This window comes from Synechocystis salina LEGE 00031, from assembly GCF_015207985.1.
In the GTDB taxonomy this organism is placed as follows: Bacteria; Cyanobacteriota; Cyanobacteriia; order Cyanobacteriales; family Microcystaceae; genus Synechocystis; species Synechocystis salina.
Map to the genome: position 1 here is coordinate 57,672 of NZ_JADEVV010000002.1, position 90,714 is coordinate 148,385.

75 protein-coding genes, 2 tRNA genes, 2 pseudogenes and 1 riboswitch (1 of these 80 cut by a window edge) are annotated in these 90,714 nt (G+C 48.7%); of the genes and pseudogenes, 48 read left to right on the forward strand and 31 right to left on the reverse strand.

Annotation, left to right across the window (positions count from 1 at the left end):
• The 10 genes from IQ217_RS01025 to priA form a co-directional block, all read left to right on the forward strand.
• Positions 1–1,590, forward strand: the 3' portion of a protein-coding gene (locus IQ217_RS01025; RefSeq protein ID WP_194018598.1) for a potassium channel family protein. It extends 117 nt beyond the left edge of the window; only the last 1,590 of its 1,707 coding nucleotides appear in the window; the start codon falls outside the window, past its left edge; the stop codon is at positions 1,588–1,590.
• A gap of 491 nt (positions 1,591–2,081) precedes the next feature.
• A complete protein-coding gene (locus IQ217_RS01030; protein ID WP_194018599.1) occupies positions 2,082–3,161 on the forward strand; it encodes a fatty acid desaturase family protein in 1,080 nt (359 codons plus the stop codon).
• Positions 3,162–3,206: 45 nt separating this feature from the next.
• On the forward strand, positions 3,207–3,926 hold the full coding sequence (locus IQ217_RS01035) for a hypothetical protein (RefSeq protein ID WP_190599299.1): 720 nt from the start codon (positions 3,207–3,209) through the stop codon (positions 3,924–3,926).
• A complete protein-coding gene (locus IQ217_RS01040; protein ID WP_228023898.1) occupies positions 3,890–5,029 on the forward strand; it encodes an aromatic ring-hydroxylating dioxygenase subunit alpha in 1,140 nt (379 codons plus the stop codon). Before IQ217_RS01035 ends, IQ217_RS01040 begins: the two co-directional genes overlap by 37 nt.
• Positions 5,013–5,912, forward strand: a complete 900-nt coding sequence (locus IQ217_RS01045) for a ferritin-like domain-containing protein (protein ID WP_194018601.1) — start codon at positions 5,013–5,015, stop codon at positions 5,910–5,912. Before IQ217_RS01040 ends, IQ217_RS01045 begins: the two co-directional genes overlap by 17 nt.
• Positions 5,913–5,924: 12 nt before the next feature.
• Positions 5,925–7,157, forward strand: a complete 1,233-nt coding sequence (locus IQ217_RS01050) for a P-aminobenzoate N-oxygenase AurF (RefSeq protein ID WP_194018602.1) — start codon at positions 5,925–5,927, stop codon at positions 7,155–7,157.
• Positions 7,158–7,358: 201 nt separating this feature from the next.
• Entirely contained in the window at positions 7,359–12,092 is a 4,734-nt protein-coding gene (locus tag IQ217_RS01055) for an EAL domain-containing protein (protein WP_194018603.1), read from the forward strand.
• Positions 12,093–12,202: 110 nt separating this feature from the next.
• Entirely contained in the window at positions 12,203–12,550 is a 348-nt protein-coding gene (locus IQ217_RS01060; protein WP_199309807.1) for a YtxH domain-containing protein, read from the forward strand.
• 104 nt (positions 12,551–12,654) lie between these two features.
• A complete protein-coding gene (locus tag IQ217_RS01065; RefSeq protein ID WP_190599304.1) occupies positions 12,655–13,068 on the forward strand; it encodes a DUF948 domain-containing protein in 414 nt (137 codons plus the stop codon).
• A 6-nt stretch (positions 13,069–13,074) separates the two neighbouring features.
• Positions 13,075–15,570, forward strand: a complete 2,496-nt coding sequence (gene priA, locus IQ217_RS01070) for a primosomal protein N' (protein WP_190599305.1) — start codon at positions 13,075–13,077, stop codon at positions 15,568–15,570.
• A gap of 299 nt (positions 15,571–15,869) precedes the next feature.
• On the opposite strand, the gene IQ217_RS01075 is transcribed toward priA, so the two are convergent.
• Both IQ217_RS01075 and IQ217_RS01080 read right to left on the reverse strand, forming a co-directional pair.
• Entirely contained in the window at positions 15,870–16,385 is a 516-nt protein-coding gene (locus tag IQ217_RS01075) for a GNAT family N-acetyltransferase (RefSeq protein WP_190599306.1), read from the reverse strand.
• The gene (locus tag IQ217_RS01080; protein ID WP_190599307.1) at positions 16,378–16,662 is read right to left on the reverse strand and encodes a type II toxin-antitoxin system TacA family antitoxin; all 285 of its coding nucleotides are present in this window, start codon (positions 16,660–16,662) and stop codon (positions 16,378–16,380) included. Before IQ217_RS01080 ends, IQ217_RS01075 begins: the two co-directional genes overlap by 8 nt.
• 108 nt (positions 16,663–16,770) lie before the next feature.
• Here IQ217_RS01080 and IQ217_RS01085 point away from each other — a divergent pair, with 108 nt between their 5' ends.
• From IQ217_RS01085 to IQ217_RS01095, 3 genes are read left to right on the forward strand one after another with little or no spacing between them, the layout of a single operon-like run.
• A complete protein-coding gene (locus tag IQ217_RS01085) occupies positions 16,771–18,033 on the forward strand; it encodes an AAA family ATPase (protein ID WP_190599308.1) in 1,263 nt (420 codons plus the stop codon).
• Positions 18,030–18,656, forward strand: a complete 627-nt coding sequence (locus IQ217_RS01090) for a retron system putative HNH endonuclease (RefSeq protein WP_190599309.1) — start codon at positions 18,030–18,032, stop codon at positions 18,654–18,656. The genes IQ217_RS01085 and IQ217_RS01090 overlap by 4 nt, the downstream gene beginning before the upstream one ends.
• A 2-nt stretch (positions 18,657–18,658) precedes the next feature.
• Entirely contained in the window at positions 18,659–20,380 is a 1,722-nt protein-coding gene (locus IQ217_RS01095) for a DUF262 domain-containing protein (protein WP_194018604.1), read from the forward strand.
• A gap of 32 nt (positions 20,381–20,412) precedes the next feature.
• Here the strand turns inward: IQ217_RS01095 and IQ217_RS01100 are convergent, their stop codons facing one another.
• Complete coding sequence (locus tag IQ217_RS01100; protein WP_228023899.1) at positions 20,413–22,221, reverse strand: phosphodiester glycosidase family protein; 1,809 nt, start codon at positions 22,219–22,221, stop codon at positions 20,413–20,415.
• 227 nt (positions 22,222–22,448) lie between these two features.
• Here IQ217_RS01100 and nusB point away from each other — a divergent pair, with 227 nt between their 5' ends.
• The 4 genes from nusB to IQ217_RS01120 all read left to right on the forward strand — a co-directional run bounded on the left by nusB (position 22,449) and on the right by IQ217_RS01120 (position 26,078).
• Positions 22,449–23,114, forward strand: a complete 666-nt coding sequence (nusB, locus tag IQ217_RS01105; protein ID WP_190599312.1) for a transcription antitermination factor NusB — start codon at positions 22,449–22,451, stop codon at positions 23,112–23,114.
• A gap of 30 nt (positions 23,115–23,144) precedes the next feature.
• Positions 23,145–23,618 carry a DUF2996 domain-containing protein gene (locus tag IQ217_RS01110; RefSeq protein WP_338116520.1) on the forward strand — a complete coding sequence of 158 codons (474 nt, stop codon included), beginning with the start codon at positions 23,145–23,147 and terminating at the stop codon, positions 23,616–23,618.
• Positions 23,619–23,663: 45 nt separating this feature from the next.
• Positions 23,664–25,286 (forward strand): cation:proton antiporter, encoded by a 1,623-nt coding sequence (locus IQ217_RS01115; RefSeq protein WP_194018606.1) that lies wholly within the window; start codon positions 23,664–23,666, stop codon positions 25,284–25,286.
• Between the two features lie 207 nt (positions 25,287–25,493).
• Entirely contained in the window at positions 25,494–26,078 is a 585-nt protein-coding gene (locus IQ217_RS01120) for a pentapeptide repeat-containing protein (RefSeq protein ID WP_228023900.1), read from the forward strand.
• Between the two features lie 19 nt (positions 26,079–26,097).
• Here the strand turns inward: IQ217_RS01120 and IQ217_RS01125 are convergent, their stop codons facing one another.
• The 4 genes from IQ217_RS01125 to IQ217_RS01140 form a co-directional block, all read right to left on the reverse strand.
• Positions 26,098–26,514: a DsrE family protein gene (locus tag IQ217_RS01125; protein ID WP_194018607.1), complete on the reverse strand. Its 417-nt coding sequence runs from the start codon at positions 26,512–26,514 to the stop codon at positions 26,098–26,100.
• A 156-nt stretch (positions 26,515–26,670) separates the two neighbouring features.
• The gene (radA, locus tag IQ217_RS01130; protein WP_194018608.1) at positions 26,671–28,191 is read right to left on the reverse strand and encodes a DNA repair protein RadA; all 1,521 of its coding nucleotides are present in this window, start codon (positions 28,189–28,191) and stop codon (positions 26,671–26,673) included.
• 185 nt (positions 28,192–28,376) lie between these two features.
• Positions 28,377–29,705, reverse strand: coding sequence for an urea ABC transporter substrate-binding protein (gene urtA, locus IQ217_RS01135; protein WP_190599318.1), 1,329 nt, complete (start codon positions 29,703–29,705; stop codon positions 28,377–28,379).
• A gap of 303 nt (positions 29,706–30,008) precedes the next feature.
• A complete protein-coding gene (locus IQ217_RS01140; protein ID WP_194018609.1) occupies positions 30,009–30,971 on the reverse strand; it encodes a DNA polymerase III subunit delta' in 963 nt (320 codons plus the stop codon).
• 68 nt (positions 30,972–31,039) lie between these two features.
• On the opposite strand from IQ217_RS01140, the gene IQ217_RS01145 reads away from it, so the two are divergent.
• Entirely contained in the window at positions 31,040–31,996 is a 957-nt protein-coding gene (locus tag IQ217_RS01145; protein WP_194018610.1) for a methyltransferase domain-containing protein, read from the forward strand.
• 231 nt (positions 31,997–32,227) lie between these two features.
• Positions 32,228–32,545 carry an urease subunit beta gene (gene ureB / locus IQ217_RS01150; RefSeq protein ID WP_338116522.1) on the forward strand — a complete coding sequence of 106 codons (318 nt, stop codon included), beginning with the start codon at positions 32,228–32,230 and terminating at the stop codon, positions 32,543–32,545.
• Between the two features lie 56 nt (positions 32,546–32,601).
• On the opposite strand, the gene IQ217_RS01155 is transcribed toward ureB, so the two are convergent.
• The gene (locus tag IQ217_RS01155) at positions 32,602–33,189 is read right to left on the reverse strand and encodes a Uma2 family endonuclease (protein ID WP_194018612.1); all 588 of its coding nucleotides are present in this window, start codon (positions 33,187–33,189) and stop codon (positions 32,602–32,604) included.
• Positions 33,190–33,344: 155 nt separating this feature from the next.
• Between IQ217_RS01155 and purB the strand changes: the two genes are divergently transcribed.
• The gene (gene purB / locus IQ217_RS01160) at positions 33,345–34,640 is read left to right on the forward strand and encodes an adenylosuccinate lyase (protein ID WP_190599322.1); all 1,296 of its coding nucleotides are present in this window, start codon (positions 33,345–33,347) and stop codon (positions 34,638–34,640) included.
• A gap of 128 nt (positions 34,641–34,768) precedes the next feature.
• Positions 34,769–35,701, forward strand: coding sequence for an isoaspartyl peptidase/L-asparaginase (locus IQ217_RS01165; protein ID WP_190599323.1), 933 nt, complete (start codon positions 34,769–34,771; stop codon positions 35,699–35,701).
• A gap of 184 nt (positions 35,702–35,885) precedes the next feature.
• Here IQ217_RS01165 and IQ217_RS19440 read toward each other — a convergent pair whose 3' ends face one another.
• Positions 35,886–36,215: an IS1/IS1595 family N-terminal zinc-binding domain-containing protein gene (locus IQ217_RS19440; protein ID WP_420826657.1), complete on the reverse strand. Its 330-nt coding sequence runs from the start codon at positions 36,213–36,215 to the stop codon at positions 35,886–35,888.
• Positions 36,216–37,156: 941 nt separating this feature from the next.
• Here IQ217_RS19440 and IQ217_RS01170 point away from each other — a divergent pair.
• Together IQ217_RS01170 and IQ217_RS01175 are read left to right on the forward strand one after the other, a co-directional pair.
• Entirely contained in the window at positions 37,157–37,684 is a 528-nt protein-coding gene (locus tag IQ217_RS01170; RefSeq protein ID WP_194018613.1) for a DoxX family protein, read from the forward strand.
• Between the two features lie 202 nt (positions 37,685–37,886).
• Positions 37,887–38,447: pseudogene (locus IQ217_RS01175) on the forward strand (alpha-isopropylmalate synthase regulatory domain-containing protein); the annotation flags it as partial.
• A gap of 69 nt (positions 38,448–38,516) precedes the next feature.
• On the opposite strand, the gene IQ217_RS01180 reads toward IQ217_RS01175, so the two are convergent.
• The 3 genes from IQ217_RS01180 to IQ217_RS01190 form a co-directional block, all read right to left on the reverse strand.
• On the reverse strand, positions 38,517–40,529 hold the full coding sequence (locus IQ217_RS01180) for a c-type cytochrome (RefSeq protein WP_228023901.1): 2,013 nt from the start codon (positions 40,527–40,529) through the stop codon (positions 38,517–38,519).
• Between the two features lie 49 nt (positions 40,530–40,578).
• The gene (locus IQ217_RS01185; protein WP_194018615.1) at positions 40,579–41,763 is read right to left on the reverse strand and encodes a cupin domain-containing protein; all 1,185 of its coding nucleotides are present in this window, start codon (positions 41,761–41,763) and stop codon (positions 40,579–40,581) included.
• A gap of 151 nt (positions 41,764–41,914) precedes the next feature.
• Positions 41,915–44,449, reverse strand: a complete 2,535-nt coding sequence (locus tag IQ217_RS01190; protein WP_194018616.1) for a glycogen/starch/alpha-glucan phosphorylase — start codon at positions 44,447–44,449, stop codon at positions 41,915–41,917.
• Between the two features lie 193 nt (positions 44,450–44,642).
• Here IQ217_RS01190 and IQ217_RS01195 point away from each other — a divergent pair, with 193 nt between their 5' ends.
• The 3 genes from IQ217_RS01195 to IQ217_RS01205 all read left to right on the forward strand — a co-directional run bounded on the left by IQ217_RS01195 (position 44,643) and on the right by IQ217_RS01205 (position 48,728).
• Positions 44,643–45,500, forward strand: a complete 858-nt coding sequence (locus IQ217_RS01195) for a Na+-translocating NADH-quinone reductase subunit B (RefSeq protein ID WP_194018617.1) — start codon at positions 44,643–44,645, stop codon at positions 45,498–45,500.
• Between the two features lie 44 nt (positions 45,501–45,544).
• The gene (gene spkE, locus IQ217_RS01200; protein ID WP_194018618.1) at positions 45,545–47,416 is read left to right on the forward strand and encodes a pili biogenisis serine/threonine protein kinase SpkE; all 1,872 of its coding nucleotides are present in this window, start codon (positions 45,545–45,547) and stop codon (positions 47,414–47,416) included.
• 283 nt (positions 47,417–47,699) lie between these two features.
• Positions 47,700–48,728 carry a CHAD domain-containing protein gene (locus IQ217_RS01205; RefSeq protein WP_194018646.1) on the forward strand — a complete coding sequence of 343 codons (1,029 nt, stop codon included), beginning with the start codon at positions 47,700–47,702 and terminating at the stop codon, positions 48,726–48,728.
• On the opposite strand, the gene IQ217_RS01210 is transcribed toward IQ217_RS01205, so the two are convergent.
• The 4 genes from IQ217_RS01210 to IQ217_RS01225 form a co-directional block, all read right to left on the reverse strand.
• Positions 48,688–48,761, reverse strand: a tRNA-Met gene (locus IQ217_RS01210). The two genes, IQ217_RS01205 and IQ217_RS01210, sit on opposite strands and share 41 nt — an antisense overlap.
• A gap of 65 nt (positions 48,762–48,826) precedes the next feature.
• Entirely contained in the window at positions 48,827–51,106 is a 2,280-nt protein-coding gene (gene recJ / locus IQ217_RS01215; RefSeq protein ID WP_194018619.1) for a single-stranded-DNA-specific exonuclease RecJ, read from the reverse strand.
• Positions 51,107–51,147: 41 nt separating this feature from the next.
• Entirely contained in the window at positions 51,148–54,138 is a 2,991-nt protein-coding gene (locus tag IQ217_RS01220) for an ATP-binding protein (RefSeq protein WP_194018620.1), read from the reverse strand.
• Positions 54,139–54,156: 18 nt separating this feature from the next.
• A complete protein-coding gene (locus IQ217_RS01225) occupies positions 54,157–55,575 on the reverse strand; it encodes a DUF2079 domain-containing protein (RefSeq protein ID WP_194018621.1) in 1,419 nt (472 codons plus the stop codon).
• Between the two features lie 210 nt (positions 55,576–55,785).
• On the opposite strand from IQ217_RS01225, the gene IQ217_RS01230 reads away from it, so the two are divergent.
• Together IQ217_RS01230 and IQ217_RS01235 are read left to right on the forward strand one after the other, a co-directional pair.
• The gene (locus tag IQ217_RS01230; RefSeq protein WP_194018622.1) at positions 55,786–56,709 is read left to right on the forward strand and encodes a carbohydrate kinase family protein; all 924 of its coding nucleotides are present in this window, start codon (positions 55,786–55,788) and stop codon (positions 56,707–56,709) included.
• A 428-nt stretch (positions 56,710–57,137) separates the two neighbouring features.
• Positions 57,138–57,659, forward strand: coding sequence for a cytochrome b (locus IQ217_RS01235; protein WP_228023908.1), 522 nt, complete (start codon positions 57,138–57,140; stop codon positions 57,657–57,659).
• 107 nt (positions 57,660–57,766) lie between these two features.
• Here the strand turns inward: IQ217_RS01235 and IQ217_RS01240 are convergent, their stop codons facing one another.
• From IQ217_RS01240 to IQ217_RS01270, 7 genes are all read right to left on the reverse strand, one after another.
• The gene (locus IQ217_RS01240) at positions 57,767–58,963 is read right to left on the reverse strand and encodes a pentapeptide repeat-containing protein (protein ID WP_194018624.1); all 1,197 of its coding nucleotides are present in this window, start codon (positions 58,961–58,963) and stop codon (positions 57,767–57,769) included.
• A gap of 29 nt (positions 58,964–58,992) precedes the next feature.
• Positions 58,993–59,658, reverse strand: coding sequence for an HAD-IA family hydrolase (locus IQ217_RS01245; protein WP_190599336.1), 666 nt, complete (start codon positions 59,656–59,658; stop codon positions 58,993–58,995).
• Between the two features lie 35 nt (positions 59,659–59,693).
• Entirely contained in the window at positions 59,694–60,599 is a 906-nt protein-coding gene (gene queG, locus IQ217_RS01250) for a tRNA epoxyqueuosine(34) reductase QueG (protein ID WP_338116523.1), read from the reverse strand.
• A 99-nt stretch (positions 60,600–60,698) separates the two neighbouring features.
• Positions 60,699–61,196, reverse strand: coding sequence for a 6,7-dimethyl-8-ribityllumazine synthase (gene ribH, locus IQ217_RS01255; protein WP_194018625.1), 498 nt, complete (start codon positions 61,194–61,196; stop codon positions 60,699–60,701).
• 122 nt (positions 61,197–61,318) lie between these two features.
• Entirely contained in the window at positions 61,319–61,507 is a 189-nt protein-coding gene (gene psbZ / locus IQ217_RS01260) for a photosystem II reaction center protein PsbZ (RefSeq protein WP_014407093.1), read from the reverse strand.
• A gap of 274 nt (positions 61,508–61,781) precedes the next feature.
• Positions 61,782–61,863, reverse strand: a tRNA-Leu gene (locus tag IQ217_RS01265).
• Complete coding sequence (locus IQ217_RS01270) at positions 61,842–62,753, reverse strand: M48 family metallopeptidase (protein ID WP_338116521.1); 912 nt, start codon at positions 62,751–62,753, stop codon at positions 61,842–61,844. Before IQ217_RS01270 ends, IQ217_RS01265 begins: the two co-directional genes overlap by 22 nt.
• 405 nt (positions 62,754–63,158) lie before the next feature.
• On the opposite strand from IQ217_RS01270, the gene IQ217_RS01275 reads away from it, so the two are divergent.
• Positions 63,159–64,151 carry a 30S ribosomal protein S1 gene (locus IQ217_RS01275; protein WP_190599339.1) on the forward strand — a complete coding sequence of 331 codons (993 nt, stop codon included), beginning with the start codon at positions 63,159–63,161 and terminating at the stop codon, positions 64,149–64,151.
• A 339-nt stretch (positions 64,152–64,490) separates the two neighbouring features.
• On the opposite strand, the gene IQ217_RS01280 is transcribed toward IQ217_RS01275, so the two are convergent.
• Positions 64,491–66,707: an MASE1 domain-containing protein gene (locus IQ217_RS01280; protein ID WP_228023902.1), complete on the reverse strand. Its 2,217-nt coding sequence runs from the start codon at positions 66,705–66,707 to the stop codon at positions 64,491–64,493.
• A gap of 248 nt (positions 66,708–66,955) precedes the next feature.
• On the opposite strand from IQ217_RS01280, the gene IQ217_RS01285 reads away from it, so the two are divergent.
• The 3 genes from IQ217_RS01285 (at position 66,956) to IQ217_RS01295 (ending at position 68,800) form a co-directional block, all read left to right on the forward strand.
• A complete protein-coding gene (locus tag IQ217_RS01285; protein ID WP_190599341.1) occupies positions 66,956–67,588 on the forward strand; it encodes a response regulator in 633 nt (210 codons plus the stop codon).
• Positions 67,589–67,637: 49 nt separating this feature from the next.
• On the forward strand, positions 67,638–67,922 hold the full coding sequence (locus tag IQ217_RS01290; RefSeq protein ID WP_190599342.1) for a DUF427 domain-containing protein: 285 nt from the start codon (positions 67,638–67,640) through the stop codon (positions 67,920–67,922).
• A gap of 131 nt (positions 67,923–68,053) precedes the next feature.
• Complete coding sequence (locus IQ217_RS01295) at positions 68,054–68,800, forward strand: SDR family NAD(P)-dependent oxidoreductase (protein WP_194018628.1); 747 nt, start codon at positions 68,054–68,056, stop codon at positions 68,798–68,800.
• A gap of 16 nt (positions 68,801–68,816) precedes the next feature.
• Here IQ217_RS01295 and IQ217_RS01300 read toward each other — a convergent pair whose 3' ends face one another.
• Positions 68,817–69,740, reverse strand: coding sequence for a Dam family site-specific DNA-(adenine-N6)-methyltransferase (locus tag IQ217_RS01300; RefSeq protein WP_194018629.1), 924 nt, complete (start codon positions 69,738–69,740; stop codon positions 68,817–68,819).
• 38 nt (positions 69,741–69,778) lie between these two features.
• A complete protein-coding gene (locus tag IQ217_RS01305; protein ID WP_228023903.1) occupies positions 69,779–70,783 on the reverse strand; it encodes a Cif family virulence factor in 1,005 nt (334 codons plus the stop codon).
• A 61-nt stretch (positions 70,784–70,844) separates the two neighbouring features.
• Here IQ217_RS01305 and IQ217_RS01310 point away from each other — a divergent pair, with 61 nt between their 5' ends.
• Positions 70,845–71,723, forward strand: a complete 879-nt coding sequence (locus tag IQ217_RS01310) for a Tab2/Atab2 family RNA-binding protein (RefSeq protein ID WP_194018630.1) — start codon at positions 70,845–70,847, stop codon at positions 71,721–71,723.
• 65 nt (positions 71,724–71,788) lie between these two features.
• Here the strand turns inward: IQ217_RS01310 and IQ217_RS01315 are convergent, their stop codons facing one another.
• Positions 71,789–72,949 (reverse strand): aminotransferase class V-fold PLP-dependent enzyme, encoded by a 1,161-nt coding sequence (locus tag IQ217_RS01315; RefSeq protein ID WP_194018648.1) that lies wholly within the window; start codon positions 72,947–72,949, stop codon positions 71,789–71,791.
• A 131-nt stretch (positions 72,950–73,080) separates the two neighbouring features.
• On the opposite strand from IQ217_RS01315, the gene IQ217_RS01320 reads away from it, so the two are divergent.
• The gene (locus tag IQ217_RS01320; protein ID WP_194018631.1) at positions 73,081–74,634 is read left to right on the forward strand and encodes an ArnT family glycosyltransferase; all 1,554 of its coding nucleotides are present in this window, start codon (positions 73,081–73,083) and stop codon (positions 74,632–74,634) included.
• On the opposite strand, the gene IQ217_RS01325 is transcribed toward IQ217_RS01320, so the two are convergent.
• Entirely contained in the window at positions 74,631–75,527 is an 897-nt protein-coding gene (locus tag IQ217_RS01325; protein WP_194018632.1) for a methylenetetrahydrofolate reductase, read from the reverse strand. The genes IQ217_RS01320 and IQ217_RS01325 overlap by 4 nt on opposite strands.
• Positions 75,528–75,734: 207 nt before the next feature.
• On the opposite strand from IQ217_RS01325, the gene IQ217_RS01330 reads away from it, so the two are divergent.
• From IQ217_RS01330 to IQ217_RS01350, 5 genes are all read left to right on the forward strand, one after another.
• Positions 75,735–75,854 carry a photosystem II protein Y gene (locus IQ217_RS01330; RefSeq protein ID WP_010872352.1) on the forward strand — a complete coding sequence of 40 codons (120 nt, stop codon included), beginning with the start codon at positions 75,735–75,737 and terminating at the stop codon, positions 75,852–75,854.
• A gap of 227 nt (positions 75,855–76,081) precedes the next feature.
• The gene (locus tag IQ217_RS01335; protein WP_190599348.1) at positions 76,082–76,339 is read left to right on the forward strand and encodes a CRR7 family NDH-1 assembly protein; all 258 of its coding nucleotides are present in this window, start codon (positions 76,082–76,084) and stop codon (positions 76,337–76,339) included.
• Between the two features lie 134 nt (positions 76,340–76,473).
• Entirely contained in the window at positions 76,474–78,399 is a 1,926-nt protein-coding gene (gene gyrB, locus IQ217_RS01340) for a DNA topoisomerase (ATP-hydrolyzing) subunit B (protein ID WP_190599349.1), read from the forward strand.
• 147 nt (positions 78,400–78,546) lie between these two features.
• Positions 78,547–78,903, forward strand: a complete 357-nt coding sequence (locus IQ217_RS01345; RefSeq protein WP_190599350.1) for a hypothetical protein — start codon at positions 78,547–78,549, stop codon at positions 78,901–78,903.
• On the forward strand, positions 78,896–79,306 hold the full coding sequence (locus IQ217_RS01350; protein ID WP_194018633.1) for an HNH endonuclease: 411 nt from the start codon (positions 78,896–78,898) through the stop codon (positions 79,304–79,306). The genes IQ217_RS01345 and IQ217_RS01350 overlap by 8 nt, the downstream gene beginning before the upstream one ends.
• A gap of 167 nt (positions 79,307–79,473) precedes the next feature.
• On the opposite strand, the gene ispG is transcribed toward IQ217_RS01350, so the two are convergent.
• Together ispG and IQ217_RS01360 are read right to left on the reverse strand one after the other, a co-directional pair.
• Positions 79,474–80,685, reverse strand: a complete 1,212-nt coding sequence (gene ispG / locus IQ217_RS01355; RefSeq protein WP_190599352.1) for a (E)-4-hydroxy-3-methylbut-2-enyl-diphosphate synthase — start codon at positions 80,683–80,685, stop codon at positions 79,474–79,476.
• A 57-nt stretch (positions 80,686–80,742) separates the two neighbouring features.
• Positions 80,743–81,315, reverse strand: coding sequence for a HupE/UreJ family protein (locus tag IQ217_RS01360; protein ID WP_190599353.1), 573 nt, complete (start codon positions 81,313–81,315; stop codon positions 80,743–80,745).
• 53 nt (positions 81,316–81,368) lie between these two features.
• Positions 81,369–81,511: riboswitch (cobalamin riboswitch) on the reverse strand.
• Between the two features lie 178 nt (positions 81,512–81,689).
• Here IQ217_RS01360 and IQ217_RS01365 point away from each other — a divergent pair.
• From IQ217_RS01365 to IQ217_RS01380, 4 genes are all read left to right on the forward strand, one after another.
• Positions 81,690–82,976: a M16 family metallopeptidase gene (locus tag IQ217_RS01365; RefSeq protein WP_228023904.1), complete on the forward strand. Its 1,287-nt coding sequence runs from the start codon at positions 81,690–81,692 to the stop codon at positions 82,974–82,976.
• A gap of 12 nt (positions 82,977–82,988) precedes the next feature.
• Positions 82,989–84,296, forward strand: coding sequence for a M16 family metallopeptidase (locus IQ217_RS01370; protein WP_194018635.1), 1,308 nt, complete (start codon positions 82,989–82,991; stop codon positions 84,294–84,296).
• Positions 84,297–84,480: 184 nt separating this feature from the next.
• Positions 84,481–85,842: a UDP-N-acetylmuramoyl-L-alanine--D-glutamate ligase gene (gene murD / locus IQ217_RS01375; RefSeq protein WP_194018636.1), complete on the forward strand. Its 1,362-nt coding sequence runs from the start codon at positions 84,481–84,483 to the stop codon at positions 85,840–85,842.
• A gap of 138 nt (positions 85,843–85,980) precedes the next feature.
• Complete coding sequence (locus IQ217_RS01380) at positions 85,981–86,610, forward strand: 7-carboxy-7-deazaguanine synthase QueE (protein WP_194018637.1); 630 nt, start codon at positions 85,981–85,983, stop codon at positions 86,608–86,610.
• Between the two features lie 7 nt (positions 86,611–86,617).
• Here IQ217_RS01380 and IQ217_RS01385 read toward each other — a convergent pair whose 3' ends face one another.
• Entirely contained in the window at positions 86,618–86,890 is a 273-nt protein-coding gene (locus tag IQ217_RS01385; protein ID WP_190599358.1) for a hypothetical protein, read from the reverse strand.
• 107 nt (positions 86,891–86,997) lie between these two features.
• Here IQ217_RS01385 and IQ217_RS01390 point away from each other — a divergent pair, with 107 nt between their 5' ends.
• The 5 genes and pseudogenes from IQ217_RS01390 to IQ217_RS01410 all read left to right on the forward strand — a co-directional run.
• Positions 86,998–87,954, forward strand: a complete 957-nt coding sequence (locus IQ217_RS01390) for an RNA polymerase sigma factor, RpoD/SigA family (RefSeq protein WP_190599359.1) — start codon at positions 86,998–87,000, stop codon at positions 87,952–87,954.
• A gap of 158 nt (positions 87,955–88,112) precedes the next feature.
• Positions 88,113–88,700, forward strand: coding sequence for a DUF1997 domain-containing protein (locus IQ217_RS01395; protein WP_194018638.1), 588 nt, complete (start codon positions 88,113–88,115; stop codon positions 88,698–88,700).
• 53 nt (positions 88,701–88,753) lie between these two features.
• The gene (sfsA, locus tag IQ217_RS01400) at positions 88,754–89,467 is read left to right on the forward strand and encodes a DNA/RNA nuclease SfsA (protein ID WP_194018639.1); all 714 of its coding nucleotides are present in this window, start codon (positions 88,754–88,756) and stop codon (positions 89,465–89,467) included.
• 207 nt (positions 89,468–89,674) lie between these two features.
• Positions 89,675–90,064, forward strand: a complete 390-nt coding sequence (locus IQ217_RS01405) for a hypothetical protein (protein ID WP_338116584.1) — start codon at positions 89,675–89,677, stop codon at positions 90,062–90,064.
• 196 nt (positions 90,065–90,260) lie between these two features.
• Positions 90,261–90,714 (forward strand): annotated as a pseudogene (locus IQ217_RS01410) (transposase); the annotation flags it as partial.

Genomic DNA, 90,714 nt, shown 5'->3' on the forward strand with positions numbered 1-90,714 from the left:
AATCCCAGCAATATTGTGGTGGGGGAACTGAGGTCCACCGCGACTCTGACTAAGGCCGCCATCCACACCGCCCAAACCCTAGTGCTAGCCACCAGTGACGACGCCCTCAATTTGGCTATCCTGACCCAGGCCCGCATTCTCAATCCCCGCATTCGCATTGTTAATCGTTTGTTTAACCATGCTCTGGGCAAACGTTTAGACACCACCCTCCCAGACCACGTTAGTTTAAGTGTTTCTGCCCTGGCGGCCCCGATTTTTTCCTTTGCGGCTTTGGGTAATCAGGCGATCGGGCAATTGCGTTTGTTTGACCAGACTTGGCCTATCCAAGAAATTATCATTGACCAAGACCATCCCTGGTTCAATTTACCCCTGGCAGATTTATGGGACGACCCCAGTCGGATGTTGATCTATTATCTGCCGGCCCATAGTGAAACGAATTTAATCGGCGCAGTGGTGGATGGGCTAACTTTGCAAGCTGGGGATCATTTGATTGTGGGGCAAAAACCCCAACCCAAGGCCAAACGGCGATCGCCTTGGCGCAAATTTTCCAAACTGATTACCAATCTACGGGAATATCAGCGCTACGTCCAACAGGTGATGTGGGTGATTTTATTCCTATTGTTGATGATTTTTCTGGCCACATTCACCTACGTTTCCATTGACCAACACATTGCTCCGGTGGACGCGTTGTATTTTTCCGTCGGTATGATTACCGGGGCCGGTGGCAAGGAAGAAGTGGCGGAAAAGTCCCCCGATATTATCAAAGTGTTCACAGCGGTGATGATGATCGCTGGGGCAGGGGTAATTGGCATTTGCTATGCCCTGCTGAACGATTTCATCCTTGGCAGTCGCTTTAGTCAGTTTTTGGATGCGGCCAAGTTACCTGATCGCCATCACATCATCATTTGTGGGCTGGGGGGAGTGAGCATGGCCATTATTGAAGAGTTAATCCACCAGGGCCATGAAATTGTGGTGATCGAAAAAGATACGGATAATCGTTTCTTGCATACGGCCCGTTCCCTGGGGGTGCCAGTAATTGTAGAAGATGCCCGCCTAGAAAGAAGTTTAGCCTGCGCCAATATCAACCGAGCCGAAGCCATTGTGGTGGCCACCAGTAATGATACGGTGAACTTGGAAATTGGTCTGACCGCCAAGGCGATCGCCCCTAGTTTGCCGGTGGTGTTGCGCTGTCAGGATGCCCAGTTTAGCTTGTCCCTCCAGGACGTATTTGAATTTGAAACGGTGCTCTGCCCAGCGGAATTGGCCACCTATTCCTTTGCGGCGGCGGCCCTGGGGGGCAAAATTTTGGGCAACGGCATGACCGACGATCTGCTTTGGGTAGCCCTAGCAACGTTAATTACCCCTAACCATCCCTTTGCTGAGCAATTGGTGAAAATTGCGGCTCACAAATCAGATTTCGTCCCCCTTTATCTAGAACGGGGCGGTAAAACCATCCATAGCTGGGAATTGTTGGGTACCCATCTCACCTCCGGCGATGTATTGTATCTAACCATGCCCGCCACTGCCCTGGAGCAACTTTGGCGATCGCCCCATGCCACCGCCGATCCCCTGGACTCTTTTTTGGTTTAGCATGGGTGGAATAGAATTTTTGCCTGGGCTAATAGTGATCAAAAAAGAACATTTTGCCTATGTTTGATATTTTTAAATTAGACGACAGCAGAGGGTGATTTTTGTCGAAAAGTTAAAGCAAAAAAAAGCAACATAAGTTTAACTTGTAGCTAAATTTTACTGGCAAATAATACTAGAAAAGGATGAATGGAGCCAACAGCTTCACTTTATTGTTTAGTTACTGTGGTGGTTGACTAGCATCTGTTCAGGAAGACTTCGTCATTCTCCTCAAGATATGTTTAAATAATCCTCTCACTACTCAATTTTGAGAAAAAACCCTATACAATTTCTCTCTTCTTGCTGGAGCTTGAACGGGTTGATGGGGAGCAGGCGATAACTTTGTCAACGGTCTGCTATTTTGAGTAAATTTTTAGATTCCCTCGGTGCTGGAGTTTTTTTGGTAGTTAATAGCGGTATAATGTGGGAGTTTTTTATCTATTTAAAATTTATAAATGTTAACAGCGGAAAGAATTAAATTTACCCAGAAGCGGGGGTTTCGTCGGGTACTAAACCAACGGGTTGATGCCTACTTTGCCGAGCATGGCCTGACCCAAAGGGATAACCCCGCCATGTATCTGAAAACCCTGATCATCGTGCTCTGGTTGTTTTCCGCTTGGGTCTTTGTGCTTTTTGCTCCAGTTATTTTTCCGGTACGCCTCCTCGGTTGTGTGGTTTTGGCGATCGCCGTGGCGGCCTTTTCCTTCAATGTCGGCCATGATGCCAACCACAACGCCTATTCCTCTAATCCCTACGTGAATCGGGCCTTGGGCCTGACCTACGACTTTGTCGGGTTATCCAGTTTTCTTTGGCGCTATCGTCATAACTATTTGCACCACACCTACACCAATATCCTCGGCCACGACGTGGAAATCCATGGGGATGGAGCAGTACGCATGAGTCCTGAACAGGAACATTTTAGTATTTATCGCTTCCAGCAATTTTATATTTGGGGACTGTATCTTTTTATTCCTTTTTATTGGTTTCTCTACGACGTTTACCTTGTGCTTAATAAAGGTAAATACCATGACCATAAAATCCCCCCTTTTCAGCCCCTGGAATTAGTTAGCCTGCTAGGAATTAAACTATTGTGGTTAGGCTACGTTTTCGGTTTACCCCTGGCCCTAGGTTTTTCCATTCCGGAAGTATTAATTGGTGCTTCCGTCACCTATATGACCTACGGCATTGTGGTTTGTACCATCTTTATGCTAGCCCATGTGTTGGAATCCACCGAATTTTTAACCCCCGATGATGAATCCGGCGCCATTGATGACGAGTGGGCTATTTGTCAAATTCGCACCACGGCCAACTTTGCCACCACTAATCCCTTTTGGAACTGGTTTTGTGGCGGTTTAAATCACCAAGTCACCCACCACCTTTTCCCCAATATTTGTCATATTCACTATCCCCAGCTAGAAAATATCATTAAGGATGTTTGCCAAGAATTTGATGTGGAGTACAAAGTTTATCCCACCTTCAGAGCGGCGATCGCCTCTAATTATCGTTGGCTAGAAGCCATGGGCAAAGCATCATGACCTTCCCCGGGGATTGAGGGAGAAGACAAAATCCCTCAGAAATCTATGATTGAAGCCTTTCTGTTGCCCGCCGACCAAATCCCCAATACCGACCAACTGGCCATGTTTGCGCTGCTCCAAACCCACTTTGAGGGAGTCCATTGGACGCAATTTCAAGCCGACCTAGGGGGTAAGGATTGGGTGATTTTACTCAAATTGGCTGGGGTGTTGAAAGGCTTCACTACCTTTTGCTTCTACCCGGCCCAGCGGCAAGGACAAATCGTCAGAATTGTCTATTCCGGCGATACCATTACTGATCCGTCCATGTGGTCTAACCCAGCCCTGGCTAAGGCTTGGACAAAGGCCATGCAAATTCTCCATGGAGCAAAACCGGAAAAACTGTATTGGCTCCTGATTTCCTCCGGTTACCGCACCTATCGGTTTTTGAGCATTTTTGCCAAGGAATTCTATCCCCATTATCTCCACCCCACTCCACCGCCTGTACAAGATTTTATTGACCAACTAGCCCGGGAAAAATTCCAAGCTAACTACGATCCCAGTGTGGGCATTGTGCGTTTACCCCAGCCCCAAGTATTAACCCCTAACCTGCGCCAGGTACCCATGGAAAAATTAGGCGATCGCCATGTGGAGTTCTTTTTGCAAAAAAATCCTGGCCATGGGCAGGGGGATGAATTGGTTTGTTTGGCCGAAGTGTCAACGGAAAATTTGACCAAAGCGGGGCTAAGAATTTGGCATTCCAGCTATGCTGTAAATATCTTGAGCTAATTGGTCTGACCACTGTGGTTTTCCTGCCCAAACCGCAATCCGCCAAAGTTTTTAATCAGCCCCAGCGCTTTGTAGCCGGTTGGTATTGGTTACTGCCCTCTAAACAATTAAAACGGGGCCAGGTTAAAGCCGTATTTTTATTGGGCAAAGATTTGGCGGTTTATCGCACTGACAGCGGCCGAGTGGTGGCGGTGGATGCCCATTGTCCCCACATGGGGGCCCATTTAGCGGAGGGCAAAGTGGAAGGGGAAAGTCTGCGTTGTTTTTTCCACAATTGGCGGTTCAATCACGATGGACAATGCGTGGAAGTACCCTGTTTAGGGAAATCATTGCCGCTAAAAATTACTACCTGGCCAGTGACCGAAGCCTATGGTTTAATTTGGCTCTGGACTGGGACTGAACCTAGTCAAACCTTGCCTGTGCCGCCGGAGTTAGCTGCTCAAAAAGTGGCCAGTACCTTGGGTAAAAATTTTACAAAAGCCTGTCATCCCAATGTGGTGATGGTTAATGCCATTGATGCCCACCATTTCAATACGGTGCATAATTTCCCGGTGGAGATCAACTTCAAAGCCGAGATTATTAATCAAAACATGATTAATTTTACCAACACCACCCAGGGAGGCAATGATTCCCTTTTGGTGCGTTTAATTAAACCATTTTACCGAGAAGCGGGCACCTATAATTTATCCTATTGGTTTGGCAGTACGGGCACAGTAACTTTGGGGCCAGACTTTTTGCATTTCTACATTATGTTTACCCTGCGCTTAGGGCAAAAGGGGCAAACGGAAGGGCAAACAATTTTGTTAACCAAGCATCGCCCTGGGCTGTGGGGCTGGTTATTTAATGGCATTATTCTTTGGCTAACCAATCTGGTGGGCAACTATTTTGCAAAGGGAGATACTAAGATTTTTGAGACCATTAAATTTGCGCTCAAAACTCCCCTGGCAGAGGATAGATCAATTCTTGAATTTATCCACCACCTGGAAAAGCAACTAGTCCTCCATTGGGAAACTTGGCAACCAATAGATGAGGAAAAATTGCCCTCTGCCCCGGCAGTAACTAACCACAATGGAGGGGTAAAAATCCATGACCCAATCCATTAGCGGCTTTATGCTCCCCTCGATTTCCTCCGGCGATCGCCTGCAGCGAATTCTCAATTCAGCCCTGAACCGACCAGGGGAGAAGGAAAGTGTTGACCATGGCCAGCCATTATATTGGCCCGCCGAATATTTTGGCTTAAATCAAGTAACCCTATTTCAGCAGGCCAGTGCGGAAGAAAAGTCTACAATTTTGGCGATCGCCAACCAGGATTTACTGACGGAAATTTATTGGGTGGAGCAGGCGGGAGTGGGCTATATGGCGAAAATGGTCCTGCTAGCAGAAAGCAAAGAAGAACGAATTTTATACAGTTTATTTGCCGCCGATGAAGCCCAACATTTATGCCAAATCGAACAATTTTTTCAGCAGAAACCAGAATTTAATCAGGATAGTTTTTTATCTTTTATGGGGCAGTTATTGGAGTCCAACGATAAAGCCCTGTTGTTAACCATGGTGCAGGTAGTCCTAGAGGGTTGGGGCTTGAGCCATTACCGTTCCCTCGCCAGCCATTGTCAAAATGATCGTTTAACCGCAACCCTACAAAGCTTTTTGGCCGCTGAAGCCCGCCACCACGCCACGGGAGTTCACCAATTACAAACTTGGTCATACGATCAACTCAGTCTAGAAAATATTTACCAAGCCCTCAGGGAATTTTTGCAGATGGTGCAAGTGGGGCCCCAACGCTTGGTTAAAGCCATAGAACAGGGCAAAGGTTATTTATCCCCTGGCGATCGCCGGCAAATTTTTACCCAATTGCAAACGGAAGTGCAGAGCCAAAATAAACTCAATCTTTTGCGTTCCTTAATGGTCCATGGAGTACCACCGGAAATTTTATCTCGCCTGGAAGAACAACAATGTTTTATTCCCTATCCGGCTGAATTGTGTTAGAAAATAAACCCTATGTCAACTACTATAAACACCACTCCTAAACTAAATAATAACCCACCATCTTTGTTAGCAAAGGATAGCAAAACCCGCAAAAAACTAGAGCTTAATTATCGCCGGGCCAAGCAAACAGATCATAGTCCAGCTTTAGATCAATTAGCCGAGCAATTTGACTATCAGCAGTGCCGAGACCAATACTGGCAAGCGCCAGAATTTTCCCTCCTCTATGGCACGCCCCTGTGGGATCAAGCTAGTGCAGCGCAAAAACTCATCCTCAACCATCTTTACTGGGTGGCTTACTACACCCAAATTATTGCGGCGGAAGTGGCTACCATTTATTTCAATCAAACCAGCGCCACTGGTCTCTATCCCCTGACGGATTTTCGCTTAGTTTGTGACACCCTAGACTTAGAAACTTCCCAAGAACGGTGCCATATCCAGGCTTTTCAAACTGTGATTGACCAAGTGGAGCAAATTCTCTTTGGCGGCAATCTCTTTGGCCAACCCAGGCGATCGCCATTTCGGGAAACAATGATTTTTGCTGACACAAATCAGTTGAAAAATTGGTGGAAGGGGATGCAACTCCAAGGTTTTGGTTTACTGTCTGCTAACAATACCTTTTTGGCTTGTCAGTATCTCACGGTACGGGGATTGCGGACCTTGAATGGCAAATTAGTGCAACATAAACTCAGTCACTTTTACCAACAACAGGAAGCGGAACGTAACCCCATTCCAACCCAAATTTCCTATTACCATTTTCTCGACGAAAGCTTTCATTTCAATACTTCCACCATTTTGTCCCACGACGTTGGAGGTCTTCTTCCCGCTCCCACAGCCTTTGAGCGACAACTAGTCAATTTGGGCATTAGGGGATGCCAAAGGGATCATTACCATGTGTCCGTTGCTATCAATGGGATTTTTTGGTACGACCCTGCCCTGTATGGCACCATTGCTGAGCTCCTCACATCGCCTTTGTTCGGTCTTTCTGCCCAGGAATGTGAGGCCATGCTTTGGGCCTGTTTCGCCCAGGAAACGGAAGGATTGCACCGCAGTTTTCAAACCCACCAAGAAGCCTGGTTATCCTACCAAGCTTACCTAGACCCTCTACCGTTTGTAGACCAGACAAATAAATCCATGGCCTTGATGAAGGGCAACTCCATGGAACATTATTTAAAACTCCAGAGCAGAGCATTGCAAAGTTTTTTTCAAACAAACCCCTTCCCCTCCACCTCTCCCAAAGCAAATTAAAGGGTAGTGCTACTATCAAAAATTAAGCAAATTTTGTTTAAACTGATGGTGTGAGGAAGTCTATAAGTTTCCGCACTCTAATGCTTAAATGCTTAGCACAAACCGATTTCTCCCTCTGATTGAGCCACAGGAGGGGAGGTACTGCTGTTCAAGATGGTAGCTCCGGCATTTTTCCCTGGGTAATGTATCCCCAACTTCCCGATGTCTATCATTTCTCGCCCCCCGTCTTCTATTTTTCGCCACCATGGGCGGGGTTTTTGGCGGAAATTAATTTTATCTGGTCTGGTGTTTTTAATTATTCTGGGGGGATTGGGAGTAGCCCGCTGGCGCATGGAAAAAGTTGGTGGGCAGATGCGCCAAGACTTACTAGAACAGGTTGAAATGGTTTCCTCCAACCTTAATCCCCAACTTTTCCAGGAAATTACCTTCACTACAGAGGATCTAACGGATCCCCATTTTCAAAGACTGCACGATCAAATGATGGCCTATGCCCGGACCTTTGATAAGAGCAGTATCTACACCATGGTGATGCGGGGAGGGAAAATTCTCTTTGGCCCCGATAGTCTTAATCCTGGGGATTTGCTAGCTAATTTCCCCGGTGCTGTCTATCAAAATCCTCCAACGGCAATCAAGCAATTATTTGAGCCTCCAGCCAAAAAGTTAATCATTGGCCCGTACCACAGTGAACGGGGTAATTTTGTCTCGGCCTATGCCCCCATTCTCCAGCCCCGCTCCCCAGAGGTTTTGGTAATTGTCGCCATTAACGTTGAAGCTAGCCAGTGGAAAAGCCAATTACGGGAAAAAATTTGGGCCCCTTTGTTTTTTTGCCTGGGGTTGATTGTTGTAATTCTGGGGGGAGATTATCTACTACAATCTCGTCATCGTTGGGGGAGCAGATTTATTATTAATCAAGGGGAAGCTCTGGCCATGGCGATCGTGAGCCTATGTCTGACCTTAGCTACCATGGCCTTGGTTGAAGAAAATACTCTCTTAGTAAACCAAAGTAATTTCAACCAACTTGCCATTCCCCGGGCTACCCTGTTTGCCCAAAAGCTTTGGGAATTGCAAAATTATGGCCTTTCTAGCTTGACTGGTTTCTTTGAATCTAGTGAAGAGGTGACCCGTACGGAATTCACCCGCTTTACCTGGCCCATGGTTAGGCAATCTAGTATTCAGGCTTGGGAATGGATTCCTAAGGTTTTGGCGGCGGATAAGTCAGAGTTTGAGCGGCAAGCGCAAGAAGAAGGGTTAAAGGATTTTCGCATTTTTGAAGTCGATCGCCAGGGGAAGATGGTTCCAGTTGGGGGGCGGGATGCCTACTACCCAATTTTTTATGCAGAGCCCTTGGGGGGAAATGAAATGGCCCAGGGGTTTGATGTGAGTTCTAGGGGTCCCTCGAAAAGAGCTTTGGATAATGCCCTAAAATCCGGACTTCCCAGTGCAACCGATCCTCTCACCCTTGTTCAAGAGCGGGAAGAACAGAGGGGCGTTGTGGCCTATGCTCCGGTTTTTGCTGGCGGTAAGGTGGAAAATCCTCCCATGGGAGTGGCGGCGGTGGTGATCCGGCTAGATGCATTTTTGCGGCAAACCTTTGGGGAGATCAGCTATGGGGATAACTCCCTGGAGTTGGCATGGTTAGAACTTGATACGGAGCTGGCGCCCCAACTTTTAGCTTCATCTTCCCCCCTTCCTTTCTCCATCAGTTCTTGGCGGAGAGAACAGGGGGGCCACGATCGCCCGGGACTGTTTCAGATTTATCCCGTCTTTATTTTCGGTAAAACCTACGCCCTTTTGCTCTGGCCGGGGCCGGACCTTAACCAAAAACAGGCTGAGCGAGCGGCTCTGATCACATTTGTTGTTGGCACAGGTATTACTGCCCTGATCACTATCATTGTGTCCATTGTCACCAACAGTCAGGCCAATCTCACCCACCAGATCAGGCAAAAAACCAAAGAATTGCGGGAACGGATTAAGGAAATGGATTGCCTGGTGGCGATCGCCCAGATGGCCCAACAGCCGGATTTAGTTTTAGAAGAATTTTTGCAAAACACGGTGGAACTTTTACCCCTGGCTTTCCACCACGACAGACTAGCTTCTGCTCGCCTGACCTGGGGCAATGCCCTTTATCAAACCACCGATTATCAAAAGACCAATTGCTGTTTAACCGTTGATTTCCAGACGGAACATTTCCACCAAGGACGTTTGGAAGTCTGCTACAGCGAAGGAAGGGATTTTTTACCCCAGGAAGAACAGTTACTCAGCACCATTGGCCAATTCCTTAGTCGTTTTCTGGAATCCCATTACACCGAAATTGTCCTGGAAAGAAACGAGCGTAATTACCGCGAAATCTTTAACTCTACCCACGAAGCCATTTTTATCCAAGATCCCCAAACTGGAGAAGTGATCGATGTTAACCAATCCATGCTCACTATGTACGGCTATGGCCACAAGGAGAGTGTGATAGGGAGTTCTATTCTAGATTTCAGTGCTCATAAACCAGGCAAGGCTGAAGCAGAGATTGAGAAAAAAATTCGCCAGACACGCAATGGCGGACTGCAAATGTTTGAATGGCTAGCCCGCAGACAAAACGGCAGTGTTTTTTGGGTGGAAGTATCCATTCAGCCGACGGTGATCGATGGTAAAGCTCGCCTGCTGTCGGTGGTGCGGGATATTAGTGAACGTAAGCAAAACCAGCGCCGCATTGAGCATTTGTCCCGCCTTTATGCCACCCTGAGCCAGGTTAACCGGGCCATCATCGAAAATCGAGAACGGGACGATTTATTCCGGGCCGTCTGTGACGTGGGGGTAAAAGTGGGCAAATTTCCCCTGATCTGGTTTGGGTTAATCGACTCCGATAGTCAAACCGTGATTCCCTACATTGCCGGCGGCCACACCACTGCCTACCTAGACAGTATCCACATCACCATCCGAGATGAACCCGCTGGCTGGGGCCCTGCTGGTACGGCCGTGAGAGAAAGAAGATTGGTGATCTGTTCCGACATTATCCAAGATCCCAATATGGCTCCCTGGCGCAGTGGTGCAGTACGCTGTGGTTTCCTCTCTGCTGCCTCAGTGCCCATCTGGGAAGGTAGCCAGGTAGTGGCAGTATTAACTTTGTATTCCCAGGAAGCGGAGTTTTTCACCGCAGATGAACAGGGTTTGCTCCAGGAAATTGGCGACAATATTTCCTTTGCCCTCGATAGTATCCAGTCCGACCAAGACAACCAAAGAACCCAACAACGGTTGGCGGAAAATGAAGAACGCCTGCGCCTAGCCCTAGATGCGGCCAATCAAGGTTTTTACGACCTCAATTTACAAACGGGGATAGCGTTGGTTTCCCCCCAATATGCCCAAATCTTGGGCTACAAAGCCGAACAATTCCACGAAACTCACCAGCGCTGGCTAGAGCGTATGCATCCCCAGGACCAGCCCCGGGTAATAGAAATTTTCGATAACTATGTCCAAGGAAAAATTCCCGGCTATGAGGTGGAGTGCCGGCAGCGGACTATGACCGGACAATGGAAGTGGTTCCTGTCCCTGGGGAAAATTGTCGAGTGGGATGCCCAGGGTCAACCCCTACGGATGTTGGGTATTTTGACCGATATTACCGAGCGCAAACAGGCGGAAGCCCAGATTGAAACCCTGGCCTATTACGATCCCCTTACGGCTTTGCCCAATCGTCGTTTGCTATTAGATCGAGCGGAAAATGCCCTCGCTCTGGCCCAAAGATCCAAACATTATGGGGCGGTGATGTTGATTGATTTGGACGGTTTTAAAACCCTTAACGATGCCCGGGGCCATGACAGTGGCGATCGCCTGTTGAAAATGGTGGCCAAAAGATTAGCGGATAACCTACGGGATTCGGATACGGTGGCCCGCTTGGGGGGAGATGAATTCATTGTGTTGTTGCCGGAATTGTCCCATGACCAGGAACTAGCGGCCCGGTTGGGGTTGGGGGTGGGGGAAAAAATTCGCCGGGCTTTGGCCAACCCTTTTACCCTGGAAACCGAACAGGTTCAGATTAGCGGCAGTATTGGCATTACCCTCTTTCCCAAAGTCAATGAAACCATTGCGGATTTGTTTAAGGAAGCGGATACGGCCATGTACCAAGCCAAAAAGGCCGGACGCAATAAGGTGTGTTTGTTTGAGTCGCAAATGCAGTTGGAAGTGGAGTCTCGCTTTGCCCTAGAAGCCGATCTACGCCACGCCCTGGGGAACAGGGAATTCCAGGTCTATCTCCAACCCCAGGTGGACCACCATGGAGTGTGGGTCGGGGCAGAAGCCTTACTAAGGTGGCACCATCCCACTCGGGGGTTCATTCCCCCCAATCTTTTCATTCCCATTGCGGAGGAAAATGGTCTGATTTGCGATCTTGGAGAGTTTGTGTTGAAGGAGGTGTGCCAATATTTAGCTCGGCTACAAAACCTTGGTTCTAAGCTCCACATTGCGGTTAATGTCAGCCCCCGACAATTTCGCCAGTCAAGCTTTGTGGATGACATGAAAGCCCTTTTGGCCCGCATTGCCATTGATCCTTCTCTTTTAACCCTGGAGGTGACGGAGGGGCTGATTGTGGAGGATACCCGTCAGGCGATCGCCACCATGTTTGAGTTGCAGGCTTTGGGCATAAATTTCTCGGTGGATGATTTTGGCACCGGCTATTCCTCCCTGGCTTACCTGAAGCAGTTACCCCTGAATGAATTGAAAATTGACCGTATCTTTGTCCAGGACGCCCCCACGGATTTGAACAATGCGGCCTTGGTGGAAGCAATTATCGGGGTGGCCCGTAACTTCGACCTGGCAATTATCGCTGAAGGGGTGGAAACCAAGGAACAGGTTGATTTTTTGGTCGAGCGGGGTTGCCATCTCTTCCAGGGTTATTTCTACGGCCGACCCATGGCGATCGAAGAATTTCATGCCCTTTTGCAAATTGATTAGAAATTGCCCACCGTTGATAAAAAATCCGCTCCAGCTCAACTCCGTCAAAAATCCCGACAGCATTTTCTCCCTGTCCACTAGAATGGGGGAAATTCTTTTTGCGGGGGAACATGGCCAGCAATAACAAAGGTGGCGCTCTGTTGGCAGGCATGGTAATTGGCGGTTTAGTGGGATCGGTGACAGGGCTCTTGTTGGCCCCCCGTTCCGGTAAACAGACCCGACAACTGTTGAAAAAATCTGCCGACGCCCTCCCCGATTTAGCGGAGGATTTGGCCACCACCCTGCAATTGCAGGCGGACTATCTTTCCGAGGCCACCCAACGCAACTGGCAGGGCACCTTAGAACGATTAAAAGAGGCGATCGCCGCTGGAGTGGAAGCCACACAAACCACCGTTGTATCAGAGTCGGAACCAAAACCCAGGGACATTACAGCGGAAACCACTTTGGCGGATAACTAATTTTCATCAATGCTGCAGTTGGTTAACTCTCTGGTGGCTAAACCTAAAACTTTTTTCCGCCCTAATCCCTTCCCCGTTGCCCCCCATCGACTTTTGCCGTACCTATGACCGAACCCCTTTTCTGGCTGGGTCTTTCCCTCACCATGGTGTCCATTAGCCTGACTGCTGTGCTGGTGGTGGCCCTACCAGCCCTCCAGGAGTTGGCCCGGGCGGCCCGCAGTGCCGAGAAGTTGTTTGACAGCCTCAACCGGGAATTTCCCCCGACCCTGGAAGCGATTCGTTTAACGGGCTTGGAAATTAGTGAGTTGACGGACGATTTGAACCAAGGGGTGAGAACGGTGGAAGACGTGGCCCAAACGGTGGACCGGGGGGTCACCATCACCAAAGAAGGGGCCAAAAAAGTGCAGAGTGGTTCAAAGCGTTTGCTAGCGGGGATGAAGGCGGCCTGGCATTCCTGGCAGGTCCATCCCACAGGGCATTTGGCAGTGGAGAGCAAGGGAAAAAATGGCAAAAAGTAAAACGGTATGACGGTTTCTCCCTTGGCCCTGGCGGAGTTGGGCTTTGACTATCGAGAAGAACATCAGGTGCGTCCCTGGGCAGTGGTGTTGGTGGATCTGCCCCAAACCGATGGCATTTACACCTATGCCATTCCCCCTGATTTAACGGTGCAGGATGGGGACATTGTGGCGGTGCCCTTTGGCAACCAACAGTTAGGGGGAGTGGTGGTGGGCTGTGTGGCCAGCTTGCCCCCAGACTTACCGCCGGAAAAAATTAAGCCAATCCAAGACGTAATTGTGTCGGGCTTTTTTGCGCCCCATTATTGGCGGCTGTTGCATTGGTTGGCGGAATATTATTGTACGGAGTTAATCACCGTCATTCGCATGGCTTTGCCACCGGGATTACTCCAGCGTTCCCAGCGCCGCATTAGGTTAAATGGCGATCGCCTACCGTCGGATTGGCCCATGTTTTTGAGTCAACCGTCCCATCAGGGAGCAAGGCAAATTTTGACCCTACTGCAGTCTTCCAAAGAAGGGGATTACAGTTACCGTTATCTGCGGCAAAAAGTACCGGGACTAACCAAGGCGTTGCGGGATTTGCTCAAACGGCAATGGGTGGAAAGTTACCTAGAACCCCCCAAGGCGGTGCGGCCCCAGTTACCCAAAATGGTGACTTTATTAAACTTTGACCCTAGCCTCAAACTGACGGAATTGCAGGCCAGGGCCCTGACCGTGCTCAAAAACCAAGGAGGAGAACTCTGGTTAGCGGATTTGCTCAAAGCGGTGCCCTGTTCCGCCTCCACCATTCAATCTTTGGCCAAAAAAGGGCTAGTGGCGATCGCCGAACGGGAAAAATTACGGCTTTTGGGTCAACCCCAGGTCCATGCTAGCCAAGCTCCAACATTAACCCCAGCCCAGGAAAAAGCCTGCCAAACCATCCGCCCCCTCCAGGGTTATCACCAAGTTTTACTCCACGGCGTCACCGGCTCCGGCAAAACGGAGGTTTACCTGCAAATCTGTGGCGATCGCCTGGGCAACGGGCAATCGGTTTTAGTGTTAGTACCAGAAATTGGTTTAACTCCCCAGTTAACCGACCGTTTTCGGGCCCGCTTTGGTCAGAAAGTGGCCGTGTACCATAGCGCCCTATCTGCCGGAGAAAAATACGACACCTGGCGCCAAACCCTGTTGGGCCACGAACAAATTATCATTGGCACCCGGTCCGCTATTTTCACCCCCCTGCCCAAGTTAGGACTGATCATCCTCGACGAAGAACACGACAGTAGTTTTAAGCAAACCCAGTCCAGCCCCAATTACCATGCCCGCACCGTGGCCCAACGCCGGGCCGAGCTGGAACAATGTCCCCTCATCCTCGGTTCTGCCACCCCTGCTTTGGAAAGTTGGCATACGGTTCATCAACATCAAGGCGACCCCCAAAGGCATTACCTCGCGTTACCCGATCGGGTACAGTCCCGCCCCCTACCCCCGGTTAAAATTGTTGATATGCGGGCGGAATTAAAACAGGGCAATCGCTCCATTTTCAGCCGAGCGTTGCAAACTGCCCTGGGGGAATTAAAAGCCAAACAACAGCAGGGTATTTTATTCATTAACCGCCGGGGCCATAGCACCTTTGTCTCCTGTCGCAGCTGCGGTTACGTGTTGGAATGTCCCAACTGTGACGTTTCCCTTTCCTATCACTACGTCCAGGGCAATGCCCAACCCCTCCTGCGGTGCCATTACTGTAACCATGCGGAAACCCAGCCCAAGGTTTGCCCAGAATGCTCCTCTCCCTATCTGAAATTTTTTGGCAGTGGCACTCAGAAAGTAACCGAAGCCCTAACCCAGGAATTTCCCGATTTACGTTGGATTCGCTTTGACAGTGACACCACCCGCAGAAAGGGAGCCCATCGGCAATTGTTGGATCAATTTAAACGGGGAGAAGCGGATTTACTGGTGGGAACCCAAATGTTAACCAAAGGGTTGGACCTGGCCCAAATTACCTTGGTGGGGGTGGTGGCCGCCGATAGTTTGCTCAATTTTGCCGATTACCGTTCCGCTGAGCGGGGTTTTCAGACCTTAACCCAGGTGAGTGGCCGGGCCGGCCGGGGGGAAGAACCGGGCCAGGTGATTATCCAAACCTATACTCCCCACCATCCCGTCATCCAAGCGGTCAAAACCCACAATTACCATGGTTTCATTGCCCAGGAGTTACCCCAACGGGAAATGTTAAATTATCCTCCCTACGGCAAGTTAATTCTGCTCCGTTGTCTGGGGACCAATGAAAAGGAAGTAGAAAACACCATTCAGGCGATCGCCGCTTTGTGCGAACGACTTTTACCCAAGACAGTGGAAATTTTAGGACCGGCCCCGGCCAGTATTCTCCGCATTGCCCAACGGTACCGCTGGCAGTTCTTAATTAAATACCCTAGTTCTGTGAAGGTAATTTTACCCCTGGAGAGAATTAAACAAATCTGTCCTAACTCTGTTTACCTAGATATTGATGTGGACCCCCTTAGCATTGATTGAGAGCACTCTCCAACTTACTTGACTTCTAGTTCTAGGATTTAATTTTTGGTAAATGTTCTATTCTTATTTGTCTCCCAGATACTGCCCTTTCTTGCTTGACGGACTATGGTATTACCGTTAACAAAACCAATGGATTCTTGCTCAACCCAGAAACTAGAATGGAATCTCAATTAGCTAAGACAGAATTGCTTGCTGCTATCCTTGAAATTTACCAAGACTTTGTCTGGTTTCTGGAAATTTATGCCACTACCTTTTTAACCCAAATTTACCAAACTCCTCACAAAAAAAACCTGGCTCATCTAAATCCCCGCCGTCTTAACAATATCCTTGACTAACAAATATAAATGACATTCCGACAACGGCGATCGCTCAAAATCATAGCGTTCATAAAACGCCGCCGCTTCCTCATCCTTGGCATGGACGGCGATCGCCCTTGCTCCAATTTGCTCGACCACATTTAAACACCGTAACAACGCATCCTTTAACAAACCTTTCCCCAGCCCCAGACCTTGATAACGCCGATCCACCGCTAACCGCGCCAAAACAATCACCGGAATGGGATATTTTCCCAAACCCTTACTCACCCTCGGTGGTACGGCTTCATGCTCCACCGCCCCCGCCACCAAACTATAAAAACCAATCACCTGCCCAGCCTCCCCCAACGCTACAAAGGTTTTGGCACTGTGGTTACGGCTATTGGTCAACGCATATTTCTGCAAGAACAGATTCAGTTCGGGAACACCACAATCAAAAGTCCCCAGCTCATGGCCAGGCTCCAAGACGATCGGGGCCTGGAATGATTTTCCTTTAGTCATCAAACACCCCAGGCTCTGTTAATAAATCCCGCAAACGGGGTAAAGATTTCGGAGGTGATTCCAATGCTATACAAAAGTCATCCCATGCCTGGTCCGATAGGGAAAATAGTTGCTGATTTCCCACCACTGCCAACGCGGCTTGATAGGACTGCTCCAAAATAAAACTTGTCATCGAGGTCTGCTTAATTTGGGACGCTTGCTGGATTGTCGCTTTTTGCCGTTGGGTTAAACGCAACTGCACACGCTCGTCTCTAGTGTGGGAAACTTTGCTATTCATAACTTGTTAACAGGGATTGTTAATGCCCATTAGTTGTGCTCACATTGTACATTACAATGAAGAGGCTTTCCATGGCTTCTGCCATTTAACAGGTATTCAACCGCAACCATGCACATCAAAACCATAAGCCTGCACAATTATCGTGGAGCGCAGTCCTTGACAATGGAGTTGCAGCCCCACTTAAACGTGCTGGTGGGTTGTAATGGAGCGGGGAAATCCACCATTCTTGATGCGATCGCCCTCATGCTGTCCTGGACAGTTAGTCGAATTCAAGGACTCCAGAAAAAACGAGATTCAATCTCGGAAGAGGATATTAAAATTGACGAACCCAATGCTTCAATTGAAATAAGTTTGATTGACGATGATAAACAAGTGAAATGGTTAGTTGGCAAAAGGCGTCAAGGTTCTTCTTCTTCTCTTAATTTTAGCGATTGTGCTTTATTGAATAAGTACGTAGAAAAAATACAAGCTAGTATCATAGCTACAAAAGGCAAGACCTATATACCAATATTTGTTTTCTACCCCGTAGGCCGGGCTGTAAACAAAATTTCTTTAAAACCTAGACAGAACCAGACTTTTGATTTGATGGAAGCCTATGATCAAGCCTTAATAGGAAGTTCCACATTCATGGCATTTTTTCAGTGGTTCCGGGAACGAGAAGATTTAGAAAATGAAAGTCGAAAGTTTTTAACCCATTCTCAAGATTTTAGTCCAGATCCTCAATTGGAAGCAGTTCGTAATGCTCTAAAACATTTCCTACCTGACTTTGAAAATTTAAACGTGAGACGAAACCCTCTCAGAATGGAAATTCAAAAGTGGGGACAATTCTTTACTATTAATCAACTCTCAGATGGAGAAAAATGTTTGATTGCAATGATTGGTGATATAGCTCGACGATTAGCGATCGCCAACCCCATCGGGAACCCACTAGAGGGAAAAGGCATTGTTTTGATTGATGAAATCGATCTGCATCTCCATCCCACTTGGCAGCGAATGATTATTCCTCAACTCGTTAACGTGTTTCCCTACTGCCAATTTATTGTTTCTACCCATTCCCCCCATGTCTTAACCCATGTCCAACCTGACAATATTTTTCTCCTGACCCAAACTCTCGATAACATAACCGTGACTCAACCCAGTGCATCCTACGGGAAAACGGTAGACCGAATTTTAGAAGATCTAATGGGTTTACACACCACCCGACCCCAGCAAGTGAGTCAGGATCTTCATCGCATTTACGAACTCATCGATCAAGGGGAACTCCCCACAGCAAAACAGGCTATTACGGACATGAAAGTGGCGATCGGTAACGACCCTGAATTGGTTAAAGCCGAGGTGCTAATTCGACGCAAGGAGATCATTGGTCGATGAAATATATCCAAAAACAGGCTGAACCACAAGAAATCCTTCAGTGGAAACAACAAAGCAACGATGATTGGCAACCCCTTTATGCACGCCTGGGCAGTGACCTTAAAAAAACGATTAAACAGGCTCTAATGCAAGAACAAGGTTATATCTGCTGTTACTGTGAACAAAGATTAGACCCAGATGATTCTCATGTTGAGCATTTTCGCCCCCAAAGTAAGTTCCCACTTAATTCCTTAGATTTTGATAATTTACTCTGTTCTTGCCAAGACCAAATTAAAAAAGGAGAACCTCGTCATTGCGGCAAGCTCAAAGATAATTGGTTTGACCCAGCATTATTACTTTCTCCCCTTGACCCCAAGTGTGAAACATCATTTCAATTCACTGCTGATGGTTATATCCAGCCTCGTTATGAGCAGGATCAAGCTGCCATTACCACCATCACGAAACTGGGTTTAGATATTCCCGCATTACGTGCCCTGCGCCGACAGGCGATCGAACCGTTTCTGGACGAATCTCTCTCAGTGGAAGAGTTTAATTTATTCGTGCAGAAATATTTACTGCCTTCATCAGCCGGCGATTTTAACCCCTTTTGGTCAAGTATTTATTATTTATTTAGGGGGAGGTAAAGATGGCAACATTAAATTTCAACACCACTAACTCTACCTTCCGTCAATTACTTGGCAATGGACTGAGCTACCACGTTCCCCCCTTCCAACGGGACTATTCCTGGGGGGACGACGAATGGGACGACCTCTGGCAAGACATTACTGCCCTCTTTGAAGCAGACGGTGAACCGGCTCACTACATGGGCTATTTAGTACTACAATCCTCCGATGGCAAACGCTTCGACATTATTGATGGTCAACAACGGCTAACCACTATCAGCATTATGATTTTGGCGGGGCTAAGCCACTTGAAAGACTTAATCAATGCTGGGTTAGATGCTGACAACAACCGCCGTCGTCAAGAACAACTACAAAATAGCTACATCGGTTACCTCGATCCGGTCAGTCTCATTGCCCAGCCCAAATTACGACTTAATCGCCACAATGATCACTTTTATCAAATCTACCTGGTTCCCTTAGAACATATTCCCCAACGGGGACTCAATGCTTCCGAACACCAACTCAGAAAAGCCTTTGATTGGTTCAAAGACCGCATTAAAACACGAATAGGCAACCAACTCGACAGTGGACAGAACTTTGCCGCCTTCATTGACGCCCTGGTGGATAAACTTTTTTTTACTGTCATCACTGTCACCGACGAACTTAATGCCTTCAAGGTCTTTGAAACCTTAAACGCCAGAGGGGTACGCCTTTCCGCCACCGACCTATTGAAGAATTATTTATTCTCTCTGATCAGCACTGCACAAACCCACGAAACGGAAATGCGGGCTTTAGAAGAGCAATGGGAACGAATTGTGGGACTACTAGGTAGTGAAAGCTTTCCCGAATTTCTGCGGGTATTTTGGAATAGTCGGCACAAACTAGTACGTAAATCCGACTTGTTTAAAACCATCCGACGACAGGTCACTAGCCGGGAAAATGCCTTTGGCTTGGTTCGTAGCCTCGATCAGTGTGCCGCTATCTATGCAGCTCTCCGGGATCCCCAAGATCCAACCTGGAACCCAGAAGAAAAACAGAGTCTCCAGCAATTATTGATGTTTAGCGTGCGCCAACCCTTGGCCATGCTTCTGGCTTGCCATCGTCATTTCTTCGACTCAGATCGAGATACTTTTACCCGTATCATTAGGGCGATCGCCATCATTTCCTTTCGCTACAACGTTATTTGTAACCTGCAAAGCCATGACCAAGAACGTCTTTACAATGACATTGCCGTCAAAGTTTCTAACCAAACCTATGTTACCTATCAACAGGTACTGATGGCTTTACAAGCCGTTTATCCTGATGATGATCAGTTTAAAAATGCCTTTGCGACCAAAGAACTCCGCACCACCTACAGTCGCAATAAAAAGGTTGTTCGTTACATTCTGTTTGCCATCGAGAAACAAAAATCGGGTCAAGCCTTTGATTTTGAAAGCGCCACGTATAATCTGGAACATATTCTGCCCGAGAATCCTTCCACCGCTTGGTCTGCCATTGAAGAAGTTAAACAGGACCGCTTAATTTACCGGCTCGGCAATATGACTCTCCTCAGAACTGCCCGTAATCGGGACTTGGGCAATGGAGATTATGAAAGAAAACGGACCGTCTATGCCCAAAGTGATTTCCAAATTACCCAGGCGATCGCCAAACATTACGATATTTGGGATGAACTAAAAATTGAATCTCGACAAAAACACTTGGCTAAAATAGCGGTTGGCATCTGGCGAATTGACTTTGGCAGTTGAATTGAATTCTCCAAAAAGTAACTGATTCGAGGTTAACGAACAAAAACGCCAATGGCATTGCTCACCCGGGCTGCCGTCACTGGCGATCGATCCAACAATTGACCCCCCAGGGCTAGGGACGTGGAACTGCCGCCATCCAAATTCAAGGCATTCATTGCCCCCAACTGTTGCAAAATTTGGGCAAATTCCCCCAAGCTAGCCCCCGCTCCCCCCACCCGGTTATGGCTAGCCACCAGCATAATATTGCCGTTTCTGTCCACGGCGATCGCACTGCGGGAAGCCCGTTGCTGTTGGAAGGCACTGGAAAAACCTTCCCCTGCTGGGTTGAGGACAATGCGTCCTTGGTCAATCAATAGCGGCCCTGCGCCCATGCCGTGGGGAAAAGCATTAAACGCTTCCGGTGTCGATCGCCCATTGACATTGATAGTGGTGCCTACGGCTAAAACTCCGGCGGGAATTTGGTTACCCCGGTCAATGATTAAATAACCATCGCTGGGGATGGGCATTTGTTGTTGTCCCGCTTTGGGCAAGGGATATTGGGCGGTGACTTGGTTATTTTGCACAACATAAACCTGTTCGTTATCACTGAGGGAAACATAGGTTGGCCCCCAGGCGGGGGTATATCGGGCAATGCCCCGTTGCACATAGCCACTATTGAGATAATTGGCGGTTAACCGTTGTCCCGATGCAGTGGTAATACTTTCCGAGAGGGAAAGGCGGCCAAAGGTGGTTTGTCCTTGGTCATTCCAGGCGATCGCCCCCCGGTTCAGAATGGGCCCCGATCGCCAATTTTGCTGACTCCACACCGCCCCTAGGGGAAGTTGATTATTGCGGTTGAAAAAGCCCGCATTGATGGCCACTGCCGCCTGTTGATCCCTAGCAATGGTTACTAAGGGAGCAGTGCCCTGGGCCATGGTGGGGTTAGCCATTAAAGGTCGTAGGGAAATGGCCGGCGATCGGGGGTTAACGGTGACAGTGGTGACGGGAAACTGACCCCCAGCAATGTTGACAAAGCGTTGTTGCCAAGTCACGCCCTCTGCCCAGTTGATGGTTTTTACCGGGGGAGCATCGGCCCGGGCATCGATCACCAGCCGTAGGGGGGCAGTGAGGGTACTAACTTGGAGCTTGTAGCCCACGGGCAATTGAAAATGGACTTTACTGCTGGGGCCCAATCTTTCCAGGCGATAACGAATTTGTTGCCCGCCGCTGGTTTTGCCGCCCAAATCGTCCTGGTCAATGGCTTGTAGGCCGGGGGCGTTGGCATTGCCTTGGCCACCGATGGTGCTGCTGGCGTTAATGGTTAAAACCGCTTCTTCCTTAGCTTGGCTCACTTGCCAAAAAGCTGGTCGGCTCAGTTCCAACACTACCCTTTCCCCCCAGGGTTGCCTCCCATCCCGCACCGTCAGAATTTGGGCATTGGTATTGGGCATGATCAGGGTATTGCCCTGGGGCTGCACTGTACCCAACGGTTGCAATAGGGGGGTGACATCCAGGTAACGATTGGGGGCCACAAAGCGGGCGTTTAAAGTTTGGCGATCGCCGCTGAACCATTGCACTGGTTGTTGGTTGGGATTGGCGTTATCGAGGAGATCCAGCCCCAAAAACTGCATGGCCCCGGTATCCCCTAAGCCCGTGCGGACCTGTCCCCCTTCCTGCCATTGGCCCCAGGCGACGGGGTAGGATTTGCCGTCAATGCTAATTTGATTGCCCTGTTGGGTAAAACCTGGGGGGGATTGAGCCACCACCGGACTGGCCAACAAAAGTTTCAGCCCCAGCATTACCACCAGGGTGAGCAAAAATAAGCGTGAAAAACTCAACCAATTTCTAGTCCAATTAACCATTTTCAGCAAATCCCCTAGGGCCATGGAGCTATTCTGCCACTAATACACAATTTGCCCAATCCTTTGGTAGCGCTCTAGTGCATCGCCAACCCATGGGCATTGGTGAGTTGAATAGTAATCGCAATTGGGCCGGCGATCGCCAAGACCTGGGCCAGATTGTCCAAGTAACCAACAATGGGCATAGGATCAGAGAAAGTATTGCTCCTGATTTGCTGAGAATTGAACCTATGCTTCCCCGTCAACAACCCCGCCGTGTGGCCCGTGAACTTTCCTTGTTGAGCCTGAGCCAATTGAGCCGCAAGGACACCAAGCCCGAAACCTTGGAGCAAGGCGACCTGGAAGCATTGCTGTTGGCGGCCACCCGCACCTTGAGTGGGGAAGTCCATGAAATTTTAGAAACAGCCTCGGCAGAATTGAGTCGTAGCCATGAACGCTTGTTAAACAGTGAAATTCGGGCCAATAACCTCAACAGTGCGAAGGCCATGCTGGAAGAAGCCATGACCCTAACGGAAACCGTGATTAATCGCCTAGCCCTAGCAGTGGATTTGCCGGAAACGTTGCAATTAGCTGGGCAAATGGAAGTACGGAAATTTGCGTTGGAATTAATTGGCACCGTCTGTCGCCGCCGTCAGCAAATCGATGAGCAACTGCAAGAAGCCATGGTGGACTGGCAACTGTCCCGCCTGGCCAAAATTGATCAAGATATACTGCGCCTGGCGATCGCCGAACTGGATTACCTCGGTGTGCCCCAAAAAGTAGCCATTAACGAAGCGGTGGAGTTGGCCAAACGCTACTCTGGCCAGGATGGTCACCGTTTTATCAATGGGGTCTTGCGTCGGGTCACGGAAAAAAAGACTAATGGAGCCCCCGTTACCCCTGGTGAACCCCGTTAATATTTGTTATTTTTTTTGTGATTGCCCCCAGTGGCGCTCACTCCCTTTTCCTTATCATGGCGATCGCCCCCCAAATTAATGACAGAAGCCAAAGCCCCCGCTGAAAAGAAAGCTAAACCCCCCGCAGTAGAAGATAAGCCCTTCACCGAATTCATCCAGCAAGATTTTCTCCCCGCCCTCCAAAGTGCCCTCGGTAAAATTGGTCTGGGTCAGGTGTCCCTCGATTTTAACCAAAAACCCCTAGCCATCCCCGGCGCCGACAACACTGCCTACTGGCAAGTACAAGGCACCTGGAGCGGCGATCGCCAGATTGCGAAACAATTCAGCCTCTATTTCTTCCAAGAAGACATCAAAGGACCCAAAGGCTTTGCCTACAGCGTCGATAATCGTCCCCCCAGCACCCTGGAGTCCTTTATGATTGACGAGCGCAAAGTCACCCTTGATTTGATGGTGCTCTACATCCTACAGCGGTTAAATGGCCAAAAATGGTTAGGGGGCAACTAGCCCAGGCATAGTCACCACCCATTATGGGGGATACCACCAAGCATAATGATTAGATATTTGGCTGTCAGTGCGGAAATCAATATCGATAAACTTCCTGCAGAGCCAGAATCAGCCCTAGGTAACCTAGCCATCACCACCTTGGTGGAGAATCTGATCATTCTGCTATTGGTGGCTACCTTAGTAGCCCTGGTGGCCCGCTGGCTCAAGATTCCCTACGTGGTCGGTTTAGTGCTGGCGGGTTTGGCCATCCCCCGTCACCTTTCCATTGGTCTGAACCCCGAATTAATTTTCAACCTATTCCTGCCCATTCTCATTTTTGAGGCGGCCATTAACACCGACATTAGCCGCCTGCGTAGCACCATTAAACCCATTGCCCTATTGGCGGGGCCGGGGGTGGTGCTTTCCTCGGCAATTACTGCAGTGTTATTGAAGATAGGGCTTGGTTTAGCCTGGATTACCGCCGCTGGGGTCAGCGTGATCTTGACTATCACCGACACCGTTTCCGTCATTGCTGCTTTTCGGACAGTGCCCGTGCCCCGACGTTTAGCCACCATTGTGGAAGGGGAAAGCTTACTTAATGACGGGGTGGCCATGGTGCTGCTCAGTGTCATTACCACCATCCATGTCCAGGGAACCTTCACCCCAGGGCAAGGCATTAGGCAAATGTTTATTGCCTTTGTGGGGGGCGGTTTGCTGGGGCTGGGACTTGGTTACCTGTGCGTCGGCCTGTTCCGTCAGCTAGACGACGATCTGAGCGACATTCTGCTGACGGTGTCCGTATCCCTAGGAACCTTTCAAATTGGTCAAATTTTGGGAGTTTCCAGTGCGATCGCCGTGGTGGTGGCGGGGTTAGTAATCGGCAACCTAGCCTTCAAGGAAACCTCCGCTTCCATTAAAGTTACCCTGTTAAGCTTCTGGCAATATGCCGGTTTTGGCGTCAACACCCTGATTTTTCTCTTGGTGGGCATTGAAGTCTATCCCCGCATTCTATTGGCCACCATTCCCGCCGCCCTAATTGCCATTGTGGCCTACCAAATTGGCCGCATTTTTTCCATTTATCCCCTCCTTTATCTACTCCGCTTCTTTGACCGGCCTTTGCCCCTGCGCTGGCAACATGTGCTAATCGCCGGCAATGTTAAAGGTTCTCTTTCCATGGCCCTAGCCTTGGCCCTGCCCCTCACTTTACCGGGAAGGGAGCAGGTGGTTACCTTAGTCTTTAGCACTGTGATGGTTTCCCTAATTGGGCAAGGTTTAAGTCTGCCTTGGGTGGTGAAAAAATTACAATTGAGCAAACCGTCTCCCCTGGCCGAAAAAATTGCTGTGCTCCAGCTAAATTTAGTTACGGCCAAGGCGGCCCAAGGGGAATTAAAATATCTGTTGGAAACGGGCAGTTTACCTAAGTTTTTGTACGAAGAATTATTCGCCGATTACCAAGCTCGCATTGCCAATTCTGAGCAAGAATTAAGAAATTTTTATAACCAAAGAAATTTAATTTTTTCCGAGGGTGAGGTAGAAAAAGAATACATTGATGGTCTATACCGTCGTCTCTACATAGCAGAAAAAAGCGCCATTAATGATGCCTTAGCGAAGGGAATATTAGCCGATGACATCAGTAATGAATATTTACAGGTGTTGAATGAAAAACTTTTAGCTCTGCAGGATGATTGATCGGTATAATTGTAAAAATGATGATGTTTAGTCTGCTTTTAAGAAGCCTTCCTAATGCTCCAATGTTTAGGAAAACTAAGTAAAATTTGCCTCGTATGATCAGAGCTTTAGCGGATCAGTTCAAGAAGCAAACTAAAACTTTGCCAACAGGCTCTTAGGAGCTGATGTATAGTGGAAAAAGGTAAGCGCTATGGGAGTTGGATGTTAATGAACTTTTTAGTAATTTGTCAAAAATTTTTCGTCCATAATCTATTCCCATGGAAGGCGATCGCCGGGGTCCAGAGGGAAAAAGCAAAGCCCCTGGGCCGCTGGCAACCCTTAGTTCAAGCTGGCTTACTAGTTGCCACTTTCATCCTGGCCCTTGTCACCTTCACTAGCTCTAGCCTCGCCCTAGACTATAACCGGGGCAACCTGGTGGGGGCGGATTTTTCCCATCAAGATCTACATGGTTCCATCTTTGACCATGCCAATTTACGGGGCGCAGATTTCACCGGAGCTAATCTGCAGGGAGCACGGTTTTTTTCCGCCAACATGGACGGTGCCATTTTAGAGGGAGCGGACGCCCGGGGAGTGGATTTTGAGTCCGCCCGTTTGACCCATGCCAATCTCCGCAATGCCCGTTTGGAGGGTTCCTTTGGCACCAATACTAAGTTCGGTGAAGTGGACATTGAAGGGGCAGACCTAACGGACATTATTTTAAGACCCGACACGGAAGAATATCTTTGCGGGCTAGCAAAGGGGACTAACCCAGCCACGGGCAGGCAAACCAAGGACACTCTTTTCTGTCCTTAGATTTGCTTAATTTCAGTCATTACCAGGAAAGGGTTTTGGTGTCATCTTGGAATAAAGCTTCTCCAGTTAGGGCCGGATTACCGACTTTGATTCCCTCCAGCAGATCGCTTTCGCTAATTCCATACTTTTTCATGCAGGCTGGACAAGCGATAACCAGGCCGCCCTTTTTCATAATGGCCCGGAGAGTTGCTTGTTGTTCTTGGTACTGATCGGCTTTGGCCTTGGAAGCGAGTAAGATGCCCTGGTCATTGAGAAAAATGGTTAGGGGATGTCCACGTTCCAATTGAGCTTGGGAAAAACCGATCGCCATGGTGCTACGGTGAGCTTGATCGGTGGTGAGATTGATGAATAGGGGATCTTCGTTGCCAGCTAAAACGGGCAAACTCAGAGGAACGGCGGTAAGAAAAACACTGGCCACAAAGGCGATTGCTTTCATCGGGGTCTTTCAGGATAACGAACAGAACAATTAGCTTATTTTAGGTTTATCGTTAATAAATTACCCCAGACAGCCTGTCAAACATTAGATTAGATTTGTCTGCGATTTGATGGCTGTTAAAAAACAGTAAAATCTGGAGTTAATTGACCCCGTGGATCACTTTATGGCGGGGAGATGGGGCGGAGTTTCAGATTTTATTGACATCTCCTTATTTGTACTAGTGTCTTCATTGGCTGGTAGGGCAACGGCGATCGCCGCAAAGACTTTACCGACAGGGATGAGCTTGATGCCAGCGGATTCAATCCCAGTTTGACCTTTAGGGACAATGGCTTTTTTAAAACCGAGCTTAGCCGCTTCCTTTAAACGAATTTCTAGCTGGGAAATGGGGCGAATTTGGCCCCCTAAACCAATTTCCCCCAAAATAATCATGGTTGGATCCACCACCCGGTCCCGAAAACTGGCCACCAGGGCGATCGCCATGGCCAAATCCACCGCCGGCTCTTCCACCTCCAGACCCCCCGCCACGGACAGGTAAGCATCTAATTTGGAAAGGGGCACCCCCAGACGTTTTTCCAGTACGGCAAGAACTTGCAAAAGGCGATTGTAATCCACCCCTGTAGTTGATCGTCGGGGGGAAGCATAACTGGTGGGACTAACCAAGGCCTGTAACTCCACCACCAGGGGTCTAGTTCCTTCACAGGCCACCGTAATGGCAGTGCCGGACATAAATTCTTCCCGACTGCCCAAAAACAATTGGGACGGATTGAGCACTTCCTGCAGCCCCGACTGCACCATTTCAAAAATGCCAATTTCTTGGGTCGCACCAAAACGATTTTTAACAGATCTGAGTAAACGATGGGACGCAAACCGATCGCCCTGGAAATATAACACCGTGTCCACCAAATGCTCCAGCACCTTTGGCCCGGCGATCGCCCCTTCTTTTGTGACATGGCCCACAATAAATAAACTAATGTGATCCCGTTTGGCCAATTGCATTAACAAACCTGTACATTCCCGCACTTGGGAAACGGAACCAGGGGCTGAACTAAGGGCTGGAAAATATAAATTTTGAATACTGTCAATAATGGCCACCTGGGGTTGCAGGGCTTCCAATTCCCGTAAAATATCCTCCAAATTAGTTTCTGGTAAAACAAACAAATTACCGTCATGGGGGAGGTTTGCCTCTGCCATTTTGCTGTCACTAGCGTTGACAGTTTGGGTAATACCTAAACGGGTGGCCCGGAGCTTAATTTGTTGTCCCGATTCTTCCGCTGAAACGTATAAAATCCTGGGTAAACGGGTGGCTAACTGGAAAGCCACTTGCAGTAACAAAGTCGATTTGCCAATGCCCGGATCTCCCCCAATTAAAATTAACGCCCCAGGCACAATGCCTCCCCCCAAAACCCGGTCTAACTCCCCATAGCCAGAGGGAAAACGCCCTTGATTTTCCTGCCGAATTTGAGAAAACGTTAAAGCCGCCTGGGGTTGACCTGTTTTGACCCTGGCAGAGCCGGATTTTTGCGCCCCTAAACTGCGGCGATTGGTACCGCTAGAAACGGCATTGACCACCTCTTCCTGGAGAGTGCCGTACTCATGGCATTTAGGACAACGGCCAAACCATTGGGCATGGTCGGCTCCACAGGCAGAGCAAACAAACTTTGTCCGGGCTTTAGCCATGGGTGCCAAGGAGAATAAACGTAGGGCCTATCTTGACCTGATCAGCCTCAATGGAGCAAGAAAAAGCCACTGACCCATTCAAATCCCGTCAGGGGGAAATCAATGTAGCCAATGGCCCTAATAACTCAAACCATCAAACAGTGAGCAATGTTATAGCTATTTACTCGGTTAAAAAAGATGCCACCTTAGCTGGCTTTGAACTTACCGGGGTTTTCCACATCGGTGCGGGTCCAATCACAGGTGAAACCCTTGGTTTCCGGTACGAACTGGTTCCAGGGGATGGGATCAACGGGGCCTTCACTAGACCAAACAATGGTGAACTGACCTTCGTCATTGACTTCCCCAATGCGGACAGTTTTGGAAATGTGGTGGTTGGGTTGCATGGTCACCATGCCTTCTGGGGCATCAAAGGTTTGACCGATCGCCGCCGCCCGGACTTTTTCTAGCCCTTCGGGGGTTTCCCCTACATCGCCGGCCGCTTCCACCGCTGCTTTCCAGAGGTAAACGGAAATATAGGCCGCTTCCATGGGGTCATTGGTCACCCGGTCTTCGCCATACTTGGCTTTAAAGGCCGCTACAAACTTCTGGTTTGCGGGGGTATCCACGCTTTGGAAATAGTTCCAAGAAGCATACTGACCGAGCAGATACTCCTTACCGATTTGCCGTACTTCCTCTTCCGCCACACTCACGGACATAACCGGATATTTGTCGGGGGTCAAACCAGCGGCTTGGATCTGTTTGAAGAAGGCAACGTTACTGTCCCCATTAAGGGTGTTGAAAATTACGCCACCATCGGGCAGGGCTTCCCGGATTTTGGTGATGATGGGGGTAACTTCGGTGTTGCCCAGGGGCAGGTAATCTTCCCCAAGGGTTTCGCCACCTTTGGCCTTTAACTGCTCTTTAATGATGGTGTTGGCAGTGCGGGGGAAAACGTAATCGGAACCCACCAGGAAGAACTTATTCCCCTTGTTTTCCAACAGCCAATCCACCGCCGGTTCAATTTGTTGGTTGGGGGCAGCACCGGTGTAGAAAATGTTTTTCGAACATTCCTGACCTTCGTACTGCACCGGGTACCAAAGCATGTGGTTTTTAGCTTCAAATACGGGCAGTACCGCTTTACGGCTAGCAGAAGTCCAACAACCAAAGACGTTAACTACCTTGTCTTGGTCAATCAACTTCGCTGCTTTTTCCGCAAAGGTGGGCCAATCGGAAGCACCATCTTCTTTGATGGCTTCAATGGGCCTACCCAAAACTCCACCGGCCGCATTAATTTCCTCGATCGCCAGTTCCGCCGCTTCCACTACGGTGGTTTCACTGATGGCCATGGTGCCACTGAGGGAGTGGAGTAAACCAACTTTGACTGGTTCCCCGGTGGGGGCCGTTCCTTCGGTGGGGGTGCCGGTGGGTTCAGTGGTCGGTTCTGTCCCACCACCACAGGCTTTGAGCAATAGACTGGCGCCTAGGGTTGCTGATCCATACAGCAAAAATTTACGTCTTCCAAAAGGGTTAGTCATACGCGAAAAATTATTACCTCGTAAGGATTCTAAATATGCTTGTTGGCTGGTGGAGAGGAGTTAATTGGGCGGAAACAGTGCTCTTAAAAAGTTTTTATCCGCAGTTTATTTAGGTCAACAAGGGAAGGTATTTCCGAGAGTAGGTTCGCCGGAAACAAATAAGACCCCATACTACGAGCAGGTTAAGAAACAATTATGTAGCATAGGATACAGTCTTTCCCGGACTAAACGTATTTTTGGCCCGTTTTGCTCCCATTGTCAGGGAGGTTTGGCATTGGAACCGTTCAAAGGGAACAATCTTGATTATTGGCGATGATCGCCGGAAGATGGCAGACGATGGAGGGCCAGAAAAGTCGCTTCCCACACGAGGCGGGGTTGGACGTAGGCGGCCAGATACTGACGGGCTTTCTCCAAAATTTCTAGCCATTGCCGTTGGCCGTAGCTCTGCCAGTAGTGGTATTGCAGATAGTCCACCAACCAAAGTTGGGTGCCATTGTCGAGGTTACTGTCCACCAGTTTGGCTAAATCAAAGGCTGCCAGGGGATCGGCAGGGGGCTGAATTAACTTTTGCCGCAGTTCAGTGGGGATACTCTGCATCTGTTCCCAAGCTTCAAACAGAATGCCAGGACTGCCCTGGGCGATCGCCAACAGTTCAGGGTGATTAAGGATTTCCTGACGGCCTAGCCTTTGCAAAATTTTGGCCATGTCATCTTCCCCCAAACGATAAAAGGGAATGCGCTGGCAACGGGAAACAATGGTGGGTAGGAGGACATCGACGCTGGGGGCCAGCAGGATCAAAGTGGCCCGCCCCGGCTCCTCCAAGGTTTTTAGTAAAGCATTGGCCGCCCCTTCATTCATGGCTTGGGCTTCTTCAATCAGGATGACGGCTCTGTCCGCTTCCAAGGGAGGACGGCTGAGGAAACGGTTAATTTCTCGAATTTGTTCGACCCTGATCAGGGGAGCGGCCCGTCGTTTGAGCCCAGCTTGCTCGGCTTCGGGGGCGGTTAATAGTTTGCCCTGATGTTGAAAAGTTGGCTCTATTTTCAGGAGGTCAGGGTGATTGCCGGCAAAAAAACGTTCCTGGCGATTGGGTTGAGCTTCCCATCCCATTAATAAGGTTTCCCCAAAAGCCTTAGCAGCCAAACTTTTGCCTACCCCATCGGGGCCCACCAACAAATAGGCCGGGGCAATGCGCTCCTGGGCGATCGCCTGGTGTAGTAAGGCAATGGCTTGGTCTTGGCCAAGGATGGATTGGAAGCGATTCATGGCCCTGCCCAACTTTGTTAACCTAAACAAGATTAATACTTAACTTTCCCTGCTGTTTTAACTATTCCATGCCCGAGTCTTTGCTTCTGCCCGCTGGCCTCTTTTCCCTCTCCCTGGCGATCGCTGCCGGATTATATTTATTCACCGCCCGGGGCTATCAATCATCCGATTCCGTGGCCAACGCCTATGACCAATGGACGGAGGACGGCATTTTGGAATATTACTGGGGCGACCATATCCACCTCGGCCATTATGGTAATCCCCCGGTAACCAAGGATTTTATCCAGTCAAAAATTGATTTTGTCCACGCCATGGCCCGGTGGGGAAGCCTAGATAAGTTAGCCCCTGGAACTACCGTATTGGACGTGGGTTGTGGCATTGGCGGCAGTAGTCGGATTTTGGCTCAAGATTACAATTTCAACGTTACGGGCATCACCATTAGCCCCCAACAGGTTAAGCGAGCCACAGAATTAACTCCCCCCGACGTAACAGCCAAGTTTGCGGTGGACGATGCCATGGCCTTGTCTTTCCCCGACGCTAGCTTTGACGTGGTGTGGTCAGTGGAAGCGGGGCCCCACATGCCCGATAAAGCCGTCTTTGCGAAGGAATTACTGCGGGTACTCAAGCCGGGGGGAATTTTGGTAGTGGCGGATTGGAATCAGCGGGACGATCGCCAAGTGCCCCTCAATTTCTGGGAAAAACCGGTGATGCGGCAATTGTTGGATCAATGGTCCCACCCAGCCTTTGCCAGCATTGAAGGTTTTGCAGAAAATCTGGAAGCCACTGGGTTAGTAGAGGGCCAGGTCACCACCGCCGATTGGACTGTCCCCACCCTCCCCGCCTGGTTGGACACCATTTGGCAGGGCATTATCCGGCCCCAGGGCTGGTTGCAATATGGCTTGCCTGGGTTTGTCAAATCGGTGCGGGAAGTACCCACTATTTTGTTAATGCGCCTTGCCTTTGGCACAGGACTTTGTCGCTTTGGCATGTTTAAGGCGGTGCGGAAAGATGTTACTAAGGCTTAAAGAACTATGCCATGGCCACGGATCTGTTTTTAGGGTTACTGTTGGGGAGTATCTTAATTTTTTGCTTAGCAGCCCTAAGAGCGTGTTTGGAAAGTTTTATTCTGCCCCCTAAATCTCCTTCGGCAATACTGAGGGACTTTCGCTCAGTTTCCCCCCAAATTTGGGGGGCCGGGGGGGCTTTTAAAACAGGCCCTAAGCTAATTAACTAATACCCACAGCTCAACTAACCATATTGCCACTATGATTCCCGGCGAAATCATCACCCCCGAAGGTTACCTCGAACTGAATGCTGGCCGCCCTACCTGCACCATCAACGTGGCCAACACCGGCGATCGCCCCATTCAAGTCGGTTCCCATTACCATTTCTACGAAGTTAATGCCGCTTTGCAATTTGACCGGGATTTAGCCAGGGGCATGCGGTTGGATATTCCCGCAGGAACGGCGGTGCGCTTTGAACCAGGGGACGAAAAAACCGTTAACTTGGTGGCCTATGCTGGCAGTCGGGAAGTCTATGGTTTCAATGGCCTGGTGAACGGCCCTTTGGATTGAAGAGAATTAGCCAAAAAGTTAGGCTTAGATGTCAGATTAACCCTGGCGATCGCCGCCTATTTTTGTTGACTGGTAAATTTTTGCATCGCTTCTAACGGCGAAGACATCATTACACACTCTTCTAGTAGGGCAATATCCAAATTTGGAAGCAGTTGGCTTTTGGAAACCGTTTGGTAGCGATCGCCATCCAGGAAATAGATGGAAAACTTTTTATCTTGCCACATCCAGACTTCGCCAATGCCAAGCCGTTGATATTTTTCCAGTTTTTTGGCACTGCCACTGCTGACATTAACTTCAATGGCCAGATCGGGATGGGCTTTTTTTTCACCGAGGTAATAGGACTCATCCGGCTCGAAAGACACTGATTCATCCTTGGATTCGCGGGTGGCACTACCCACCGGAATAAATTCAATTTCCCGTTGCCAGAAATAAATACCCAACAAAATGGCAATCATACTTTTGATTGATTCGTGGTATTCCCCCAGGGTCATGAACTCAATTACTCCGTCTAGATAGACAATCCTTAGCCCTGGCTGTTGTTCCATCACCGCTTGAATCGCCTTAAAAGCTTCCCAACTGTGACGACCGGGCAGCACAAGGGTTTGATCTTGGGTAGGGATCGGTGCAGAACTGGTGATGGTCATGGGAACAGGCCCTGCTCTGGATGGCACAAATGCAATATTTTCTATGTTACAAAAAGCCGGGGAAAACATCCTTGCCCCATTGGTTGGAATGCCAATGTCTGACGATGGTTGCCGCCAAATAGTAAAATTAAGCGGTTGTTTGGAGAATTGGCCCTGTGATCGAACGTTACACCCTGCCTGAAATGGGCAAAATTTGGACGGATACCTACAAGCTACAAACCTGGCTAGACGTGGAAATTGCCGTCTGTGAAGCCCAGGCGGAGTTGGGTTACATCCCTCAATCGGCGGTGGACGAAATCAAGGCCAAAGCCAAATTTGATCCCCAACGGGTGTTGGAAATTGAGGCGGAAGTACGTCACGATGTCATCGCCTTTTTGACCAATGTCAACGAGTATGTGGGAGATGCGGGGCGTTATATCCACTTGGGGTTAACCAGTTCCGATGTGTTGGACACAGCCTTAGCACTGCAGTTGGTGGCTAGCCTCGACCTGATTTTGGAGCAGTTGGAAAAACTAATTCAGGCTATTCGTTACCAAGCCCAACAACATCGTTACACCGTCATGGTGGGTCGTTCCCATGGCATTCACGCTGAACCCATCACCTTTGGTTTTAAATTGGCCGGTTGGTTGGCGGAAGTACTAAGAAATCGGGATCGTTTGGTGCGGGTAGCCCAATCCATTGCGGTGGGGAAAATTTCCGGTGCCGTGGGTACCTATGCCAACATTGACCCCAAAGTGGAGGCGATCGCCTGTCAAAAATTAGGATTGGAACCGGACACTGCTTCCACCCAAGTTATTTCCCGGGACCGCCATGCGGAATACGTACAACAGTTGGCTTTGCTAGCCGCCTCCCTAGAACGGTTTGCTGTGGAAATCCGTAACCTGCAACGTACCGATGTGTTGGAAGTGGAGGAATATTTTTCCAAGGGTCAGAAGGGTTCCTCCGCCATGCCCCACAAGCGCAACCCCATCCGTTCAGAACGGTTAACAGGAATGGCCCGCCTAGTCCGGGGCCATGCAGTGGCGGCCCTGGAAAATGTCGCCCTCTGGCATGAACGGGATATTTCCCACAGTTCCGTGGAGCGGGTGGCCTTTCCCGACTGCTGTATTCTCACCCATTTCATGTTGAAGGAAACCACCGATTTGGTGAAAAATTTGCTGGTCTACCCCGAAAATATGAAACGCAATATGAACGTTTACGGCGGGGTGATTTTCAGCCAAAAAGTTCTGTTGGCCCTGGTGGAAAAGGGCATGAATCGGGAGGAAGCTTACCGTGTCGTGCAAGGTTCCGCCCACCAAGCTTGGAATACGGAAGGGGGAGATTTTGAAAAGTTAATCCGGGCCGATGGCCAGGTAACCACCCTGCTTTCCCCGGAGGAAATTGACCAATGCTTCGACCCCCAACAACATTTGAGTAACCTGGCGGAAATTTATAGCCGTTTGGATATTTAGTTATAAGTTTGAATATGTCTTTCTGTTTGGTTGTGACCCATAGTCACCGACAGTTCCTGGTCCATCTTCAACTTGTTAATGTTGGGCTGACCAACACCCACACCTTTACCTAAAATTCTATAAATTCTATGACCCCCAAATTAATCATCCATGGTGGTGCCAGTTCCCTCGACGATAAGGGGGGCTTAGCCACTGTGCGCCAATCTCTGCATCAAATTGTGGCGGCGGTGTATGAAACGTTAACAGCGGGGGGCAGTGCCCTGGAAGCAGTGGTGCAGGGTTGTGAACTGCTGGAAAATAATCCCCGTTTCAATGCTGGAACTGGATCCGTGCTCCAGTCCGATGGCCAGGTGCGCATGAGTGCTTCTTTAATGGACGGCGATCGCCAGAATTTTAGTGGGGTGATTAATGTTTCCCGCATTAAAAACCCGATCCAGATGGCCCAGTTTTTGCAGGGTCAAACGGACCGGATTTTGTCTGACTATGGCGCAGCGGATTTGGCCAGGGAAATGCAACTACCCATCTACGATCCTGCCACTGACTTTCGCATTCAGGAATGGATGGAGGAACGGGGGGAAGATGTGCGTAAAAAAATGGCTCGGTTAATTGCCGATCCTACCGCAGGCATTGAAGCCAGAAAAGGCACGATCGGGGTGGTCGCCCTAGACAGCAACGGAAAAATCGCGGCGGGCACTTCCACTGGGGGCAAGGGGTTAGAGCGCATTGGCCGGGTGAGTGATTCCGCTATGCCGGCGGGGAACTATGCCACCCGTTTTGCTGGGGTTAGTTGCACCGGAGTGGGAGAAGACATCATCAATGAGTGTTTGGCGGCCAAGGTGGTAATCCGGGTCAAAGACGGCCAAGATTTAGCCCAGGCCATGGAAAAATCCATCGCCGAAGCTTTGGACAATAATACTGACCTAGGGGCGATCGCCTTGGATCATCAGGGCCATATTGCTTGGGGAAAAACCTGTCCCGTCCTCTTGGCGGCCTATCACACCGGCACGGCGATCGGAGACACCTTGGAGTTAACCGATGGGGACCACCACGGCAACATTTAATCCCTATCCCGATTAAAAATCACAATACACTCCTGAATTTGGTAGATATTTTTATTATTATTACCTCATATTTTTTCAAAATAACTAAATTTAAATATCTCGTTAATTTATGTTTTTTTAAGAGTGAGAATCTTCCCTTCTTACTATCGCTATTCTATCTTCCCTTTTTTGGTAGTGTTATTTATTATGACCATAACTCATCACATTCGAGAATCAAACCATTAAGACAAGACGTTAGACCACTTGTTTCAAAAGAGATTGAGCGATAAAACTTATTAACATAATTCTGCAACCACTTAATTGATATTCCTAGCATTCTCAACAGACCCCTGAGAGATATTCGATCTAGAAGACCTCGTTCAATGTATTCAATTTCTTGCTTGCTTATGTAATGTTTGATAGGGGTTTTCACAAACTGCCTGCCGCATTTCTTGCATAAATACTTTCGTTTTTTATTGTGGATGCTGCCATTCTTCGAAATATGCAATGAACCCCACGATGGCAGGAAGAACATTTACCTTTATCGTGATTACTCATAGCTCAATCAGTCAATTCAATGGTGTAAGTTTATATGATTTTTACTATGGGTAAATTTTATGGGAAAGTGATATGAATAGTCCAGAAGCTCTACTCCTATCATGATTGCCATCTATTTTAGACTTTCACTACATAGATAACACCACCGTTGAATGGATTGAGTTTTTCTATAACCGCCAACGATTACATTCAACCATTGGTTTTCTTTCCCCATCTCAATTTGAGGATAATTTTTACCTCTACCCACAACCACCTGTCCCCGCTTAACTTCCCTCTCCATTTCTTCGAGGTAAGGTCAATATAGGCTTGTTGATTAAGGTGAGCGCCTATCTGATGGTGTTACGTTTGCAATCTCAAAAAGCTTTTAAGAATTTGTCAATTGTGCAACTCCTACGCAAAATCAGGCTAGAGGTTGATCCAGGGCAATCGCATAGACCCTGAATTTCTTACTTTTGAAAAGATTTCTGTATCAGTTTGACACCACCACCCCTCTTGTTGACTTTGTTCTCAACATTATTGACAATCTTTATGGTTTATTGACAAGACGCGATTGCTCTGAAGGTTGATCTAGATTATTTCATCAATCAGCATTTTCATGCACTGGTTGGCGGAACTTAGCTTATAAGCTGGTCTTCGGAAATATTGGGAATTATCAGAAGAAACTGGTAGATGTGCTGCAAATCATGCTGGCTCTGCATTTCAAGCATCACTAACATGAAAATCACTACCGTTCCCGCTCCCATTCTCCCAAGGCATATCAGGTAGCATTCTTCTTTACGTTACGTTACATTGAATGTAAAGATTTGTAATTCTGATGAGTCTAGTTGTGTGGTGTCTGGAATCACAGCAAGGTACAAAGGACTTTCATAATCAAATTTTTTAACTCAATTTGTTGTTCATCAAATTTTTTGCTGTTTTATGACTTTACTTTCTTTAGTCACATCGCTACTCAAGCCGAGCCTACAACAAGACATCAAGTTTCACCTGGTTTGGACCGTGCTTCGAGTCGTGGTCGGTCTCATGATGATTCACAACGGCTTGGATAAGCTCGCTGACATTGAAGGGTTTTCCCGGGCCTATGTCGAAGTCATTGGACTTCCTTTCCCTATTTTCTTCAGCTACCTTGCGGCCTTTACAGAATTAGCCGCAGCTCCTCTGGTCGCGATTGGTTTATTAACCCGTCCGGCGGCATTAGCTCTGTTTAGCACAATGGCAGTGGCAATGTATCATCATGTTCTAGTCGCGGGACTCAGCATTCCTTACCTAGAATTGTCGGCAATTTATGCGTCTTGTTTCCTTTTTTTCGCTGTCAATGGTGCCGGGCTACTCTCACTGGATGCATTAATTGTCAATAAAATCGACGCAGCTGCCCTCGTGCCGATTACAACTAAGCGGACTTCGTTGGAAAATGCCTATGCTGCTGATGATACGATACGGTTAAGGTAGGCGAAAGTGCGCGCTAGAAGACACATTGCTGAAGTAATCTAGTCCATCTTACTTTTCCAATCAGGGTCAGAATCTGCCAAAATCTTTGGGGGGGATACAAATACAAGTAAGGGAGAAAAATCAACAGATAAGGAAGCAGAAATTAATGAACTGTTTCGGCAAATAGGTAAATTGAAGGTAGAAAAGGATTTTCTAGCCGACAGATCAGCAAGACTTGGCTTGCCGGGCCATTTTAGAAACCCTCAAAGATCTAGAACAGCAAGGTTACCAATTTGAAGCAGAGGAAGCCAGCTTTGAACTGCTGATGCGCCAGGCCATGGGCGATCGCCAACCCCTATTTTTAGTGCAAGATTTCCAAGTACATTGGAAACTGCTCACCCCAGCGGAAAACCCCGCTTACCGTAATGCTTTAGCCACGGTGAAAGTAACTGTCAATGGGCAAAATATCCTGGAAGTGGCGGAAGGCAATGGCCCTGTGTCAGCCCTAGACCAAGCTCTGCGTAAAGCCTTGACCCGTTTTTATCCCCAAATTGCCGATTTTCACCTCACCGATTACAAGGTAAGGATTTTAGATGGGGGGGGCGGCACATCGGCCAAAACCCGTGTGCTAGTGGAATCCAGCAATGGCGATCGCCGTTGGACCACTGTGGGCGTATCGGGCAATATTTTGGAAGCATCCTAACAGGCGGTGGTAAAAGGTATTGAATACGGCCTGCGCTTGCTAACCTGTGGCCTGACTAATCAAGAGGTAATCTCCACTTGATATTCCTTGCTTAATCCTAACTCAATAACGCAGTAGTTAGTAATTACAAAATTCAGATAGCTACAATTATCAATTGTGTGGTGAGCCAGGGCCCTCCGGTCTTGGTTGACCATCAATATAGGTGGCTAAATCCCAAGCTTCTTGCTCCGTTAATGCTCCGTCAAATTGATAGGGCATATTGCCGTGGATAAATTCCGCTAGGGTATTAATCCTAGCCATCCCTGCTTGGCGATTGAAAGAATGGTCTCCCCACAGGGCCGGGCGATAATAGGTATCACTGCCATAGCGACCCTGCCCCAATGCACCATGGCAAAAAGCACATTTTTGTTCAAAAATTGCCTGGCCCAGCTTTGGATTCCCTGCCAGTTTGGCGATCGGAGGGTAAGGAGTTTTGGGTAAATCTATGTTCAGTACCTGGGCCTGTTCATCCAACCACTGCATATAACTGATAAAAGCTTGGAAATCGGGATTATCAGCGGTAATGGGCAGAGGTTTGCCGTTCAGACTATGCTCAAAACAAAGATTGATTCTTTTTTGTAAATGGTCAGTTCCTGGGTATTGATATTTCTTCATCATCCCAAACCAAGAAGAAGCCTTAGGATTAGCCCCGGCATTTAAATGACAACTGGCACAATGGAGCTTGGCGATGGGCACAAATTCCGGTATTTGCTCATAGGTTTGGGTTGATAGTTGATAACCCCGCAGAATGCTATTCCAATGCTGATTGTCCCAAGTGGTTATTGGTTTGTTGGGGGGAGAAACAACTTGGGGATCAATTTGAATCGGGAGGGCGTCAGCAAAGGTAAAACTAAAATCTGCCGAGGCAAATTTTTTCACATTGCTGCTGCGGGCAATGGAATGGCAACCCATACAGGAAGAGGTGTCCTGGATATAGGTTTCTAAGGTTGTATTGCCCAGTAAAGCCGGTAGAACGTGAAAAACGGTATCAGGACTTTTATCCGTCGGTGGTTTGGGAGTGGCCCATTGGGCATTGATTAACTGGTAATGGCTCCAAACAGAATTCCCCAGTCCTTGTTGCACAAGGCGATTGAGCTCCGCAATGTTATCCACCGCCTGAGTGGGTTGACTGCAATCAGGATTTTGCGAGGGAATGGGGATTCTGCGGGTAACTTGATTAGGAATGCCTGGTTCTGTTTGTTGATTAGTTAGGCAATTGACACACCGATCGCCATGGAGGGAAAAGACTGTATTCGCGGACGCGCTGTGATCCAAGCCGGGGACATTGTCCACTTGTTCATAGGTGGACCAAATCCACTGGGGTGCACTGGGGGTTTTATACATAATGTGGAATCCCACCAAACCCACCTGGCGTAGTTGATATTCCTTGGTGGTTAAATTTTGCACATAGGCCGGCACTGTGTGGAAACGGCTAGATTCTTCTGGGTTAATTTCCCGCCAAGCAGCCTTAATCAAAATAGAGCCATCGGGGGCATTGATTTTAGGCAAAAGAGTCTGTTGTTCTGGGTTATAAAGCTCATTTTCCACCACATAATCAAACAACACCTTATTCATGCGAATTTCGTAACGTACCACGTTGCCCCACTGATCAGTCAAAGTTCCCGGCAGGGCCCCATCCGCTTTAGTGGGTTGAAAGTCGTCGTTAAGCACTTCATCAACCTTACTTTGGCGAAAGAGAATTTTGGTTGTCCTGTCACCAACTAAGTCATTAGGTAAGGGTTCATTACTATTCCATGGCTTTGGTGCAACTCCATTGGGTAAATAAACTTCACTGGTTTCTTTCCAGGTTTCCCACACCCTCGGCCCTGGGGCGTTGATAGCCAAATTTTTGTTCGCCACCCCCCGATCTCCGACCATGGCGGGCCAATTAAGGGCAATGAATTCTTGCCAGGCAAAGGTATCCACCGCCCGTTGTACAACATTGAAATTGGTTTGCTTAAGTTCCCCTTCCACGTCTGCCGGCAACTGCCAACTAATAGTAAGGGGAGATAATTTGGCATTACAAACCCCAGGCAAAGGGATAGTGGGAACGATTTTAGAGCTGACTGGAATTACCAGAAAAAAAAACAGCACAAAAATAATCACAACTAGGGCATAAGCCATAATTCTTCCTATTTTCATGCCATTATTCTCCCTTGGTATTTATAAATAATTATTTTTGAGTTGGTAGAGAAAAAGTTGTGTCTTGCACTGGTAATTGTTTGGTTAATTCTGGTGAAATTTGGAAAGTATTTCCTAACACCGAGCTAGGATTGCTGGCTAACCAATTACTTAGATCAATACTCTGGTAATCCCCATCATTGAAAACCACTAAAATATCCAACGATTTTTGGGAACTGTTGCGGAGGGCATGGCCATAACCCTTGGGCACATAACCCACGTCCCCCTGCTGGAGACGACTCACACTGGCTTTACCCTCGGAAGCAAAAACCGTCAAATCCATTTCGCCATCGAGAATATATTGCCACTCGTCTGCGTTGGGATGCCAATGGAGCTGACGCATGGCCCCCGGTTCTAAATGAATTAAAGCACCGGTCATGTTAAAACTGCCGGGAAATTCCTTAGCGCTGGCGAGTCTTAATTCATTACCACCCAAGGAAACTAGGGGTTGTTGCCCCAAGAGATTATGGGTGTGGGGAACTTCAATTTTGGCCGTTTGCCCCTGGGGAGTCGCACTGGCCAAGGGGCCAGGAGCCGGGCCATAGGATGAAATATATACCTGTTTTTTGGGCAATTGTTCCACCTGGGCCGCCGTCCAACCTAAATTTTCTTCCACCCAGGCGATCGGGGTGTGGGAAAGCCAATCGGTAACGCTAAAGGTTGCCCCTTCGGAAAAGGTGCCATCGTTGAACACCAACAAAAATTTGGCAGTGCCGGGACCAATCCCCTCAATGCTGTGGCCCCAACCCCGGGGAAAATACCAGAGTCCCCCTTTATCTACGTTGGCAATTTCCACTTTGCCCTCGGGACTGGTGAGGGTAATGCGGGTGCGGCCTTCCATGACATAGGCCCATTCTGCGGCGTTGGCGTGCCAGTGTAATTCCCTAATGGCCCCCGGCTCTAAGCTCATATAAACCCCCGCCATGCCTTTACTGACGGGAAAGTTATAGGTTCCCACCTGCTTAGTGGTGCCGCCGTCATAAAGAACTAGGGGTGTTTTGTTAAAAGCATAGCTAAAAGCTGGTAAATTCTTACCCCAAACCACATTGGAGAGCGATCGCCATTGTTGAGTTTGGGCAATAGTGGGGGAAAAAATCCCCAGACAAGTTACCAACAAAACACTCAATGCTACCCACAAAAACCGCCGCCTCAGCTTTCCCATTATCGAATCAACCATAGTGATGCTGGAATGGTCACAATCCAGTGATAAAAATTGTCTTTATCTGGAAAATAAACGAGGATTGTGGGGACGGTAACACCCCGTTAACAAAATGTAACTGATGCTAAGGGGAAGATTTTAGCAATAAAATGGAGACACGTTTAGGTAATTAGTTATCAGGAGAAATTAACAAACATTGACCATCAGGACAAAGGTCTTCTAGTTCAATGACAACAGGTTTGATGGCCCAGATATCCTCGGCATATTCCCGAATAGTACGATCCGAAGAAAATTTACCCATGCGGGCCACATTTAGAATGGCCATGCGAGACCAATTTTCCTGATCTTTGTAGGCTTCTCCCACCTGATGCTGACAATCCACATAGGCTTGAAAATCAGCGAAAACTAGGTAAGGATCATGGCCAAATAAAGAATCCATCAGGGGACGAAATAGTTCCGTATCTCCATGGGAGAAAAAGCCAGAATTGATTAAATCCACCACCGCTTTTAAGTCGGGATAATTGTTGTAATATTCCCAGGGTTGATAGCCTGCTGCCAAGGTTTTTTCTACTTCTGGAGTAGTAAGACCAAAAAGGAAAAAGTTCTCTGCCCCTACTTCTTCTCGGATTTCAATATTTGCTCCGTCTAAGGTGCCAATGGTTAAGGCTCCATTCATGGAAAATTTCATATTGCCCGTACCGGAAGCTTCCTTGCCTGCGGTGGAAATTTGTTCTGATAAATCAGCGGCGGGGTAAACTTTTTGGCCAAATTTAACGTTGTAGTTGGATAAAAACACCACCTTGAGGCGATCGCCAATGGCGGGATCGTTATTGACCACTTCAGCGACGGAGTTAATTAACTTGATGATTAATTTGGCAATGAAGTAACCGGGGGCCGCCTTCCCACCATAAATAAACGTGCGGGGAGAGATCTCTAAATTAGGGTTATTTTTTATTTGCAAGTAGAGGTGAATGACATGGAGAATATTCAGATGTTGGCGTTTATATTCGTGGATGCGCTTTACCTGCACATCAAACAGGGAATCGGGATTGACAACCAAATCGCTCTGCGCCTTGATGTAGTGGGCTAAATCCTGTTTAACTTCCCGTTTTACCTGGCGCCAATCCTGGCGGAATCCAGCTAGGTCAGCGAAGGGTTCTAATTGCTTCAACTCATCCAAATTTTTGATCCAGCCCTCGCCAATGCGGGAAGAAATTAAATTACTCAGGCGGGGATTACTGAGCACCAGCCAACGACGGGGGGTAACTCCGTTGGTTTTGTTGCTAAATTTTTCTGGCCAAAGTTCGTAAAAATCCTTGAGAATAGTTTCCTTAATTAACTGACTATGCAAAGCCGCTACCCCATTAATGGCGTGGGAACCCACCGTGGCCAGATAGGCCATCCGCACCCACTTTTCCCCAGCTTCGTCAATAATGGATAGCTGGGCCAGGCGATCGCCGTCGTTGGGATATTTAATTCGCACTTGATCAAGGAAACGTTGGTTAATTTCGTAAATAATTTCCAAATGCCTGGGCAACATCTGACTAAATAAAGGCAAAGACCATTTTTCCAAAGCTTCGGGCAACAAAGTATGGTTAGTGAAGCTAAAGGTAGCCTGGGTAATATTCCAAGCTTTGCCCCATTCGTAATGGTGTTCATCCACCAACAAACGCATCAGTTCCGCTACACCAATGGAAGGATGGGTGTCATTGAGTTGTACGGCAAAATGCTCATGGAAATTTTCCAGACTAGGGTTGTCCGCTAAATGGATGCGGATCATGTCCTGCAAAGAACAGGAGACAAAAAAGTATTGCTGGGCTAACCGTAATTCCTTGCCCTGGAGTTGTTCATCGTTGGGGTAGAGAACCTTCGTTAAATTTTCTGAAGTAACCTTATTCTGCACTGCGCCATAGTAGTCCCCCATGTTGAACCGCTGAAAATCGAAGGATTCCGCCGCTTCCGACTTCCATAGCCGCAAATTGTTGGCGGTGCTGACCTTGTAACCCAAAATTGGCGTGTCGTAGGGAATGCCCTTGACTAGATTGTTCGGAATCCACCTCACTCGATAATCCCCCTTTTCATCGGTGTAGCTTTCTGTATGGCCCCCCAGTTTCACCAACACAGCCGCCTCCGGGCGGGCAATTTCCCAGGGATTACCTAGCTGTAACCATTTATCGGTGATTTCCACCTGCCAACCATCTTCAATTTCCTGGTCAAAAATACCGAATTCGTAGCGGATGCCGTAGCCGATCGCCGGAATTTCCAGGGTGGCGAGGGAATCCATAAAGCAGGCGGCCAAACGACCCAAACCACCGTTACCTAGCCCTGGTTCCTCTTCAATGTTGATCAATTCTTCTAGGTTTAATCCCGACTCCTCCACTGCCTGTTTGACCGGCTCCCACAGCCCCAGATTGATGAGGTTATTGCCCAGATGGGGCCCCAAAAGATATTCCGCCGACAGGTAGACCACCACCCGATTGTCGCAGTTGAGATAGGTTTGGGACGTATTCAACCACCGTTGGAGCAAACGATCGCGGATGGTGTAGGCCAGGGCCATATAACAATCATGTTTAGTGGCAATGCCAGGAAATTTTCCCTGGAGATAAAACAGGTTGTCGGCCAAGGCCCGCTTCAGGGTTTCCACGCTCAGACCAGTGCGGTCGTCTTCCACCTGAATGAGGGGATTGGTGGTATTAAAAGCCATGGGGAGGTGCTCCGTTAATGGTGTGCCTTTTCCTATAGTGTGCAACTGCCATTAAAGTTTGGTTAGGAATGGGGACATTTGTTGGACTTCTTAACAAAATCGGCGAATCATAACAAACCGTTACAAATTCCTCTGGCCCTTGCCCTCTGTGCCTAGAATGGTCGTAATTTGTCGCCGTTGCGAGGAGTGCCCCATGACCATTGCCCACCGTGATGCCCGGGATTACCAGATTATTTTTCTCTGTAGCTTTTTGAGTTTGGGGATATTGGCGCGGGACTGGAGTTTGACCCCTTTGGCGATCGCCGTTATTTTGACCACAACCTTAGTAGTGCAATGCCTTTTTACCATCAATCAACAAGGTAATTTTGGGCGTTGGTTTTCCTGGCATACCTGGCAAAGTTTTTGGGGACATCAGGGTTGGAAAAGTGCCTTAATCACCGGTTTAGGTCTATGTTTACTACTGCGGGCTAACCATTTATCTACGTTGGTGTTAGCGGCGGCCTTGGCGATCGCCAGTAAATTCCTCTTGCAAGCCTGGGGCAAACATTGGTTCAATCCGGCCAACTTTGGCATCATTGCCGCTTTAACTTTAACAGGGGATGCCTGGGTTTCCCCGGGACAGTGGGGCACTACCCTCTGGCTGGGGGCCATGTTCCTGGCCGCTGGGGGGTTGGTGTTGGGCAGAGTGGGCAGGTGGGACACATCGGTAATGTTTTTAGCAGTCTATGCCGGGCTGGATTTACTGCGTAATGCTTGGTTAGGTTGGCCCGCGGAGGTTAGTTTCCACCACCTGGAAAATGGCAGTCTATTGGTGTTTGCCCTGTTTATGCTCACCGATCCCCGCTCCATTCCCAATGGCCGCCCCGGTCGTTTAATCTGGGCCACGGCGATCGCCATAGTCAGTCTAATTTTGCAATATTACTTTTACCTGCCCACTGCCCTATTTTGGGCCCTATTTCTGCTTTCTCCCCTCACCGTATTGCTAGACCGTCAGTTTCCCGCCGCCCGTTTTCAATGGTGGCAAAAAGCCAAACCTGTACCATCAAATTAAGCTAGGATGTGCCATTGGCCGGATAACTTTTTCCCCTTCCCCCAATGACCCCATCCCTGTCCCTGGGCCAACGCCTCGATGACCGTTATCTGATCCAACTCCATTTAGGCACCAGTTCCCCTGGTCAACAATACCTCGCCCACGACACCCATCGCTTTGACGAACCTTGCACCATCACAGTTTTAACCTCCTTTCCTGGGGACAAAACCGGCAATTTATTTAAGCAACAGGCGGAAATACTCTACGCCCTCGACCATCCCCAAATTGCTAATTTTCGAGAGTTTTTTGCCCTGGGGACAGAGCTTTACTTAGTCCAAGATTTTATCGAAGGGCAATCCTATTTGGACTTGCTCAAGGGCCGTCGCAATCAGGGTAAGGCTTTTACAGAATCGGAAGTACGTCAATGGTGCCGTCAATTGTTACCTGTATTGCGCTATCTCCATAGCCAAAAAATTTGCCATGGTCAGATTAGCCTAGAACAGGTGGTGCGGCGGAGAGTGGATGGCCTGCCGGTGTTGGTGGACTTTAGCCATAGTCAGTATTATTGCGGTACCCCAGGGGAAGACCGGAGAGATTTGCACAATTTGGCCCTGGGGGCGATCGCCTTACTGACGGGGGTCGTGAACCCTAATGCTTCTGGGGAAGAAGTTTTATCCTCCGTTGCCCTTAGTCCAGAATTTCGCCAACTACTATTGCAATGCTCCTGTTGGCCTCCCCTGGTGGATTTGCCTACTTTGGCAGACAATTTAAACAATTTGCCGCAAAAATTTTTACCCACAGTGGCTAGTTTCAGCCCGAAGTCCCCCAGTGCCCAGGCTACTAACGGTGACGTGGGCCCGTTAACCAAAGGGGCTGGAGAGGCCGGGGAACCCTCTCTACCCTTGGCCCATCAAGCTCCCTGGCTCTTTCATTTTTCTACCACAATAAAAACCATGGTCCGAGTCGATGGGTTAAAGGGGCTGGTGAAAAAATCACTCATCTTGCTGGGATTGATGGCGATCGCCATGGCCATGGGTTGGGGGGCTGGACAGTTGTGGCTCCTGGGTCAACAACGGGCCATGTTGCAAAGTTTGGCACCAGACAAACCAGAGGATGATGCACCGCAAAAAACGGATTTGGAGATCAAAAATGAGATCCGGGCCCGTCGGCTTAATTTGGGCATTTCTCCCCAAAGGTTCCAAGCCCTAGTGGATGATGGTTTAGCTTTTCAATTAAACATTGACCCCGAGGAAATAACCACTAATACCAACAATACCGGCAACAATAATGATGGACCTGCGACCCTAGGCACCCCAGAAGAACGGATGGCCATGACCATTGCGGTGTTGGATGCCCTGGAGGGTTTGAATCGGGATGCGATCCGGGATTTTGCCCAAAATAATTCTGGCGATCGCCGACGCTGGATTCCCCAGGTGAATCAATTGCGCCTCAGTAGCCGTAGTTTTTATGATTTGGTCAATGCCCGCTTCCATCACCATTTGCCCATGGTCAGTCTTACTTCGTTAGGGGAACCGGACTTTGAACAGCGACCCCTGGCCCAGGTGTGGAATGCCATGGCCTTTGATAGTTTGGCCAGCCTGGAGGATGGAAGCCATTACCAAAGACTCAGTTTTGAGGGTACCGATCAGCTTAATCTCAGGGGCACCCTGGAACCAGGCAAGGGCTATGCCTATGCCATTACCATTCCCCCCACAGAACAATTCAGCCTGGAGTTGGATGCTCCCCCCAGTGCCCGCCTTTCTTTTTATCCCCCCACTGGGCCAGAAATAATTTTGCAAAACTCCGCCATCCATCGCTGGTCTGGCCCCACCGCCCAAGCTGGCTACTACGAATTGGTGATTACATCGGAAGCCAAGGAGGCGATCGCCTTTGATCTGGAATTGCGGGTAATGAGAACTAATTTTTCTCCTTTGTAACGCCGGGTTCTTTTCAATGTCTTTAATTTAAAATGAAATAATTAAGTTCAACTATCTTCTCTAAATCAGTCTTTTATTCATCAAATTTTATTGCAAGCTTAATTGAAACATGACAGACAAATCCCTGATAGGAACTTTCCCGTTGGCCATGGCAAGGCGGTCTGAGCCAAAACCAAAACTCCCCCATCCTGGCCGGATTTCTTAACCTGTTCGTAACCTTGAGGAATCCTCAAATTCCTATCCTAGGATGGAGATAACGGAGAATTTTTGGTGATTGATTGACATGGAAACAGCAGCACGTACTTTTGGTAAGCTGGCAATTTTCGCTTTTAGTAAACACACTGAAAAAGTTTTCAAATATGCCCCCAGGGTTTTAAAGGATCAAGACCCCGAAGACTTACATCAGTTACGGGTGGGGGTGCGACGACTGCGGACGGCGATCGCCGGTTTTGAGGCCGCAGTGCAATTACCCAAGGGGCTTACAGAAGAAAGGGTAGGGAAAATAGGTAAACGCCTGGGAGCACAGCGGGACAATGACGTTTTGCAGGAAATTTTGCTTAGTAAATATTTGCCCCATCTACCCAAAAACGAGCAACGCTATTTGAATAAAGTTCTTAAATATCTACAAAAGGAACGGAAACACGCTTTTAAAGCAACCTATAAGCTATTGACCCACGACAAATTTTCCCGATTCAAACAGCACTGGCAAGGGTGGCTAGACCAACCCCAAATTACTGTCCTCGGGAGCCTGGCGATCGCCGATGTCTTACCGGACTTACTGTTGCCCCAACTGGCGGAATTTTTCCTTCACCCCGGTTGGTTAGTGGGTACAGAAATTGTCCCTGATACCCATGGCACGGCCCAACAACGTCGTTGTATTCAACTGAGCCCGTCGGCTATTGAAATCCTATTGGATGGGGAAGAATTAGTTCTGCACGATCTCCGCAAGCAAGCAAAGCGTACCCGTTACCAGATGGAGCTATTCAGTGACTACTACGGCCAGCAATATCAAGAATTGTTAGCCAAAGTGAAAATAACCCAGGAAATTTTGGGTAGCCTACAAGACAGTTTCGTCTTGAGGGCCATGGTGGAGCAATACCTTGATGTGGATCTAAAAAAACTCTGTCCCCAATGGAATGCCATTTTCCACGGCGATCGCCTGGGATATTGGGACCAATGGCAACCACTCCAGAACCAGTTTATTGATCCTGGGCACCGTCAGCAATGTCGTCAACTGGTGCAAAACCCTACTGGCAACAGCAACGGAAAAATGGCTCGGGGCGGATTTGAACCGCCGACCTTGGGCTTATGAGTCCCCTGCTCTAACCAACTGAGCTACCAAGCCTTGTCTGTTTCTTCAACGGACAGTTAACAATCTTACACTAAATTCACAGCATGGCAAAATAATTTTTATGGGCTGTCGGGTACGGTGGCCAAAAGTTCGGGGGTGAGGGACACTTGGCTGAAATATTGTTTTTGGAATTGTTCTTCTGCAATTAAAGTTTCAATTTGCCGGACCAAAGCTTTCGGCCAGGCACTGCCGGGGGTTAACGCTGGGCTGTGCTCCTTGATCAGAATCAGAATTTGACTAGCTAAGCCATGGCTAAAATCCCATTGTTTTTGCAAGCTGAGGGGAGAAAGTTCGGCTGTTTTTCGTCCATGCCATTGTTCTTCTAACTGGGCCACTAGGGCAGTGGGACATTGGGGTAAAAAATGATAGGCCAACACTAGGGGTTGTTGGGCGGCGATCGCCTGTTGGTAGGCCCGACGTAATTCTGACCAACTACTGGGACAGGTGCGGAGAACATGACCTTGGGGAGAAAGACCATGGTGTGGGCAATGGGGGGAACGGCGGTCAATTAAATTAGCACTAGTTTGACTAGATGTAATCCCTTGGGGTTGATGTAAGCGAAAATCGATCAGGCGCACCTCATACCGGCGATCGTAGGTGTTAAAGTCCAATTCCACCACCAAATCTAACGGTTCATTTTGGGGCAGTTCATCGGGATGGTGACCCCACCAGACCCCAGGGCATTGAATGACTTGACCATCGCCATCGGTTTGAGGTGGATATTCCGTCAGCCAAAAATTAGTTTTGAGATAGGACACCTTATTGCCGGTGCGGTCTTTGATGTTGCGAAAGCTGGGCCGCTCGACTTGTACTTTTTCTAGTAGTAGTTGGGGGGCGGGATTGCCCATGCCATAGGGTTCCAGCAAATTAAATTCCCGGAATAGGTCCTGTCCTAAATCTGCCACTGTGACCTGGAGGTCCACCGACAAAATGGGATCTAAACTAATTTGGGCTCCATAGCTTTGCCAAAACTGTTGATTAACTGCTTCCGTGAACAACGGCAATTTATCCAGCGGCAAGCTTAAGCCAGCGGCAAAGGGATGACCCCCAAAGCCCAACATTAAATGTCGCTGACTGTGCAGTAGGGCATAGAGGTCAATGTTGGCCACAGAACGGGCTGAACCCTTGGCAATTTCCCCATCTTGGGTGTTGAGCAAAATGGCCGGACGGCCACAGGTTTGGGCAACATGGCTGGCGGCTAGGCCTAAAACCCCTGTGGGCCATTGGGGATCGGTGAGTACTACTACCCCGGTGGTGGACAGGTCAATATTTTGGAGCCGTTGGTCAATTTCGGTGATGACGGATTTCTGCAGCCCTTTGCGTCTACTGTTGAGGGTTTCCGTTTCCGCGGCCAATTGATTGCAAATTTGTGGATCTCGGCTGGTGAGCAATTCCACCCCAAAGCTAGCATCCCCTTTAATGCGACTAATGGCGTTGATGCGGGGGCCAATGCCAAAACCGATATCCGTGGGCCGATCGCCGTTACGGTTACAAAGGTTAAGCAAAGCATGGATGCCGGGACGGGTGGCGGTGGCGGGATCTTTTTGGGTACGGAGTTGGGCAATGCCCCGCTGGGCCAGGTAACGACAATCCCCCTTCAGAGTGACTAAATCGGCAATTAAACCGATCGCCACTAAATCCAGCAACTTTTCCAAAGGTTGTCGGGGCACTGTAGGGTAATGGTCATAAAGGGCCTCCACCAGCTTAAAAGCCACTGCTACCCCGGAAAGATTAAACAGGGGATGGTCATCGGCAAAGTAACGGGGGTTAATAATTGCCACCACTTCAGGGCGATCGTCTGGCAATGTGTGGTGATCAGTGACAATCACATCCATGGCCAATTCCCGGGCATAGAGAATTTCTGCCAAGTTGGTGCTGCCGGTGTCACAGGTGACAATCAGCTTGGTGCCCTGGGCCGCTAAACGTTCTAGACCCGGTCGATTGAGTCCGTGGGATTCCCGTAAACGATTCGGAATGGTGTAACTCAACTGGTCACCCTGGGGGAAAAACTGTCCTAATCCTTCCCATAACACTGCAGTGGAAGTAATGCCATCGGCATCAAAATCCCCCCAGATAGTTATCTTTTCCCCCTGTTCCATGGCCTGCCCCAACCGTTGCACAGCCCATTTCATCTCCTGGCCAAATTCCCAGCCACTGGTGGGAGTGTAATGCTCCGGTGTTACAAACCCGGCCAACTGATCCGCCGCTTGAATACCCCTTTGCCATAGCAATTGGGCCGCAAATTTGCCGCTGGATTGGTCACAATGGCGACGTACCTGTTCGACAAAAATGGCGGGGGGAGTAACAGGGGGAATTAATTGCCAACGAAATTGGGCCATGGTCAAAGAATTAAAAGTAGATTCTATGCTAACTTTTCCCCCTACTCGGCAGTATGGCGGCTATCTACCCCAGCAGCAATTTCCGTCAGGCTAGCTCGATATTGGGGAAATTGACCCATGAGTTGTTCCAATCGACGGCTATCAAAATCCTCCAATGCTTGGATAATGCCCTGGCCATAGGCCTCTAAATCGTCCCAGCCATATTCCGTCCCCCAGCTTGCAAGGCGATCGCCAAAGTTTCTTAATTGTCGGGAAACGAGGGTATGGCGTAAAGTGCTCCAAACGTTAGTTTCTTCCTGTGCCAGCAAAGAAATTAATTGTTGCCGTCGAGCTTGATCCATTAGGGGCACTGCCATGGGGGAGTACTGACCAGATCCGCTTTGGTTAATCGAGCGCTTGTCGTTAGGGGCCATGTCCCCAGCCCTAGCCGACAAAAATCTCTCCGTTGCATTGTTGGAGGCGATCGCCCCAAGGTGACCATCGGAATGAACTCCATGGCCAGGGGAAAAACCGGACTCGGGTAAATTTTCCACCAAGCGCACTGCCGGGAAACGCAAAATGAAGGTACTCCCCTCCCCAGGTCGACTAAAGAGACTAATTTCTCCCCCCAACAATGAGGTTAAACGTTTGGTGATGGTCAGACCTAAACCCGTGCCCCCATATTTGCGGGTGCTCTGTCCTTGACTTTGGGTGAAAACATCAAAAATCCTCGCTTGGTCTTCCGGGGCAATGCCAATGCCCGTGTCAGTAACTTCAATGGCTAGGGAAATGTAGGTGCCCTGGGAGCGGGATCGAATGTCTTCCACACCGATATAAATGAAAACCTGTCCCTCCTCGGTAAACTTAAGGGCGTTACCCACCAAATTAAATAAAATTTGTCGTAGGCGTACCGCATCAAAGTAAATGGCTTGGCTTAAGGTTTCATCCACTTGAATAGTTAGCAGCAAGCCTTTACTTTCAGCTTTGTAATCGAAAATTTGTTTAATTTCTCTAACAATTGTCCTTAAATCTACTGGCTCCAAATTAATTACTAATTTACCTGCTTCAATTTTAGAAATGTCTAAGATATCATCGATAAGTGCTAACAAGACCTTACTACTAGAGCCAATGGCATTGAGGTAATTTTTTGTTTGGGACAAACTAAGATCTTTTTGTAAAAGTAAATCACAAAATCCCAAAATAGCATTCATTGGTGTCCGGATTTCGTGGCTAATATTAGCTAAAAATTCACTTTTAATACCGCTGGCCAATTCAGCATTTTCCTTTGCTTCCCTCAGCTTAACTTCAATGCGCTGGCGTTCTTCAATTTCCCCCGCCAGTTGCTTATTAATCATAATTAAAGTATTGGTTCTTTCTGCCACTCTCACTTCCAAGTTATCCCTGGCCTGCTTGATGGTTTTAAACTGATTTTGTAAAGTGATCAGCATTTCATTAAAGTTTTCATTGAGGGTAATCACTTCGCTCACTTCACTGTGCAGGGCAATGGGGGTTAAGCCTTGGTATTGTAATTTGGCGGGAATGTCGGTGGTAATTTTAGCTAAAGTTAACAATGGATTAGCTACCCGTTTACTAACACTAATGGCAATCACTAAACCCACCAGGCTTAAAAATAACAATAGACCAAGCTTTTGTACTGATTGAATCTGTAATTTCTCGATACTTTGCCGCGCAGGTAAGCCAATTACTAATTGCCAATCATTAATTTTATCCAAGGATAAAATATGGTAGTAATAGGAGTTACGCCAACGGAGAGTAGGATTAGCCGGTTTATCGGGATACCAATGGTAGGTTGATGGATTCAAATCTCTGGGATTACCCCCTTGAAAAGGCTGATAAGATTCCAAAGGTAATAGATCATCAATGGTGCTAGCTATGACCTGATTTTGGCCATTGATGAGAGTAATATTTAATTCCTTGGTAACCCTATCTGCATATAACAATTCTTTTGTTTTAGCCAGATTTAAAGAGGCATTAAAAAATCCCTCTAAGCTATTTTTGACCACTAGTGGGATGGTGATAGCAATATGGGGATTGATGTTAACATTGGTGCGGTGTAGTGGAGATATTTGTATTTTGGGAGGACTGGAAAAACCAGTCATTTTTTCTGCCTGAATCAGTCCTAAGCGTGATTCTCCCACTTCATTCGACTCCGGTGAACTAGCAATAATTTTCCCCTGGCGATCGCCAACATAGATATTACTAAAGCCAGCAAAAGCCGTTTGCATGGTCTGGGTCATGAGATTAAGAGCTGGTAATTGCGCCCCATTACCCTGATTAATTTCTGCTACTAAAGGCGAGATTTTGGTGGCAAAAACTTCTGCCCCTTCTAGATGAATTTGGTACCAATCTTCAACGGAATTTTTAATGGGGATGGATAAAGTAGTTAATTCTTGGACTGTTTGCTTTTCCATTTGCAAAAAAGCTTCTTGACCATTAAAAACGGTGATAAATAGGAGGGGAAAAAAGATAAATGCCACCAACAGATTAAACAAAGTTTGCTCAAAAGATATTTTTTTCCAAGCAAAAAAAGCTGGCCCTTTTAAGGGAGAAAGATTTTGCTTTGGCAAACCAAACCCAGTGATCAAAAAACTGGCAATTAAGCTATTAAAAATGCCATTGGCAGCTTGTTTAAGGGTAATTAAACCGGTGGTAACCGGGGTCATATCTAAACCCCAACGGTAAAAAATATAAACCAAGGGCATGCCAATTAACAGCCAAAAGAGACTGTTAACTAAGACTAAATTTGTCTGCCGACGGCGCAACATCAAGCCCACTACTAGGGCTTCAAGCATGATTATTAATATCCCGTAACCATGGCGCCAAATGATCAGGGTGTGACTGCCGGCGATCGCCGCACTAACTAAGCCCCAGGGCAAGCCACAGTAAACGAGTACTAGTAAAGTGGCAATGCTACCAAAAAGAAAATCAACGCCGAAAAATATATGTAGTTTAAAATAGTTTCCTCCATAACCCGCCAGTAAAAGGCAGGGCAAAAGCCAGTATTTTTGTAGGAGATTAGGAAATTTGCCCATGGGAAACCTAAGCTGAAATTAGGGGATAGAGGGGGCGCGTCGATAAAGAATCACTTCATTCTCTTGATATTCTGGCGTAAAAGCTGAATCCTGACTCACCTGTTGGGCTAGGGCTTCCACCGTGCCCTGGGAATTTTCCCAACCGGCGTAGTTGGTTTGCAATAACACCGCATCAAAACGGTTTAGATCGAAGGGAGCTTCCGCTTCAATGGCTAATTCTAGGTCGGGTCGATGGCTCAAGTGGGCCGCCAGGTGGGGGGAAGTCAAAACCCGATCGCCTGGTTGCACCAAGGATACTGCTGTTTGTAGGTTAGCCAACTGCCCCCAATGGTGCCAATATCTGCCGAAAAAGTAGGTGTATTTCCCCAAAGCTAAAAAGGCGATCGCCGTCCAGAGAATAATCCAGCGGGGCTTTTTTAGCCAACTACTGCCCTGATACCAATGGGTCATCACCACCAGGAGTAAAAAGGGCAAAATTGGCAACGAATATTGATGAATTAAATCCTTTTGGGGAAGATAGTCGGTCACTAAGTTAACAAATAGGGCAGGAATTGCCGGGATAGCCATGGCCCAGGCTTTACCCCAAATGCCCCAAATAATCGGCGCAGTTAATAGCACTAAATAAAATAAGTTATCCAGCGTAAATAACATTCCTAAAACGATTTGGGGTTTAAGAATTAAATTTAAAATAATTTCTGTAACGGAATCCCCAAGAAAGCTATAGCGTCCCACCGCCGCCGCCTCTTCGCCACTAAAGGCCGGAATAATACCTTTGGTGGTGATAATAAACCAAGCAATTCCCGCCCCCGTGGTAATGAGTCCCATTAACCTTTTTCTTTCCCAAATTAGCAACCAAATACCTAGCATAAATACCGTGAGGGAAAGCACTGCTTTGCTAGCCAAAATTATGATTAAACTAATTAAGAAAATTCCCCATTTATTGGCCCTGGCGCTCCACACCGCCCAGAGCAAACCAGGTACAGCAATTACTTCCGTGTGAAAATCAAATAAATTGATATTGAAAATCAGGGGATATAGGCCATAAACCAAGGCCATGGTTAAACTTTCTTTTTCCCCCAGTCCCGTTTGTTTTGCCAATTGCCAAGTGGGCCAAGCTCCTATGGCCAAGGCGATCGCCTGGATGAAAAATAACCAATAAACGGAGGGATAAATTTTGTAAAAAATTGCGATGGGATAAACCAAAAAAGCGGCGTGGTCCCCCAAAATATGAAAGCCCCGAAAGGAAACCCTGGGATATTCCCCCTGACTGATGAGATAAATAGCCTGGTCGAAAAACCCCAAATCCAGGGCAGTGGATTGGAATAGCCAATGGCGCACCGTGGCACAGATGAAGAGAATAACTGCACCGATCGCCATCCCGATCAATAAAGAACGGGGGGGCAAAAATCCTCCAGGCTTGCTCTGGCTTACTTCCATGGTGATTCAACTGGGACTAAAAATGGGGCAAAATTTGCCAAAACTCTTCCAACATTAGCAAACCAAGGGCGTTCTGTTGCCTTAATGGAGAAGGCTGGGGGGATTAAGTGCCATGGCAGACTGGGCAAACCCAACTCTTGAAACCCCTTGCGGTGCTCAGGCTAGGATGGAAAGTAATCAGCGATGAATTTTGGAACAGGTTAAGTATCCATGGTCGAGGTTATATGTTTTGGAGAAATGCTCTTTGACTGTTTGGCGGATCAGTTGGGAATACCCTTGGAGCAGGTTACATCCTGGACTAACTATGCCGGTGGTGCTCCTGCCAATGTGGCCTGTGCTTTGGTTAAACAGGGGATTAGCACCGCTTTCATTGGTCGTTTGGGGGCAGACAGGGCGGGACAAGAGTTAAAAAGTGTTCTAAAACAATGCCAAGTTAACGTTGATGGAGTGCAAATTGATCCCCATCGACCCACCCGTTTGGTTTATGTGACCAGGACATGGGAAGGCGATCGCCATTTTGCTGGGTTTGGGGAATATCACAGCGGGGATTTTGCCGACACAGCGGTGCAGTGGGAAGACATTCCTGAATCTTTATTCACCTCAGCCCAATATCTGGTGATGGGTACTATTGCCCTGGCCTATCCCGACAGTCGGACTGCGACGAAGCAGTTAGTGGCGTTGGCAAAAAAACACCAGGTCAAGATCTTTTTAGATGTCAATTGGCGATCGGTTTTTTGGGACGATGAAGCGCAAGCCAAAGAACTGATTCCCACTCTGATTACCCACGCCCAAATTTTGAAATGTACCGACGAGGAAGCGGTCTGGTTGTTTGGCTATCAAGATCCGGTTACCATCCACAACAAATTTCCCCACCTCCAGGGGATATTGGTCACCGCCGGGGACAAGGGGTGTGCCTATTCCCTCGGCAAAAACTACGGAGAGGTTCCTGCTTTTAAGGTCAATGTGCGGGATACCACCGGGGCGGGAGACAGTTTTGTGGCAGGATTTTTAGCCCAAGCCCTAACCCACGGGGATAAATTATTCACAGATGCTCACCTCGGTTGCCAGGCCGTGACCTATGCCAGTGCTATGGGGGCTTTCACCACCCTCCATCCCGGGGCGATCGCCCGTTGATGTCATTAATGTAAAAAAATGCCGCCTTCATACTGGTATTGGTATAACCACAAATTGAGGCGTTGATTAAACAAGTTGCCATTGACATTTGCTGAATGGGAGCTAATTCTATTTAGTCTTGGTAAGTACGGCTCCTGCAACCTTGTTTAATAATGTGTCGGCCATAACCCTTTTACAGACAAGTGAAATTCTCTGTACAAGAGTGAAAGCTCCAACAACAAATCTCTACTCCTAGGAGAAACTAATTCATTGGCAGTCCAACACTAATAGCTAACCGATCAACATCAAAAAAAGTATAGAATATTGTAAAAAATACGATTGTTGACCGTAAATTTTTAGCATTTTCCCTAGTGACAATGAATACACCGCCATTGCAGCAAACCACAGAAAAACGCAAACCAAGGCTTAATTCCCCATTTAAGTCCCTAATGCGAATCCATTGGTGGATGGCACTTGCCTATTTAATTGTCTTTTGTACTGGTATTTTCATGGTTAACCTAGAAAGGGGACAATTTTTACGCAGTGAATTATACGATTTTCACAAATCCATCGGCATATTAACCATGGCATTATTGACCTGGCGAATTTTCACCTTATTCCAGGTCTGGTGGCGTAAATATACCAAACGTACTCCAAAATTATCCCCAGCTTGGTGGCGTAACTTTACCCTCCACCTGAGCTTATATTTATTTATGGGAGTAGTGCCAATTTCCGGATTTCTGTTGTCCAATTCCTTTAAAGCAAATAATGTGAGATTTTTCTCCATTACCTTGCCCGATATTTTTCCCGAAAATGAAGCCATGGTAGAAATCGGACGTAATGCCCATTTTTGGTTAGCCTACACATTCTTGCTTTTTATTTTCATACACATGTTAACTTACTGGAAAGTAATCAGAGCTAATTGGCGAAGATGGGTCAATTTTATCAACAGATTTCAACAGCAAACTTAATTTCTTATCAAGATCCATGGCGTGGGAAAACCCCCAGATTTATCCGTGGGGAGTGTCAAGACAAACCCAGTCAAGCAGGAAGCCCACGCCTTTAGCGGAGGGAGCACTCAACGACCGAGAAGATTTTCTATCCCCTCACAACCACCGGGGATAGTTTTTCTAGTTAATGTTCCCCCCCAAGCACAGCAATAGCACCTCTGCTCCTCGCTCATATTCTTGGTGTTACTGAAGTTGGCATTTTCCACCACTGCTCCCGTATACTCACCAGTTTCGTAATTGGGAATATGGTTGCGACTGCGGGGACTAGCCTTATCCCCAGTGCCATAAAATAGCCTAGTTCCCTTCAGATCCGCCCCATTAAGGTTGGCTTCGTAGAGCACCGCCCTGGATAGATTAGCCTTGACCAAATCCACTTGACTGAGGTTAGCCCGGATGAGGTAAATCTCACTCAGATCCACCCAGCGCAGATCCTGCCCCACCAAATCCGCCGCCACGAGCATCACTCCCAGGTTAATTACCCTTAGGCCGTGGATGCGGTCTTCTTGGTAGCCCCCCATGCCATCAAAAATAGGGCGACCGAGGTAATAGTCTCGCTTGAGGGGGGTGAGTAGGCGGGATTGGGAAAGAAAGCGGAGAATTTTTGCCTTACCACCGGAATCCACACTGGCCAGAATAGCCGCCGTTCTTCCTTCAGCGAAGGCCCGTTCCTGGGGCCAATCTTCTAACATGCCCTGATCGCTCAAAGCTAAGTCTGAAATACCCTGAAAATAGGCATCAATGGTTTGTTGCTGGGTGATGCGATTTTGTTGAATAGTCAAATCCTTGGAAATGACATATTGTTGCCAAGCAACGTACACCGCCAGTACAGCGATCATAATTTGCCCCAGGGCCCCCACCCATTCTGCCCAGGAACCAAATTCGTCGTATTTGAATTGATTGAGCCAATACTTCACAGAACTGTAAAGGCCTAGATAGTGGGCTAGAGCTCCGCTTGCCAAGACAAAACCGAGCCCCCCCAAGAGGGAACGCCGCTCTTGAACGGTGAGGTAGTGCTGTATCCATGACTTGATGGTGGGGAGAATGACCTGGAGGGAAAACATCAGGGCCAGCACCGCTGAAGTAAACCCCAACCAGGGCCAGCGGAAAACTAACCCCAGGGCAATGCCAAGCACTGTCACCACCAGTAACCAGGGCATAGCCGGATCAACAGACTCTTGAAACACCCATTGGGGCAAAGAACGACGGGGCGTACTACTTTCCCCCGGTCCTAGGGCTGGAGGCAAATCGAACAACTCATTGGGCATAGCCGAAACATTCAGGACAAGGGCAATTCCTAGGATTTTAATGGATACCAGCGGTGGTTATCCAAAGCGGCGATCGCCGTGAGTAGTTCCTTAGGCTGATGCACCAAAAAATCCGGCTCGTATTCCTGCAAAATGGCCGGCGGGCTGAATCCCCAAGCCACGGAAATCATCGTTAACCGACTTTTCTTGGCAGCGCTGATGTCCCTTGTTTCATCCCCCACGTAAATCACTTCATCGGCCTTGAAATTATGCTCCTTCAACACCCGATTAATAATACGGTTTTTGCCAAATAAGGTGGTGCCTGCCTTAACAAATTCGAACATATGTTCTAAGTCGTTGTTGCGCAAAAATATCCGCACATTATCCCCCAAATTAGAAGTGACAATGCCGAGCACATAGCCCTTTTGCTTGAGTAGGGCCAACACCTCTTTAACGTCCCCATAGGGCTTGAGGTCTTTGATTTCCTTGCCCAGTTCCTTTTTAAACCGCTTCAAAATAAAGGGAATTTTAAAGGGGGAAACTTGGGAATATTTAATAATTTCAGCCGAACTTAATTGCTTGAGGCGAGCCAATTCCACCTGGTCCACCGCTGGATAGCCAAACTCGTCCGCCAAACGATTGACAATGGCAAAAAAGGCGTCGTGGGTATCGGCAATGGTACCGTCAAAATCGAACAATACAGCTTTAATGGCCATGGTGAGGAGGGTGGGCCAACTATTTGGTCAGTCCTTCATTGTAGATTAGCCTGGGCGTTCCGCCGTAACATAGCTGGTTTTATGCGCCTCAGGGCCGACGCGGTGAATTGTTGCTGCCAATCCGCCTCAGTAATATTAGCCAAAGCCGTTAATTCTGGGTTGAGATTGCCTTCGTAGGGATGAAAATCCGCCACGTCTGTGGGTTGGGCAAAACGTTCATTCCAGGGGCACACATCTTGGCAAATGTCGCATCCCGCCACCCAACCTTGCAAATTGTTGGCGATCGCCGTTGGCAGGGTTTCCGCCCGATTTTCAATGGTGTGGTAGGCAATGCACTTATTACTGTCCACCACAAAGGGAGCCACAATGGCCTGGGTGGGACAGGCTTCGAGGCAACGGGTACAAGTACCGCAATGTTGACTGTGGGGGCGATCGCCGTTGAGGGGGATGTTGGTGACAATTTCCCCTAAAAATAACCAACTGCCGTAGTCTCGACTAATCAAATTACCGTTTTTGCCCACCCAACCAAGGCCGGCGCGTTCGGCCCAGGCTTTGTCTTGAATAGGGCCTGTATCGACGTAATAACGGCTCTGTAAATCCGGCACTTGTTGTTCCAGCCACAAATTAAGAGCTTTGAGTTTTTTAGTTAAGACCCGATGGTAATCCCGTCCCCAGGCATAGCGGGAAATTTTACCAATCCCAGGCTGATCACTGCGGCGGTGGGGAGTGTAATAATTTAGGGCCACCGCAATCACTGACTGGGCCGACGGTAAAAGCTCTCTCACGTTTTGGCGTTTGGGGTTATCCATCCAAGCCATATCGGCGTTATAACCCAGGGCAATCCAGCTTTGTAGCCTTTGGACTGCCTGATCGGTCTCCGTTGCCAAAACGTCAGCAATGCCCACCTGATGGAAACCGATCGCCAATGCTTGGGCTTTAATGCGTTCCTCTAGGAGAGATTGGGACAAGGGCAAAGGAAAAAATGAAGTTTTGGAGCTAAAACTTAGCTGTATTAACTGCTAACACACTGACTGATCTAATTACTTAGTTGTCGTCAAAGGAGCCATGGCCCGCATTAAACTAGCCATTTCCAACGCATTCATGGCATAGCCCCAACCGTGGTTGCTCTTAATGCCTGCCCGTTCTAGAGCTTGTTGCATGGTGTCTGTGGTTAAAATACCAAAAATCACCGGCACCCCAGTCTGGCTGGCGATCGCCGCAATGCCCTTGGCCGCTTCCCCGGCCACAAAATCAAAATGGGGAGTCTGCCCCCGGATCACCGCCCCTAGGCAAATAATCGCATCGTACTGCCCCGACACTGCCAACTTACGGGTCACCAACGGTACTTCAAAGCTACCGGGCACCCAAATATAATCCACCTGGGTACCAGCGGGGTCCACATCAATGCCATGGCGTTTGAGGCAATCTTGGCAACCGGAAAGTAATTTCTCCGTCACCAGGTCATTGAAACGGGCAATTACAAGGGCAAAACGAAATGGCCGGGCCGGAGGAGTAAACGACCCTTCATAAACTGTCATGGTGTAGTTCCCTAGATCGGGTTAACGCTGAATCAAACTTTGCGGGGGCTATCCCCCACAGCCTGGGTTCATCAATAGCCAGGCCATGGAAAAAAATTACCGGGATAGGGCGATCGCCGCCCCTAGACGACCAGGAAGTTCAACAGGGCCACCACAATTACCAAAATGGCCCAAATGCCGGAACCTAAATACAGCAAAGGCTTAGAACGGTCCCAGTTCTGGGGAGAAGCATAGGCCACCGGCACTCCCACCACCATCACAAAAGAAAAAAGCACCAGGGCCGCCAACGCAATCTGAAAAACAATGGACATTTTAGAGTTTCTCCTTATAAATTAAGCAAGACTGTCCCCGGCTGAAACCCTCGACAGTCGCTGATATGGGCAAATATTATCGTTGAATCTTTCCCTATGTAAGCTACCAAAATATGTGCCCTGAGGGAAGCACATAGCCAGATTACCCAGGGGCGATCGCCCAGAGACCTTGTCCAAGGTTTTTCTACGCTCAACAAACTAGGGTCAGATAAAATTTATCCCCAGGGAAGATATCCGATCCAGGGGAAACCAGACCATGCCTTAGCTATTAAGATGGGCAGCGAGAGACTCGAACTCTCACGACCGAAGTCGCCACATTTTGAGTGTGGTGCGTCTACCAATTCCGCCAGCCGCCCTTGTTTTCTTCGGTGTTCAGATTATACGCATTTTTGCGCCCCTTGAGCAAGTTTTGATAGGTTTGGGAATCACTCCAGCGATCAATTTCCCTGGCCCGGAGTACCGGCACCGGATGGGTCAGGTTCTGGGTTTGTAAATTCCTCAGCATTGCCCCCATTTCATCTTCCCCCAGGCGATCGTATTCCCTGGCTTGGTCAATGAAAGCATCTAAATTTAACAGAGGAGCTAATTGGGGGGAACCGCCGGCCAACTTCATCAATACCGACATCACCACCTTGGGATCCTGCACCGCCAACAGGGCCGCCCGGTCACAGCTAAATTCAGCACAGCGCACCCACTCCAACATCTGGGACTGGAGGGATTGGGTTAACACCGCCCCCCAGTTGGGGATTAGCCCCGCCGCCAGCACCATAATATTAGCCAGGGTCAGATACACCCCATGCTCACATTTAAGGTGTCCCAACTCATGGGCCATTACCGCTTGGATTTCCGCCGGAGTCAACATATCCACTAGGGAAGTGTGCATCACCATAAAAGGCTTTTTACCCCGCATGGCAAAAGTGTAGGCATTGGGTTGGGGGTTTTGTTGGATGTAGAGTTCCGGTGCTTCCAGGTCGAGAATTTTACAGGCATCCAAAAGCAGTTGGTGGAGATGGGGCAATTGTTGTTCCCCCACCCGGACACTGGCGGCCAAATTATTGAGGGCAAAAAACTGTTCCGCCACGGAGCCTAGCAATCCCCGCACCATCAGGTCTAGGCCGGGAATCTGTTTCAAATTGGTGGTGGCCATTTGGTCCAAGGGATGGCGAAAATGGTCTGCCTTTAATCCCACCAGGGGAATGGAGTTGCTGATAAATTCTGACATTTTTAAAATCTGGCCTAACTTCACTGTTCAAATTCTATTGGTTTCTGAGCGGGAGGGCATTGCGGCAGCAGCCATTAACCAGGAGCCCAAGGCAACATCCAAGACAGGATTTGACAGTGACCACCCCGCCCCAAGTTTAGGGAAAACTGGATCAAAGTCCCCTAGTATTGCCAGGGCTTCAGTGGATCCATTTGGAAGGCAGATAAAACTTTACCAACAGTTCCTAAGACCACAGTCCCCAGGCGATCGCCAAGGTTTCAAGCTGGTCTAAACGGGGTGAGCAAAATTGTTCTTACTGGCGGAAGGCTTGCCCCCTTTGTCCAACTCGTACTGTATAATTGAGAGTCTGTATCCTGGCTTGTACGGTAAGTAACAGGAGGCACGCATATTCACTAAACGGAGACTAAGGGATTAGGACTTAAAACTTACATGGTCAGTCAAACTTCTACAGCAACTATTGGATTCACTCTCGAGGACTTTGCCGCCCTTCTTGACAAGTACGATTATCATTTCAGTCCTGGGGACATTGTCGCTGGGACAGTATTTAGCATGGAGTCCCGGGGGGCTCTGATTGACATTGGGGCAAAAACCGCCGCCTATATTCCCATTCAGGAAATGTCGATCAACCGTGTGGATGACCCTGAAGAGGTGCTCCAGCCCAACGAAACCCGGGAATTTTTCATTCTGACCGATGAAAACGAAGACGGTCAACTCACCCTTTCCATCCGCCGGATTGAGTATATGCGGGCTTGGGAAAGGGTCAGACAACTCCAAGCGGAAGACGCCACCGTGCGCTCCAATGTTTTCGCCACAAATCGTGGTGGTGCTTTAGTCAGAATTGAAGGACTGCGGGGCTTTATTCCCGGCTCCCACATCAGTGCCCGGGAAGCGAAAGAGGATCTAGTAGGGGAAGACCTACCCCTGAAGTTTTTAGAAGTGGACGAAGAACGTAATCGTCTAGTGCTCAGCCATCGTCGGGCCCTAGTAGAGCGGAAGATGAACGGTTTGGAAGTGGCTCAAGTAGTGGTGGGCTCCGTTCGGGGCATCAAACCCTACGGTGCTTTCATCGACATCGGTGGTGTCAGCGGTCTGTTGCACATTTCTGAGATTTCCCACGACCACATTGATACCCCCCACAGCGTCTTTAATGTCAATGATGAAATCAAGGTGATGATCATTGACCTGGATGCGGAACGGGGTCGTATTTCCCTTTCCACCAAGCAGTTGGAGCCGGAACCTGGTGCCATGCTAAAAGACCGGGATTTGGTCAACGAAAAAGCCGACGAAATGGCCGAAATTTTCCGGCAGAAACGTTTGGCGGAAGCCCAGGGCATTCCCTATGAGCCCCCGGCCTCCGTTGATGACACTGACACTAACGATGAGGAAGATGAGTCCCTGGCTGTCAGCGCTGTGGATGAGTAATTAATTTAGCTGATATTTCAGTTATTTCAGTAATCAGTGGAAATTCAATGATTTCCTGCCCATCAATCAATAACCCTGAGCTATTCCTGGCCCAGGGCTTTTTGTTGAGCCTCCGCCAGTCCTAAGGACGTTCTGCATCCCTATTAGCCCAACGTCCTTTCCCAGTCCTTAACGGCGGAACATGATACAGGACAAATCAAGCCCTTGAAAATTGTCCTTAACCTTGCATTTATTGCTCTTCTATCTTCCCTTTTCTGATAGAGGAGCGATAAGTAAAGTGCCCTTGATATAAGCTTTTTGGCAAGTCCCATTGCATTGTTCTTGTTTCAAGTGACCCTACTAAACTGCCAAGGGGAGGGTAAACCAAAAATGGGACCCTTGCCCCGGACTGCTGGTAACGCCAATATGGCCACCGTGGGCTTCCACAATTTGGCGGGACTGATAACAACCAAGGCCAATACCAGTCAATCTTTGGTTATGGCGGTTGCGTAAATAGAGCCGGAAAAGATGCTCACATTGATCTTTGGCCATGCCTTTACCGTTATCACTGAGGGTAAAACGCACCATATTGCCCTCGGGTTGGGCCGCTAGGGTGAGGACAATACCTGGGGGGTTGTGGTTGAGGGCGTTGCCCAAAAGGTTGTCGAATACCTGCTTGATGTAGTGGGGGTCTCCCTGGAGAGGGGGTAATGTCTCGTCACATTTTAGGTTGAGATTTACCTGATGTTGCTCACAGGCCGATCGCCATTGTCGGCAAATTTGTTGCAAAAAAGGTTGGAGTTGTAGAGCTTGGGGGGCAAGATGGAGGGGGCGACATTCGGCAGTTTGTTCTTCACAGAGGGCATTGAGGAGGGTTAATTGGCGATCGCCACTGCGGATCAGACTATCGAGGAGATGGCGGGGCAGAGTTAGGGTTTCCCCCTCTGTGGTTGATAAATTTTTTAGCACCATCAGTAGACCCATCACCGAAGTGCGTAGATCATGGGAAATGGCCTGGACAAAGAGAGCTTTCATTTGCTGGAGATCCTGAAGCTCCACCATCTTGTCCTCTAGCTGGGCAGTGCGTTCCCCCACTTGCTGTTCCAAACTGGCATTCAAGGTTTGTACCCGTTGATAAAGTTGGGCCTGCTGAATGGCGATCGCCACTTGGGTGGCCAATTGTTCCAGTAAGCGCACCTCGGCCTTTTGCCAATGGCGGGGCTGTTGACAGTGATGTACCACAATCATGCCTAACCTGCCGTCCACCGTAGCGAGGGGAATGGCCAGCAAGCTTTTCACCTGATAACGAAAAAAACTACGCCGCAGTGGGTCTCCCTTGGGTAATTGGTCGGGATGATGGATCACCATGGCCTGGGCAGGAATGGTTTTAATGATCATTTCCTCTGGCTTTTGGGAAGCCGCCACCTGGGTATTGATGGGGGCAATATAAGCTGGACTAGAGGACTCGGCCACCACGGCCAATGGATTATTCCCCTGGAAGAGAGCGATATAAACCCGGTCAGTCTGCAACAAATGGCGCACTTCCGTCACCGTGGTTTGGAAAATGGTACCTAAATGCAACGACTGCCGCACCCGTAGGGCAACCTCCGCCAATAATCGTTCCCGTTCCCAGCTACCTCGCAATTGTTCTTCGGTGCGACGCCTTTCCCTCACTGCCACCGATAGCAATAGACTGGTGGTGCCCAAAACCAAAAAGAACATCTGCAGGAGGATCATCGCCCCGCTTTGATCAGCACTTTGAACGCTGAAGGATCCATTGCCCTGCACCGTAGCGGCGATCGCCAACAGGGCCAAACCTGAAGTAGAGAGGATTCCACCCCAAACCGGAAAACGAATGCTGGCCCAAACCACAACAGGAAAGGGTAAATACTCCAACCACTGAGTATAGATAGCGCCCCGATCCGCCAGGGGAATGAGGTCATCCCCAGCAAAAATCAACCAGGCTAACATCAACAAAAGGCCAGCACAGACCAGGGCCTCCAACCATCGCAGCCGGTCAATCTGGGTTGACCAAGGCCATGTCCAGCGGCCATATCTAAGCTTGAATAACAGGGGAGTGGCCAGCAAAATGCCGGTGGCACTGCCCAACCAGGCCAAAGCCCCTGTCCACCAAATACGACTATCCCCCTGCCAGAGGGATAACAACAGCGCGGCGATCGCCGTTACAGTGGCCCCCAGCCCCACCCCTGCCAGCAAAAAGACCATGCCATCCTGGAGCCGTTGACCCTGGGGGGAAAACTCCAACATCTGTAGACCCCGGCCAGCCAGCAGCACCACTGTCGTGCTAATCATCCCTAGGGCCAATGCCAGGGGGGGATCTCCTAGTACTATCATGGGGGCAATGGTCAAACCCAAGCCCAAGACCATAATGTTGGTGCCCTGCCACCATAGCGCTAGGGCCATACCTTGCCCCAAGCCCAAACTAAGCCATTGTTGCCCCCGGCCTAACATTCCGTAGGCTAATGCCGTGCACAGGCCCAGGGCGATCGCCAATGCCAAAGACGGCAAAGTGTTGACCAGCCTCCGGCGTAGGGACTTGGGTAGGTAGATCAGCATCAACGAAAAATCTGACAATGGGCGACGGGGCACACTGTTTTATTTAATATGGTCAATATTCTTTCCCCCCCATGGGGATAATGAGATAGTGGGCAAATCCGCTTTCTGCATCGGCGCCCTTACCGTGATAGTAATCACCGATAAAGTACAAAGAATTGCTAAGCACTGAAAATTACTATCTAAACTTTGCCTAAACTGGAATGGATTTTACTTCCCCCCATAGGGTGAAAATCGAGCCTTGCCTGCCTATGAAAATTTTGATCGTTGAAGATGATCCATTGATGCAATTAGGTTTGGAGCAAGCCTTGGGGGCCCATGAGCGCTTTGAAATTATTGGTCGAGTAGATAATGGCTATGGCGCTGTGCAACAGGCGGCGGCCCTCAACCCAGACTTGATTGTGATGGACATTGGTTTACCGGGGCTAGATGGTATTGAAGCCACCAAACAAATTAAACAAACTTCCCCCCAAATCCATATTGTGGTGTTAACTTCCCACACTCTGCCCAACGAGATTATCGCTGCTTTATCCAGTGGGGCCGATGCCTATTGCGTGAAGGGGGCCACCTTGGAGCGCTTAATTTTGGCGATCGCCGCCGCCCAGGATGGAGCCACCTACCTAGACCCCCAAATTGCCCGGGTAGTGGTGGAAAATCTCAAACCGCCGGTGCCGGAAGGCCAAGCCGACGTGTCCAGCCTCTCGGAACGGGAAATTGACGTGTTGAAATTGATTGTGGAAGGAAAAAGTAACCAAGAAATTGCCCAAACTTTATATCTAAGCACCAACACAATTAAAACTCATGTACGGGGCATCATGAATAAATTGTCCGTCGATGACCGGGTGCAGGCCGCCGTCATTGCTCTGCGTTCCGGTTTGGTTTGATTGCAGAAAGGGCTATAATCCAAGGCGTTTACTTTACCCGTCCTAAACCATGGCCAAAGCAATCTGGAATGGGGTCGTCCTCGCTGACAGCGATCAATGTGAAGTGGTGGAAGGCAACTACTACTTTCCCCCCGACAGCATCCATCCCCAGTATTTTCAGCCCAGCAACACCAACACCGTTTGCGGTTGGAAAGGCACCGCCAGTTACTACACCGTAGTGGTGGACGGCCAAACAAACCCCGATGCGGCTTGGTATTACCCCGATCCCAAACCGAGAGCGGAAAACATTAAAGGCTACATTGCCTTTTGGCGGGGTGTGAAGGTTGAAGCCTAAGCCTAAATTGTTTTGCAGTTATTAGCCGTGATTTTCACTGCATAGCCATGCACAATGGCGAACTTGTTCTTTTATGTGCTCACCCGACTCAGTTTGTAATCGCCCAAGGCTCAGGAATTTAACTAACTACGATGGAATTAACTGGAAAAACAGCCCTGGTCACCGGGGGAGGCATAAGGGTTGGTCGGGCCTTAGTTATGGCCCTGGCCGAAGCAGGCTGTAACGTCTTTATTCACTACGGTAATTCCCAAGCAGGGGCCCTAGAAGTTCAGCAAGAGGTGGAGGCATTGGGCAGAAAAGCTTTTGCCTATTCTGCTGACTTAAGCGATGCCCAGGCGACCCAAACGGTTATTCCCAAAGCTCAGGAAGTGTTTGGTCAGGTGGATATTCTGATCAACAGTGCTTCAGTTTTTCCCCTGGAAGATAAATTCCTTCAAGTGGATCTTGATCTCTGGGAATGGATTTTTGCGGTTAATCTCCGGGCTCCCTTTCAATTGTCCCAGGCCTTTGCCCAGCAGGTATCCGGCGATCGCCAGGGGAAAATTATTAACATTAATGATGCCCGTATTCCCCGACCCAGGCCAGATCATTTTGTTTATCGTTTAACCAAACGGGGCTTATGGGATATGACGGAAATTTTAGCGTTGGAATTAGCCCCCAAAATTACTGTTAATGGCCTCGCCCTGGGGCAAATTTTAGAAGCACCGGAAGCCCCAGATCCGGAACAGTTTATGCGGGATTATGCCGAGCGCCGTATTCCTTTAAAAATGACTGGCAATCCCAAAGTTGTTACTGATGCGGCCTTATATTTACTGCAACAGGATTTTCTCAGTGGCACCACCATTCGTTTAGATGGAGCAGAATATTTGAAGTTTTAAGGAAGATTAACAAAGTTCAATAATTGGTAATTAATAATTCCTTCAGCTTGCCCCGTTTATCTGCTCGACTGTTAATCATGCGAGCAGCACTGACTCTTTCAAGACGAAAATCTTGGTATAATTCCTCAAAAAAATTATCATTCTCATCTACATTTTTAGGATCGGAATTGCTCAACATTAGCTTGGCTTTCTTGTCACTAAGTTCACGAAAATAATTCGCCAATCTTAATTGTTCCTGATCGTTAAAATCTCCCTGAGCATAGGAATTAAAGCTAGAGGTTTTGTTTAAAGGACGATAGGGGGGGTCAAAATAAACAAAAGTTGCAGAATCAATGAAATCATTGCTTGCCGTGAAATCGCCCAATCTGATTTCTGTTCTAGCAAGTAAGTTAGATACTAACTTAAGATTTTCAGCATCACAAATCTTAGGATTTTTATAATCCCCAAAAGGAACATTAAATTCCCCTTTGGAGTTGACTCGAAATAAGCCGTTAAAACAGGTACGATTTAAAAATATCAGTAATCCAGTTTGTTCTATCCATAATTTGCTAACATTTTCTAAATTTATTTCGGTAATATTCTGGTTAAATTTTAGTCTCTGCTGATAAAAAAAATCTTTCCTTTCATCTTGATCTAGACAATAATATTCTTGTTGTAGCTGGCTTAAAAAATCAACTAGATCATCAACATTTTGTTGAATCGTTTTATAAGCCAAGACTAGTTGTAAATTGCAATCTGAAATAAAGAATTTTTCTATCTGGGGATAATTTTGAGCAACGTGAAAATATAACGCCCCCCCACCAATAAACGGCTCGGCGTACTTAGTTAGCTGACCAGCGGTGATTTCTAGGGGAAAGCAATTAACTAATTTTTCAATTAACTTTCCCTTACCTCCGGCCCACTTTAGGAATGGCTTGGCAATAGTTTGCTTAACTTTCACATTTTCTAATTGACTTTCTTATCACTATTGCAGATTTTTTAGGGAACAACGGCCAAACGCTGGGTAACCAACACCATGCCTTCCGGGGTAACTAGTAGGGCAGATAACCACTGGGGATCATTGCCGGCGATCGCCCGTTTGAACAAGCCACCGGCCTGCAACAATTCCAATTTCACCTGGGAAGGATCAATATAGTTATTAGGGTCTATTTTTTGACTAAAGGCCGTGCCCGCCAGGAGGTCATCTCCAATCGGTTGGCGCAGGATAACATCGAAATCAAATTGTTGGCCCGCCTGCACTTGCTGAGGCAGATTGACATCCACTTCCGGTGGATTTTCTCCAGCGGTGAGGGTCATCTTTTCCGTCAACACTTCCTGGCGCACCAATTTGTTGTCCATAAAGGTTTGGCGGGAAGTAATTTCTCCATTCAATTGGGCAGTGCGACCCAACCAAGGCCGCTCACCCTTGATGGTGGTCAAAGTTTCCACCACCACTGCTTGCCCATCCTGTTTCCAGTTTTTCAGTTCGGTGCTGTAGGTTAAATTGCCGTAGGTTTCCCACAGTTGTTGCAGGGTTGTTTCCATTTGGTCAAAGGTCAGACCGTCGCTGTTGCTAAATTCCGGGCTGTAAATTTCCCCCAGGCGATCGGTGTTGTGTTGGTTGGCCACCGCGTCAAATTGTTCGATCAAGGCGCGGACTTGGCGCTCTGTAACGGTGCCTTGAGCAATGGTAGCCGCCGTTACTGGTATTGACCCCAACGCTATTAAACCCACACCCCAACCTAACGCCATTAACCAACGGGCTGGGAAAAAGCGGCAAGAAGAACGGTTAAGGCGGGCGAATCCTTGGAGCTGGGAGATCATATTGGGTAAGGTTCTAGGGCGATGAAAAATGAAACCAGGGGCAGTGAAATCAATCATGTAGAGGTCGGATGGCAAGCCCCCTGCTTCCCAAGATATCTTAAGCTCAGTGGCCTTGGTCCGACAATGGTGATGGGGGCAGTTATAGGCCTGGGCCATGGGACGATGGCAAACCGGGGACAATTGCTTGATAGGATAGCGGTTAGCCCTTTTGGGCTGGCTTTGACAAACATTTAATTGATATATGGGCGTTACCTGGGAATTGGATTTTTATTCACGGCCGTTGTTGGACGATGAGGAAAAAAAGGTGTGGGAAGTACTAATTTGTGAATCTCCCCAGTCCGTGCAACAGTTGCCCGAGGATTTGTTTCGCTATAGCCAATATTGCCCCAGTTCCACCGTTAATTCCGTTTGGCTCCGGCAGGCCATCGAAGCGGCGATCACCGAAGCGGGTCAGATGCCCCAAAAGATCCGTTTTTTCCGGCGGCAGATGAATAACATGATCAGCAAAGCCTGTGAGGAAGCTGGCATTCCCCCGGTCCCCAGCCGGCGCACCTATGTGCTGGAGCAATGGTTAGACGATCGCCTAGAAAATTTTTATCCCCATCAACCGGGCTATGACCCCAAGTTGGCCTCCTCCACATCGGTGCAGTATCCAGAACTCAATGCCATTGCCTTACCCGACGCAGTGCGGGGCGATCGGGGTGACCAGTGGGCATTGGTGAGTTTAGCCGCCGCCGATTTCAACGATTTGCCCGATTGGGAGATTAGTTTTGGGGAAAGTTTCCCCCTCTCCCCCTACAATTTGCCCGCCGATTGCCGCATTCCTGGTCTGATTCTCTTTTCCCCCAGGGCCTTACCCTTTGCCGCTTGGTTATCAGGGTTGGAATTGGGCTATTTGCAATACAACACCGACCCCCGTCCCATTGTCCGCCTGGAAACCGGAGCCAGTGATAGTTGGATTGTGGCTAACGTCACCGATAAAACCAGTGAACAGGAAGCCCATGGATTTGAACAGGCAAAAAAATTAGCCCAGGGCATTCACTTTTTGGCCATCCAAGCCAGCCCCGACAGTGAAGCCTTTGCCGGTTTTTGGTTATTGCAGGAAACAGGGCAAATTTAGGGTTTAGCTCTCTTCAAAACAAGGGCATCTCTCCTTGGTTTACTAAAAGCCTTGGGGATAAATTTTTAGGGGGTAAATTCAGCTAATTTGCTTAATAAATGCTCAATTTCCTCTTCATTGGTGATGTAATGGCAACAGGCCCGGATGCAGTCAGGGTCAGCGATGGTGCGGAGATAGATGCGTTGTTCCTCCAGTTTCTGGACGATCGCCCGGTGGCCCAGGGGAGAATCCACGGTGAAGGAAACCAAACCCGCTTGGGGAGCCGATGTGGCTAAACAATGGACGTGGGGTAGCTGGTTTAAGCCTTGCCACAACAGTTGACTGCGTTGACAGATGGCTTGGTAACGTTCCTCGGCGCTGCCTTGCCGTTGGTGTAACTGCAGAGCGGCCAACAAACCAGCATATTGGGGATAGGCGGAGGTGGCCACTTCAAACCGTTTGCCCCCTTCGGCCCAGCCAGTGGGTTCCCCCTTAGCGCCATAGGTAATGCTGCGCCAGCCCACATAGGCGGGATTAATGTCCCCCAGGCGATCGCCATGGATATACAGACCCCCGACTCCAGCGGGGCCAGCAAACCATTTATGACCCGTAAAGGCGTAATAATCCACCTCTAGCTGGGAAAAATCTAGGGGTAAAGAACCGGCAGACTGGGCCCCGTCCACTAAGACCCTTACTGGATAATCCCCTTGGTGACGGCGACAAACGGCCATAATTTCCGCTAGGGGTAACACCTGCCCCGTGTTCCAAAGTAAATGGCTGAGAATGACCAAACGGGTTTTTGGCCCCAAATGATCAGCTAACACTGCGGCCGCATCCCCCTGGTTTAGGGTATCCGCCACTGGGAAAAAGCGGTATGTAACCCCAAACCGAACGGCGATCGCCTGGACAATGGCAATGATGCCGGGATGTTCACAGTCGGTGAGCAAAATTTCATCGCCCTGGTGCCAATCAATGCCCCAAAGCACAATGTCGCAGCCGGTGGTGACGTTATCGGTGATGGTGATGGTGTTGGGATTAACGTTAAAAGTTTCCCCTAAAGCTTGGCGTAGTTGGGCAATTAACTGCTGAATGTACTGGTTAACCGCAATGGAAAAGGGGCCATTTTCCTGCAGATAGCCATACATGGCCATAATTGCGTCTAGGGCTACGGTGGGTAAAATACCCTGGCCGCCAAAATTGAAATAGGTTTTATTCGTTAAGCCGGGGAATTGCTGGCGATCGGGCATCAGGTTCACAGGGTCAGCCGTTGGTTGGGGGTAACATCAACAAAATACTTTAACAAAAGCCCAAAGTTCCCCCAAGAACATGGGAAAATGCCCCTCAAGTCCAACCGTCACCATGTCCCCAGACTCTGCCCTTGAACTTTCCTGCCCTTAACGATGATCGGAAATATCTACTGCTACTCACGGCAGCGGCTCTAGTTTTGGCGATCGCCGGCTTGGGTAATGTGGCTCTGCGGGATTTTGACGAAGGTTATTACGCTACTACAGCTCAAGATACTTACCTCAGGGGAGATTGGCGTTTTCCTACCTATTTGGGACAACCCTTTTTATCCAAACCACCCCTGATTACTTGGTTGGTGATGGGCAGTTACCATCTGCTGGGCATCAGTGAATTTAGTTCCCGTTTACCCTTAGCCCTAGGGTCTGCCCTGGCGGTGCCCTTACTGTATCTAGTGGGTAAGGAAATTTTTTCTACTCCGAAAGCCGCCCTCTGGAGTAGTTCAGTCTTGTTAACCCTGCTCCCCACCGCCCGTCTGGGTCGTTTAACCATGCTGGACGGGGTGATTAATACCTGTTTGCTCTGGTCATTATTCTGTTTACTGAAGGGGCGTAAACAACCCCATTGGTTAGCAGGCATGGGGATTGGCTTGGGCTTAATTGCCTTAGCTAAAGGATTGTTGGTGCTGGCTCTGACAATGTTGTTGGGAATTTTGATTCTCTGGTTAGGGGCCGGTGAGATTTTTAAGCGCTGGCAATTCTGGTTGGGGCTGGCGATCGGTTTTGCCCCGGTGCTGTGGTGGTACCAACTCCAATTTGCTCAGTATGGGGAAACCTTCTGGCAAATTCATTTTGAATTCCACAGTTTTAACCGAGTTACCCAGGAATTAGAGGGCAATACGGGGCCGCCTTGGTATTACCTATTAGAAATAGCGAAATACACCGCTCCCTGGCTATTTTTCCTCGTTCCAGCCATGGTGATGACCATCAAACAATGGCGACAGGACTGGGCTAAGGTAGCCATCATTTTTGGCTTTGGCTTTTTAGCAATTATTTCCGCCATGGGCACTAAATTGCCTTGGTATGTCCTCCCCTGCTATCCCTTTTTCGCTCTCATGGGGGGGCACTATCTGGCGGATTTACAAAATCGTCAGCGTTACCCTCTGCTGATTGGTTATCTACTGGCGTTCACTGCTGGGGTGGGCTTGGTGGGGGGACTATACGCTGGCTTCACCGAGCGAAGACCGGTGATCATCATTATGGGACTCGTGCTATTTGTCGGCGTGGGGTGGAGTGCCAGGCAATATCTGAACCATTCTGCCAAATTCGTTAAAACCCTGGTGGTGAGTTTATATGTAACTCTCCTATTTCTTTTCTCCAGCCCCCTCTGGAATTGGGAAGTGAACGAGGCTTTTGCGGTTAAACCGGTGGGGGAATTAATTAAACAGGCCGCTCCGGTAAGCACGCCAGTTTATACTTCCTTTGCCTATAGCCGTCCTAGTTTAGATTTCTACGGCGATCGCCAAGTTATTGCGATGAACGATGACCAGTTACGTGCCATGGCCAAGGAGGGGAACTATTTACTGTTGGATCCAGAAGCCCAGACTAGGTTAGGCTTGCCGGGTCTACAACAACGGGGGCAAGCGGGGAAATTTAGTTTATTTTTTAGCCCTAAGGTTGGTAAGCCTTAATTTTCCAGAGGGGCAATGCCAGCCTGGTCGAGGATTTCGGGAATTAATTCTTCCTTTTTAATCGCCATCAAATGGACTCCCTGACATAGTTCTTTCGCCAGTTTTACCTGTTCGGCGGCGATCGCCACCCCTTCCGTTAGGGGATCTTCGGCCTGGGCCAGGCGATCAATTAAAGAATCAGGAATATTTACCCCCGGTACCACCCGCTTGATAAAAGCGGCATTTTTAGCTGATTTGAAAAGAAATATGCCCGCCAAAATTGGTTTGCCACATCCCACGGCCACCTGGGTCATAAATTTATCCAGGCGATCGAAATCCGTGATCAACTGACTTTGGAAAAACTGGGCCCCGGCTACGAGCTTTTTTTCAAACCGACTTTGCAAACCGGACCAACTCTTTGACTGGGGATCCACCGCTGCTCCAGGAAATAAATCTAGCCTGCCATCCACCAAGGGAGCCTGATTGAAATCTAGTCCCTGGTTGAGGGAACGGATTAAACTCAACAACCGCACCGATTCTAAATCGTAGACGGCCCTGGCTCTGGTATGGTCTCCCGCTTTGAGGGGATCGCCGGTCAAAGCTAAAACATTGCGTAAACCGAGGGCATAGGCCCCCATCAGATCCGCCTGCAAACCAATTAAATTGCGATCCCGGCAGGTCATCTGACAAATGGCTTCAATGCCCCGTTGTTGCAATAACACACAGGCCGCAATGGAGGACATGCGCAACACTGCCCGACTGCCATCGGTGACATTGACCCCATGGACCCGGCCCCGCAACTTCTCCGCCACCGCCAACATCCGCTCTGGATTACCACCTTTGGGGGGGGTAACTTCTGCGGTAATTAAAAATTCCTTTGCTTCGGCTGCCTGACGAAACCGGCTAATGGTCATTACATGCAATGGTGACAACGGTGGTTTGAGTTCCGAGCGGTGACTGCCTCTCTGACAGGAGATCTTAACAGAATTTTTCCGGTTTACTGGCTGGGACCATTGCCCCCGACCCCCGGCCATGTTTCCCTTCCCAAGGGATCAGCATTAGGATGTAAGATTAAAAGTGTTCAAAAAATTTATATTCTTTTAACAAAACGAGGTACAGCAATGGATTGGCGTGTAATTGTAGTTGTTAGCCCCCTTCTGATCGCCGCAACTTGGGCCGCTATCAATATTGGGGCCGCCGCGATCCGGCAGTTACAGGACGTTTTAGGTCGCGAAGCCTAGGCCACAACGTCTCGGCGATCGCCGATGAATCGATAAAGTATTGTGCAATGGCCCTTCCTGGCCCTGGGCTAGGAGGGTTACTGTTTTCTGGGTTACTTGGTTAATGCAAAGTCTTTCCACCGGAGAAATTTTTGGAGCAATGCCCCATCAGGAAACCCAGAAGACTAAATCCCTACTCGATTAGCCAGCGCCGACCTCCACCTCAACAACATTTTTCAGCAATTGCCATGGTCGATCCACTGATGTACCAAGAAGAAATGTTTGTGTTCTTGGCTGACCAGGAACCAGAAACATTCCTAACTCCGGCGGAAATGACTGCTAAGTTGACGGAGATTTTGGCTGAATACGATCTTCGCCTCCCCCAAGGACTGGATAAATTGCCCACTTTGGCAGCAAAAGCAGAACATTTACGGGACAATTACTGCGACCTCGACCGGGGGGATGGCGGTACTTGGCAATGGTATGTGGTGCGCCTAGAAAAATAGCTTGATCGATCCCATCTCCAAATCAGTTCTCAGTCCTCGATATTAAAGCCTTTAACCCTTTTGTGCTAAGATTTTGAGGGCTTTTGTCATCCCACAGCAAAGATGCCTAAGCTCAGCCTGATTTTGGAGTGACCATGACGACCACGAACTACGGTGCCGATCAAATTCAAGTCTTGGAAGGGTTGGAACCAGTCCGTAAGCGCCCAGGGATGTACATTGGCTCCACGGGGCCAAAGGGTCTGCATCACCTAGTGTATGAAGTGGTTGACAATGCCATTGATGAGGCGTTGGCTGGCTATTGTACTCATATTGAAATTGATATTAATGCCGATGGTTCCGTCACTGTAGTGGACAATGGTCGGGGCATTCCCACGGATATTCATCCCACCACCGGGCGATCGGCGTTGGAAACGGTATTGACGGTGCTCCACGCTGGAGGCAAGTTTGGGGGCGGTGGCTATAAGGTATCCGGTGGTTTACACGGGGTCGGGGTTTCCGTGGTTAATGCCCTGTCCGAGTGGGTGGAAGTAAAGGTCTGGCGTCAGGGTAAGGAACATTTCCAACGGTTTGAGCGGGGCAATCCCATCGGTAGCTTGGCCGCCACTCCTAACGAGGAGCACTCCACAGGTACCCAGGTTGCTTTTTTGCCGGATACCCAAATTTTTAAGGATGGCATCGAGTTTGACTACCACACCCTAGCCAGTCGTCTCAAGGAACTAGCCTATCTCAATGCTGGGGTGCGTATTACCTTTGGCGATCGCCGGGCCGATTCCCTCAAAGAAGAGCAGTTTTATTATGAAGGAGGCATTAGGGAATATGTCACCTATATGACTACAGACAAAACTCCGCTCCACGATGAAATTATCTACACATCTGGGGAAAAGAATGATGTCCAGGTGGAAGTGGCTCTCCAGTGGTGTGTGGATGCCTACAGTGATACTCTGCTGGGGTTTGCCAACAATATCCGTACCATTGATGGGGGTACCCATTTAGAAGGTCTAAAAGCGGTTTTAACCCGTACCCTCAATTCCGTTGCCCGTAAACGAAATAAATTGAAGGAAGGGGATAGTAATTTAGGGGGAGAAAATATTCGGGAAGGTCTAACCGGGGTAATTTCTGTGAAAGTGCCCGATCCAGAATTTGAAGGGCAAACTAAAACTAAATTGGGTAACACGGAAGTCCGGGGCATTGTGGATACCTTGGTGGGGGAAGCCCTAACGGAGTTTTTGGAATTCAATCCTGGTGTTGCCGACTCCGTTATTGAAAAAGCGGTACAGGCCTTTAAGGCGGCGGAAGCGGCCCGTCGAGCCAGAGAATTAGTACGTCGTAAGTCAGTTTTAGAATCTTCAACTTTACCAGGCAAACTAGCAGATTGTAGCTCCAAAGATCCGTCAGAATCGGAAATTTTCATCGTTGAAGGCGATAGTGCCGGTGGGTCGGCCAAGCAAGGTCGAGATCGTCGTTTCCAAGCAATTTTGCCTCTGCGGGGCAAGATTTTAAACATTGAAAAAACTGACGATGCCAAAATTTATAAAAACACCGAAATTCAAGCCTTAATTACAGCATTAGGCCTAGGTATTAAAGGTGACGATTTTGACATATCTTCCCTTCGGTATCATAGGGTTGTGATTATGACTGACGCTGATGTAGATGGGGCGCACATACGCACTCTTTTGTTGACTTTCTTCTACCGTTATCAGCGGGATTTAGTAGACCAAGGTTACATTTACATCGCTTGTCCACCGTTGTACAAATTGGAGCGGGGTAAAAACCATTTCTACTGTTATTCTGACCGGGAATTGCAGGGGCAAATTAGTCAATTTCCTCCCAACGCTAATTACACCATCCAGCGTTTTAAAGGTTTGGGGGAAATGATGCCCCAACAACTTTGGGATACCACCATGAATCCAGAAACCCGCACGATGAAACGGGTGCACATTGAAGATGCTGCTGAAGCTGATCGCATTTTTACTGTGCTCATGGGCGATCGGGTTGCCCCCCGGCGGGAATTCATTGAAACCTATGGCACCAAGTTAGATCTGACCGATTTGGATATCTAATCCTTTTTTTAAGGACTCTAGGCATGGTTTGGTTGCTGTGCCTAGGGTTGAGAGTATTTCATTAATGTACACAAAAAAACAAGGTCGACATTGGCGATCGCCAAAAGTGTCTATGCTTGATTTACCATCATTCAGTGAAGGTTAAGCATGCAAATTACCCTAGACATCCCCGACGACATTGCTCAACAGCTTCAACCCCTCCAGGGAGAATTGCCACAAATATTGGCCCTCGGCATACAGCAACTAAACGCTAATCCCAACACAGGCTTGTCTGGACTTACTGAAATTCTCGAATTTTTGGCTCAACTTCCCAGTCCTCAACAAATACTTGATCTACATCTTTCTCCCACCCTGCAGGCCGAGATCGAAACTCTTCTAGAGAAAAATCGCACCCAAGGTCTAGATCCTAAAGAGCAACGCCTTTGGCAACAATATGAGTTTATAGAACATCTTGTGCGACTGGCAAAAACCCAAGCCCTGCTGAAACTCCGGGCTGATGAGTAAAAGCTATATTTCTCCATCCCTACGGCGTACTGTTGGCGATCGGGCTAACGATTGCTGTGAACATTGCCTCATCCCTGAAGCTCTATCGCTGTCTTCCCATCATGTTGCTCATATCATCGCCGAAAAACATGGCGGCCACAGTACCCTTGAAAACCTAGCCCTTGCCTGTGCTCTCTGTAACCTAGCCAAAGGCAGTGACATCGCTTCTATCGACCCCCATACAGGGGAAACCGTTAGACTCTACAATCCAAGAAAAGATATCTGGACAGACCACTTCACCCTTGAATCTGTAAGCGGACTCATTCAACCCAAAACGGCGATCGGGCGAGTAACCGCCAACCTGCTCCGCATCAATCGGTTAGAAAACCTCACTGTCCGCCAACTCTTGGCAAAAATAGGATAACTCCGATCTCAGAAAGTGGATAGTCCAGACTGGAACTTTTACTTTTCCATCGGCTATCCTCTTTATCGCCACAAAACACGGAGTAACGTAAAACAGTAAAACATGACATAGGCCCGCTGGTGAGCTTGCCCACATTTGTTCATTGTGTGGAAGGTTTTAGGGAATATCTAGGGGTCAACCCAGCGGCCGTCGGCTTTGATCAGGTTAATCAATTCCTGTACTCCGTCGGCTTCAGGCACCCGTTTAATTTCTTCTCGACCACGGTAGAGAGCAATGTAACCGGCTTGTTTACCCACATAGCCATAGTCGGCATCCGCCATTTCTCCGGGGCCGTTAACGATGCATCCCATAACGGCAATGTCCAACCCAGTCAGGTGCTTGGTGGCTTCCCGTACCTCGTGTAACACATCTTCCAAATTGAACAGGGTACGGCCACAGGAAGGACATGCCACATATTCCACCATGGTTTTTCGTAAACCCAACGCCTGGAGAATGCTGTAGCAAACGGGGATTTCCTTTTCGGGGGCTTCAGTGAGGGAAACTCGGATAGTGTCGCCAATGCCATCGGCTAAAAGGGTAGCAATGCCAGCGGTGGATTTAATCCGACCATATTCTCCATCCCCAGCTTCGGTGACTCCCAAATGGAGGGGATAATCCATCCCTAATTCATCCATGCGCTTGACCATGAGGCGATAGGCCGCCAGCATCACCGGCACCCGGGAAGCTTTCATGGAAACGACTAGATTGCGGAAATCTAAGGATTCACAGATTTTGATAAATTCTAGGGCTGATTGCACCATGCCCTCTGGGGTGTCCCCGTAGGTAAAGAGCATCCTCTCCGAGAGGGAACCATGGTTAACGCCAATGCGCATGGATTTACCCTGATCACGCAGGGAAACTACTAGGGGTTCCAATGTTTCGCGAATTTTGTCACCAATGTCAGCAAATTCTTGGTCGCTGTAGCCTTCCCGTTGGGCATCGGGTTTTTCAAAAACATATAAGCCTGGGTTGATGCGCACCTTATCGACGTGTTTGGCTACTTCTAGGGCAATTTTCATGCCGTTGTGGTGTACATCCGCCACCAAGGGAACCCTCTGGTAGGTACTCTCGAGCTTTTGTTTAATATCTGCTAGGGCTTTGGCATGGGCCATGCTAGGCACCGTTACCCGGACAATTTCACAACCAATTTCATGGAGGCGACGAATACCGGCCACGGAGCCATCCACATCCAGGGTGTCTTCATTGATCATGGATTGCACCACCACGGGATGACCGCCGCCAATGGTAACGGTTCCCACGGGCACAGGACGGGTTTTGCGGCGATGGATGGTGGTGTCGAACTCGGGCTGGACAGGGGTCGGTAGGGAAACAGTTACCATGGGAAAGTTTAGTTTTTAGCAAAAAACTGTAGGCAACCTAGATTATCCCACAACCAATTACCCCAACAAGGCGCCGGAGGTGAAGGCTAGTCCTACCCCTGCTAGCAAAAAGCCAATAAATCTTAGATTTAGTAAGGATTCTTGGGTTTCATACCAGCCCTTGGCCAAAGTGTAGGCTGCCATGGCGATCGCCAGTTGAACGATGGAAAAACCGAGCAGGTAGGCCGCAATGGGATTCATTTCTGCCCCCACAATGGCTTCCCCGTAGGCATAACCATGGAACACACCGGCTACGGCGGCTAAAACCATTACCACGGGGGATGATAGGGGACGACCGATGGCCAAGAGTAGGCCAAATAGGAGGACGGAACCGGCAATAATTAATTCCGGTTGGGGAAGATCGGCGCCAATTAAATGTAATCCCGTGCCGGCGATCGCCGTGGTGATAAAAATGAGGGGCATAAGCCAACCATGGCGCAATCCAGCGGCAATGAGGCCCACGGCAATGACAAAGGCAAGATGGTCTAGGCCGATAACGGGGTGCCCTAATCCAGAAAGAAAACCTTCAAAGAAATTATCCGGCGTAGTGCCCCCAAAGGGATGGTGCGCTAGGATCCGGGGGGAAGTCATTAAATTAGATAAACCTGTAACATTCACAATCTGTACCTCGCAGATTTGATTAAAAGAAGGGGTAATGGTTGGCGGGCATCCTGACTTAGGGCGACTAGGCTCATCACAGTTGCGGGACAGTATTGGCTTTGCACCAGCTTTTCCCCGTTACCTCCACTGGCTGTTACCCACTGGAACCAACTGAACTCAGTTCCCAACCCTAGCACGGATTTTCCCCCCTTTTTGAGGATGATTTGATTGGTCTATATAAACTAAAGAACGAGATTCTACTCCACTAATTAGCGTCCTTGTCACGAAAATTCTACAAATTGGCACGGTTAACCAACGGTTAAGGCGGCGATCGCCTAGGATAGAAGTCATAGACCCCAATGGATATGAGCCTTGTGTCTGTGCAACCATGCCCAACCAAACCAGATTTTCCGGCCAAAATTTTCACCTTTGACCGGGGGTTGACCCTGATTCACCAGGACTTGCCCTCCGTTCCCGTCGCAGTGGTGGATGTGTGGGTGCGGGCCGGGGCGATCGCCGAGCCAGATGCCTGGCCTGGGGTAGCCCATTTATTGGAACACATGATTTTCAAGGGCACCAAAAGGGTACCGCCGGGGGCCTTCGACCAAGTAATTGAATACAACGGGGGCATGGCCAACGCCGCCACTAGCCATGATTATGCCCATTTTTACCTCACCACTGCGGCGGATTATTTGCCCAGAACGTTACCCTACCTAGCGGAAATTCTTTTGCAGGCGGAAGTGCCGGAAGAATGTCTTTTTTACGAGCGGGAAGTGGTGCTAGAGGAAATTCGTGGCAGTGAAGATGACCCCGATTGGTTAGGATTTCAAGCTCTTTGTCAACTGCTCCATCCCCGCCATGCCTATGGCCGCTCCGTGCTGGGGGATGCCACCGCCATACAAAACTACACCGCCAATCAATTGCGTTGCTTCCACCGCACCCATTACCAGCCGGAAAATATGACTGTGGTGATGGTGGGAGATATCCGCGAAACGGCGGCGATCGCCTACATTGAAGATGTTTTTGACCATTTTGGCGTGCGGTCAGAATGTCCCCCCACAACCCCAGCGGCAAATCACCCGATCCAAACCGTTAAACGGGAAACTCTCCGCATACCGGAATTGGGTCCTAGTCGTTTAACCATGGGTTGGAATGGCCCAGGCATTGACCGTCTCCAGGACAATATTGGTTTAGATTTATTGGCCATGGTTTTGGCCGGTAGCCACTGCGCCCGGTTAGTGCAACGCCTGCGGGAAGAACTGGGGCTAGTGTTTGACATCCAGAGTTGTTTTTCCCTGCAAAAGGAAGCCAGTTTATTCACCATCAATGCCTATCTGACCTCAGCCCAGGCAGCAACGGTGGAAGCAGAAATTTGTGCCGCTATCCAGAGTCTACAAACCACCCCCATTAGTGCGGCGGAATTGGCCAGGGCCCAACGTTTACTTTGTAATGAGTTTATTTTTTCCACCGAAACCCCTGCCCAACTAGCCGGCCTTTACGGTTATTACCAAACCCTGGCCACCGCTGAGTTGGCGATCGCCTATCCCCGTATCGTCAGTCAGTATCGTCCCGAGGCCCTACAAAGCCTAGCCCAGCGTTACCTATCCACCGAGGCCTATGCCCTGGTACTCCTAGAAGCGGCCCAATCCTAGTCTTGGCAATTTATGCGCAATCATCAATCTATCCATCGCCTCATTCTCGATAACGGCATCACCCTCATTTGTACAGAAAATCCAGCCGCAGACCTAGTGGCAGGACGGATTTTTCTCAAGCAAGCAGGAGCCTGTTGGGACTCTCCCCAAAAAGTGGGGCTCTCCCATCTCATGGCCACGGTAATTACTAAAGGCACTAAACGGCGATCAGCTTTAGCCATTGCTGAATTTGTGGAATGTTTGGGAGCGCACCTCGGGGCCGATGCGGCCAGCGATTATTGGGCTTTGAGTCTCAAAACTGTCACCGCTGATTTTCCGGTCATCCTTGATTTAGCGGCGGAAATCTTACGTTATCCCACCTTTGACGTGGGGGAAATTGAACTGGAAAAACGCTTAATCGTCCAAGCAATTCAGTCCCAACGGGAACAACCCTTCAACGTGGCTTTTCACCAACTGCGCCAATCCATGTATCCCAACCATCCCTATGGTTACTCTATTTTGGGTAGCGAGGAAGTGGTGCCCCATTTTACTGCCCAGGATTTGTGGGAATATCATCAGGCCTATTTTCGCCCCGATAATTTGGTAATTAGCTTGGCAGGACGGTTAACCCTGGCCCAGGCTAAGGATTGGGTAGAAACTAGCTTTGGCGATTGGGCCATTCCGGAGCAATCGATTGTTTGCCCGATTCTAACGCCGTTAAATGTTTCTCCCCAGGAACATCTCACCCCCCAGGCGACCCAGCAATCAGTAGTACTCTTAGGTTATCTAGGGGTGGGCGTTAAACATGAAGACTATGCACCGCTAAAATTGCTCAGCACCTACTTGGGCAATGGTCTCTCTAGCCGCTTGTTTGTGGAACTAAGGGAAAAACGGGGTTTAGCCTACGACGTATCGGCCTTTTACCCCACCCGGTTGGGGTCTTCCCAATTTGTCACCTATATGGGCACTGCCCCAGAAAATACGGCGATCGCCATTGCAGGCCTACGGGCGGAAACGGAGCGATTATGTGCCCAGGCGTTGGAGGAAGAGGAAATTACGGCGGCGAAAAATAAACTGTTGGGCCAGTATGCCCTGGGTAAACAAACCAATGGAGAAATTGCCCATCTATTTGGTTGGTATGAAACCTTGGGCTTGGGTTTAGGTTTTGACAGCGAATTTCAAGAACAGGTTAAAGCCGTGACAGCGCCCGATGCCCAACGGGTGGCCCAAAACTATTTGGCGGAACCCTACCTTTCCGTGGTGGGGCCAGAGGAAGGTTTAGCGAGATATTTCGACTGGGCTTCAGAAGCAGAAAGCCAAACCTCGGCTGCCCTGGTATAAAGCTCAACCAAGGTTGAAAAAAATCTAAAATACCCTGAAATGGCTCAACTTGCCCGATGGAATGGTCGAGGTTGGTTGGCTGGGATCCCCCTCAAAGCTACAATGGTGCGACATCGATGCCAGCGGGATTCCTTTTGGACCCGCCACCTCCATTCGTTAGTTTTCCACAGTAAAGTCAAATCATATGCCCCAGGCTTGTGTAATTGGGTTAGGACGTTCCGGTATTGCCGCGGCTCGAGTTTTGCATCGGGATGGCTGGGAGGTAACGGTATTCGACCAGGCGGATAATGAGCAACTGCGGGCCATGGGACAACCCCTAATCCAGGAGGGCATCAGCCTTAACCTAGGCGATCGCCTGGAGCCAACGACAACGACTTGGCCCGAACGCATGGTGGTTAGCCCTGGGGTGCCCTGGGACATTCCCCTGTTGGTGGCCGCCCGGGCAAAAGGGGTGGAAGTGATAGGGGAATTGGAACTAGCTTGGCAATATCTCCACGCTGTACCCTGGCTGGGAATCACTGGCACCAATGGTAAAACCACGACCACATCCTTGGTCCATGCCATTTTCCAAAAAGCAGGTTTGAAGGCCCCCGCCTGCGGCAACATTGGCCATGCGGCCTGCGAATTGGTGCTACAAAACCAGAACTACGATTGGATTGTGGCCGAAATTAGCAGTTACCAAATTGAATCTTCCCCCACCCTAGCGCCCCAAATTGGCCTTTGGACCACCTTTACCCCCGATCACCTCAACCGCCACAAAACCTTAGACAATTATTTCAACATCAAAGCCAGTTTGCTTTCCCGCTCCACCATTCAGGTACTCAACGGCGACGATCCCCACCTCTATGGCCATGGCCCCGGTTTATACCCCCAAGCCCATTGGATTAGTACCCAGGGAGCTAATCATCTGGCCGGTCTTTGTGAGCCCAAACAGGGGGTTTACCTGCAGGACAATTGGGTCAATGCCTTTGGGGAATTGATTGCCCCGATTAATTTATTCAAAATGCCTGGGCAACATAACCAACAAAATTTGCTAATGGCGATCGCCGCCGCCCGTTTAGCTGGCATAGATAAAAAAGCGATCACAGAAACCTTGCTAACTTTCACCGGAGTGGCCCACCGCCTAGAACCCATTTGCACCGTCAATGGAGTGCAATTTATCAATGACAGTAAGGCCACTAACTATGATGCGGCGGAAGTGGGACTATCTTCCATGAAAGGCCCCACCATTTTGATCGCCGGGGGAGAAGCCAAAGAAGGGGACGACCAGGCCTGGTTAGCCCAAATTCAAAAAAAAGCAGTGGCGGTTTTACTGATTGGCGATGCGGCCCCCAGCTTTGCGGCTCGACTGAAGGCAGTGGGCTATGGAAATTACGAAATAGTGGAAACCATGGCTAATGCCGTTCAGCGGGGCCTGGAGTTGGCCAGTAAAAACAATGCCAGTGCGGTGTTGCTCTCGCCAGCCTGTGCCAGTTTTGACCAATATAATAGCTTTGAAGAACGGGGAGAAGATTTCCGTGCCTGTTGTTTAGGTTTGGTTTCGTAACTGTCGGCTAATTGTCGGCGGACCCAATCTTTTTCCTCAATCTCTTCACCCAAACTGGGGCAAACGCTGGATTGAGGTAAAGAAAATCCTCCACCATGGGGCCTTGGGGAAATTTGGTGAAACGCTGGTGTTTAAGCAATGTCAACTATGGGCCCTATCTCCGAACCGTTAACTGTGACCTATCCCATTGCGGAAACTTTCCATTCCCTCCAGGGGGAGGGGGCTTGGGCTGGGGCCAATGCCTTCTTTATTCGCCTCGGGGGTTGTGATGTTCATTGCCCCTGGTGTGATCAAAAGGAAACTTGGCCTAGCCAACACCATCCCCGACAAACGGTAACAGAACTGGTGCAAGAAGCAGTTACAGCTAAACCCAGCTTTGTAGTAATTACGGGGGGAGAACCTCTCATGCACAACCTCCAACCCCTATGCCAAGCCCTGAAAAACCAAGGTTTACGTCTCCACTTGGAAACTTCTGGCGCTTACCCACTGACGGGGCAATTTGACTGGATTACCCTCTCCCCCAAACCCTATAAACTGCCCCAAGCAGAAATTTACTCCCTGGCCAACGAATTAAAAGTGATTATTAGCCAGGAAGAAGATTTTAGCTGGGCGGCAATGGCTGCAACCAAGGTCAAGGCAGATATTCCCCTCTATCTCCAGGCCGAATGGGGCACTGAAGCGGCTAATGAAAGAATTTTTGCCTATATTCTCTCCCACCCCCAATGGCGCTTGAGTCTCCAAACCCATAAATATTTGGGTGTGCGCTAGTCTGCGGTCAGTTTTGCGGTGCTATTTTCAGGAATTGTAAAGTTTTCTCATAATTAAGCTTAAAAAGTTCTAACCCTAGGTAAATCAAGCTTTCTGGGGTAAATTTTCCTGTTTTTCTTACCTCCCAGACCTTGGCGATCGCCTTTGTAGGAGTAGATGCTTCACAAAAAACTTTACAAAACTTAAAGAATTGTTTAATATTATTAGTGGATTGATCCCAGTCATTCCCCCATAAATCTTCAGTTTCCAGTTGGCCCAAACGCCCCCATCGGACAGGCATTATCCGTCATTTACCTCGCCCAGTCCGTCTCGAATATTACTAACGTGGCGTTCCCTGGGTTTATTGGTCTACCACTGCGATTCTCCCACTGAAATCCTTAATCCAAGATGACTGCCAGAACCAGCCCCGATTCCGTCCGTGCCTATCTCAGAGAAATTGGTCGTGTGCCCCTGCTCACCCATGAAGAAGAGATTGTTTACGCTAAGCAAATTCAACAGGTTGTTAGCCTCAACGAAATCAAGAAGTCTTTGGCCGAAGGCAAGGATGGCGAGCCCGTTTCCCCCAGCGAGTGGGCCAAGGCTGCCGATTTGTCCATTCGAGAATTAGAGAAAACGATCAAAGAAGGGGAACGGGCCAAGCGCAAAATGGTGGAGGCCAATCTCCGACTGGTGGTGTCCGTCGCCAAAAAATACCTCAAGCGCAATCTAGATTTGCTCGACCTCATCCAAGAGGGCACCATTGGTATGCAACGGGGGGTAGAGAAGTTTGACCCCACCAAGGGCTACCGATTTTCCACCTATGCCTATTGGTGGATCCGCCAGGCCATCACCAGGGCGATCGCCGAAAAGAGCCGCACTATCCGTTTACCGATCCACATTACGGAAAAGTTAAACAAAATCAAAAAAGCCCAACGGCAACTTTCCCAGGAAAAAGGCCGAGCCGCTTCCATTGCTGAATTAGCAGAACATTTGGAATTAACTCCCAAGCAAGTGCGGGAATATTTGGAGCGCTCCCGCCATCCCCTCTCCTTGGATCTACGGGTGGGGGACAACCAGGATACGGAGTTGGGGGATCTGTTGGAGGATGACGGTCCTTTACCGGAGGATTTTGCCACCTATGCCTCCCTGCAGTTAGATCTTGATAGTCTGATGGCGGAATTAACGCCCCAACAACGGGAAGTTTTAATCCTCCGCTTTGGTCTCAACGATGGCCAGCCCCTCACCCTAGCAAGCATTGGCTCCATGCTGAGCATTAGTCGGGAACGGGTGCGGCAGATTGAACGAGAAGCCTTGAATAAATTGCGCAAACGCAAGTCCATGATCCAAGAATATTTAGCTAGCTAAAGAAAAGCTAACTTTCATTACATTAACTCTGTTTTCGCTGAGGTTGATGCCCTAAAAACCTTATAATCCCTACCAGCGTTTTAAGAAATGTAAAGAATTTTAACAATTATCCTTGCCACCAAACCTCACCCTTGGAATAAAAGTAATAACAATAAACTATGCGAGTCACCTTTTCCGCCACTGAGCAGTTGCAGCTTCGGCAATCTGACCCTTTGCCCAGTTTGCAACACTATCTGCGCCAACCCCAACGCTTGGTCCAGGCGATCGCCGACCCGAAATTGATGGAAGTGCTACCAGGCGATCGGTTTAGATTGAAAATGCGACCGCTCAACTTTTTAGACATTTATCACTTTCAGCCCACGGTGGTACTGAAAGTCTGGGCCAACGCCACCGGCACTGTATTTTTAGAATCGGAAAGCTGTGAAATCCGGGGCATTGACTACATCAACCATCGCTTTAGTTTGCAATTAAAGGGTCGTTTAGCTCCCTATTGCCAGGATGGCCATACTCTGCTCCAGGGCAAAGCGGATTTACAGGTGGGGGTAGATTTACCCCAGGCTCTTTGGTTGACCCCAAAACCTTTGCTAGAAATGGCCGCCAATGGTCTGTTGCGGGGAGTTTTGGCTCGCATCAAGCAACGACTCCAAGGCCAACTGTTGGCAGACTATCAACAGTGGTTGGCACAGCAAAATGATCACCTAGTAACCCCGGCTTCTTCTGCCACCGAAGCTTTGGAACCAATTTAATTGGCAAACCATTTAAAGACGACCCCCTAGCTGGGCCTAGTGAAACAAAATTAATGGACTTTTTTTATTCCTATCCGCCCCTAATTCCTGGCATTTTGGTAAAACGTTACAAGCGTTTTTTAGCCGATGTGCAGTTAGATAATGGTGAGATAGTTACAGCCCATTGCCCTAACACTGGCCCCATGACAGGGGTGTGCCAAATTGGAGCGCAAGTTTATCTCTCTAAAAGTGATAATCCCCAGCGTAAATTAGCCTATACCTGGGAAATGATTGAGATTGATGGTACCTGGGTCGGGGTAAATACTAGCTTGCCTAATCGGGTAATCAAGCAGGCTTTAGCTGAGAAAATTTTTCCTAATTTAACGAGTAGCTACGATGCGTTTAAGCCCGAAGTTCCCTATGGTAAAGATAAAAAAAGTCGCATTGACTTTTTGCTTACTAAGCCAGAACAAAAATCTATTTATGTAGAAGTAAAAAATACCACCTTGGCCCAGGGAAAATTGGCTTTATTTCCTGATACGGAAACCACCAGGGGTCAAAAACATCTCCAGGAGTTGATAGATATTCTCCCCACGTCCCGGGCGGTGATGCTTTACTTCATCAATCGGGGTGATTGTACTCATTTCTCCCCTGGGGATGCCTACGATCGCCGTTATGGAGAACTATTTCGTCAGGCGATCGCCGCTGGGGTAGAGGTGATGCCCTGTCGATTTATGGTTAGTCCAGAAGGAGTTAAATTCCTTGGGATGGCAGAGTTAATAGTTTGACAATTTGTTCAGAGAGTTAAAATAGACTATATTCCTAGCTTTAGTCCCTCCCACCACCATGGCCACCACCGTGGATAATGTTTGGCAAATATTAGCTGAGCTTGCCGCCGTTTCCAAGAAACTGATTGCCGCTTCCAAGAAACAGAGCGTTACATCAAACGAATTAGCAGGGATGTTGGTAAACTTAGTGACCGGTTGGGGGAATTTGTGGAATGGCAAGTTAGACCCGCTGTGGTGTGTCTGTTTCAAGACCGAGGCATTGACGTCCATGAGTTTCATCCTAGCGTATCAGTGCAACGGGAAGATGGGGGATTAAAAATTGATCTGTTAGTAGTCAATGAAACCCAAGCCATTTTAATTGAAGTAAAGAGTAAGTTAACGGAAAAAGATGCGGACGAACACATAGAACGGTTGAGTAAATTCAAACAGTTTATGCCCCGCTACCGCGATGTCAAAGCTTTGGGCGCAGTGGCCGCCATGGTGTTAAGCCAAGGGGTGGTTAACTATGTCTATGGCAAGGGCCTGTTTGTGCTAGCCCCGTCGGGAGAGACATTGGTGATTTTAAATGATGCTAATTTTCAGCCCAATTATTGGTGATTTGGGGAGCAATATTAATTTTAAAATTCTCCTCCCGTTTCCTTAAGTTTGGTGATAAACAAGGGAAAAAACTTGGCATTGACAGAGCTTTAGCTGATTGACTGACAAAAGAAGTGAAAAGCAGTCTAGGTGGGGATTGTAGAAAAGAGGGGAGGTCACGTTCTAGGATTAGATACCACTCAAAACCTGGAACGCGATGCATAATCACTCCCCCCTCTACCATGGCCTGAAGACTTGGCTGAGTCAAGTCAGCCCCTGGGCTCATCAAGGTCACCTAACGACCTGCATCTTGATGATTGTGGCCTTGATACAAGCTGGCGAAATCAACCTGACCCGCTGGGTGCCGCATCTCCCTAGTCGAGGACTCTACGCCCAAAGTAAACAAAGACGGGTGCGACGCTGGTTGGATAATCCCCGCATTAACGTCCACAAACTCTATCAACCCCTGATTAGTGCCGCTTTAGCCTCTTGGCAGGAAGAATGCCTATACCTAAGCCTAGATACCTCCATCTTCTGGGAGAGGTATTGTTTAGTGCGAGTTGCGGTGGTTCATCGAGGTCGTACCTTACCAGTGGCCTGGCGGGTTTTAGCTCATCCCAGTGCCAGTGTGACGTTCAAAGACTATCAAGGGGTTTTACAAAGGGCATCCC

Coding starts and splice junctions, on each gene's coding strand:
- IQ217_RS01030 (WP_194018599.1), top strand. CDS start 2,082: ATGTTAACAGCGGAAAGAATTAAATTTACCCAGAAGCGGGGGTTTCGT.
- IQ217_RS01035 (WP_190599299.1), top strand. CDS start 3,207: ATGATTGAAGCCTTTCTGTTGCCCGCCGACCAAATCCCCAATACCGAC.
- IQ217_RS01045 (WP_194018601.1), top strand. CDS start 5,013: ATGACCCAATCCATTAGCGGCTTTATGCTCCCCTCGATTTCCTCCGGC.
- IQ217_RS01050 (WP_194018602.1), top strand. CDS start 5,925: ATGTCAACTACTATAAACACCACTCCTAAACTAAATAATAACCCACCA.
- IQ217_RS01055 (WP_194018603.1), top strand. CDS start 7,359: ATGTCTATCATTTCTCGCCCCCCGTCTTCTATTTTTCGCCACCATGGG.
- IQ217_RS01060 (WP_199309807.1), top strand. CDS start 12,203: ATGGCCAGCAATAACAAAGGTGGCGCTCTGTTGGCAGGCATGGTAATT.
- IQ217_RS01065 (WP_190599304.1), top strand. CDS start 12,655: ATGACCGAACCCCTTTTCTGGCTGGGTCTTTCCCTCACCATGGTGTCC.
- priA (WP_190599305.1), top strand. CDS start 13,075: ATGACGGTTTCTCCCTTGGCCCTGGCGGAGTTGGGCTTTGACTATCGA.
- IQ217_RS01075 (WP_190599306.1), bottom strand. CDS start 16,385: ATGACTAAAGGAAAATCATTCCAGGCCCCGATCGTCTTGGAGCCTGGC.
- IQ217_RS01080 (WP_190599307.1), bottom strand. CDS start 16,662: ATGAATAGCAAAGTTTCCCACACTAGAGACGAGCGTGTGCAGTTGCGT.
- IQ217_RS01085 (WP_190599308.1), top strand. CDS start 16,771: ATGCACATCAAAACCATAAGCCTGCACAATTATCGTGGAGCGCAGTCC.
- IQ217_RS01090 (WP_190599309.1), top strand. CDS start 18,030: ATGAAATATATCCAAAAACAGGCTGAACCACAAGAAATCCTTCAGTGG.
- IQ217_RS01095 (WP_194018604.1), top strand. CDS start 18,659: ATGGCAACATTAAATTTCAACACCACTAACTCTACCTTCCGTCAATTA.
- IQ217_RS01100 (WP_228023899.1), bottom strand. CDS start 22,221: ATGGTTAATTGGACTAGAAATTGGTTGAGTTTTTCACGCTTATTTTTG.
- nusB (WP_190599312.1), top strand. CDS start 22,449: ATGCTTCCCCGTCAACAACCCCGCCGTGTGGCCCGTGAACTTTCCTTG.
- IQ217_RS01115 (WP_194018606.1), top strand. CDS start 23,664: ATGATTAGATATTTGGCTGTCAGTGCGGAAATCAATATCGATAAACTT.
- IQ217_RS01120 (WP_228023900.1), top strand. CDS start 25,494: ATGAACTTTTTAGTAATTTGTCAAAAATTTTTCGTCCATAATCTATTC.
- IQ217_RS01125 (WP_194018607.1), bottom strand. CDS start 26,514: ATGAAAGCAATCGCCTTTGTGGCCAGTGTTTTTCTTACCGCCGTTCCT.
- radA (WP_194018608.1), bottom strand. CDS start 28,191: ATGGCTAAAGCCCGGACAAAGTTTGTTTGCTCTGCCTGTGGAGCCGAC.
- urtA (WP_190599318.1), bottom strand. CDS start 29,705: ATGACTAACCCTTTTGGAAGACGTAAATTTTTGCTGTATGGATCAGCA.
- IQ217_RS01140 (WP_194018609.1), bottom strand. CDS start 30,971: ATGAATCGCTTCCAATCCATCCTTGGCCAAGACCAAGCCATTGCCTTA.
- IQ217_RS01145 (WP_194018610.1), top strand. CDS start 31,040: ATGCCCGAGTCTTTGCTTCTGCCCGCTGGCCTCTTTTCCCTCTCCCTG.
- IQ217_RS01155 (WP_194018612.1), bottom strand. CDS start 33,189: ATGACCATCACCAGTTCTGCACCGATCCCTACCCAAGATCAAACCCTT.
- IQ217_RS01165 (WP_190599323.1), top strand. CDS start 34,769: ATGACCCCCAAATTAATCATCCATGGTGGTGCCAGTTCCCTCGACGAT.
- IQ217_RS19440 (WP_420826657.1), bottom strand. CDS start 36,215: ATGTTCTTCCTGCCATCGTGGGGTTCATTGCATATTTCGAAGAATGGC.
- IQ217_RS01170 (WP_194018613.1), top strand. CDS start 37,157: ATGACTTTACTTTCTTTAGTCACATCGCTACTCAAGCCGAGCCTACAA.
- IQ217_RS01180 (WP_228023901.1), bottom strand. CDS start 40,529: ATGGCTTATGCCCTAGTTGTGATTATTTTTGTGCTGTTTTTTTTTCTG.
- IQ217_RS01185 (WP_194018615.1), bottom strand. CDS start 41,763: ATGGTTGATTCGATAATGGGAAAGCTGAGGCGGCGGTTTTTGTGGGTA.
- IQ217_RS01190 (WP_194018616.1), bottom strand. CDS start 44,449: ATGGCTTTTAATACCACCAATCCCCTCATTCAGGTGGAAGACGACCGC.
- IQ217_RS01195 (WP_194018617.1), top strand. CDS start 44,643: ATGACCATTGCCCACCGTGATGCCCGGGATTACCAGATTATTTTTCTC.
- spkE (WP_194018618.1), top strand. CDS start 45,545: ATGACCCCATCCCTGTCCCTGGGCCAACGCCTCGATGACCGTTATCTG.
- IQ217_RS01205 (WP_194018646.1), top strand. CDS start 47,700: ATGGAAACAGCAGCACGTACTTTTGGTAAGCTGGCAATTTTCGCTTTT.
- recJ (WP_194018619.1), bottom strand. CDS start 51,106: ATGGCCCAATTTCGTTGGCAATTAATTCCCCCTGTTACTCCCCCCGCC.
- IQ217_RS01220 (WP_194018620.1), bottom strand. CDS start 54,138: ATGGGCAAATTTCCTAATCTCCTACAAAAATACTGGCTTTTGCCCTGC.
- IQ217_RS01225 (WP_194018621.1), bottom strand. CDS start 55,575: ATGGAAGTAAGCCAGAGCAAGCCTGGAGGATTTTTGCCCCCCCGTTCT.
- IQ217_RS01230 (WP_194018622.1), top strand. CDS start 55,786: ATGGTCGAGGTTATATGTTTTGGAGAAATGCTCTTTGACTGTTTGGCG.
- IQ217_RS01235 (WP_228023908.1), top strand. CDS start 57,138: ATGCGAATCCATTGGTGGATGGCACTTGCCTATTTAATTGTCTTTTGT.
- IQ217_RS01240 (WP_194018624.1), bottom strand. CDS start 58,963: ATGCCCAATGAGTTGTTCGATTTGCCTCCAGCCCTAGGACCGGGGGAA.
- IQ217_RS01245 (WP_190599336.1), bottom strand. CDS start 59,658: ATGGCCATTAAAGCTGTATTGTTCGATTTTGACGGTACCATTGCCGAT.
- ribH (WP_194018625.1), bottom strand. CDS start 61,196: ATGACAGTTTATGAAGGGTCGTTTACTCCTCCGGCCCGGCCATTTCGT.
- psbZ (WP_014407093.1), bottom strand. CDS start 61,507: ATGTCCATTGTTTTTCAGATTGCGTTGGCGGCCCTGGTGCTTTTTTCT.
- IQ217_RS01275 (WP_190599339.1), top strand. CDS start 63,159: ATGGTCAGTCAAACTTCTACAGCAACTATTGGATTCACTCTCGAGGAC.
- IQ217_RS01280 (WP_228023902.1), bottom strand. CDS start 66,707: ATGCTGATCTACCTACCCAAGTCCCTACGCCGGAGGCTGGTCAACACT.
- IQ217_RS01285 (WP_190599341.1), top strand. CDS start 66,956: ATGAAAATTTTGATCGTTGAAGATGATCCATTGATGCAATTAGGTTTG.
- IQ217_RS01290 (WP_190599342.1), top strand. CDS start 67,638: ATGGCCAAAGCAATCTGGAATGGGGTCGTCCTCGCTGACAGCGATCAA.
- IQ217_RS01295 (WP_194018628.1), top strand. CDS start 68,054: ATGGAATTAACTGGAAAAACAGCCCTGGTCACCGGGGGAGGCATAAGG.
- IQ217_RS01310 (WP_194018630.1), top strand. CDS start 70,845: ATGGGCGTTACCTGGGAATTGGATTTTTATTCACGGCCGTTGTTGGAC.
- IQ217_RS01315 (WP_194018648.1), bottom strand. CDS start 72,949: ATGCCCGATCGCCAGCAATTCCCCGGCTTAACGAATAAAACCTATTTC.
- IQ217_RS01325 (WP_194018632.1), bottom strand. CDS start 75,527: ATGACCATTAGCCGGTTTCGTCAGGCAGCCGAAGCAAAGGAATTTTTA.
- IQ217_RS01330 (WP_010872352.1), top strand. CDS start 75,735: ATGGATTGGCGTGTAATTGTAGTTGTTAGCCCCCTTCTGATCGCCGCA.
- IQ217_RS01335 (WP_190599348.1), top strand. CDS start 76,082: ATGGTCGATCCACTGATGTACCAAGAAGAAATGTTTGTGTTCTTGGCT.
- gyrB (WP_190599349.1), top strand. CDS start 76,474: ATGACGACCACGAACTACGGTGCCGATCAAATTCAAGTCTTGGAAGGG.
- IQ217_RS01345 (WP_190599350.1), top strand. CDS start 78,547: ATGCAAATTACCCTAGACATCCCCGACGACATTGCTCAACAGCTTCAA.
- IQ217_RS01350 (WP_194018633.1), top strand. CDS start 78,896: ATGAGTAAAAGCTATATTTCTCCATCCCTACGGCGTACTGTTGGCGAT.
- ispG (WP_190599352.1), bottom strand. CDS start 80,685: ATGGTAACTGTTTCCCTACCGACCCCTGTCCAGCCCGAGTTCGACACC.
- IQ217_RS01360 (WP_190599353.1), bottom strand. CDS start 81,315: ATGACTTCCCCCCGGATCCTAGCGCACCATCCCTTTGGGGGCACTACG.
- IQ217_RS01365 (WP_228023904.1), top strand. CDS start 81,690: ATGAGCCTTGTGTCTGTGCAACCATGCCCAACCAAACCAGATTTTCCG.
- IQ217_RS01370 (WP_194018635.1), top strand. CDS start 82,989: ATGCGCAATCATCAATCTATCCATCGCCTCATTCTCGATAACGGCATC.
- murD (WP_194018636.1), top strand. CDS start 84,481: ATGCCCCAGGCTTGTGTAATTGGGTTAGGACGTTCCGGTATTGCCGCG.
- IQ217_RS01380 (WP_194018637.1), top strand. CDS start 85,981: ATGTCAACTATGGGCCCTATCTCCGAACCGTTAACTGTGACCTATCCC.
- IQ217_RS01385 (WP_190599358.1), bottom strand. CDS start 86,890: ATGCCTGTCCGATGGGGGCGTTTGGGCCAACTGGAAACTGAAGATTTA.
- IQ217_RS01390 (WP_190599359.1), top strand. CDS start 86,998: ATGACTGCCAGAACCAGCCCCGATTCCGTCCGTGCCTATCTCAGAGAA.
- IQ217_RS01395 (WP_194018638.1), top strand. CDS start 88,113: ATGCGAGTCACCTTTTCCGCCACTGAGCAGTTGCAGCTTCGGCAATCT.
- sfsA (WP_194018639.1), top strand. CDS start 88,754: ATGGACTTTTTTTATTCCTATCCGCCCCTAATTCCTGGCATTTTGGTA.